The following is a 113199-nucleotide window of genomic DNA, read 5'->3' as shown; positions in this document are numbered from 1 at the left end:
CTGCTCAAGCGGAACAAGGCGCAGACGGGACCGACGGCAACGCCGGACCTCGTTCCGTACGGGATCGAGGCCAACAGAAAACCGCTCGAGCTGATCATCGACTACGCATTCCAGCAGGCGCTGATCCCGCGCCGCTATTCGGTCGATGAGCTCTTTGACGAGACGACACGAGGACTGAACTGATGGCAGGTGATCCCAGGCGCTGGCAGATCGGGTTGGTCGGCTATGGCGAGGTCGGCAGGATTTTGGCCGAGGATTTGCGCCAGCAGGACATCAAGGTCTCAGCCTACGACATCAAGCTCGGAGGCGAGCAGGGCGCGTTGCTGCAAGGGCATGCGGCGAAATTCGGTGTCGCTCTTGCAACGTCCCACGCCGAGCTGGCCGCGAAGTCCGACTTCATCATCTCCGCCGTCACGGCGAGCCAGGCCGTGCCGGTTGCAAAGGCCTGTGTGGCAGCGATCAATCAGGGCACCTGGTTTCTCGATTTCAACTCGGCCTCTCCTGGCGCCAAGCAGCGCGCGGCGGCGCTGATCGACGGTGCCGCCGGGCGCTATGTCGAGGGCGCGGTGATGACCTCGGTGCCGCCTTATCGCATCAAGGTGCCTTTGCTGCTCGGCGGACCCGGCGCGAGGGAGCTCAAGCCGCTTCTGAATACGATCGGTTTCGCGGCCAAGGTTGCCAGTGACAAGCTTGGCGTGTCCTCGGCCGTCAAAATGTGCCGCAGCATCATGATCAAGGGCCTTGAGGCCATGGTCATCGAGAGCTTCACGACGGCGCGTGCCTATGGCGTCGAGGATGCGGTGCTGGCGTCGCTTGCGGAAACGTTCCCCGGCATCGATTGGGAGGAGCTGGGCGCCTATTGCTTCCAGCGCGTGATCGAGCACGGCCGCCGCCGGGCCGAAGAGGTGCGGGAGGTCGCCGAGACCGTGCGCGAGGCGGGCCTGACGCCGTGGTCGGCGCAAGGCACGGCCGAGCGGCAGGCCTGGATGGCCGATCTCGCCGATGAGGGGCTGTTCGGGTTGAGAGGCAGCAGGGAGTTCGCCCGCAGTGCGGACTGGCGCAGCGAGGCGGACCGGATCCTGGCGAAAATCAATCGGACGAAATAGTCAGCTCAGGACCGGGTCGCGGGATTCGAAGCTCCCGACCTGGTCACGCGCGCGTTCGATGAGGTCGATCAGATTGCGGGATTTACGGACGAGCTGCTCGGTGGCCGGCTGGGTGCGGAACTCCGCCAGCACGGCGCGAACGCACTTGCTGGCGGCATCGAGCGTCCAGAGCGTACGGTTCACGTCGGCCTGCGTCTGGATGGCCGAGATGTCGAGGCCCGAGAGAACGTGGCCGATGCCGTCCAGCCGCTTCACCGCCGTATCGGTCGGCGTTCGGGCGTGGACGGAATCATCGATGCTGCTGAATGCGCTGAACAGACTCATACTTCCCCACTGAACGCAGATTGTCAGTGCACGTTCTAGTTACGGCGGCGCGGCCTGCCTCGCAATGCGTTGAGCTACGGTCCGGGATTCTACCGAACTCGGGTCGGCGCGGACCGGCGGTAAAATCGAACTGCCGTGGCCCCGCGGCCGATCAGGTCGTGCGCGCGATGCCCGAAATATCGGCCGCGAAACGCGCTCAGCTCTTGAACAGGGTCGGCCGCGGCCGTGCAAATGTCTGCTGGCCGCGCTTGAAGCCCATCAGGACGTCAGGCAGCTCGGCGATGGCGAATCGGCTGTCCTTGGAATCGAGCACGATCAGATCGGCGGGATTGCCGACCTCGATGCCGTAGTCGGCGAGGTTCATCAGCCGGGCCGGCAGCCCGGTCACGAGGTCCAGGCAGGTGTCGAAGTCGCTGACCGAGGCGTGCGCGACGTTCGCATAGAAGTTCGCCATCCGCAGCAGCGAGGCATCGCCGAACGGCGTGAAGGGATTGAGCACGTTGTTGGTCGCGACCGAGCAGCGCACGCCGTCGCCGGCAAGCTTGTGGGCGAGGGTCAGCCCGCGCGGCGCGTTGTGCGTGGCCTCGCGCCCCATCAGATAGAGATCGGTCGCGGGCAGGACGGTGACCGCAACGCCTGACCTTGCCAGTTGCGCAGTGGCCGCCTTCATCCGTTCGGGGGGCAAGGCCGACAGTTTCGTGGCATGGCCGATCGCGACGCGTCCGCCATAATTGCGCTGCTCGGTCTGGCGACAGACCGCGTCGAGATGCCACCAGGAGGGATCGAGGTCGAAGTCGAGATGGAGGTCGACGTCGATGTCGAATTCCCCGGCGAGGTCGAAGATGCGCGCAAGGTGCGCGTTCGGGTCGGTGTCCATGTAGGGGCAGCCGCCGATGGCTTCACCACCCTCGCGAAGCGCCTGGATCAGCAGCTCCTCCGCTCCGGGATCATTGGTGAGGCCTTCCTGCGGGAAGACGCAGAGCTCGAGATCGATCGCCCAGGCGTAATCGCGCTTCAGCGCCTTGACCGCCTCGAAGCCGCGAAGGCCGATGCGAGGGTCGATCTCGACATGCGTGCGCATGCGCGTCGTGCCGTTGACGATGGCGCGTTCGAGCACTCTGGCGCCGCGCGCGTAGACGTCCTCGATCGTGAAATCCTTCTTCATCGCGGCGACGGCGCGGATCGCCTCCGAGACGCTGCCGTGATCGTGGCCGCAGCGGCCGAGCAGGCAGGCCTTGTCGAGATGGATGTGGGTGTCGACGAAGCCGGGCAGGGCGAGGAGGCCGCCGAGATCGACGTCGGCGGCCTCGCAGGCCAGCTTTGGCGCGATCGCGGCGATGCGGCCGTCCTTCACCCCGATATCGACCGGTGCGGCGGAAGAGCGCAACAGCGCGTTGCGGAAGATCAGGTCGAAAGCGGCTTGGGTGGTCATGGCGTTCGATTCAGCTGCGGCAGCCTAGCCGAAGCCATCGGAGCGGGCAGCTCCAGATTGTGTGCAGTGCTGGGGCCGTATTGTCTAAAAAATGTGCATGCACTTTGAGGCCCGGATTGTAAAATAGCGGCTTCCCAAGAGGCCCCGCGATGTCTATTCCCGCAAAAGCCGAAAGCCCGATGACCGACGCCGAGATTGTCGAAGCCTATCTCACCGCTTCGATGATACCGGATCCCGACGCCGCTGCGGCCTATATGAAGCCTGGCACGGTGATCACGTTCACCGGTGGGCGCGCGTTCGACCATCCGCGCGGGCCGACCGGCTTCAATGCGAAGCGCTATCGCTGGGTCAAGAAGAAGATGGACCGCTTCGACGTCTGCCCGGGCGCGGACGAGACCGTCGTCTACAGCGTCGGCACGCTCTATGGCGAGTGGATGGACGGCACGCCGTTCGAGGGCAACCGCTATGTCGATCGCTTTGTCGTGAGGGACGGGCAGATCGTGAAGATGGACGTCTGGAACGATAGCGCCGAGCGCATTCTCGTTCAGCGCGGCATCGAGGCCTAACTCCGTCGAGCCAGCTTCGGCAGCTTGATCACCCGATTGCTCGTCACCTCGTCCGCATAGGGTGCGAGGATGTCGAGCAGATCGCGGCCGCGCTGCGGAGTGGGGGCGACCAGCGCACGATTGGCCACGGAATCCAGGTGATGATGCATCAATTCCATCACCTTGGCCGCATCGCCCTTGGCCAGCGCCGCGATGATGGCGCGGTGCTCGTTGATGGCGCATTCGGTGGAATGCGGCCGGCTGTAAAGCGACAGCGTCAGGCAGCAGCGATAGGCGACCTCGCTGACATAGCGCACCAGGATTGGGCTGTTCGTCATGTGCGCGAGCAGGATGTGGAATTCGGTCGCGAGGCGGATCGACACCGCATCCGTGCCGTCGCGGGCGCGATCTTCGGCATCGACATGGGCGTTCAGCTCGGCGATCTGCGCCTTGGTCAGCTTGCCCGCGAGCTGGCGCACGACGAGGCGTTCGAGCTCGATGCGGATATCGAAGGCATCGCGCGCCTCCTGCCAGCTCGGCGTCGCCACCACGGCGATCCGGTTGCGGCGGAGCTCGACCAGGCCTTCGGCGGCGAGTTGGCCTAGCGCATGGCGGGCAATGGTGCGGCTGACGCCGAAACGTTCGCCGAGCGCATCTTCCGGCAGCTTGGCGCCGGGCTCCAGCGCCTGCTCGATGATGGCGCGCCGGAGCGCGCGGCAGATCACGCTGACCTTGTCCGACGATTCAGAAGTCTTGCTACTGGCGCGCGCCGCCATCGGCGAATCCCATAGGAGTGACATCTCTCTTTAGCACAGGCTCGCGTCGATTCAGCGCTCCAATTGCATGCAGTTTGGCCTCCGGACTGCCTAAATCGAATCCGGCGATTTGGCGCGGATTTCGGCTAGGCCATTGATTTCGCGGGGCTCGATCGCTGGCATCCAGCTTGCATGCACTTTTCCTGTGATGCGCATGCAACCCAACCCCCAATTCGACGGCCAGCCCGTTCCCGAAGGCTCGGCCACGCCCGCCATCGAGCTGTCCGAGGCCTCGGTCACCTTCGGGCGCGGCGACCGCGCCGTGCCTGCTTTGTCGAAGACCACGCTCAAGATCGCCGACGGCGAGTTTGTCGCATTGGTCGGCCCATCCGGATGCGGCAAATCGACCATTTTGCGGCTGGTCAGCGGCCTGGTGCAGCCGACCAGCGGCGTCGTCATCGTCGGCGGCCGCGAAGTGGCGGCGCGGGCGATGCGGGTCGGCATGGCCTTTCAGAACCCGACCATGCTGCCGTGGATGACGATCGAGCGGAACATCATGCTGCCGCTGAAGATCGTCGAGCCGTTCCGCTCGAAGTTCCGCAAGCTGCGCAAGACCGAATTCCGCGACAAGGCTAATGCCCTGCTGGAGCAGGTCGGCCTCAAGGGCTTCGCCAATCGCTATCCCTGGCAGCTCTCCGGCGGCATGCTCCAGCGCGCCAATCTCTGCCGCGCGCTGATCCACGAGCCGCGCATGCTGCTACTCGACGAGCCCTTTGGCGCCCTCGACCAGTTCACCCGCGAGGAGCTATGGGCGATCCTCCAGAATCTCTGGATGACGCACAAGCCGACCGTGCTGCTGGTGACGCACGATCTGCGCGAGGCGGGCTTCCTTGCCAGCCGCATCTGCGTGATGAGCGCGCGCCCCGGCCGCATCCTCGACGACAGCCGCGTCGAATTCGCGCGGCCGCGCACGGTCGCGATGACGTTCGAGCCGGATTTCGTCGCGCTGAACCAGAAGCTGCGCGCCTTCATCGAGGATGCGCGCAGCGCCGCTGAGCAGGGGGCAGGCTGATGTTCGGGATCGATGTCAGGCAGAAGGCGTGGTCGGCGGGGCTGATCGTGCTGTTCTTCGTCGCCTGGGAGCTGTTCTGCCTGATGTCCGGCATGTCCGACCTGGTGCTGCCGCGACCCTCGCAGGTGTTCGTGACGCTGGTCCAGCGCTTCCCGGTACTGTGGCCGCATATCGTTCAGACGCTGGCCACCACCATGCTCGGCTTCGTGCTGGGCGTCGCGCTCGGCGTCGCCCTCGGCGCGATCATCGGCGTGTCGAAGACGGCCTACGACACCTGCTATCCGCTGCTGATCGGCTTCTCCTCGATCCCCAAGGTCGCGGTGGTGCCGATCTTCGTGCTGTGGTTCGGCTCCGGCACGGTGCCGGCGGTGCTGACTGCGCTGTCGATCTGCTTCTTCCCGATCGTGGTCAACATCGCGACCGGCCTTGCCACCACCGAGCCCGAGCTCGAGGACGTCTTGAAGGCGCTCGGCGCCAGCAAGCTCGACATCCTCTGGAATGTTGGTCTGCCGCGCACCATGCCGTTCTTCTTTGCTTCGCTGAAGGTTGCGATCTCCTACGCCTTCGTCGGCGCGGTGCTGTCGGAGACGGTCGCCTCCAACCGCGGCATCGGCAACGTCATGATGACCGCGTCCTCCAATTTTAACGTGCCGCTGGTGTTCGCCGGCTTGTTCGTGCTCGCCGGGCTCGGTGTCGCGCTCTACGTCGTGTTCTCGCTGATCGAAGGGCAGGTCACCGGCTGGGCCACGCGCAAGAACGACGTGATCGCCACCTGATTTTTCCAACCGTCACGCAACGAAGCTTGAGGAGGTCTCGATGTTGAGAAACGTAACTGCCGCGCTGTTGGCATTGGCCCTGTCCACGGGGGCCGCAATCGCCCAGGAGACCACGATCAAGTTCACACTGGGCTGGAAAACCCAGGGCAGCGACGCTGCCTTCTTCTATGCCAAGGACAACGGCTTCTTCAAAGAGGAAGGCCTCAACGTCGTCATCGATCAGGGCGAGGGCTCCGGCGCCACCGTCACGCGTGTGATGTCCGGCGCCTATGACGCCGGCTTCGGCGACGTCAACGCCATCATCCAGAATGCCTCGACCAAGCCGCAGGAGGCGCCCGTCATGGTCTACATGATGTGGAACCAGCCGCCGTTCGCCATCGTCGCCAAGAAGAGCAGCGGCATCAACACCATCAAGGATTTCGAGGGCCGCACGCTCGGCGGTGCGCAGGGCACGCCGACGACGCGCTTGTTGCCGGTGTTCACCCGCAAGAACGGGCTCGACGGCGAGAAGATCAAGATCTCCAACATGGCGCCGAACCTGCAGGAGCCGATGCTGATCAAGGGCGACATCGATGCGGCCCTCGTCTTCAACATCACCAGCTATTTCAATCTGGTGCTCAACCGCCAGGATCCGGACAAGGACTTCAAATGGTTTTCGTTCGGTGAATATGGCCTCGATCTCTACTCCAACGGCGTGATGGTCTCCCGCAAGCTGATCGCCTCGAATCCGAAGGCCGTCGCGGGCCTGGTGCGCGCCATCAACAAGGGTGCGATCGCGATCGCCAAGGACCAGAATGCCGGCATGAAGGCGGCACTGAACTACGACAACCTCATTAACGCCGAGGTGGAGAAGCGCCGGCTGCAATATTCCTTCGAGAAGCTGATCGTCTCGCCGGAGATGAAGGAGATCGGCATCGGCGACATCAAGGACGACCGGATGACGCGCGCGATCGGCATCGTGGTCGAGGGCTATCAGCTCGCCCGTGCGCCGACGCCGGCGGAGGTGTTCTCGCGCGAATTCCTGCCGCCGCGCGCGGAGCGGGAGCTGGTGTACACTGCCAACTGAACCTGGAGGGACAGCCATGGCCACGGAGATTTCGGCAACCTGCCTGTTCCGTGGCCCTGACCGTGGCGTCAGCGAGAACGTCGTGCTGCGGCACGACGAGGGCGTCATCACCGAAATCTCGGAAGGAGCGGGGCCGGCGCCTCGCTCCTTCGTCATCCCCGCCTTCGTCAACGCCCATGATCATGCCCGTGCCACGGCGTCGTCCTTCGGTGCGGTCGGCATGCCCCTGGAAAGCTGGATTTTGCGAACCGCACTGGGCTCGCCGATCGATCCCTATCTGACAGCCGTCTCGGCATTGGCCCGTTCCGCCAAGGCAGGCTGCGCGGCGATGATGGTCCATTACACGCGTCCGAGCGGGACGATGCCGCTGCTGGACGAGGCCAAGGCCATCGCGAAAGCCGCATCCGACGTCGGGATTCGCATGGCGTTTGCAATGGCGGTGCGCGACCAGAATCCCATCGTCTACGGTGATGCCGAGCCGTTGCTTTCTGGGCTTGCCGGGGACGATCGCAAGACCATCGAGGATCTCTTCGTTCGCGCGCCGATGTCGCCGAAGGCCTATGTCGAGCTGACCGACGCGATTGCCGCAGCCATCGCCGGGCCGATGGTGGACGTTCAGCTCGGGCCGGCCGGTGTGCAATGGTGCTCGAAGCCGCTGCTGGAGGCCGTCGCGGAGAACTCCGCGCGGTCCGGTCGCCGCATTCACATGCACCTGCTGGAAACAGTTTATCAGCGCGCCTGGGCCGACCAGCACTTTCCGGACATGGTGCGCTGGCTTCGCGATGTCGGCTTTCTCTCCGCGCGGCTGACTCTTGCGCATTGCATCCATGCCCGCCCGGATGAGCTGGAGATGATTGCGGATTCCGGCGCACGCATCGTCACCAATTTCAGCTCGAACATGCATTTGCGCTCGGGCCTCGCCCCGATCGCCGCCGCGCACAGATGCGGCTGCGCCATCACTGTGGGCGTCGACGGCCTGGCGCTGGACGAGGATGACGACATTTTGCGCGAGATGCGGCTGGTGCAGATGGTCCATGGCGGCCTCGGCTTCAAGGCGACATGGACGCCGCCCGAGATGTTTTCGCTCGCCATCCGCAACGGTCGCCATGCGACCGGGGCGCCCGGGACTGGTGAGCTCGCCGCCGGCAATCCGGCCGACTACGTCGTGATCGATCTTGATCGGCTCGATCGAGACCAGATCATGCCGGTCGATCCCATGGCGCTGCTGTTCGCGCGCGGCAATGCGTCGCTGGTGAAGGAGGTGGTCGTCGCCGGCAGGACGATCGCGCGGGACGGGGTCTGCACGGGCGTCGACCTGCCGGCCATCGAGCGCGAGTTGCGGGCGATGTATCGCGCCAATGTCGGCAAGCTCGACAGCTTCCGGCGGATGTGGCCGTCCCTGTCGGATCGGCTGAGCGGCTGGTTCGAGCAGCAGCTGACCTGCGAGTGACGCGCCGATGGGCGCCGCGACGGAATGTATATCAAACAGCGATGGCTGGTAGACGCAGCCTCGTCTGGCGCATGACCAACCTCTAGGCTATCAGCTCCTCGATAGTTCGACACCAATCCCCTTCGAGGAGCCTCTCATGCGCCTACCGACCATTCTCCTGGCCCTGACATGTCTTGCCGGCGCAGCTTCGGCCGAAGACCTCACGGGCACGCTCCAGAAGGTCAAGGAGACCAAGAAGATCACGCTGGGCTATCAGGAGGCCTCCGTCCCATTCAGCTATCTCGACGGCAACCAGAAGCCGGTCGGCTTTGCCATGGACATCTGCCTCCGTATCGTCGAAGCCGTGAAGAAGCAACTCGGCATATCAGACATTTCGGTCGAGACTGTCGCGGTGACGTCCTCGAACCGGATTCCCTTGATGGTCAACGGCACGCTCGACCTGCATTGCTCGGCGACCACCAACAATGCCGACCGCCAGAAGCAGGTCGCCTTCACCAACACGCACTTCCTCAGTGCGACGCGGTTCGCGGCCAGGAAGGCGGCGAGCATCAAGACCATCGACGATCTCAAGGGCAAGGCGGTCACGGCGGTCGCGGGATCTGTGAACCTGACGCAGCTCGCCAAGGTCAATACCGAGCGCAATCTCGGCATCAACATCATGCCGGCCAAGGACCAGGCCGAGGCGTTCCTGCTGCTGGAGACCGACCGCGCCCAGGCCTATGCGCTCGACGACGTCCAGCTCGCGGTGGCGATCGCGCGGTCGAAGGAGCCGCAGGCTTACATGATCAGCGAAGAAGCGTTCTCCAAGCCTGAGCCCTACGGCATCATGCTGCGGCGGGAGGATGCGCCGTTCAAGGCGCTCGCCGATCGCGCCACCGCGGAGCTTTATGCCAGCCCCGAGATCGAGGTGCTCTACAAGAAGTGGCTGCAATCGCCGACGCCGCCGAACGGCCTCAACTACAACGTCCCGATGTCATCCGCCTTGCGCAACGCCTTCAAGAAACCGAGCTCGAGCGCCGATCCTGACGTGTACGCGGTGAACTGAGGCGAGGCGGCCGGGCGCTGACGGGCGTTATGCGACCCTGTACTCCCTGAATCGTTCGCGCAGCGCCGATTTCAGCACCTTGCCGGTGCCGGTCATCGGGAATTCGTCGAGGAATTCGACGGCGTCCGGCAGCCACCAGCTCGCGATCTTCGGACGCATGTGCTCGAGCAGCGTCTTGCCGTCGACGGTCGCTCCCTTCTTGCGGACGACGAGGAGCAGGGGGCGCTCCTGCCATTTCTCGTGGCTGATCGCGACGACGGCCGCTTGCAGCACGTCGGGGTGGGACAGGGCGATGTCCTCGAGCTGGATCGAGGAGATCCACTCGCCCCCGGACTTGATCACGTCCTTGGAACGATCGGTCAACGTGACGTGGCCTTGTGGGTCGATCACGGCCATGTCGCCGGTGATCAGCCAGCCGTCGCGGTCGAGGCCTTCGTCCAGCTTCATGTAGCCGGAGGCGACCCAGGGCCCGCGGGCGCGCAAATGGCCGACCGTCTTGCCGTCGCGCGGCAGCTCAATGCCGGCGTCGTCGACGATGCGCAAATGCGTGCCGAAGCAGGCACGGCCGGAGACCTGACGGCGGTCGAATTTCTCCTTCTCGCTGAGATGCTCCGAGCCCGGCCGCAGGCCCGGCATCGAGCAGCCCAGCGCCTCGGTCATGCCCCAGGCCTGGATGTAATCGACATTGTACTCGCGTTTGAGCTTCTCGACCATCGCGCGCGGCGGGGCCGAGCCCGACGACAACGTCGCGCGCAGGGTCGAGAATCTGTTGCCGGTCCGCCCAAGCCAATCGAGCAGGATCAGCCAGAAGCTCGGCACGCCCGCCGACAGTGTCACCTTCTCGCCTTCCAGCAATTCATAAAGCTTGTCCGGCTCGTAGTTGCGGCCGGGCAGCACGAGCTTCGATCCCGTATAGGGCGCTGTGAACGGCATATTCCAGCCATTGCCGTGGAAGAGCGGCGCCATCGGCATCATCACCTCGCGCACGCCTTCGACGTGTCCCGGCAGGAAGTCGAAATTGCAGCAGGTCATGGTCTGCAGGATCGCGGCGCGGTGCGAGTAGATCACGCCCTTGGGATTGCCCGTCGTGCCCGAGGTGTAGCAGATCGTCGAGGCGGCCTTCTCGTCGAACTCCGGCCAGGCGAAGCCGGCGTCGTTCTCGCGTTCCAGAAGCTCTTCGTAACAATGCACATTCGCAAGCTTCGTCTCCGGCATCCGCTCGCGCGAGGACATCACGACATAGGCCTCGACCGTCTTCAGCTGCGGCGCGATCGCTTCCACGATGGGCAGCGTGGCGCGGTCGATGAAGAGCAGGCGGTCCTCGGCATGATTGATGATGTAGACGAGCTGCTCGGGAAACAGCCTGGGATTGACCGTGTGCAGCACGTAGCCCATGCCCGGCGCGGCGTAGAACATCTCGAAATGCCGGTGTGTATTCCAGGCCAGCGTTCCGACGCGATCGCCTTGCTTCATGCCGAGCCGCTTCAGCGCCAGCGCCATGCGCTTGATGCGCGGATGCGCGTCTGAGTAGGTGTAGCGATGGATGTCGCCCTCGATCTCGCGTGCGACGATCTCGGCTTCGCCATGATAATCGGCCGCATACTGGATCAGGCCGCTGATCAGCAGCGGCATGTCCATCATCAATCCCTGCATGGTCTCCCTCCGGATAGCCATGTCGTTGCATGGCGTAGGCTCGTGATTTGCGCTCGAGGTTAGCGGAACGTCACGCAGCGTTCACGCAAAAAACAATCAGCGTGATTGCATGCCGCGCTTTTTCGGCGCTAACGTGCGGTGAGCTGCCGCCGAAGCAGCATGCGCGGGAGGAATCGAATGTCAGCGGAAAGACACAAGACCGATGCAAGCGGCGCTTCTACGGTCGATATTTCCGCCCTCCGTGCCCGTTATCGCGACGAGCGCGACCGCCGTCTGCGCGCCGAGGGCAAGGCGCAGTATGTCGAGGTTGCGGGCGAGTTCGGCCGTTATCTCGACGACCCCTGGGCCGATCCCGGATTTGCGCGCGCGGCCATCAGCGAAACGACCGAAGTGCTCATCGTCGGCGGTGGCTTCGGCGGCCTGCTGTGTGGCGCGCGATTGCGCGAGGCCGGCATCGCGGATTTTCGTATCGTGGAAAAGGCCGCCGACTTCGGCGGCACCTGGTACTGGAATCGTTATCCCGGCGCCGCCTGCGATACCGAGAGCTATATCTACCTGCCGCTGCTGGAAGAGACCGGTTACATGCCGATCCGCAAATATGCCCGGGCGCCGGAGATCTACGAGCACTCGCGCCGCATCGGCCGTCATTTCGGGTTGTACGAGCGCGCGCTGTTTCAGACCGTTATCTCGCGGATGACGTGGCAGGAGCATGAGGCGCGTTGGGCTGGTCGAGACCAACAGGGGCGACCAGATCCGCGCGCGCTTCGTCATCCTCGCCGGCGGACCGCTGAGCCGTCCGAAGCTGCCGGGCATTCCCGGCATCGAGACGTTCAGAGGTCACAGCTTTCACACCAGCCGCTGGGATTACGGCTACACCGGCGGCAACGCGGATGGTGGCCTGACCGGTCTTGCCGGCAAGCGCGTCGGCATCATCGGCACCGGCGCCACTGCCGTGCAATGCGTGCCGCATCTCGGCCGCTCGGCCAAGGAGCTCTATGTGTTCCAGCGCACGCCGTCCGCAATCGGGGTTCGCGACGATCGTCCGACGGACCCGGCCTGGGCGCAGAGCCTCAAGCCGGGCTGGCAGCGCGAACGCATGGACAATTTTACCGCCGTGATTTCAGGCGAGCCGTTCGAGCAGGACCTGGTGCAGGACGGCTGGACCGGCCTGCTCGGCGAGATCCTGCTGGCACCGCGCCGGCAAAAGCAGCCGGTGACCTCGATTGAGGAAGCACTGAAGGTCATCGAGCAGGCCGACTACCGCAAGATGGAGGAGATCCGCGCGCGCGTCGACACCGTGGTCAAGGACGAGGCGACCGCGGCTGCGCTCAAGCCCTGGTACAAGGCGTTCTGCAAGCGGCCGTGCTTCCACGACGAATATCTGGACACCTTCAACCGTCCCAACGTGCATCTCGTCGATACCGGGGGAAAGGGCGTCGAACGCATCACCGAGAATGCCGTCGTTGCCGGCGGCAAAGCCTACGAGCTCGACTGCCTGATCTATGCCAGCGGCTTCGAGGTCGGCACCGATTACGCGCGCCGCATGGGCTTCGAGGTCTATGGCCGCGACGGCATGAGCCTGTCCGAGCGCTGGCAGGACGGCGTCAAGACGCTGCACGGCTTCTACAGCCGCGGCTTTCCGAACTGCTTCCTGATCGTCACCGTGCAGGCCGGCCAGAGCGCCAATTTTCCGCACATCATCGACGAGCAGTCGCAGCACATCGCCTATGTCATCAAGCAGGCGCGCGAGCGCAACGCACGCACCCTGGAGCCGACGCTTGCCGCCGAGAATGCCTGGGTCGAGGAGGTCGTCAAGGCCGCGCTCGGTCGGCAGACCTATCTCGCCGAATGCACGCCGGGCTACTACAACAACGAAGGCGTGTTCGATCCGATCGCGGCAAGAAACAGCCAATATTGGCGCGGGCCGGTGGCATTCCTGCGGCTGCTCGACAAATGGCGCAAAGAGGGCAACCTGGAAGGCCTCGAATTGTCCTATGATCAGGCCATGGAGTCGGCGCATTCCAGCGGGTAAGATTGCGCCGCCGAGCGGTACAAGACAGGAGAGGTCGGGCATGATCAGGGGCAGGGCTGTTGCGGGAGCGGTTCTTGGCGCAATGACGCTGCTCGGTTGCCTGGCATCCTCCGCCGAGGCCGCGCAATGCGGCAGCTCGCCGGCCGGCTTCGAGGCCTGGAAGCGCGAGTTCAGCGCGGAGGCGCAGGGCAAGGGCATCGGCCCCACCGCGCTGTCGGCGCTGATGCAGACGAACTATGCCAGCGCCACAATCGCGGCCGACCGCGGCCAGCGCAGCTTCTCGCTGACGCTGGACCAGTTCCTGGCCAAGCGCGGCGCCACCACCATCGTCGCCAAGGGCCGGCAGCTCAAGCAGTCGCAGGCCGCCTTGTTCGCCTCGATCGAGCAGCGCTATGGAGTCCCGCCTGGGCCGCTGATCGCGATCTGGGGCATGGAGACCGGCTTCGGCAGCCAGCGCGGCAACCAGAACATGCTGTCGTCGATTGCGACCCTCGCCTATGACTGCCGCCGTCCCGAATTCTTCACCGACCAGCTCTATGCCGCCCTGAAGTTGATCGACCGCGGTACGCTGTCGGGATCGACCCGCGGGTCCATGCATGGCGAGGTCGGCCAGACCCAGTTCATGCCCAAGAGCATTCTGGCCTACGGCACCGGCAATCTCGAAGTTGCGGCCAATGCGCTGAACTCGACCGCCGAATTTCCTCAAAGCCCATGGTTGGCGTGCGGGAGCCGGATACCAGCCGGGCGAGCCCAATTTCGCTGCCATCGAGGCTTGGAATGCCGCTGGTGTCTATCAAAAGGCGATCGCGCTGATGGGCCGGCAGATCGACGAGGGCGGGAGTGCCGCGGCCTCACGCTGAGCTCTTGCTCAGCGACGTGTGATGCGACGGCGCGAGAAAGTTGTTGCCTTCTGGAACCGACGGCACGAGGTTTGCTTTGATCAAGTTCAGGGCTGGGCATGAGGAGACTCAACATGGCTACCCAGATCGTGATGGACCAAACTGGCGATACGCGCCACGAGTTTGATCCTGGCAACGCCGAGGCGCTGGCGCGAGCCGAACGGCGCTTTCGTGAGCTGACCGGAGCGGGCTTCACCGCCGCGCTTCGAACCGGACCCGGCGAAGTGACCCGGATCCGATCGTTCGATCCGACCGCGCAGGAAACGCTGTTCTATCCCCGCCTGGTCGGCGGTTGATCTGAGCTGCTCATGATCGCGGCAGTTTGGCTCCGCGCGCCGGCGCGTGCGCGCCTGCATGCGCTGCGTGAACTCTATCGCCGTTTCTTCGGCGAGAACACGCCGGATGCGCGCGGCCGCCGGCTTCTGGCCGAATGGCTGTCACCGGCGCAGCGCGCGCAATTCGAGCAATTTCGATATTTCGACGTCGTCGGTTGCGACACCGGCCGGACCTATCGCATCCACTACGGCACAGCCGCCAACGTCCACGAGGTCGATAGTGAGGGGCGCGCCACGATGGGGTGGTGTTTCGTCCCGTCAGGCTTTCTGGTACCGGGCGATGTGATGTTGGCGCAGAAGATCGCGCTCGAAACGGACGAGAGGGGAGCGCTTGCGCTCGCCAACCGGTTTCCGCCGGCGACGCATTCCGAGCACTTCTACCGGCGACCTTTCTAAGAGCATGAAAAGTGCGGACGTTTTAGATCATGCTCAACGATTACCTAAAGCGCGATGACGATTCATACTAATCGCATCGCGCTTTAGCCTCGGGATGGAGGAACGCTCAGGAATGCGTGGTGCGATAGGCGTCGACCGCATGCGCCGCGAAGACGCCGACGCTGCACAGAGCGAGCAGGGCTGAGATCAGCTCGATCATAGCTCGTCCTCCCGCAGCGGCTGGGCAACGAGGTTCTGGCAGCACGAATATTCGTAGATCAGGTCGAGGATGAACTGCATATTGGCCGTCCCTGTATTTATTTTGACAACCACTTAATCGGCAATCTGTTTCAGGCGTGTTTCGTCGCATCGCGAAAGGGGTTTCGTCAGGAACCTTGCGCTGGTTTGTGCGCTGCGGGCCCGCTATATCCCTCATGGCTCAGGCGATTTTGAGCCGTCTCTTCGGGAGCGGCACGTCATTTTGCGAGGCAAGATCATGGCGCAGGTCGAGTGGTTCGACGATCTCACCATCGGAATGCAGTTCAAATCCCCCGAAGTCGTGGTCACCGAGGCCGACATCAAGCGCTTTGCCGCCGAGTTCGATCCGCAGCCAATGCATCTCGACCACGAGGCGGCAAAGCAGACCCTGTTCAAGGGGCTTGCTGCCTCGGGATGGCACACCGCCGCGATCGCCATGAACCTTGCGATCCAGACCCGTCCGTTCGGCCCGCATCCGCTGATCGGCGCCGGTGTGGACGGCCTGCGCTGGACCATGCCGGTGCGGCCCAACGACCGCCTGCATCTGGTCGGCGAGGTCATGAGCCTGACGCCGTCGAAATCGAAGCCGCAAGGCATCGCGCTGGTGAAATGGACCATGTTCAACCAGAACGGCGAGGAGGTTTACACCTTCACTCCGATCGCGATCGTGCCGCGGCGGGGATAGGACGGCCGCCGGCCGTTCGCCTCGCCCTCTTGCGAGCCGCCGGGAGAAGGTGGTCATCTCGGCGCGGGGAACGCGCTGGAGGCCGACATGAAACGATCTCTTCTTGCCGCCGAAATTCTCGCTTGCGTCTTGAGCGCAACCGCCTCGAGCTCGAGGCCCGCGCTTGCGCAACAATCCAAGGTCGGCGACTGGACCATCGAGAAGCGCGCGCAGGACACCCATTGCAATGCCAGCCGCGGCTACAAGGACAAGGATGACGAGAACCGCGACTACGTCATCGTGATCACCTATTCCGAGCAGGCGATCGTGATCGTGATGATCTACGACGGTTGGGAATGGGACAAGGCCGGCGAGATCCTCCGGGCCGATGTCGGCACCGACGACGCCGATATCATGAAGAAGGCCAAGTGGGAGGTCATGGACAAGACCACGGTGCGCGGCATCTTCGCATACGACCAGTCGATCATGGATCGCCTCGCGAAGGCCAAGCGCCTCACGCTCGATTTCGAGGACGATGACGATGACAGCATCGAGATGCAGATCCCGCGGGCCGGCGAGGCGCTGGCGGCGCTGAAATTCTGCGAGGAGAACCGGAAATGATGGTCCCGCCGGGGGCGTGCCGCGGCGGGACGCTGTTCACTCGGCAGGCCCCTGGACCGGCGCCGCGCTGATGTCGCTGCCGTGATGGATCAGCGGCTTCATGCCGGTGACGGTTCTGAGCAGCACATAGAACACCGGCGTCAGGAACAGGCCGAACACGGTGACGCCGATCATGCCCGAGAACACGGCAACGCCCATCGCGCGCCGCATCTCCGAGCCCGCGCCGGTCGAGAGCACCAGCGGCAGCACGCCCATGATGAACGCCATCGACGTCATCAGGATCGGGCGTAGCCGCAAGCGGCTGGCTTCGATCGCAGCCCGGATCGGCGTGCGCCCGGCGAATTCGAGCTCGCGCGCGAATTCGACGATAAGGATCGCGTTCTTGGCGGAGAGGCCGACCAGCACGATGAGGCCGATCTGGGTGAAGACGTTGTTGTCGCCCTTGGAGATCCAGACGCCGAACATCGCGGCGAGCAAGCCCATCGGCACGATCATGATGATCGACAGCGGCAGGGTCAGACTCTCATAGAGCGCGGCCAGCACCAGGAACACCAGCAGGATCGCCAGCGGGAACACCCAGATGCCGGAATTGCCGGCTATGAACTCCTGATAGGTCAGGTCGGTCCATTCGAAGGCAAAGCCCGGCGGCAGCACCTCCGCCGCGATCCGCGTGGCTGCTTCCTGCGCCTGGCCCGATGAAAAGCCCGGCGCAGCCGCCGCGTTGATATCGGACGACAGGAAGCCGTTGTAGCGGATCGCGCGCTCCGGCCCCGCGCTCTGGCGGATGTTGAGCAGCGCCGACAATGGCACCATGTCGCCGGACGACGAGCGCACCTTCAACTGCCTGATGTCGTCGGCGCGGGCGCGGAACGGTGCGTCGGCCTGGACGCGGACCGAATAGGTGCGGCCGAACTTGTTGAAGTCGTTGACGTAGTAGGAGCCGAGGTAGATTTGCAGCGTGTTGAACACCTCGGTCACGGGCACGCCCAGCTGCAGCGCCTTGGTGCGGTCGATGTCGGCGAACAGCTGCGGCACGTTGACCTGGAAGCTGGAGAACACGCCGGCGATCTCCGGCGCCTTCTGCATCGCCGCAATGAAGGCGTTGGTGGCCTCATTCAGGGCGTCATAGCCGAGACCGGCGCGGTCCTCGATCTGCAGCTTGAAGCCGCCGATGGTGCCGAGGCCGTTGACCGGCGGCGGCGGGAACATGGCGATGAAGGCTTCCTGAATGCCGGCATATTTCTTGTTCAGCTCGGCCGCGATCGCAGGGCCGCTGAGCGAGGGATCCTTGCGCTCGTCGAACGGCTTCAGCGTCGAGAACACGATGCCGGCATTGGATGAGTTGGTGAAGCCGGAGATCGACAGGCCCGGGAAGGCTACCGAGCTCTCGACACCGGGCTGGGTCAGCGCGATGTCGCTCATCCTGCGGATCACCTCTTCGCTGCGGTCGAGCGTGGCGCCATCGGGCAGGCGGGCGAAGCCGACCAGATATTGCTTGTCCTGGCCCGGCACGAAGCCGCTCGGCACCTGCTGGAATAGAAATGCGGTGAGCCCGACGAGGACCACATAAAGGCCCATCATCGCGGACTTACGCGAGATCACCTTGCCGACGCTGCCGCTGTAGTTCTCCGAGGACCGCGCGAACGCCTTGTTGAACCCGCGGAAGAACCAGCCGAGGCTCTTCTCCATGATCAGCGTCAGCCAGTCCTTCGGCTCGTTGTGGCCCTTGAGCAGCAGCGCCGACAACGCCGGAGACAGCGTCAGCGAATTGATGGCGGAGATCACCGTCGAAATCGCGATCGTCAGCGCGAACTGCTTGTAGAACTGCCCGGTGAGGCCGGAGATGAAGGCGAGCGGCACGAACACCGCGATCAGCACCAGCGCGATCGCGATGATCGGACCCGAGACCTCGCGCATCGCCTGATAGGTGGCATCGCGCGGCGACAGACCCGCCTCGATGTTGCGCTCGACGTTCTCGACCACGACGATGGCGTCGTCGACGACGATGCCGATGGCGAGCACCAGGCCGAACAGGGTGAGCGCGTTGATCGAGAAGCCGAACACGTGCATCACGGCGAAGGTGCCGACGATCGACACCGGCACTGCCAGCAGGGGGATGATCGAGGCCCGCCAGGTCTGGAGGAACAGGATCACCACCAGCACGACCAGCGCGATCGCCTCCAAGAGCGTGTGGATCACAGCCTCGATCGAGGAGCGGACGAACTGGGTGGGGTCGTAGACGATCTGATAGGACACGCCTTCCGGCATGTTCTTCTTGATCTCCGCCATGGTGGCGCGGACGTTGTCGGAGATCTGCAGCGCGTTGGAGCCCGGCGCCTGGGAGATCGGGATTGCCACCGCATGCTTGTTGTCGAGCAGCGAGCGCAGGCCGTATTCGGACGCCCCTAACTCGATGCGCGCGACATCGCGCAAGCGCACCACTTCGCCGCGCGTGCCGGTCTTGACCACGATGTCGCCGAACTGCTCTTCATTTGCGAGCCGGCCCTCCGCGTTGACGGAGAGCTGAAGATCGATGCCCTTGATGTTCGGGGAGGAGCCGACCACGCCGGCGGCGGCCTCGACGTTCTGCGCCTGGATCGCGCGCACGATGTCGCTGGCGGTCAGACCGTGCTCGGCCGCCTTCTGCGGATCGACCCAGACCCGCATCGAATAGTCGCCGGCGCCATAGAGCTGGACGTCGCCGACGCCGTCGATCCGCGCCAGCCGGTCCTTGACGTTGAGCACGGCGTAGTTGCGCAAATACGTCATGTCGTAGCGGCCGTTCGGCGACAACAGATGCACCACCATGGTGAGGTCGGGCGAGGACTTCTTGGTGATGATGCCGAGCTGGCGCACCACGGCCGGCAGGCGCGGCTCGGCCTGCTGCACGCGGTTCTGCACCAGCTGCGTCGCCTTGTCGGGATCGGTGCCGAGCCGGAACGTCACCGTCAGCGTCATCGCGCCGTCGGTGGTCGCCTGGCTCGACATGTAGAGCATGTTCTCGACGCCGTTGATCTGCTCCTCGATCGGCGTTGCCACCGTCTCCGCGATCACCTTGGGGTTGGCGCCGGGATAGGTCGCGCGCACCACGACGGAGGGCGGCACGACGTCCGGATATTCCGAGATCGGCATCGCGAACAGCGAGATCAGCCCGGCAAGGAAGATCAGGACCGACAGCACGCCGGCGAAAATCGGACGATCGATGAAGAACTTTGACAGATTCATGGCCTTGCCCCTGGGCAATATCCTGATGTTCTCCGAGACCTCCACTCGTCATTCCCCGGCGCGCGAAGCGCGAACCCGGAATCCAGAGGTGATGTGATCGGAGTTTCGTACGCTCGAGATCCCGGGTTCGCGCGATGCGCGCCCCGGGATGACGGGGTGCATTAACGCTGCACCACGTCCTGGTTGCTGTGGTTCGACGCCTGCTGCGGCCCCCGTGCGCCCATCGCCGCCACCTCCGTCTTGAGAAGGGCGCCCGGACGCACGCGTTGCAGACCGTTGACGACGATGCGGTCGCCGGACTTCAAGCCCGAGGTGACGATGCGAAGCCCATCGACGGCGCCGCCGAGCGTGACCGGCCGGTAGACGGCGCGGCTATCGTCGCCGACTGCCATCACGAACTTCTTGTCCTGGTCGGTGCCGATCGCGCGCTCATCGATCATCACAAGCGCCTGTTGCTTCGGCTGGCCCATGCGCACGCGCGCGAACTGGCCGGGGATGAGACGCCCATCGTCGTTGCGGAACACTGCGCGGACACGGATGGTGCCGCTCTGGCCGTTGACCTGGTTGTCGATCAGCTGGATGTTGCCCTTCGCGGACAAGCCGCCCGAGGTCGTCATCTCGACCGGGATCTGGTCGAGCTTGCCGCGTTGGCCGGAAGCATCGGCGATCGAGTTCAGCGCGCGCAGCACCACCTCTTCGTCCGCATCGAACGAGGCGTAGATCGGATTGACCGAGACCAGCGAGGTCAGCACCGGCGAGGCGGTGCCGGCGGCGACGAGATTGCCGACGGTGACCTCGATCTTGCCGACGCGGCCATCCACGGGGGCGCGCACTTCGGTGTAGTCGAGATTGAGCTTTGCGGTCTGCAGCGTTGCCTCGGCCGCCTTGACGTTGGCGATCGCTTCGCGATTGGCGTTGTCGCGCTGGTCGTAGTCGCGGCGGGTGACGACGGCGTTGCCGACGAGCTGCGCGCCGCGCTCGAGCTCGCTCTGGGTGAAGACGACGCGGGCTTTTGCGGCCTCGAGCTGGGCGGCAGCCTTGTCGACCTCGGCAGCATAGGGAGCGGGATCAATCTTGAACAGCACGTCGCCGGCTTTCACCAGCGCGCCCTCGGTGAAGTTCGCCGACATGATCGCACCCGCAACGCGGGGGCGGAGCTCGACACGGTTGATCGCCTCGAGCCTGCCGGAGAAATCGTCCCACAGCACGGTCTGCCGCGGCTCGATCATCGCGACGGTGACGGAAACGGCTTGTTCAGCTGCGGCCGCTGGTGCGGTCGCTTGTGCCGCATGAAAATAGCGGCCGGTCACGATCGAGCCGGCCGCGGCGAGGGCGCCCACGATGGCGACGCCGCCCAGAAGGCGGCGGAAACGGCCGGTGCGGGAGGTATTTTGGGAGGGATGCATTTGCGCGCTCCAGATATGTAGTGTTCACTACAGATGTGGAGCTGGATACCGCACTGCAAGATACTTATGTACCAATCACTAAGAAAATTGTACGCCGATACCGCAACGATTGGAAGACACAAGAAAAAGAAAGCTAGAACAAATAGATAGGATCCGGCGTTAGGCTGAGACCGGACGCCCGAATCCGAGGAGACAGGCACATGGGCATGGGACGCCCCCGCGAATTCGACGCCGAAACGGCGTTGGACCAGGCGATGGAAGTGTTTTGGCGCCATGGCTATGAGGGCGCGACCATTGCCCAGCTCACCGAGGCCATGGGCATCAATCCGCCCAGTCTCTACGCCTGCTTCGGCAACAAGGAAGGCCTGCTGAAGGCTGCGCTCGACCGCTACACCACGCTGCGCAACATCTGGATGGACGAGGTGGTCGCAGCGCCCACCGCTCGCGAGGTGGCGGAGCGGATGCTGATGGGCATCGCCGACAAGCAGACCGATCCCGCCAATCCGCCCGGCTGCCTGCTCGTGCAGGGTGGCATCGCCTGCGGCACCGGCTCCGAGAACGTCCCGTTCGAGCTCGCCGCGCGCCGCGCCCAGAACGAGGACCAGCTCCGCGACCGCTTCATCCGCGCCAGGGCCGAAGGCGATCTCAAGGAGAGCGCCGATCCGGCCGCGCTCGCGCGCTATGTCTCGGCGGTGGCGGTCGGCATGGGCGTGATGGCGTCGTCAGGCGCCGATCGCGAAGCGCTGCGGCAGGTCGCCGATGTCGCAGTGCAGGCGGTCGAGGCGCAGTCGGCGGAGGCGATAGAGACGAGTGGCAGGGCGCTGCGCTGAACGACGATCTGCCCGCTCGCGAGCGCGATAGATCGCAAGGCCGCTTAGCTCAGGTCGTGCAGGTCCTTTCCAAGCGGCGGTGTCAGACGAAAGTTCGAGAACACGACTTCCAGTCCCGCCCGCTCGGGTGTGCAGGCCATCGGCCCCACAAGATAGGAGCTTGCTGCCGGAAACGGCGCTAGCCGCATGAGAGGCCAGGTCTTGCCGTCGGACGAGACTTGTAGACGAAGGACGCCGTCGGCGACGGTTGCGCGGACCCAGAAGTCTCCGGCATCATGCTCATAGGGTGCCGTTGCCCAGTCCGATCGCTCGTCGGTTAACACGCTTGCAAGCATGGCGCGGCCGTCCGACAGTTCGATGCCGGCCTTGACCCAATGTCGCGCATCGATGCGCACCATGATGCCCGCCTGATCGTAGAGCGCCTGGAAGTCGCCCTGTACACGCAAGCTGGCGGTGAATGCCTCGCCGGTTGGAAAGCCCAGGAAATGCCCGCTGTCACGATTAAAGCCGTAGTGGGTTTCGCGCCAGAAATCGGTGCCTTTGTCAGTCACGACCTGGAGGCGATCGTCCTCTGCCGTCCATCGTTTCGGTTCGTTCAACCACACGCCGTCACTTCTGAGGAGAGTCATTTCCAACCTCGATTGCCGATGCCTGCCGGGTCTCGATCCATCTGCCGGACAAGCATGGCCTCGTGCAAACTGCGATCGCGCGCGTGCATAGAGTTCGGCCTCGGGCCATCGACAGTGGTGCCGATGTCGAGGCCGGCTCGCGTTTCATAGCAGCCATGGCTTCCGACCGGTTAACGGCGTCGGCGCGAGTTGCGGATTCACGATCGGCGATCATGCAACTTTGCGCCTGTTCTGCCCGACGTGTCAAACGGCCCTCGCCGGCAGGACCCGCACCATGCGGCACGAAATTCTTCAATGATTCGTACTGTGCATGGGGTTGTTTTCGCATTTTTGTTTGAGCGTGCCCGGAGCCTGATCATCCAGCGCCGCGAACCGTGTCGATACGGAACCCCTAAGAGTTTTTACATACAGTTCTGGCACGTTCCGCGCGTCAATATGCGCAGCCTGCAGCGTGTCTCATTGCGCGCACGAAAAGACGGGGCCTGCGGGCATCGAGGGGGCGTAAGCCATGACTGCACTTGCTTCGGACGCCGGTCGCGCCAGGAGTGGGATCGTGCCGATCCTGTTGTGCGTCGTGCCGTTCAGCCAGATTCCGCTCGATGCCTATACGCCGGGCCTGCCGCAGATGGTGGTGGATCTCACAGCTGACGCGGCCTCGATGCAGAACACCGTCACCGCCTACATGCTCGGCATGTCTCTGGCGCTGGTGCCGGTCGGTATCGCCTCGGACACCCTCGGCCGCCGAAACGTGCTGCTCGCAGGCCTGTCGGTGCTGATCGCGATGAGCATCGCCTGTGCGCTCGCCACCAGCGCGACGCTGCTGCTTGGCTTGCGCTTCCTGCAAGGCATCGGCGGCTGCACTTGTCTCGTCGTCGCCTATGCAGTCGCAGCTGATTGTTTCCGCGGCCGCGAGCTCACCGCGATCTCCGGCCTGTTAGGTGCCGCCTGGGGCCTTGCGCCGGTGCTGGCGCCGGCGGCCGGCGGCTTCATCGTCGAGCTGACCTCGTGGCGCGGCGTTTTCGTCGTCATTGCCATCGCTGCGGCGATCGTCACCACGATCGTCGCATTTCTTCTGCCCGAAACATTGCCGGCAGAGCGGCGTGCGCCATTCGATCCGCGCCGCACTGCCGGTATCTTGCGCGATGCGCTGGTCCGCCCGGGCTTCCTCGCCTTCGTGCTGGTGTTTGCCGCGGCGGCCAGCGCGCAGCTGGCGTTCGGCGTCGTCGCGCCGTTCTTCTACCAGACCGGCCTCGGCTATTCGGCGGCCATCTACGGCCTCGTCGCACTCGGGCTTGGCGGGGTCAATCTCGCCGGCGAGCTCGGCTGCGCGCATTTCGCGCGCGTCATGCCGGCGCGCTTGCTGGGCTTCGGCGCCTTCGCGCTGTTCCTCGCCGGCTCTGCGGTCCTGAGCGTAACGGGCATGACCCTAGGTCTGGATTTTACGTCGATCACCATCGGCGGCGCGCTGGTGCTCGGCGGCTGCGGCGTGCTGTGCCCGATGATGTACGGGATGGCGCTCGGCCTGTTCGAGCGCGACCACGGCCTGATCGGCGGCCTCATCAGCGCGCTCTGCTATCTCGCCGTGAGCGGTGCCATGGCGATCACGGCGGTGTTGCCCGAAGCGACGCAGGCGCCGATCGGATGGCTCTATCTCGGCCTCTGCGCCATTGCGGGGACGCTGCTCGCGATCTCGCTGCCGTCGGCGCGGCAAGCGACACACAGTTAAATAAGGAACCAAATCATGACCACGGTCGGAATTCGCGGCACGTTCTTCGATTTCGTCGACGATCCCTGGAAGCACGTCGGCAACGAGCCGGCCGCCGCGCGCTTTCACCAGGACGGCCTCATGGTCGTCACTGACGGCGTGATCAAGGCGTTCGGTCCTTATGACAAGATTGCCGCCGCCCATCCTGGCGTCGAGGTCACCCACATCAAGGACCGCATCATCGTTCCCGGCTTCATCGACGGCCACATCCATCTGCCGCAGACGCGCGTGTTAGGGGCCTATGGTGAGCAGCTCCTGCCGTGGCTCCAGAAATGGGTCTACCCGGAAGAGCTCAAATACCGGGATCGCGATTACGCGCGCGAGGGCGTGAAGCGCTTCCTCGATGCGCTGCTCGCCTCAGGTACCACCACCTGCCAGGCCTTCACGAGCTCCTCGCCTGTTTCGACCGAGGAGTTGTTCGAGGAAGCGAGCAGGCGCAACATGCGCGTCATCGCGGGCCTCACCGGGATCGATCGCAACGCGCCGGCCGATTTCATCGATACGCCGGAGAATTTCTATCGCGACAGCAAGCGGCTGATCGCGCAGTACCACAACAAGGGGCGCAATCTCTACGCCATCACGCCGCGCTTCGCCTTTGGTGCCTCGCCGGAATTGCTGAGAGCGTGTCAGCGCCTCAAGCAGGAGCATCCGGACTGCTGGGTCAACACCCACATCTCCGAGAATCCGGCCGAATGCAGCGGCGTGCTGGTCGAGCATCCGGACTGCCAGGATTATCTCGGTGTCTACGAGAAGTTCGACCTGGTCGGTCCGAAATTCTCCGGCGGCCACGGCGTCTACCTCTCCAACAACGAATTCCGCCGCATGTCGAAAAAGGGCGCGGCGGTGGTGTTCTGCCCGTGCTCGAATCTGTTCCTCGGCAGTGGCCTGTTCCGCCTCGGCCGCGCCACTGATCCCGAGCATCGCGTCAAGATGTCGTTCGGCACCGATGTCGGCGGCGGCAACCGCTTCTCGATGATTTCCGTGCTCGACGACGCCTACAAGGTCGGCATGTGCAACAACACGCTGCTCGACGGCAGCATCGATCCGGCACGCAAGGATCTCGCGGAAGCCGAGCGCAACAAGCTCTCGCCCTATCGCGGCTTCTGGTCGATCACGCTCGGCGGTGCCGAAGGCCTCTACATCGACGACAAGCTCGGCAATTTCGAGCCCGGCAAGGAGGCCGATTTTGTCGCGCTCGATCCGAACGGCGGGCAGGTCGCGCAAGCGTGGCATCAATCGCTGATCGCCGACGGCGCCGGCCCGCGCACGATGGACGAGGCCGCGAGCATGCTGTTTGCCGTCATGATGGTCGGCGACGATCGCTGCGTCGACGAGACCTGGGTGATGGGCAAGCGTCTCTACAAGAAGGGCTGAAGTCGCCGCGATGAGCGCATCTCCTGACACAGCCGGCCAGCCGGTCGCTCTCGTCATCCAGCGCCGCATCGCCGACGACGGCTTTGCTGCATTCGCCCGGTGGAACGGTGAGGTCGGCGAAGTGCTCAAGACCTGGCCCGGCTTTCTCAGCCTTGAGGTGGTGCCGCCGCAACCGCCGGCGCATGTGGACTGGGTGACGATCCTGCGTTTCGCGAGCCCGGCTGCGGCACGTGCCTGGCTGCAGAGCGAGGTGCGGGCGAAGCTGATCGCGGAGGTGCAGCGCTTCTTCGTCGGTTCGGAGGACGTCCATATCCTGCCCGACACCGGCGTCCCGCGCGACAGCGCGGTCTCGGCCGTCATCTCATTCAAAGTCCCTGATGGGCTCGAGGACGCGTTCCTGAAATGGCAGCAGCGCATCCAGGCGGCGGAGGCCGAGTTCAAGGGATTTCTGCGGCACAAGATCGAGCGGCCGCTTCCGGGTCTGCATGACGAATGGATCATCATCCTGTCGTTCGATTCTGATGCCAACCTCAATGCCTGGCTCGACTCGCCGTTGCGGCAGACGCTGCTGAAGGAGGGGGCGCGCTTCAACGCCGGCATGAACGTGAAGCGGGCGAGCTATGGCTTCAATTTCTGGTTCCCGGCCGGCAAGACGTCGGCCCCCGAGCAAGGGCCCGGTTTCATCTGGAAGAGCAACCTGATCGTTCTCCTGGTGCTTTATCCCGTGGTCTACCTCTGGGGCTATTTCATCAGCGCGCCCCTGATCGACAGAAACGGCGTGCCGGTCTGGCTGTCGCTGTTCCTCGGCAATCTCGTCAGCACCCAGCTGCTCGGCTGGTGGCTGGTGCCCGCCGCCTTCAAGGCGCTCGACTGGTGGGTGACGCCGAAGGCTGCGATCAGTCGCCAGATCGCGGGGTACGTACTGCTCGCCGTGCTCTATGCCGCGTCGATGGGCCTGTACGCGCTGCTGCTCGCGTGGCATTGGGGACGGTGAGACCGTCAACCCATTGACGCGGAGGAGGACGGTCGCGGGATATCGACGACCATGTTCGCCCTGACGTTTCTCGGGACATCGGCGAGCGTTCCCTCGGCGGAGCGCAACCATCCGGCGCTCCTCGTGGAAGCCGCAGGCAAGCGCGTCCTGGTCGATTGCGGCGAGGGCACGCAGCGCCAGCTGCTGCGCAGCGGCGCCGGCTTCCGGCGGCTCGACCGCATCCTGCTCACCCACGCCCATCTCGACCACGTGCTCGGCATCCCCGGATTGTTCTCGACGCTCGGCTTGCGGCAGACGTCCGAGATAATGACCGTTCACGGCGGCGCGGGCACGCTCGACCTCGTCACCCGCATGCTCGCCGGCCTGTGGGGCGCGGGCAGGGCGCCGATTGCCGTCCAGTTCGAAGCGCTGACCGAGGGCCGAGCTATCGATACCGGTGAATTCGCCGTTGACTGTTTTCCGGTCCGCCACCGCGACACCGACAGCTTCGGCTTCATCTTCCAAAGCCCCGCGCGTCGTCATCTTCGGCCTGATCGCCTCATCGCGCTCGGTGTCCCCGACGGTCCGTTGCGCGGCGAGTTGGCCGCGGGCCGACCGATCGTGCTTGCCGACCGAACCATCGATCCGGAAGACGTCCTGGGTCCTGCGAGCGGCGGCAGCAAGCTCGTCGTGATCGGCGACACCGAGACCACCGAGGGGCTGTCGCAATACGTCGCCGGCGCCGACATGCTGGTGATCGAGGCGACGTTCCTCGATCGCGACGCGCCGACCGCGCGGAATTACGGCCATCTCACCGCGGCAGAAGCGGCCTCCTTTGCCGCCGCGAACGAGGTCGGACAGCTCGTGCTGACGCATATGTCGGGGCGCTACGAGGACGCAGAGATTCTCGCCGAGGCGGCAACAATCTTCCCGAACACCCGGATCGCCGCAGACTTCGACCACATCGTGGTCTGATCAAACGCGCCCTGACCCGAGCCGTCCACCGCAGCGCTTGCCAGCCCAGATGCGAGCGGGTAGAAGGCTGCCACGCCTGAGCCGCGATTGGCGCGATGCGCTTCCCGGCCACAGTCGAACAAATCAAGCAGCCCTTTGAATTTGTTCGACTATTCCGTTGGGGAATGGTGTAACGGTAGCACAACAGACTCTGACTCTGTTTGTCTTGGTTCGAATCCAGGTTCCCCAGCCAATTCCGGGCGGTTTTCCCCACGGTGCGGTTCCAAACCGTTCGGGCGTAGACGCCAGGTTCACCGGCACCTCACCACACGCGGCGGTTTGCCTCACCTGACATTCGCATTTCCAAGTCGGATCGCCGCGCGCTGTATCGTCCTTGGGCTGGACAACCCAAGGAGATCCACAAATGCCCTATGTCGATGGTTTCATTCTCGCCGTGCCGAAGGCCAACATCGAGGCTTACAAGGCGCTGGCGACGCAAGCCTGCGCCATCTGGATGGAGCACGGCGCGCTCGATTATGTCGAATGCATCGGCGATGACGTTCCCTATGGAGAGCTCACCTCGTTTCCGCGCGCGGTAATCGCGAAGGAGGACGAGATCGTGGTGTTCGCCTGGATCGTCTATCGGGACCGCGAGAGCCGCGATGCCATCAACAAGAAGGTGATGGCGGATCCGCGGCTGAAAATGGAAGGCATGCCGTTCGACGGCAAGCGCATGATCTATGGAGGCTTCACGACGCTGCTTCGGGCGAGCGACATCGTGACGTGAGGGGGCCCGCTACTTGATCTTGTCGTAGGCGGAAGCGAAATCGCCGAGCGGCATCGGGATCGCGATCGTCTCCTTGGCCATGTTCTGGAACGAGACCTTCAGCTGCTTGCCCGACCGCAAGGCGGTGAGCAGGTCCGGCGCAACCGGGGTCGAGGCGTAGCAGCCGCGGTTCTCGCAGGTCTGGATCTGGAGATCGAACGCCTTGCCTTCGTCGACCTGGAGCTTGGCCCCGACGGGAAGGTTGAGGCCGAGCGGCAATTGCAGAAGCGCGATCGGCGTGCGGGTGTCGGGCGCGATGCGGATGTTGATCAGGACGACGGTCTGGCCGGTCTTGGTCAGCACCGCGTTCTGCTCCATGGCGCATTCGAGCGCCGCGTCGCGGCTTGCGCTGGTGCAGCGGACGATCCAGCCGGGCTGTCCGGAAGCCCCGTCACCCTGCGCCTGCGTCGGGGCAGGCGCGGGCTGCGCGGCCGGGGCGGGCGCGGCGTTCTTCTTGGCGCCCTGCTGGGCGTGTGCTGCGCCCGCTGACAACAGGACAGCAGCGACAAGGGCGACAAGTCTGGATTGCACAGGCATGGGAAACCGCATTTGCGAACCGGGGTCTCGCTGTAGCGTCGCGGCAGGCGCGGCGCAAGCTTACTCGGCGGCTTCCTTGACGCTGCGGTGCTCGGGCGTCTCCTCGCCTTCGTCGTCCGAACGGCCCCAGGTCGAGAACCAGTTGTTGAGCTGGTCGAGATAGAGATAGACGACCGGCGTGGTGAACAGCGTCAGCGCCTGGCTGACGATCAGGCCGCCGACCATGGCGTAGCCGAGCGGCTGGCGGATTTCGGCGCCGGTGCCGTGGCCGAGCATGAGGGGCACGCCGCCGAGCAGGGCCGCCATCGTCGTCATCATGATCGGACGGAAGCGCAGCAGTGCGGCCTGGCGGATCGATTCCTCCGGCGTCTTGTGCTCGTCGCGCTCGGCGGCAATCGCGAAGTCCACCATCATGATGCCGTTCTTCTTCACGATGCCGATCAGGAGGATGATGCCGATCAGCGCGATCAGGCTGAAGTCGAATCCGGCCGCCATCAGGATCGCGAGCGCGCCGACGCCGGCCGAGGGTAGCGTCGACAGAATCGTGATCGGATGGATGTAGCTCTCGTAGAGAATGCCGAGGATCAGATAGACCACGACCAGCGCGGCGAGGATCAGGAGCGGCACGGTGCCGAGCGATTGCTGGAATGCCTGCGCGGTGCCCTGGAAGCTCGAATTCAGCGTGGGCGGCGTCCCGAGCTCCGCCATCGCCTTCTGCACGGCCTCGGTGGCCTGGCCGAGCGCGACGCCTTGCGCGAGATTGAAGCTGATCGTGATCGACGGGAACTGGCCCTGATGGCTGATCGAGAGCGGGCGGACCGGATCGGTGGTCCAACTCGCGAAGGTCGACAGCGGCACCTGGTCGCCGGTCAGCGGCGATTTCACGTAGAGCTTGTTCAGCGTCTCGAGATCGCCCTGCATCTCCGGCAGGACTTCCAGGATCACCTTGTAGGTGTTGAGCTGCGTGAAATATTGCGTGACCTGCCGCTGTCCGAAGGAATCATACAGCGTGTCGTCGATCAGCTGGGGCTGGATGCCGTAGCGGGCGGCGGTGTCGCGGTTGATCTTGAGCTGGACCGTCGTGCCCTGCGTCTGCTGGTCGGTCGCGACGTCGCGCAGCTCCGGCAGTGTCTGCATCTTGGCGAGGATCTTCGGCGCCCATTCGTTCAGCTCGTCCAGATTGGCGTCTTGCAGCGTGAATTCGAACTGCGTGCGCGTCGGTCGACCGCCGAGCCGGACGTCCTGAGCCGCCTGCATGTAGAGGCGGGCGCCCTGAACCTTGTCGAACTGCGGACGCAGACGCGCGATGATCTGCTGGGCCGAAGCGTCACGCTCATTGCGCGGCTTCAGCGTGATGAACAGGTTGCCGTTGTTGCCGGCACGGCCGCTGCCGCCGATCGACATGGCAACGCTGGCAACGTCGGGATCGGCCAGGATGATCTTGCCGAGTTGCTCCTGGCGTCTCACCATCTCCTTGAACGAGATGTCCTGCGAGGCTTCAGACGTGGCCGTGATCAGGCCGACGTCCTGCTGCGGGAAGAAGCCCTTGGGGATCAGCACGAACAGGTAGATCGACAGGCCGAGCGTGACGAAGAAGATCGCGAGCGTGGTGCGCCGCCAGGCGAGGGCGTGATCGAGCACATATTCGTAGCCGCGCAGCATCGCGTCGAAGGCGCGCTCGCTCCATTGATAGAAGCGGCCGTGCTGCACCTCACCATGGGCGCGCAGGAAGCGTGAGGCCATCATCGGCGTCAGCGTCAGCGATACGAACATCGAAACGAAGATCGTCATCGCCAGCACCACGGCGAATTCGCGGAACAGGCGCCCGATAATGCCGCCCATCAGGAGCAGCGGGATCAGCACCGCGACCAGCGAGATGCTGATGGAGACGATCGTGAAGCCGATTTCCTTGGAGCCCTTGAAGGCGGCCTCCATCGGCGAGTCGCCTTCCTCGATGTAGCGCGTGATGTTCTCGAGCATCACGATGGCGTCGTCGACCACGAAACCGACCGCGATGGTGAGCGCCATCAGCGACAGATTGTCGAGCGAATAACCGACCGGCCACATCAGGGCGCACGCGCCCAGCAGCGCCAGCGGAACCGTGACGGTAGGAATGACCGTCGCCCAGAAGCTGCGCAGGAAGATGAAGATGACCATGACCACGAGCACAATGGTCAAGAGCAGCGTGAACTGGACGTCCTCGACCGCGGCACGGATGGTCGCGGTGCGATCGCTGATGAGCTCGATCTTGATCGCGGGCGGGATCGCCGCCACGAGACGAGGGAGGGTCGCCTTGATCCTGTCGACGGTTTCGATGACGTTGGCGCCGGGCTGCTTGAAGATCACCAGGAACACGCCGCGCTTGCCGTTGGCCCACGCCGCCTGCTTGGCGTCTTCGGCAGCGGTGACCGCTTGGCCGATATCGCGGATTCGCAACGGAGCGCCGTTGCGATAGGCGATGATGACGTCGTTCCAGTCCTTCGCGTGGGTGAGCTGGTCGTTGGCGTAGATCGTATAGGCCCGCTTCTCGCCGTCGATATTGCCCTTGGGGCTGTCGACCGTGGTGATCGCGATCTGGCTGCGGATGTCCTCCATCGACAAGCCCTTGGCGACCAGCTTTGCGGGATCGACCTGAATGCGGATCGAGGGTTTCTGCTGGCCGCCGATGAAGACCTGGGCGACGCCCGAGAGCTGGCTGATCTGCTGGGCGAGCTGGGTGTCGACGGCATCGCTGACGCTGGTCAGCGGCAGCGTCTCCGATGTCGCCGACAGTAGCAGGATCGGCGCGTCGGCGGGGTTGACCTTGCGGTAGGTCGGGGGCGACGGCAGGTTCCTCGGCAACTGGCCGCTGGCCGCGTTGATGGCACCCTGTACGTCGTTGGCGGCGCCGTCGATGTTGCGGTTGAGGTCGAATTGGATGGTGATCGACGCCGTGCCCAGATAGCTCGTCGAGGTCATCTGCGCGATGCCAGGAATCTGGGCGAATTGCCGCTCGAGCGGCTGCGCCACCGACGAAGCCATGGTCTCGGGGCTGCCGCCGGGCAAATTGGCGGTGACCTGAATGGTCGGAAAGTCCACCTGCGGCAGGGGCGCGACCGGGAGCAGGGGATAGGCGACCAGGCCGACGAAGAGAATGCCGGCCATCAGCAGCGAGGTGCCGATGGGATATCGGATGAAAGGCGCCGAAATCCCGCCCCCGATCATTGCTGTCGAACCTTGTTCTGGGTCGGATCCGAGCTTGCTACCGCCGTCGACACCAGGCTTCCGGGCTGCACCTTGAACTGTCCGCCGACGATCACCTGCTGACCGGGGCTCAATCCTTCCTCGATGACCGAATGACCGTCGATGCCATAGCTGACCTTGATCTTGTGCAGTTCGGCCTTGTTGTCCTGGTTGACCGTATAGGCATAGAGCCCGTTGGTGGAGCGCTGGACCGCGTCATCCGGAACGACCGTCGCATCCTTCAGCGTTCGCACCAGGAGCCGCGTCGAGACCGATTGGCCCGGCCACAGCGTTCTTTCCTTGTTGTCGAACACCGCCTTAAGCCGGATCGTGCCGCTGCTCGCGTCGACCTGGTTGTTGATCACCGCGAGCTTGCCCTCGGCCAGCGTCCTCTTGCCGTCGGTGGTGAAGGCGATCACCTTGAGCGCGCCGGCCTTCTGGCCCTCGCTGATATAGGGGAGCTGGTCTTCCGGCGCGGTGAAGATCACGGCGATCGGCTCGACCTGCGAGATCGTGACGATGGCGGTCTGCGACGAAGCGTTGACGATGTTGCCGATGTCGACCTGACGCAGGCCTGCCACGCCGGTGATCGGCGCCTTGATCTGGGTGTAATCGAGCTGGGTCTGGGCGTTGGAGATCGCGGCATCGTCGGCGGCGATCTGGGCGGTGAGCTGAGCGACGGTGGAGCGCTGTGTGTCGACGCGCTGGGCGGTGGCGAATTCGCCGAGCTTCGTGGCGCGCTGGAGTTCGAGATTGGCATTGGCGAGACTGGCCTCGTCCTGCGCCTTCTTGGCCTTGGCTTGGTCAAGCGCGGCCTGATAGGGACGGGGATCGATCGAAACCAGGAGATCGCCCTGCTTGACGATCTGGCCTTCCCTGAATTCGAGCTTGTCGATCTGGCCATCCACACGGCTTCGGACCTGGACCGTGTTAAAGCCCTGAACCGTGCCGAGACCAGTGAGATAGACCGGAAAGTCGGTCTTCTGAACCGGCGCAACGCTGACCGGGACGGCGGAGGGGCGAGGCGGGCCTTTTTGTGCGGTCTGGGTTTTTCCAGCCTCGGACGTGCCGAATTTCTGCCAACCATAATAGCCCGCAGAAGCCACGGCCGCGATGATCAGAAGCCAAAGGATCGGCCGGGACTTGTTCATGTCGTCTCGTGTCGGCTCGTATGCCCTCGGCTACGACTATCGGGGCAATCGTACGGTTCCAGCATGATGTATAATACACGCCAACTTCCAGAGTAAACAGCACTATCGGGTGAGAATCCTAAACAATTGGAAAGCTTTGCACCGTGTAGGCAGCTCGCTGGCGCGGCGACGTGCAATGCCGCGTTTTCCCGCCGCGACCGGCCGGCGTGCAAGTCTTCCGCAGTGCGCGGAGCAGTGTGCTCGGGACGACCGGCCCCGCGCCGCGCCGCCTTTCGGATCTGCCGCAAGAACGGTGCTAAGTCGCGTCGTGGGCCGTTTCGGTTACCATGGATTTCGGCATCGCCCATTTCGGCGCCGCATCGACGGAGCAAAGCCTGGACGAGCTGAACGGCAAGCTGATCGCGTGACAGATTCTGAAAGGGATTGATCGCGCGTGTCGCCAACGAGCAGCGCGATCCCTTGTGCTTTCTCACCGACTTTCGCGACGAGATCAAAGCCGTCGTCAACGGCGCCAACATCGCCGGCATGGACAGCACCGATCGCGTGCGCTCCGTTGCGCAGAAGACCGTCGACGAGTTGCTGTGGCTGATGAAACCCAGAGCGGCGATCGAGTGGCCAGCAATCGATTTGCGTCTAGGACGCACCCTTCGCTCAGAGAGCGGGGCAGTTTAGAATCGTTTTGATCTTGATCTATTCAAGGGTTCTCGCGAACGGCACGCATTGACCTGCAATTGTGTGGCCGATACCAACAGCCGACATTCGTTCGACGCGTGTGAACGACAGGAATTGGAGGGCCTTGTGCTCTATCCTCCAGCACCTCTCATCGCTCCCGTGACCAGGGCGACGCGGGTTGCGTCTTTCTTCTGGCTTCAGAGCATGATACGGGACAATCAAGCCCGGAGCATGATCTTTGACCTCGACACCGCGATTCAGGCGCTGGTGGAACGGCTCGGGCTTGACGATCCCGAAACGGTCAAATTGACGGGTATCTAGCACAAATCTCATTCGCTACTGGGCCGAAGTATGAAGACCATGTCCTTCCAAGCAAGCCTTGCCGCAGCCTTGATGCTGGCGTCTGCCTGGCTCGCATCCCCCGTTTCCGCCCAGACGCAGAGCCCGCCGGCACCGGCCCCATCGACGGCTCAGCCGTCCGCTGCCGGAACCGTCCCCCCGGCAGCTGCGCCTGCGGCCTCGACGGCTCCCGCCGTCGTGGGCGCCGCCCCGGTGGCCGCCAATCCCGCGAGTGCGAAGCCCGAGGCGGCGGCCATGAAGGAATTGTCGCCCTGGGTGATGTTCATGTCGGCGGACGTCATCGTGAAGGCGGTGATGATCGGGCTCGCCTTCGCTTCGCTGATGACCTGGACCGTCTTCATCGCCAAGTCGATCGAGCTGTCGGTCGCCTCCGGCAAGCTGCGTTCGGCGTTGAAGAAGATTGCGGAGGCGCGCTCGCTTGCCGAAGCGCAGATGGCGCTCGGCACCAAGGAGGGCATCCTGCCGTCGTTCCTTGCCGCGGCGTTGCGCGAAGCGCGGATGTCGGCCGGCCTGTCCAGCGATGCCGGCATCAAGGAGCGCGCGGCCTCGAGCTTCTCAGAGATCGTGCGTGCGGAGCAGCGGCGCATCCGGATCGGCATGGGCGTGCTCGCGACCATCGGCTCGACCTCGCCCTTCGTCGGCCTGTTCGGCACGGTCTGGGGCATCATGAACAGCTTCATCGGCATCTCGAAGTCGCAGACCACGAATCTCGCCGTGGTCGCACCCGGCATCGCCGAGGCGCTGCTCGCCACCGCGATCGGCCTCGTCGCTGCCATTCCCGCCGTCATCATCTACAACCACTTCTCGCGCGTGACGAAAGGCTATCTCGAGCTCGTCAGCCGCGCCTCGGGCGCGGCGGGGCGGCTGCTGTCCCGCGATCTCGACCGCAGCCACGGCAGCGTGCATTCGCGCGCGGCGGAGTAGACCATGGCCGTTTCCCTCGCAGACAATGATGACGACGACGATTTCTCGGAAACGCATGACATCAACGTCACGCCGTTCATCGACGTCATCCTGGTGCTGCTGATCATCTTCATGGTCGCCGCGCCGCTGTCCACGGTCGACCTGCCGATCGATCTGCCGACGTCGAGTGCGACGCCGCAGAAGAAGCCGGACAAGCCGACCTATCTCAGCATCAAGCCCGATCTGACGCTCGCGATCGGGGAGAACGCCGTTCACCGGGCCGAGTTGATCGGAACCCTCGACGGCCTTTCCGAGATGAGCAAGGACAAGTACGTTTTCCTGCGCGCCGATCGCTCGGTGCCCTATGGCGAGTTAATGGGCGTGATGGAGCTCTTGCGCTCGGGCGGCTATACGCGGGTGAAGCTGGTCGCGCTGGAAGGCGCACCGGGGGCGCCTGTGGCAGGCGCCGCCCAGCCTTAAGAAGACGGAACGATGGCGGACGAACCGAGACCATCCCGGAAGCTCTGGATCCTGGCGGCGGCCGCCGCGCTCGCCCTGCATCTCGGCGGTGCTGCGCTCGCGCTGGCGCATTTGCACGGCGACGACGACGGCGATGGTCTCGGCGCGGCCGGAGCCGAGTTCGCGGTCGAGATGGCTTCGCCGGAGGCTCAGGAATCCGATTTGCCGACCGGACCAAACGACTCCGCGGCACAAGAGGAGCGCCCGGAGCTTCCGGAGCAGAAGGCTGAACTGAAGGAGACAGAACTTCCTCAAGATCGACCGCAAGAGGCCGAGGATCCTGATCGCATTGTCAGCGAAAAGGTTGCGAAGAAGGAGCAGGACGACGATCCAAAGGCGGCTGCCGTTGAAACGCCCGCCATGGAGGCTGCCCCAAAGCAGGTTGATATGGCCCGGCAAACGTTCGAGGACGCAACGCGCGAGGCCGAAAAGGCCCTGGCGCCGGTGGTTGGGCTCGGCAAGGACATCCTGAAGATCACGGTGGACTGGAACAAGAAAATCAGTGCGCGTATCAAGCAGCACCAGATCAATCCGGAAGGCAGAGAGAACGCCAATCAGAAGGTCACGGTGAGTTTCGCGCTCAACCGAAAGGGAAATGTGGTCTCGGTCGACGTGATCGCCTCGTCCGGCGACGCCGCCTACGATGCAGCTGCGATCTCGATGGTTCGCAAGGCGGATCCTTTCGAGCCGCCTCCCGGTTCAACTGACCGAGGAGCGTTTCGAGCGCACCCTCGAGATCAACTTCGCGCCTGAGAAATCGAAGAAGACCGCCAACAAGAAGTCGGCTCAGCGCCAGTAGAGCCGGATCCCGACATAGACCACCACCAAGCAGGCGAAGATCAGCGCGACCGGGAGGGGGCGTTTCTGGGCTCCGCTGGCCGCGCCTGTCGCGAAGAAGCCAGCGTTCTTCGGCTTCGGCGCCGGACGCCGGAAAGCGGTAACATTATCCGCTGCCGGCTCGGCCTGGCGGGGACGGACATCGGGCGGTGTTCCAGCGCCACCCATCTCGACGTAATAGGCCTTGTAGATCGCACCGATGGTGGCCTCGGTGGCTTCGCCCTCGCTCATCTGCGCCAACAGGTTCCTGTAGCTGCTCAGGAACTCTTGGGCCTCCGGAGGCAGCGCGGACGCCCCGTTGAGCTTAGCCATCATCTTCCAGGTGGCGAAATCGGCGCGGGCGCGGGTGTCGGCGCGTCGCGCGATCAGCATATCGGCAGCTTTGACCAAGTCGGCCTCTGGCCTTTCGGCTCGTGTTCGGGTGTTCCGGTTCAACTACGCATTGCCGGTTAGGAAGAGAACAGCCTGAATCACATAACCGGTCAACGTCCGCAGTATTGCTGAAATAACATCAAGATTTAGACCTAACTGCGAGCCCGCCAGCGGCAGCAGGATCAAGAGCCCGATCAGGATCAACATACCGAACGGCTCGAGCCGGGCCAGCGGAAAGGCGAGGGCCCGCGGCAGCAGCCCAACCGCGACGCGGCCGCCGTCCAGCGGCGGGATCGGCATCATGTTGAAGACGGCCAGGATGGCGTTGATGATGAGGGCATTCTTGAGGTTGTCGGCAACCCATTTCGCCGCGCTCGCGGGCACCAGCGGCAGGGCATGGAAGGCGAGGGCGGTGGCGAGCGCCAGCAGGATGTTGGTGGCGGGTCCGGCCAGCGCTACCCAGACCATGTCGAGCCTGGGATTGTTCAGCTTGCGGAAGTTTACCGGCACCGGCTTGGCGTAGCCGAACAGGAACGGTGAATGCGCGAACAGCAGCATCGCCGGCAGGATGACGGTGCCGAACGGGTCGATATGCCTGATAGGATTGAAGCTGACGCGGCCGAGCTGCGCGGCCGTGTTGTCCCCGAGCCGGTCCGCGACGAAGGCATGCGCGGCCTCATGGAAGGTGATGGCGAGCACGAGGGGAAGCACCCACACCGAAAGGTCATAGAAGGAAATGTTCACCAGCTCATCCGTTTCGTTTCGGCCCGCGCGATTTGCAAAGCTGGCCGTATAGGGCCACACACCTCTGCGATCCATCGTTATATGGCGTTCGATTCCGAAATTGCCCGTTGCAGATGATTTGCCAGCAATGCGGCCGGCCGCGACAGATTGCTCGCGCGGTGGAGGCGGATGTCCGCGGCCGGCAGCGGCGGCAGGCCGTCGCGTTCCGAGAGGACTCGGAGGCGAGGCGGCAGGGTGCCGGCCTTCACGACCGTGATGGCCAGGCCCTGTGCCGCAATCGCTTCGACCGCCGCAAGGGTCCGGCTGACGAAGGCGAGCCGCCAGGGGCGGGCGGCAGCATCAAGCGCCTCAGTGGCCCATTGCCGGAACAGGCAGCCCGGCGGATAGAGCGCAACGGACAGCGTGTCATGCGGCGCCCCAGCCGAGTATGACGCGGCTGCGGCCCAAACCGCCTGCTCGCGCCGCAGCAGCTCGCCCTCGCCGTGTCCTTCCGGATGCATGGCGATGACGAGATCATAGGCCTCGCCGAGCCGGGCCGGCATCGTGGCGGTCAGCCCGGTCTCGATCTCGACCCGGATCTCCGGATGGATCTTGGCGAATTGCGCCAGCAACGATGGAACGACGATGGTGCCGTAATCGTCCATCACCCCGAGGCGGATTATGGCCTCGCGCTTGCGGAGCGCATCGACCGCTTCTGCATTGAGCTCGAGAAGCCGCTTGGCATAGGCAAGCAGCTCCCGGCCGGCCGCGCTCAGTGCCACGCCCGACCTCGTGCGGTGAAACAGCCTGAGATCCAGCCGTTCTTCGAGACGCCTGATCTGGACGCTCACCGCCGATTGGGTGCGGTTCAACATCGCGGCCGCGCGCGTGAACGACCGATGCTCGGCAACGGCGAGGAAGGCCTTCAGAAGGTCGAGGTCGAGATCAGGCGAGGTCATGACGAAAGCTTATCCTGCTATGACGCAAATTCCATTCCCCGTTTTGGCGCGCCTCCTATGCTGCCCGCAAAGTCGATGGGAGGATTCGTGGGCGAGATCATTGGCGTTCTTGCTGCCGTTTTGTCGAGCGGGCTCGGCGGGACCTCGGTCGGCGCGACGCGCTATCTCGTCGACAGCCTCGATCCGCTCGCGATCGGCTCGTTCCGGTTCGGCATCGGTTTTGTCCTGCTGCTGCCTCTGGCGCTGCTGCGCGGCGATCGCTGGCCGGAGCGGGGGGATTGGGCCGCCGCCGTCGGACTTGGCATTCTCTTCTTCGCGCTGTTCCCGATCCTGTTCAACGCCTCGCTGATCTTCACGACGGCGGCGCGCGGCGCGCTCGCGCTATCGACGCTGCCGCTGCTGTCGCTCGTGATCGGGGCCGCGCTCGGCGCCGAAGCCTTGACCTGGCGCAAATCCATCGGCGTCGTGACTGCGACGTCTGGCGTTGCGGTCGCGCTGCTCTCCGACCTCGCCTCGGCGCCGTCAGGCGCCTGGCGTGGCGATCTGCTGATGATGGCGGCTGCGCTGTGCATGGCGCTCTACGGCATCTGGTCGAAGCCGCTGATCCGTCGCTCCAGCCCGATCGCCTTTACGACCATGAGCATGGCGGCGGGTGCATCCTGCCTCATCCTGCTTTCGTATGTCCGCGACAGCTTTGCTCCCGTCGCCGGCTTCGGCATGCCGCAATGGCTGGGAGCCTTCTATCTGGGTGCCTTCGGCGCGGCGCTGACCTTCTATCTCTGGGCCTTCGCGCTGGAGCGGACGACGCCGACGCGCGTCGCAATCTCGGTGACGGTCAACCCGATCACGGCATCGCTGGTCGGCACCTGGCTGCTGAACGAGCCGCTGCGCTGGAATCTGGCGGCCGGCATCGTTGCGGTGTTTGCCGGGATCTGGATCGCAACAACGGAACGGCGCATCGAAGCGGCTGGCGCCTCAGGCTGATCGCGACCTCACGTTGGGATGGTCGTCTGATATTGCACCAGACCGTCGTTGAGCTTCACCCAGGCGAGCTTCTCGCTCACCCAGATGTGCTCGGTCGGGGCGAAGGCATTGCGATCGTCGAACGTGGCGAGCGCCACGCCTGCCAGCGTGCCGTTGCGCCGCCAGGCGAACAGGCGCGTGCCGCACTGCTTGCAGAACACGCGGTCGATGTTCTCGGACGATGCGTAGCGGGCGGTCTCGCCCTCGACGCTGAGCGCGCGCTGGTCGAACTGCGCGCGTGCGAAGTAGGGCGATCCCATCGCCTTCTGGCAGATGCGGCAATGGCAGATGCGGACGTTGAGCGGCTCGCCCTCCGCCTTGAACCGCACCGCGCCGCACAGGCAACCACCTTCGCGGGTCATGATGTCCTCAATAGGTCGCGCGTCCGCCCGAGATGTCGAACACCGCACCGGTCGAGAAGGCGCAATCCTCGGATGCAAGCCAGGCCACCATCGCGGCGAGCTCTTCCACCAGCACGAAGCGTGCCTTCGGGATTTTCGAGAGCATGAAGTCGATATGCTGCTGCGTCATCTGGTCGAAGATCGCGGTCTTGGCGGCGGCCGGCGTCACCGCGTTGACGAGGATGTCATGGGCGGCGAGCTCCTTGCCGAGCGACTTCGTCAGCGCGATCAGGCCGGCCTTGGAGGCCGAATAGTGCGCGGCGTTCGGGTTGCCTTCCTTGCCGGCGATCGAGGCGATGTTCACGATGCGCCCGTATTTCTGCTTGAGCATTTCGGGCACGATCGCCTTTGAGACGATGAAGGGGCCGTCGAGGTTGATGCGCAGCACCTTGCGCCATTCCTCGAGCTCGGTCTCCCAGACCCGCTTGTTGACGCCGGCGACGCCGGCATTGTTGACGAGGATATCGATCTTGCCGAAGGCGGCCAGCGTCGCATCGCGGGCCTGCTCCACCTCCGCAGTGTCGGTGACGTCGACCTTGAAGACTTTCGTTTCGCCGCCGATCTCCCTTGCCGTCTTCTCGGCCAAGCCTGAGTCAAAGTCCCAGATCGCGACCTTGGCGCCGGAGGCGACGAAGCGCTCGGTGATGGCGCGGCCAAAGCCCTGCGCGCCGCCGGTGACGATCGCGACGCGGCCATTGAGATCGATCTTGTTCATGCTGGAGGCCTTCTTGCGTCAGAGCATGTAGCCGCCGTCGACGACGAGATCGACGCCGGTGGTGAAGGCGCTCTCGTCGCTGCCCAGATAGACCGCCATCGCCGCGATCTCCTCGGCGGTGCCGAGCCGGCCCATCTTCTGGCGGGAGATGAACATCTCCTTGCCCTGCGGGCCTTGCGCGGCGGCGCGGTCAAGCATCGAGGGCGTCTCGACCGTGCCGGGGCAGATCGAGTTGCAGCGGATGCCCTTGGTGATGAAGTCGAGTGCGACGGCTCGCGACAGCAGCGACACCGCCGCCTTCGACGAGCTGTAGACGTAGCGGTTCGCCGGCGGCCTCAAGGCCGCGCAGGACGAGATGTTGACGATGCTGCCGCCGCCGCCGGCGATCATGTCGGGCAGGAACGCCTTGATGGTCCGGTGCATCGACTTGACGTTGAGGTCGAACGAGAAATCGAAATCCTCTTCCGAGCACTCCAGGATGGTGCCGTGGTGCACGAAGCCGGCGGCGTTGAGCAGGATGTCGATCCTGCCGACGCGCTTGGCGAAGGCGTTGACCTCGGCCGTGTTGCGGACGTCGAGCTTTGCGACCTCGGCGATGCCTTCCTTCGTCAGGCTCGCGATGCCGGCTTCGTTGATGTCGGTGGCGATGACGGTTGCGCCTTCACGCGCGAATGCGATCGCGCAAGCGCGCCCAATGCCTGCCGCCGCAGCCGTGACGACGGCGCACTTTCCCTTGAGGCGGTCTGCCATGTTGTTTCTCCTTGCGAATTTTTCTTCGTCATTCCGGGGCGCGCCTCTTGGCGCGAACTACGGTGCGCAATTGCGCACCTGAGAATCCATCGGGCCACAGCGTCGGTGGATGAATGGATTCCGGGCTCGCGACTGCGTCGCGCCCCGGAATGACCGTGTCAGTGATTGTCCCGCGCCACACCGAACGTGCCGGCGACGTTCTGGTACCTTGTGGCGAGCTCCATGCAGGCGCCGGTCGATTGCTGGCCGACGGTGTTGCGATAGATCTCCTGCCACGGCGTCTGGTTCGGCGGATGCTTGAAGCCGCCGCTGGCCTTGAGCTCGGCGTGGCGCTTCTTCAGCTCCTCGTCCGAGATCAGGATGTTGGCGCTGCCCTTGTTGAGGTCGATGCGGACCTTGTCGCCGGTCTTGAGGACGGCAAGCCCGCCATTGGCAGCCGCTTCAGGCGAAGCGTTGAGGATGGAGGGCGAGCCAGAAGTGCCGGACTGGCGGCCGTCGCCGATGCAGGGCAGGGACAGGATGCCGCGTTTGATCAGCGCCGCCGGCGGCTGCATGTTCACGACCTCGGCGCCACCTGGGTAGCCGATCGGGCCGGTGCCGCGGATGAACAGCACGCAGCGCTCGTCGATGTCGAGCGAGGGGTCGTCGATCCGTTCGTGATAATCCTCCGGCCCTTCGAACACGATGGCGCGGCCCTCGAAGGCATTGAGGTCCTTCGGATTGCTGAGATAGCGGTCGCGGAATTCCTTCGAGATCACGCTTGTCTTCATGATCGCGGAATCGAACAGATTGCCCTTCAGCACCAGGAAGCCGGCGTCCTTCACCAGCGGCTTGTCGTAAGCCCAGATCACGTCGTTGTCAGGTGCGGGCGCGTTCTTGCAGTTCTCGCCGATGCCGCGGCCGTTGACCGTGACGGCGTCCTCATGGATGCGCTTGTGCTTCATCAATTCGCGCACCACGGCGGGTACGCCGCCGGCGCGGTGAAATTCCTCGCCGAGATAGAAGCCGGCCGGCTGCATGTTGACCAGGAGCGGCACGTCGTGGCCGAACTTCTGCCAGTCCTCGATCGACAGCTCGACGCCGATATGGCGGGCGAGCGCGTTGATGTGGATCGGCGCGTTGGTCGAGCCGCCGATCGCCGAATTGATCACGATGCAGTTCTCGAACGCCTTGCGGGTCAGGATGTCGGAAGGCTTCAGATCCTCCCAGACCATCTCGACGATACGTTTTCCGGTCTCGTAGGCGATCTGGCCGCGCTCACGATAGGGCGCCGGGATCGCCGCGCAGCCCGGCAGCGAGAAGCCGAGCGCTTCGGCGAGGCCGTTCATGGTCGAGGCGGTGCCCATGGTGTTGCAATGGCCGACCGAGGGCGCCGAGGAGGCCACGATCTCCATGAACTCTTCATAGTCGATCTCGCCGGCCGCGAGCCGCTCGCGCGATTTCCAGACGATGGTGCCGGAGCCGGTGCGCTCGCCATTGTGCCAGCCGTTCAGCATCGGGCCGCCCGACAGCACGATCGCGGGCAGGTTCACCGTCGCCGCCGCCATCATGCAGGCCGGCGTGGTCTTGTCGCAGCCGGTGGTCAGCACTACGCCGTCGAGCGGATAGCCGTAGAGAATCTCGACGAGGCCGAGATAAGCGAGGTTACGATCGAGCGCCGCGGTCGGGCGCTTGCCGGTCTCCTGGATGGGATGGGTCGGGAATTCCATCGCGATGCCGCCGGCCTCGCGAATGCCTTCGCGGACGCGATGCGCGAGCTCGAGATGATGGCGGTTGCAGGGGGACAGATCGTTGCCGGTCTGGGCGATGCCGATGATCGGCTTGCCGGATTGCAGCTCGGCGCGGGTGAGGCCGTAATTCAGGTAACGCTCCATATAGAGCGCGGTCATGCCCGGATTGTGCGGGTTGTTGAACCATTCCTGCGAGCGAAGATGGCGGCGGGTACCGTTGCTGCCGGCGGCATGCCCATTGGTTGGTTTCTTTGTCATTAGTTTCTCCTGCAATGCAAACGCACTGACGCATGGTGTCGGCATATGCGGTGCCCAACGGCGCGCGCAATGATCTGCCTTCCCGCTGGCGGGTCGTTTCCTCACGATTCCGATACTAGTCGTGGCTGCTTGGTAACGCTATCATTTTGTTCGCCGCGCCCGCGCCTGATACGGCTGGCCTGCTGTCCGAACGTCGCGCCGACGAGCTTTGCCGCTCGATCACCTTGAAGCCGAGATCGAGCACCGGCTGCTCCGGGCGGCGGCCCTCGATCGCGTCGATCAGCATGGTGGCGGCCGTCTTGCCCATCTCGTAGCGGTTGGTGCGGACGCTGGTGAGGGTGGGGACGGCGGAGGCCATGAATTCGAGATCGTTGAAGCCGACGATCGCGATCTGCCCGGGCACTGCGATCTCCCGGCGCCGGCATTCGAACAACACGCCGAGCGCGAGATCGTCATTGGCGCAGAACACCGCGTCGATGTCGGGCTCGCTCGCCAGCAGATCGGTGAACAGGGCGCCGCCGAGCGTCACCGAGGTCGGCGTCGCCGTCGTGACCACCAGGCGCTGGTCGAACGATCCGGCGTCTTTCATGGCCGAGACATATCCGTCCAGCCGCCGCTGCACCCTGGGATCCATCCGCGCACCGACGAAGCCGACCTTGCGGTGACCTTGCTCGAACAGGTGCGCGATCGCCGCGCGGGCTGCATCATAGTGCGAAAAGCCGATCATCATGTCGACCGGGTCCGGGCCGATCTCCATGATCTGCACGATCGGACAGTCCGCGGCCTGAAGCATCGCGCGGGACTCCGCGGTCTGGTCGATCCCGGTGACGATCAGCCCGGCCGGCTTCTGCGCCAGAAACAGACGCAGCAACTTCTCTTCCTGGAGAATGCTGTAGCGCGTGTTTGACAACTGGATCGAGTAGCGGCTGCCTTCGGAGGCGTCATAGATGCCGCGCAGCACGTCCGAGAACACGTTGTTGGTGAGCGATGGGATCAGGACACCGATGACCTCGGTGCGTTGCGAGGCGAGGGCGCGCGCGGCAAGGTTGGGCACATAGCCGAGCTCCTTGGCGGCGCTCTCGACCCGCGCCCGCTTGGCAACCGACAGGGCCTCCGGATTGCGGAAAAAGCGCGACGCGGTAATCGGGCTGACGCCGGCGAGCTCGGCCACTTCGGCCAGCCGGATTTTGCCTGACTTGGTGCGTTTTCGACCCATTTGCTGGTCTTAACACAGTCAGTCCCGCAAACAAAGGAACGTTGACAGCGCTACCAGCAACGACTAACCAAAGACAAATTGCCAAAACCGCACAAACTACCGACAATGTTGCCCGCTAATATCGGGCCTGGTTCGGTAAAGTCCGAAAAACAAGACGGTCGCGGCGCGAGAGGCGTCGTGGACTATCGAGGAGGGAGCTAGATGTCGTCTGTGCAAATCCGCGACGTGCGGAAATCGTTCGGCAATTTTGAAGTCCTGCACGGCGTGACGATTCCGATCGAAGACGGCCAGTTCGTCGTCCTGGTCGGCCCCTCCGGCTGCGGCAAGTCGACGCTTCTGCGCATGCTCGCCGGCCTCGAGAACATCACTTCCGGGACGATCTCGATCGGCGACCGCGTCGTCAACAATGTCCAGCCCAAGGAGCGGGACATTGCGATGGTCTTCCAGAACTACGCGCTCTATCCGCACATGACGGTTGCCGACAACATGGGCTTCTCGCTCAAGCTGCGGAATGCGAGCTCGGACGAGATCAACAAGCGCGTCAAGCGCGCCGCCGAGATCCTCGCGCTGTCGCCGCTGCTCGACCGCTATCCGCGACAGCTCTCCGGCGGCCAGCGCCAGCGCGTCGCCATGGGCCGCGCCATCGTGCGCGATCCGCAGGTGTTCCTGTTCGACGAGCCGTTGTCCAACCTGGACGCCAAGCTGCGTGTCGCCATGCGCACTGAGATCAAGGAGCTGCACCAGCGGCTGAAGACGACGACCGTCTACGTCACCCACGACCAGATCGAGGCCATGACCATGGCCGACAAGATCGTCGTCATGCACGACGGCATCGTCGAGCAGATGGGCACGCCGCTCGAGCTCTACGACAAGCCCGACAACCAGTTCGTCGCCGGCTTCATCGGCTCGCCCGCGATGAACTTCCTCAAAGGCCATGTGCGCGTCAATGGCGTCGCCACCTTCGAGGGGCCGAACGGTGTCAAGCTGCCGCTCAAGACCGCGCCGGCCAATTCCGACGGCCGTCCTGCGGTCTATGGCGTGCGGCCGGAGCACTTCACCATCGCCGATGACGGCGCCGAGGCCGAAATCATCGTCGTCGAGCCGACCGGCTCGGAGACGCAGGTGTTTGCCAAGCTCGGCGGCGAGCAGGTCGTCGCGGTCTTCCGCGAGCGTCACCAGTTCAATCCGGGCGACAAGGTGCGGCTGAAGCCCGAGCCATCGCTGGTCCATCTGTTCGACGATGCGACGGGCAAACGCATGAACGCCTAACGCATTAGACGACAAGGCATAGACAACAAAAAGCATCACAGGGAGGACAACATGCAAGACTTTACCCGCCGGTCTCTGCTTCAAGGCGGCACCGCTTTGGCTGCGACCGGCATGCTGACGGGGCCGGCACTGTTCGACTTCGCCAAGGCGTGGGCGCAGAGCGCGCCCTGGAAGGCCGAGCCCGGCGCCAAGCTGACCGTGATGCGCTGGAAGCGCTTCGTGCCGGCGGAGGACGAAGCGTTCAACGCGATGGTGGCGGCGTTCAAGGCCGCGACCGGCACCGAGATGAACACGTTCAGCGAGTCCTTCGAGGACGTGCAGCCGAAGGCCTCGGTTGCGGCCAATACCGGCTCCGGCCTCGATCTCGCCTGGGGCCTGCACACGCTGCCGCAGCTGTTCCCGACCAAAGTGCTGAAGATGAACGATGTCGCCGATTATCTCGGGCAACAAATACGGCGGCTGGACCGATGCGGCTGCCAAGACCTGCAAGCTCGGCAACGACTGGCTCGGCATTCCCGTCGCGACCAACGGCGGTTACATGACCTACCGCAAGTCGGCGCTCGACAAGGCTGGCTTCAAGGAATTCCCGAAGGACTTCCCCGGCTTCCTCGAGATGTGCAAGGCGCTCAAGGCCAACAACACGCCGGCCGGCTTCGCGCTCGGTCACGCCTCGGGCGACGGCAATTCCTGGCTGCACTGGGTGCTGTGGGGCCACGGTGCCTACACGGTCGACCAGAACGACAAGATCGTCATCAATTCGCCGGAGACGGCGAAGGCGCTGGAATATTGCAAGGCGTTGTACGACAACTTCATTCCGGGCACGGCGTCCTGGAATGATTCCTCCAACAACAAGGCGTATCTCGCCGGCGAGCTCTATTGCACGGCGAACGGCATCTCGATCTACGTCGCCGCCAAGACCGATCCCAGCAAGAAGGAGCTCACCGAGGACACCTATCACGCGCTCTGGCCGGTCGGTCCGGTCGGCAAGCCGACCGAGCTGCAGCTGGCGCTGCCGATCCTCGCCTTCAACTTCACCAAATATCCGAATGCGGCGAAGGCCTTCGTCGCCTTCATGCTGGAGAAGGAGAACTACGAGAAGTGGCTGGCCGGCGCGCAGGGTTATCTGACGCAGACCCTGAACGCCTATGAATCGGCGCCGATCTGGACGGCCGATCCCAAGAACGCCGTGTTCTCGCAGGCTTCCAAGCGCACGCTGCCGGCGTCGGGCATCGGCACCGTCGGCGAGAAGGCGGCAACCGCGATCGCCGACTTCATCGTCGTCGACATGTTCGCCAATTACTGCACCGGCGCCAAGGATGTGAAGGGCGCGATGGCGGAAGCCGAGCGCCAGCTGAAGCGCATCTATCGCTGAACAGTCACGGGGCGGGCGGCTCTTCGGCCGCCCGCCCGTCAACATTTCGATCAGGGATATCGGGCATGGCTGATGTCGCAATTCCCCGGGCCAAGCCTCAGATGACCGAGGCTGGCGCCTGGACCCAGCTCAAATACAATCGCAACTGGCTCGGCTTCTGGTTCATGGTGCCGGCCATGGTGTTCCTGATCTTCTTCCTGGCCTATCCGCTTGGGCTGGGCATCTGGCTGTCCTTCACGGACACGCGCATCGGCAGGGTCGGACAGTTCATCGCCTTCGAGAACTACGAATGGTTGTGGGACGATTCCATCTTCTGGCTGTCGGTGTTCAACACGCTGCTCTACACCTTCGTCGCCAGCGCCTTCAAATTCGGCATCGGCCTTTACCTCGCGCTGCTGCTCAACGAGCACATGCCGTTCAAGGCCATGCTGCGCGCGATGGTGCTCATCCCCTTCATCGTTCCGACGGTGCTCTCCGCGCTCGCCTTCTGGTGGATATTCGACTCGCAATTCTCGATCATCTCCTGGTCGCTGAAGCAGCTCGGCCTGATCAACCAGAACATCAACTTCCTCGGCGACACGACCTGGGCACGCATTTGCGTGATCTTCGCCAATATCTGGCGCGGCGTGCCCTTCGTGGCGATCACGCTGCTCGCAGGCCTGCAGACCGTCTCGCCCTCGCTCTATGAAGCGGCGACGCTCGACGGCGCTACGCGCTGGCAGAATTTCCGCTACATCACCTATCCGCTGCTGACGCCGATCATCGCCGTCGTGATGACCTTCTCGGTGCTCTTCACCTTCACCGACTTCCAGTTGATCTGGGCGATGACGCGTGGCGGCCCGGTCAACGCCACTCATCTGATGGCGACCCTGTCCTATCAGCGTGCGATCATCGCCGGCCAGCTCGGCGAGGGCGCCGCGATCTCCAGTGCGATGATCCCGTTCCTGCTCGCCGCCATCATGGTGTCCTGGTTCGGCCTGCAGCGTCGCAAGTGGCAGCAGGGAGAAAACAATGACTGATCTCCCCACCTCGCGGATCGATCTCAAGGCCGTCCTGCATAGCTCGGCTCCGACAGTCGCGAAGGATGATCACAGCGAGGGCATGAGCTATCTGCAGTCGGTGCCGCGCAGGCTGGTGACGCTTTACCTGCCGCTCGCCATCATCGTCGTCGTCCTGCTGTTCCCGTTCTACTGGATGGCGCTGACCTCGGTGAAGCCCGACGAGCAGCTGCTCGACCTCGACAAGTACAATCCGTTCTGGACTTGGAATCCGACCTTCAAGCACTTCCACAAGCTGTTGTTCGAGAGCTACTATCCGTACTGGCTCTGGAACACGATGTATGTGGCGATCTGCGCGACGGTGCTCTCGATCATCGCCTCGGTGTTCGCCGCCTACGCCATCGTGCGCTTGCGTTACAAGGGCGCCAATCTCGTCGGCGGCCTGATCTTCCTCGCCTATCTGGTGCCGCCGTCGATCCTGTTCATTCCGCTCGCCACCGTCGTGTATCAGTACGGCCTGTTCGATTCGCCGCTGGCGCTGATCCTGACCTATCCGACCATCCTGATCCCGTTCTCGACCTGGCTGTTGATGGGCTATTTCAAGACCATCCCCTTCGAGCTCGAGGAATGCGCGCTGATCGACGGCGCGAGCCGCTGGCAGATCCTGGTCAAGATCGTCGTGCCGCTGGCCATTCCCGGCCTGATCTCGGCCTTCATCTTCTGCTTCACGCTGTGCTGGAACGAGTTCATCTACGCCCTGACGTTCCTGCAATCGACCAGCAACAAGACGGTGCCAGTCGCGATCGTCAACGAGTTCGTGGACGGCGATATCTACCGCTGGGGCTCGCTGATGGCGGGCGCGCTGGCCGGCTCGCTGCCGCTCGTGATCCTTTACGCCTTCTTCGTGGAGCATTATGTGTCGGCGATGACCGGCGCCGTGAAGGAATGATCGCGGGGCTTGCCGAGGGCGCGCCAATGCGTTTCAAGAGCGGCGCGCTTCGGCCAATAAGAAGGAGTTGAGCTCTTGCACATTCTGGTTCTCGGCGCCGCCGGCATGGTCGGCCGCAAACTCTGTGAACGGCTGCTGCGCGACGGCCGGCTCGGCAAGAGCGACATCACGAAATTGACCATGCACGACGTGGTCGAGCCCAAGAAGCCGGAGAAGGCCGGCTTCCCGGTCGACACCGTGTCGGGCGATTTCGCCGTCCCGGGCGCGGCCGAGAAGCTGATCGCAGGCCGCCCTGACGTGATCTTCCATCTCGCCGCGATCGTGTCCGGCGAAGCCGAGCTCGATTTCGACAAGGGCTATCGCATCAATCTTGATGGCACGCGGATGCTGCTCGATGCGATCCGCCTTGCGGGCGGCGGCTACAAGCCGCGCGTGGTGTTCACGTCCTCGATCGCAGTGTTCGGCGCGCCGTTTCCCGATGCGATCGGCGACGAGTTCTTCCATACCCCGCTGCTCAGCTACGGCACGCAGAAGGCGATCGGCGAACTCCTGCTCGCCGACTATTCCCGTCGCGGCTTCCTCGACGGCATCGGAATCCGCCTGCCGACCATCTGCATCCGGCCCGGCCTGCCCAACAAGGCGGCCTCGGGCTTCTTCTCCAACATCCTGCGCGAGCCGCTCGCCGGCAAGGAAGCGATCCTCCCGGTCTCCGAGGACGTCCGCCACTGGCACGCAACGCCGCGCTCCGCCGTCGGTTTCCTGCTTCACGCCGGCACCATGGATCTCGCCACCGTCGGTCCGCGCCGCAACCTGACCATGCCTGGCCTGTCGGCCACGGTCGGCGAGCAGATCGCCGCCTTGAAGCGGGTTGCGGGCGAGAAGGTCGCCGCGCGCATCAAGCGCGAGCCCGATCCCTTCATCGTCGGCATCGTCGGCGGTTGGCCGCGCAATTTCGACGCCAGACGGTCGCGCGAGCTCGGCTTCACCACCGCCGAGAAGACGTTCGACGATATCATCCGCATTCACATCGAAGACGAGCTCGGCGGCAATTTCGTCGCCTGACCTCGGACTGAGCGGGCCCTGATGATGGCAAGCGTTGCTTGCATCGGCGAATGCATGGTCGAGCTGCGGCAGGCCCAGGGCGGCGCGTCCGCCGGGCAGGGGCAGGGCGGTGGCCTGTACTCACGCGGCTTCGGCGGCGACACCCTCAACACGGCCGTGTATCTGGCGCGGCTGGACGTCAAGGTCGATTATCTCACCGCGCTCGGCGACGATGCCCTGAGCGATGAGATGGTCGCGGCCTGGAATGCCGAAGGCGTCGGCACGCGCCGTGTCGTGCGGCTCGCAGGCAAGCTGCCCGGCCTCTACATGATCCAGACGGACGGCGAGGGCGAGCGCCAGTTCTTCCACTGGCGCGACAGCGCGGCGGCGCGCCAGCTGATGAGCCTGCCCGAGACCGACGAGCTGCTCAACTCGCTGATGAGCTACGACGTCGTCTATCTCTCTGCGATCACGCTCTCGATCTACGACGCGGCCGGGCGCGAGCGCCTGTTCGGCGCGATCAAGCGCGCGCGCCTGCTCGGCACCCGCTTCGTGTTCGACACCAATTTTCGCGCGCGCGGCTGGCCGGACCGCGACGTCGCACGCGAGGTATTTGCTGCGGCGTTCGCGGCCGCCGACATCGTGCTGACCTCGACCGAGGATCTGCTCGCGCTCTGGCCCGGCGAAAGTCACGACCAGCTGATGGCGCGCATCCCGACCCCGGAACTGGTGTTCCGTCTGCCCGAGCCGGTGAGCCTGTTGCGCTACCCCGGCGGCGCCAGCGAGGTCCGCGCCGAGCCCATGACCAAGCCCGTGGTCGATACCACCGCCGCCGGCGATAGCTTCGCCGCCGCCTATATCGCGGCCCGGCTTGCCGGCGCCGAGCCGGTCGAGGCGGCCCTATCAGGACATCGGCTCGCCAGCCTCGTGATCTGCTATCCCGGCGCCATCATTCCGGGCTATGCCATGCCGCCGAGGAAGCGGCACCGGCCGGCGGCGTCCCGCCAGGCCAACAAGTGAACAGCGACCAAATGAATCGAGACCTATGACCACGGCTGCCCAACAGAACCACCTCGTCGCGCTGTTCAAGGCTGCGACCGTCATTCCCGTCCTCACCATCGAGCGCATCCAGGATGCGGTGCCGCTGGCGCGCGCGCTGGTTGCCGGCGGTGTCCGCACGCTGGAGGTGACCTTGCGCACCCCCGTTGCGATCGAGGCGGCGCGCGCGGTGATGACCGAGGTCCCCGAGGCGGTCGTCGGCATCGGCACCATTCTCAATCCGGCCGACTTCAACCGGGTCGAGAAGCTCGGCGTCGCGTTCGGCATCAGCCCGGGCCTGACCCCCGATCTGCTCAAGGCCGCGACCGACAGCTCCCTGCCGTTCGCGCCGGGCATTGCTACGGCCTCGGAGCTGATGATGGCGCTGTCTTACGGTTTCGACGTCGCAAAGTTCTTCCCGGCGGAGCAGGCCGGCGGCATCAAGGGCCTCCGGGCCCTCGGCGGGCCGTTCCCGAACGTGCGGTTCTGCCCGACCGGCGGGGTGGGCGAGGACAATGCCGCGACCTGGCTGGCCGAACCCAACGTCGTTGCGGTTGGCGGGTCCTGGCTGTGCCCAACGGCGGAGATCCGGGCCGGGAACTGGGCCGGCATAACTGCCATCTGCGAGCGGACCCTCAAGGCGCTGAAAGCCGCGTGAAGTCTTGCCATCCCTGGGCTAAGACTTAGCTCAGGACAAGACCTCAGGGAGAGACGACCATGACCGCCAGCATCGTCGGATGGGCGCATACGCCGTTCGGCAAGTTCGACACCGAAACCGTCGAAAGCCTCGTCACCCGCGTCGCCAATGAGGCGCTGGCGGACGCCGGCATTTCGGCCGGTGATGTCGACGAGATCGTGCTCGGCCATTTCAACGCCGGCTTCTCGCCGCAGGATTTCACGGCGTCGCTGGTACTGCAGGCCGATCCCAAGCTGCGCTTCAAGCCGGCGACCCGTGTCGAGAACGCCTGCGCCACGGGATCTGCTGCCGTGCATCAGGGCCTGCGCGCGATTGCCGCAGGGGCGGCCAAGATTGTCCTGGTCGTCGGCGTCGAGCAGATGACGCGCACCCCCGGTCCGGAGATCGGCAAGAACCTGCTCAAGGCCTCCTACCTCCCCGAGGACGGCGATACGGTCGGCGGTTTCGCCGGCGTGTTCGGCAAGATCGCCAGCTCCTATTTTCAGAAATACGGCGACCAGTCCGATGCGCTGGCGCTGATCGCGGCCAAGAACCACAAGAACGGCGTCGCCAATCCCTTCGCCCAGATGCGCAAGGACTTCGGCTTCGACTTCTGCCGCGCCGAGAGCGAGAAGAACCCGTATGTCGCCGGTCCCCTGAAGCGCACCGACTGCTCGCTGGTCTCGGACGGTGCCGCCGCCCTGGTGCTGGCCGATGCCGAGACGGCCAAGGGCATGACCAAGTCGATCGGCTTCCGCGCCACTGCGCACGCCCAGGACTTCCTGCCGATGAGTAAGCGCGACATCCTGCAGTTCGAGGGCTGCACGGTCGCCTGGCAGCGGGCGCTGGAGAAGGCCGGTGTCACGCTATCCGATCTCTCCTTCGTCGAGACCCATGACTGCTTCACCGTCGCCGAGCTCATCGAGTACGAAGCGATGGGTCTGACGCCGAAGGGGCAGGGCGCCCGCGCCATCAAAGAAGGCTGGACGCTGAAGGACGGCAAGCTGCCGGTCAATCCGTCAGGCGGCCTGAAGGCCAAGGGCCATCCGATCGGTGCCACCGGCGTCTCCATGCATGTGATGACCGCGATGCAGCTCGCGGGCCAGGCGCCCGAGGGGATGCAGCTCAAGAACGCCAAGCTCGGCGGCATCTTCAACATGGGTGGCGCGGCCGTCGCCAACTACGTTTCGGTGCTCGAGCCGCTCAAGTAAGCTCTCGTAGGGTGGGCAAAGGCGCGAAAGCGCCGTGCCCACCATCTTTCCTTGCGCCAGATCATGGTGGGCACGCTTCGCTTTGCCCACCCTACGGCTCCTGATTGATTTACGGAAAAGCATCATGAGCACTAACTACGAAGATTCACTCTCGATGGACGCACTCAACGATCGCATCGCGATCCTCGAGGACAATATCCGCCAGCTCATCGAGCAGGCCGCTGCCGCCTCCGGCGAGCAGAACGAGTCGCGCATCGCCGACCGGATCAACCAGCAGAATGACGAACTCGACCGGCTCCTGAAGATCCGGGAATCCCGTCAGAAGAAATAGCGGCCGACGTCGCCCGCGCGCATGCCGCCATACGCCGCCCGCCCTTGCGCGAGCGGCGGCACTGCCGTTAGTTGGACCGAAATCGCGAGGCAGTTGGGCCGGCGCAATCGGGAGCGAACGATGGGGCCGCTGAAGGGCATCAAGGTCGTCGACATGACCACCGTGCTGATGGGCCCCTACGCGACCCAGATGCTCGGCGATTACGGTGCCGACGTTATCAAGGTAGAATCGCTGGACGGCGACGTCACCCGCCTGATCGGCCCGATGCGTCACGCCGGCATGGGGCCGGTTTTCCTCAACACCAACCGCAGCAAGCGATCGATCTGCCTCGACCTGAAGAAACCGGCGGGCCGCGAAGCCGTGCTGCGGCTTTTGAAGGACGCCGACGTCCTGGTCTACAACGTCCGCCCGCAGGCCATGGCGCGGCTTCAGCTCGGCTACGACGTCGTCTCCGCCATCAACCCGCGCCTGGTCTATGCCGGCGTGTTCGGCTTCGGCCAGGACGGGCCCTATGCCGCCAAACCTGCCTACGACGACCTGATCCAGGGCGCCACCGCGTTGCCGGCGCTGATGGCGCAGACCGGCGATGGCGTGCCGCGTTACGTGCCGAACGCGCTCGTGGACCGCATCGTCGGCCTCACCGCGGTCGGCGCGATCTGTGCCAGCCTGGTGCACCGCGACCGCACCGGCCGCGGCCAGCGTCTGGACATCCCGATGTTCGAGACCATGGCCGGCTTCGTCATGGGTGATCACATGGGCGGGCTCACCTACGAGCCGCCGCTGGACAAGGGCGGCTATGCCCGCCATCTCTCGCGCGACCGCCGTCCGTACAAGACCTCGGACGGCTATCTCAGCGTCATCGTCTACAACGACAAGCAGTGGGAGAACTTCTTCAAGGCGACGGGGCGCGATGACCTCCGCGCCGATCCCAAATTTGCAACCTTCGCCGGCCGCGCCGCCAATATCAATGTGGTGTATGCCGAGCTCGCCCGCATCCTCGAGACGCGGACCACGGCGGAATGGATCGACCTGCTGACGGAAGCCGACGTGCCTGTCATGCCAATGCACGACCTCGCCTCGATTCTGCACGATCCGCATCTGGAGGCGACCGGTTTTTTCCCGGTGGTGACACATCCGACCGAAGGTCCGATCCGCAGCATGAAAGTGACGGCGACCTGGTCCGAGACAGAAGCCGAGCCAGTACGCCTGGCGCCGCGGCTCAATGAGCACGGCGCCGAGATTTTGCGCGAGATCGGCTATTCCGCCGACGAAATCGCGGCCATGGTGCGCGACGGCGTCACGCGCGTGGCGGCGGAGTAGGGAGAGTGGAGATGACCGCGCTTCTCTCATCCGTCATTCCGGGGCGCGACGAAGTCGCGAGCCCGGAATCCATAACCACCATCGGGAGTATGGATTCCGGGCTCGCGCCTAACGGCGCGCCCCGGAATGACGGTGGAGAAATGGCACCATGAGCTTCATCACCGGCGTCGGCCTCACGTCGTTCGGCAAGCACGAGGGCTCCTCCTCGCTCGACCTGATGAGCGAGGCCGCGCAAGCCGCGCTCGACGATGCCGGCCTCGAGCGCACCGACATCGACGGCATACTCTGCGGCTATTCCACCGTCTCCCCGCACATCATGCTCGCCACCGTCTTCGCCGAGCACTTTGGCATTCGCCCGTCTTACGCGCATGCCGTGCAGGTCGGCGGCGCCACGGGTCTTGCGATGACGATGCTCGCGCATCACCTCGTCGAAGCAGGCGTCTGCCGCAAAGTGCTCGTCGTCGCCGGTGAGAACCGGCTCACCGGGCAGAGCCGCGATGCCTCGATCCAGGCGCTGGCGCAGGTCGGCCATCCCGACTACGAGGTGCCGTTAGGACCGACCATTCCCGCTTATTACGGCCTCGTTGCGAACCGATACATGCACGAATACGGCGTGACCGAAGAGGACCTCGCCGAGTTCGCGGTGCTGATGCGTGCCCACGCCTGCATCCATCCCGGCGCGCAATTCCACGATCCCATCAATGTCGCCGACGTCATGGCCTCCAAGCCAGTGGCGATGCCGCTCAAGCTGCTCGATTGCTGCCCGGTCTCCGACGGCGGCGCGGCGTTCGTCGTCAGCCGCGAGCGAACCGGGGAAGCGGGCGTGCGTATCCGCGGCTGCGCCCAGGCCCACACGCATCAGCATGTCACGGCAGCGCCCGCCCTCAGCGAGCTTGGTGCCGAGATCTCCATCGCACGTGCAAAGGCGGCCACGGGTCTCGCGATTTCCGACGTGCGCTATGCCGCGATCTACGACAGCTTTACGATCACGCTTGCGATGCTGCTGGAAGACCTCGGTCTCGCCGGCCGCGGCGAGGCGGCCGCGCGGGTGCGCGCCGGCCATTTCAGCCGTGACGGCGCGATGCCGCTGAATACCCATGGCGGCCTGCTCAGCTACGGCCATTGCGGCGTCGGCGGCGCCATGGCGCATCTCGTCGAGGCGCATTTGCAGATGACGGGGCGGGCGGCCACCCGCCAGGTCCGCGACGCCTCGATTGTACTGCTGCACGGCGACGGCGGCGTGCTGTCGTCTCACGTCAGCATGTTCCTGGAGCGGGTCAGATGAGCGAACGTCTGGCGGACTGGACCAAGGGTGAAGAGGCCATCGCCTACCAGACCTGCACCGTATGCGGGCATGTACAGTATTTTCATCGGGCCTTCTGCGCAGCTTGTGGCGAATCGAACCCGCGCGAGCAGCGCGCCAGTGGCAAGGGCAGGGTGTATGCGACCTCGTTGGTCTGCCGCGCGGCAACGCCCGAGACGCGCGCGCACGTGCCCTACAACATCCTGCTGGTCGATTGCGCCGAAGGTTTTCGCATGATGGCCCACGGCGAGAATGACCTCGCCATCGGCGATTCGGTCATCGCGAGCTTCAAGCCGTTCGCCGGAAAGCTCGTGCCGTTCTTTGCCAAAACCAAATAGGTAAACGCGAATGTAGCCCGGATGGAGCGCAGCGAAATCCGGGATTCGCACCTCGCGGACAGACTTCCCGGATTGCGCTGCGCTTCATCCGGGCTACACGCCAACCGAGGGATCCGTCATTCGGGGGCGGTCATGTGACCGAGCCTGGAACGGGAATTCTGGGCTTGGCTTGTGCGAGAGCCACCCCGGAATGACGAAAACGCTTAAGCTCGAACTCAACGCCCGTAGAACAAGATGCTGGCGATGACGAGCATCGCCGTCACCGCCAGCATATGCGCGAGCGCTCCCGAGGCTGCCCCCTTGGTGGCTTCCTTCATGCCGTTTTCTCCCTAGACTTGGGCATGACTCATCGTTGCGCGGTGAGCGCATACGACGGCCAATTGTTTTTACTCGGAACACCCCTTGCGAGTATCCGCCGCGATTTGTCCCCCCGCGGCGAATATCGACTGTGTCAGGGTCGATCAGCAATGCGGCGGCAATTTGACTCGATGATGTTGCTCCTGCGTCCCCGCGCGAATAGAGTCTTCGGGAACCTTCGCCGATGGCGACAAAAAGCATCAAAAGATCAGGGAAAACTTCAGGAAAATCATGGCCCGCATTCAGTACAGCGACCCGTCCAAGGCAACCGACCGCACCCGCGAAATCCTCGACAAGAACCGTCATGCCAACATCTTCCGGATGATGGCGCATTCGCCGAGTTACTTTGAGCAATATTGCCGCCTCGGGGGCGCAATCAGGCACAAGGGCGAGCTCGACCCCATCGTGCGCGAGCTTGCGATCACCCGTACCGGCATCCTGTGCGAGGCACCCTATGAGATCGTCGCGCACAAGCGCATCGGCAAGAATGTCGGCGTCACCGACGAGCAGAACGAGGCGCTCGAGAATTGGCAGGCCGCATCCTGCTTCAACGAGTTGCAGCGCGCCGCGCTCGCCTTCACCGATGAGATCGTGAAGCTGACGAAGCCGACGGATGCGACCTTCAAGGCGATCGCATCGAAGCTGACACCGGCCGCGCTGGTCGAGCTCCAGCTCTCGGTTGGCTTCTACATCATGACGTCGAAGTTCCTGGAGACATTCGAGATCGATCTTCAGCCCGTCACCGAAGTGGTCGGCTGATCCAAAGCTCGGCTTGCGAGGGATGCTCATGACAATCGATGAATATGCGGCCTGGGCCGCAACTATTGCCAAAGTCGACGAGCATCCGTCCAACGAGCGGTTGTCTTATCTCGGGCTGGGCCTTGCCGCTGAGGCGGGCGAGGTCGCCGAGCACATCAAGAAGCTCCTGCGCGACGACTGGCTCGACAAGGCCGGTCTCGTCGAAGAGCTTGGCGATGTCGTCTACTACTGGGCCTGCCTGTGCGCCGCCACCGGCCAGCAGCCGTCCGCATTGCTCAACGCCAGTGCCGCCAAGATCAGGCGACGTATCAGCGAAGCGGCGAGCCGGTAGGTCAGGTGCGGACAGGGAAGCCGTTACACCTCTCCCCATCGGGGAGAGGTGAAAACCTCTGCGCTCACGTCGAGGTCAGAATATCCACCTTGGCGTTGGCGACGATCAGGCGGTCGGCCAGGAGCTGGGCCAGGTTACGCATGATGCATTCGCTGGCGCGGGGGTGCTGCTTGCGGAAGCGCTCGAAATCCTTCAGCGGCACCTCGCATGCCGTCGCTGCCATGTCGGCAAACACGTCGGCGGAGCGGGTTTGCTCCAGCAGCGCCATCTCGCCGAACGCCATGCCGGCGGTGAGCGTCGCCAGCCTGACGCCGTCGGGCAAGGTAACGTGCACGGCGCCGCTGCGCAGGAAGTACAGGGCATCGGCGGGGTCGCCGGTCGTGAGGATCTTCGCGCCGGATTGATAGGTCCTGATGGTGCAGAGCGAGGCGAGATCCGTCAGCTCTTCCTCGCTCAGCCCGGTCAGCAGCGGCTGTTCGGCTAGCTCGGTGGTCTCGTGAAAATCGATCGAGCCGCCGTAGCGATAGACGATCTGGTCTTCGGCCCATTCGATCGCAGTGTCGAGCAGATAGAAGTCGCGCACGTTCTTCAGCTCGGCGGTCCATTCGCGTAAGGTATTCCATTCCTTGGAGGCGCGCCGGACGCCGGACAAGACCACCGTGACATTCAGCGCAGCCAATTCCTCGAACGCTTCGGCCACCAGCCGCGCGCCGGCCCGCGTAGTCGAGGTCACGCGGTGCAGATCGAAGATCACGAATTGCGGCCGCGGTCGTCCCGCGAGCCGGCGCGAGACGTAATCGACCGCCGACAGCGACAGCGTGCCGACCAGCTCGATGATGCGCACCTCCTGCTCGTGCGCGGCGAGAATCTCGCGCTCCTGCGGACGGCGCACGCGGCGCGACGGGCTCTTGCCGATGTCGTAGTCGGCGATGACGGCGTTGCGCGCATCGTCGCTGCGGTTGAGCATGTGCAGGTCGTAGTGCGAGGACAGCGCCTCGCAGACCTTGATGCCGCGCACGCTGTTGCCGTGCTTGTCGAGCTTTGGCGAATAGCTGCCGAGCCCGAGGCGGGCCGGGAGCGCGGCCAGGATGCCGCCGCCGACGCCGCTCTTGGCGGGGATGCCGATGCGGTAGATCCACTCGCCGGCATAGTCGTACATGCCCGACGAGGTCATCACCGAAAGAGTGCGCGAGATCGCGTAGGCGCTCAGCACCTGCTCGCCGGTGACCGGATTGATGCCGCGATTGGCGAGCGTTGCCGCCATGACCGCGATGTCGCGCGCGGTCACCAGCACGGCGCATTGCCGGAAATAGACGTCGAGCACGCCGGCGACGTTGTCCGAGATCACCGCGTTGGTCTTGAGCAGATAGCCGATGGCGCGGTTGCGGTCGCCGGTCTGGCTCTCGGAAGCATAGACCGCCTCGTCGACGGAAAGGTCGCGGCCTGCAAAATGGCTGAGCGCAAGGCGGATCTGCTCGAAAGCCTCTGCGCCCTTGCTGTCGTAGATCAACCCGGTACAGGCGATCGCGCCGGCATTGACCATCGGGTTGAACGGATGGTTCTCGGAATTGAGCCGGATCGAGTTGAAGGGATCGCCGGAGGGCTCGACGCCGATCGCGCCTTCGACCTTGCCGGCGCCGAGCAGGTCCAGTGCCAGCGCGAACACGAAGGGTTTCGACATCGACTGGATGGTGAAGGGCACCCTGGAGTCGCCGACTTCATAGACATGGCCGTCCAGCGTCGCGAGGCTGATGCCGAAATAGGCAGGGTCGGCCTTGCCGAGCTCGGGAATGTAATTGGCGACATGGCCCGACGTCTCGGCGGAGAACTCGCTGAGGCAATTGTCCAGGAACCGCAGCAGGGGCGGCTTCGAACGGGTCCAAGCGCTGGCGAGAGGCGAGAGCGGTTTCATCGCCACCCTTGTGCAACGCAATCAGGGTACGCGCAACCCGTCCGGCATCACAGGCTGGCGCCGGACCAGGAGAAACGCGATCAGGATCGTCGGCAGCAGGATGCCAAGGCCGAGCAGCGTCACCTGCATCTGCGACAGCGGCATGATGCCGCCGCCGGGGGTCGCTACCACGAAGCCGCCGATCACCAGCAGCACACGGATGGGCCATTCCAGACTGCCTGTACCGCGCAAGTCGCCGACGAACGGCTGGTAGCCCTGGATGCCGCCGCAGATGAACAGCGTGCCGAGGGCAGCGAGGCCCATCAGGCCGAGGCCGGCGAGATAGGGGCTCGAGCCCTGCAGCACCAGCGCCGGATTGAGCACGAAGAAGAACGGCAGGAAATAGATGATGCTGCCGACCCACATCGATTCCCAGCCCGTCTTCATGGCCGGCGAGCCGGCGATGCCGGCGGCCGCGAAGGAGGCGATCGCGACCGGCGGAGTGATCGATGACAGCATACCCCAGTAGAAGATGAACATGTGCACGGCCATGCGGTTGAGGCCGAGCTTCTCCAGCGCCGGCGCGACCAGGATGGCGAGGAAGATGTAGCAGGCCGTCGTCGTCAGGCCGAGGCCGAGAATGAGGCTGGTGAGCGCGCACATGCCGAGCAGCAGGAAGGCATTGTCGCCGGCGATGTGCAGGAGGTCGTTGGCGAGGCTCGACACCACGCCCGTCATCGAGAACGCGCCGATCAAGAGGCCGCAGCCGGCGAGGATGCCGACCAGCTCGACGAAGGTGCGGCCGTTGACCTCCAGGAACTTGCCGATCGTCGCAAATGTCCAGCGCGTCTCCTTGGAGAAGAACTGGTTGAGGACCAGCAGCAGCGCGGTGGCGTAGAACGGCGCGTGGCTCTCGCGCTTGAAATAGAGCAGCATCACGATCAGAAGCGCGATGACGAAGACGTAGTACCAGCCGTCCTTGATCGTGTCCATGATCCGCGGCAGCTCGGCGCGCGGAATGCCCTTCAGCTTGTGGCGCGCGGCATAGGCATCGACCTGCATGAACAGGCCGACATAGTAGAGCACTGCGGGAATGATCGCGGCGACCGCGACGTCGGCGTAGCTGACGTTGAGGAATTGCGCGATGACGAAAGCGGTCGCGCCCATCACCGGTGGAGCCAGCACCGCGCCGGTCGAGGCGCAGGCCTCGATCGCCGCGGCATAGGACGCGCGGAAGCCGCTCTTTTTCATCACGGGGATGGTCATGGTTCCCGCCGTGAGCACGTTGGAGATGATCGAGCCCGACATCATGCCGAGCAGGCCGCTGGCAAAGATGCAGACTTTTGCCGCGCCGCCGCGAAAGGTGCCGCACATGGCGAAGGAAAGATTGATGAAGAATTTTCCGGCCCCCGTCATCATCAGCGCGGTGCCGAACACGAGAAAGCCGATCACGGTGTCGGCGAAGGCCTGGATGGGAATGCCGAGCAGGCTCTCGCCCGAGAGCACGTGATAGGCGGTCGCCTGCTCGAGCGTCGATTGCGTGCCACGGAACGGCCCGAGCCAGCCAGCCTCCGCGAACAGCGGATAGACGGTGAAGGGCAGCACGCTGAGGAGCAGGCTCCAGCCGCCGGTGCGGCGCAACGCCTCCATCAGCATCACCCACATCACGAGGCCTGCGGCGATCACCGTGTTGGGCGCGCCGCCGAATTCCCAGCCGGCCTCCGCCGCCTTGCGCACGTTCGACATCAGCATGAGTGCCGCCGCGAAGGTCGCGACGAACAAGACGAGGTCATACCAGGGAACGCGGTCGAGCGGCGCGCGTCCGGTGCCCGGAAAGATCAGGAACGTGAATGGCAGCATCAACGCGATCAGGAGATAGAAATATTCCGTGTTGAGCTGGGTGTATCCGACGAAGAAGCGCAGCGAGAATTGCTGGTTGATGCAGAGCAGGATCGTCGCGGCGGTCGCAACAATCAGCGTCCAGCGCCACGCGCCGCGCAACGTGCGGACGCGCGTGACTTCCGCTTCCTGCATGTTGCCGGCGGCGCCATGGGGATCATCGAATACGACGCGCTTGGGCGCGTCTTGCAGGACGGTGGAAGTGGAAGAGGACATCATCGATCCCGCGCGTGGGCTGGTGAACGCAATTAGGCAAACGGCAGTTGTTTGAACCGCTCTGGTCCCGCGCTCAACCTCTCCCGCGTGCGGGAGAGGTCGGCGCGAAGCGCCGGGTGAGGGCTTTCTCCTCTGGGGGAATCCCACCGCGGAGGCACCCTCTCCCCAACCCTCTCCCGCAAGCGGGAGAGGGGGCGCACTTCTCGCGAGGCAACGATCACGCCTAACAACACCTCACTCTATTCCTCGAACCCGTTCGGCATGCCGGCTTTCGCTAGCGCCGCGGCACGCGCCTTCGTCCAGCCGTCGAGGAACGCCTTGTCGTCCGACGGCGGATTGGACTTGCCGTAATCGGCCCAGGCGGCCGCCAGCACCTCCTGCCGCTTGATCAGCTGGTTGTTGTGTGCCTCCTGAGCGTCGCTCCATTGGCCGGCCTCTTTCAACGCCTTCACCGCGCCGGGATGCACCGGCACCACCCAGTTCTTGGTCTGGCGGTTGGCCGCGAGTCCGCCGGCGCCAGGCGCGGAGTCCTTATAAGCGTCGTAGTTGACGATCATCGCCTTGGTGATCGCATAGACCTGGTCGGCCGGTTGCGAGGCGTAGGCGACGAAGATTGGGTAGGGATAATTGCCGAGCTCGATCGGCTTCTCCGGCGAGATGCCGGCACCGCAAGTCGCAAGCTGCGGGAAGAAGAACGAGCCGACCTTCTGCATCCGCGCCCAACCCTCCTTGTCCTTGGCGGGCAGCGGCGGCCAGATCAACCCGCGCGGCGAAGCCTCGGCCTCCTTGGCGGGACCGGTGATGGTGGTGCCGAAGGCGGCATCGACGTCGTTGTTGATCAGCCCTTTCCACATCGCGCCGTAGCTGGCGAACTCGACGGCCTTGACTTCCTTTTGCGTCAGCCCGGCGAAGGCGAGCACCGCGAGCGAGTTCTGGTTTAGCGCGGGCGAGCCGACCACGAAGCCGACGCGCTTGCCCTTGAGGTCCTTCAGCTCCTTCACGCCGGTGTCGGCGGCCACCGCAAGCGAGGCGCAATTGCAGTCGACGGTCGAGAGTAGGGTCTGCAGCGGCTGCGGCCCCCATTCCTTCGAGCCGAACTCGAACACGCCTTCCTGCGCGAAGTAGGTGCCCGATCCCATCGCCGCGGACACCGCGCGCTTGGCGCGCAGCGGCGCGAGGCGCGCGACGTCGTTGCCTGCGGGGAGCACGCGCACGTCGGTGCCGTACTTGTCCTTCATCATCTTGCCGACGCCGACGGCGATGTTGAAGCCGGCGGTGCCGGTGTCATAGGCGGTGAAGGTCAATGTCGCCGGCAGCTTGATGTCTTCGGCGAACGAATAGCGTGTAGACGCAAAAGAAACGCCCGCCACCAGAGCAGGCGCGAGCACGAGCAGCCCACGAAGCATGTTTCCCTCCAATGATCCTCGCTTTGCCGCGAAGATTTTCATTCTTTGTTTGAAACAACGTTTTGTTTGAAACCGATCATGTCACCGCCATCAAGCGATGGCAACGTCGTACAGCGCGCGCGGGAATGCGACTGACACATTGTCGCGGAAAAGACCGGATAAGACGCTCAACTCGCGACGATCGCGATCGCCTGTCCCTCCGCAACGACGTCATCGACCTTTACCAGAAGCGATGTGATGGTGCCGTTTGCGGGCGAGGGCACTGGGATCTCCATCTTCATCGCTTCGACCACCACAACGTCATCGCCATCCGCGACGGTTCCTCCAACTTGCACGAGAGTCGCGCAGATGCGTCCCGCGACCTCCGTGACGATCTTAATTTCTGGCATGCCATCGCCTTTTTGTTGTCGTCGCAAAATGCCTGAGGTAGCGTCGTCTGCAAGTGGAATTTAATTCCGCACAGCGGAACACAACGGTAGGGATCATGGGACGACGTTCGGAGCGGTTGAGTAGGCAAGGTGCGCTCGCTGGCGAAGCCGGTGAGGGTGATGTGATCCAGGTGGTGTCGCGCGCGTTCGACGTATTGCGATGCTTCGAGGGCCACGAGGCGCGACTCGGCAATCTCGAGATTTCAAATCGCTGCGGTCTGCCGCGTTCGACGGTGTCGCGGCTCACGCATACGCTGACCCGCATGGGCCAGCTCGTGTATCTCCCACGCGACCAGAAGTATCGCATCGGCCCCAGCGCGGTGGCGATGAGTGCTTCGATGATGAAGGGCGCGCAGCTGCGCAGCATGATTCGCCAGCGGCTGCAGGAAGTCGCCGAGCAGCTGCCGGGCACGGTCGGGTTCGTCGTCCCCGACCGCTTCCATCTCGTCTATCTCCAGTTCGCGCGCTCGCCGAATGCGCTCGGTTTGCACGAGGGCACCGGCAGCCGCATCTCGATGGCCTCGACCGCCGCAGGCGCAGCCTATACCGCGGCCTTGGCGCCGGAAGTTGGAGATGCCTTCGTCGCAGACATGGAGCGCGAAGCCCCCGAAGCTGCGAAGATTCTCAAGCCCCGCATCGAGGCCAACCGGCAGATGCTGCGCGAGCGCGGCTATGTTGTCGCCTGCGGCCTCTGGAGTCCGCACATCAACGGCCTCGCGGTGCCGATCTGGTCGCCGCAGTACCAGACCTTCGTGGTCATCACGATCGGTCTTCTGTCGGCGATGTATGACGAGCAGCGTCTGCACGACGAAGTCGCACCGCTGATGCTCCAGCTTGGCCGCTCGCTCGGCAGCCTGATGGAAGGCGCGGAAGGCGACGCCTTCAACAACCGTATCTCGCGTAAGCCGGTCGCCATGGCCGTGCACAATAATAACAAGCCGATCCATTCGGAGGGAGTGAATGAACTGGAAGCCGGAACTCGACGAGCTCGCCCGGCGCGAAGCCTTCGCGCGGGAGATGGGCGGCGTTGACAAGGTCAAGCGACAGCATGACCAGGGCCGGCTGACTGTTCGGGAGCGTATCGACAAGCTGATCGACAAAGGCAGCTTTCACGAGATCGGTGCCGTCTCCGGCATCGGTGAGTACGATTCCAGCGGCGATCTGAAGAAGCTCACGCCGGCCAATTGCGTGTTCGGCCGCGCGCGCGTCGACGGCCGCACCGTTGTCGTGGTCGGTGATGATTTCACCGTGCGCGGCGGCTCGGCGGATGCGTCGATCTCGGCCAAGCCGCTGATGGCGGAAGAGATGGCGCACGATTTCCGCCTGCCCATCGTCCGCATCATCGAAGGCTCCGGCGGCGGCGGCTCGGTCAAGACCATCGAGACCAAGGGCGCGGCCAATCTGCCCGGCGGCATCGGTGGCACGCGCTGGTATCGCTTCACGACGGAGAATCTGTCGCGCGTGCCGGTGGTCGCACTCGGCCTCGGCTCGGTGGCGGGCCTGGGCGCCGCGCGTCTTGCCGCCAGCCACTATTCCATCATGACACGGAAGTCCGCGATGTTCGTCGCGGGTCCGCCGGTGGTGAAGGCGCTGGGGCAGGATCTTACCAAGGAGGAGCTCGGCGGCGCCGACATCCAGACCCGCGCCGGCGCGGTCGATCACGCCGTCGACACTGAGGAGGAGGCGTTCGCCTGCGCGCGGCGCTTCCTCTCCTACCTGCCGTCATCGGTCTACGAGCTGCCGCCGACCTTGCCCTGCACCGACAGCCCCGAGCGCAGCGACGAAGCGCTGATGAACGCAGTGCCGCGCAACCGCAAGCAGGTCTACAAGATGCGGCCGATCATCGAGTCCGTCGTCGACAAGGGCTCGTTCTTCGAGGTCGCCAAGAATTTCGGCAAGCCGATCATTGTCGGTCTCGCGCGGCTCGAGGGCAGGGCGGTGCTGCTGCTCGCCAGCGATAGCTTCCACTATGGCGGATCCTGGACCGCGGATGCTTGCCAGAAAGTGGTGCGCTGGGTCGACTTCGCCGAGACCTTCCACCTGCCGGTCGTCTATCTCATGGATTGCCCCGGCTTCATGATCGGCCTCGATGCGGAGAAGGCGGCCACCATCCGCCACGGCGTGCGTGCCATGGCGGCGGTGAACCAGACCACCGTGCCCTGGTGCACCGTGATCCTGCGCAACGCGTTCGGCGTCGCCGGTGTCGTGCACCAGCCGGCCGACCGCTTCTCGATCCGCTATGCCTGGCCCTCGGCCTATTGGGGCTCGCTGCCGCTCGAAGGCGGCATCGAAGCCGCCTACCGCGCCGACATCGACGCGGCGGAAGACAAGGCGGCGAAGCTGAAGGAGATCGAGGAGCGGCTCAACAAGCTCCGCTCGCCGTTCCGCTCGGCCGAAAAATTCTGGGTCGAGGAGATCATCGATCCCAGGAAGACGCGATCGCTCCTGTGCGAGTTCGCGAGGCTGGCGGAGCCGCTGCGAAAGCCAGGGCCGCCGGAGAACTTTTCGATCAGGCCGTAGCATTGTGCCAAGCCACGACGCTCGTGCCCCGGACGCAGCGCAGCGCTGCCGGCGATGCGAAGCATCGTCCGGCGGTGGTGCGCTGCAGAGCCGGGGCCCATGCAACAGCATGCTCGCGGCCTCCTGGGTCCCGGCTCAGCGCAGCAACGCCACGGCGTTGCTAGGCGTCCGGGACACGAGCGAGGGTGGCGCCCTCCATCCAAAGCCCTTCCAGTAGAAAACAATAACGAGCTAAGCTCCGCCAACAAGAACAAGAGGAAGCGCCAATCGTGTACGACTTCATCATCGTGGGCGGCGGCTCGGCGGGGTCCGTGCTGGCCCACCGGCTCTCCGCCAGGAGCGCCAACCGGGTTCTGCTCTGCGAAGCCGGTCAGGACACGCCACCCGGCAACGAGCCGGCCGAGATCAGGGACAGCTATCCCGGCACCGCCTATTTCGATCCGCGCTTTCACTGGACCGAGCTCAAGGTCACGACGCAAGTCGTCAGCCACAACAATCCCGAGGAGTCGCGGCCTCCCTTGCGCAAATACGAGCAGGCGCGCGTGCTGGGCGGGGGCTCGTCGATCAACGGGCAGATGGCCAACCGCGGCGCGCCGACCGACTACGATGAATGGGAGGCGCGCGGCGCCGAGGGCTGGTCGTGGGCCGACGTGCTGCCGTTCTTCAAGAAGGTGGAGCGCGACCTCGATTTCGACGGACCGTATCACGGCAAGGACGGCAGGATCCCGGTCCGCCGCATCCCGCGCGAGCGCTGGACGCGGCATTCGGAGGCGTTCGCGCAAGCCTTCCAGCAGGCCGGCCATCAATTCGTGGCCGACCAGAACGGCGAATTCGTCGACGGCTTCTTCCCGGTGACGCATTCCAACCAAGCCGAGCAGCGCGTCTCGGCCGCGATGGGGTATCTCGATCGCGACACCCGCGCGCGTGCGAACCTTGCGATCTCCACCAACACGCAGGTGCGAGAGCTGCTGTTCGAAGGCACGCGCTGTGTCGGCGTGAAGGCGATGGTCGACGGCCGCGAGCAGGAATTCCGCGGACGCGAGATCATCCTCTCCAGCGGCGCCATTCATTCGCCGGCGCATCTGCTCCGCGCCGGCATCGGCCCCGTCGGTCACCTCAAGGACCTCGGCATTCCCGTGCTGGCGGCCTTGCCGGGCGTCGGCCAACGCCTGATGGATCATCCCTCGATCTCGCTGTCGTCCTTTGTCCGCCGCGGCGCGCGCATGAACGAGCACACCAGGCGTCACATGCAGCTCGGCCTGCGCTACTCCTCCGGGCTGCCTGATGTGCCCAAGGGCGACATGTTCGTCGTCGTCATCAGCAAATCGGCCTGGCACGCCGTCGGCGCGCAGATCGGCTCGCTCCTGACCTTCGTCAACAAGACCTATTCCGAGACCGGACAGGTCAAGCTCGCCTCGCGCGATCCCTCCGCAGAGCCGATCGTCGAGTTCAACCTGCTGTCCGACCGCCGCGATCTCGATCGCCTGATGAGCGGTTTCCGCAAGCTGGCGGCAATCCAGATGAGCGAGGTGGTCAGGAAGGTGACGGACAAGCCGTTTCCGGCCGCCTATACCGATCGCGTCCGCAAGATCGGCGTGGTCAACACCAGGAACAAGATTCTCACCACGATCGCCGCGGCCCTGATGGACGGGCCGGCGGCGCTGCGTCACTACATGATCGACAATTTCGTCGTCGAAGGCTTCACCTTCGATCAGGTGATGAACGATGACGAGGCCCTGGAAGCCTTCGTGCGCAAGGCGACGATCGGCGTCTGGCACGCCTCGTGCTCGTGCCGCATGGGCCGCACTGAGGATCCAATGGCGGTGGTCGACAATCAGGGCCGCGTCAAGGGCGTGCAGGGCCTGCGCGTCGTTGATGCCTCGATATTCCCGGTGGTGCCGTGCGCCAACACCAACTTTCCGGTGTTGATGTCGGCGGAGAAGATCGCGGCCGCAATGATGCAATGAGCGGCAGCGAGTTCTGGCGATCCGGGCAGTGCAGGGAGGAGGAGCGCTGATGGATACTTGCCTTGCGCGGACCGACTTGGTTGCATGCCGCGAGCTTGACGCGCTGATCGAGCATTCGAGCGCTGCGAGTTAATCATCTCAGGCGCTACGTGTAGGCTATGAGATCGTGCAGTCGTGGCGCACGATCGCAGCCATTTTCAGCCGCGCTTTAGGCCCATTTCAGCCAAACTGTTATTGGTTTCTCGTTGCCCGGGGCAGGGTCTCTCATTGGAGTCCTGCAATGTTCAAGCGAGTATTTTCTGCGTGCGTCCTCGTTATCCTGGGTTCTATCGCTTCGGAAGCGCGCCCTTATCGCATTCATCAAGCTCCTGAATGCAACGTCACCATGCCCTGCGACTTCTCCTATTCGCAGGCGCGACGCGAGCGGGCTTCCAGGCCCTCACTGGCTTCCAGATCTTCGCTGATTTCCAGGCCCACACTGCAAGCGTACCGCTCGACACAACTGACGGTGACTGATGCTGGGAGCACGACCACGCCGGCGACTGTCCACGGCGCTCGCGTCGTCGGTGGCCGTCCGGCCGGTTGTCCCTCCTCGTTCTGCGGCTGCGGCGCGGCTCTGCGCGTGTTCGGCCGTATCGTGCCGGAACTAAATCTTGCGTCCAATTGGCTCCGCTTTCCGCGGACATCACCCGCACCGGGAATGGTTGCTGCGCGACGAGGACACGTGTTCGTCCTTGAGCAGCACCTCGGAGGCGACGTCTGGATGGCCTATGACGCCAACTCGGGTGGGCGCGCGACGCGAATCCACGCGCGCTCGCTGCGAGGGTATACGGTTGTCAACCCGCGCGGCGGCTCGGTGGCTTGAGGACAGAGGATAGCACTCCAAAAACGGCGGACGGGTCGCAACAACTTTGCGACCCGCCAACGCCGGGCGCCGAGCCGATCACAGCCGGAGCACCTTGCCGGGATTCATGATGTTGTGCGGATCGAGCGCGCGTTTGATGGTGCGCATGATGTCGAGCTCGGTCTTCGAGCGGTAGTGGCTGAGCTCGTCGAGCTTGTCGATGCCGATGCCGTGCTCCGCCGAGATCGAGCCGCCCAGGGAAGTGACGAGATCGTTCACGGCGCGCGTGATGGCAGCCGTGTATTGGTTCAGCGTCTGCTGGTCCATGCCCTTCGGACCCATGAACGAAAAGTGCAGATTGCCGTCGCCGATATGCCCGAGCGGATAGGGCCGAATGGTCGGGAGAATGTCGAGCACGGCCTTGAGGCCCTTGTCGATGAACTCCGGGATTCTGGAGATCGCCACCGACACGTCGAAACTGATCCCCGGTCCCTCGGCGCGGGAGGCCTCCGCCATGGCTTCGCGGATGCGCCACATGTTGCGCGATTGACCGAATGTGTGCGCGATCGTCGCATCCAGCACGCGGCCGGCTTCGAGCTGATCGGCGAGAAACTGCTCCATCTTGCCGGACATGCCCTCGGTTCCGTCCTGCCGCGGGCGCGCCGACGACCATTCCAGCAGCAGGTACCAGGGCGTGTCCGCCTTCAGCGGATCCTGCGTGCCGGGAATGTGGCGCAGGGAAAGGTCAATGGCCGCCCGGCTGAGCAGCTCGCAGGAGCCGACATTGTCCTCGGATGCCGCGTGCGCCTCCGACAGGATTTCCAGCGCCGCGCGGGGATCGCGGACCGCCAGCCACGCCGTGCAGACGTCCTTCGGCGCCGGCCACAGCTTGAGCACGGCCTTGGTGATGACGCCCAGCGTCCCCTCGGCGCCCATGAACAGGTGCTTGAGGTCGTAGCCGGTGTTGTCCTTCTTGAGCGCGCGCAATCCGTCCCAGATCTCGCCGTTCGGCAAGACGACCTCGAGCCCCAGCACGAGATTGCGGGCATTGCCGTAGCGCAGCACCTGCACGCCGCCGGCGTTGGTGGAGAGATTGCCGCCGATCATGCAGGAGCCCTGGGCACCGAGACTGAGCGGCAGGAAGCGGTCGTGCTCGCTTGCTGTCTCCTGAAGCGTCTGCAACACGCAGCCGGCCTCGACCGTCATCGAATAGCCGACGGGATCGACATCCAGCACGCGGTTCATGCGGCCGAGCGACAGCACGATGCCGGTGTGCACAGGCCAGGGCGTCGCCCCACCCATCAGGCCGGTGTTGCCGCCCTGCGGCACGATCGCGACGCCATGCGCATGGCAGAGCCGGACCACTTTCGAGACCTCCTCGGTGCTGCCAGGGCGAACAACGGCCCCGGCGCCGCCAACCAGCAATCCCCGCCAATCCGTCACAAACGGCTGCTTGCCATGCTCGTCCTCGATCAGGCCTTTCTCGCCGACGATCGCGCGCAACGCATCGCGCATCTCGGCGGTCAAGGGGGCGGTTGGGATGACGGGTGGGGACGATGGGAAGGCAGCCGGCATTGTTTCCTCTGGCGCATCTTGGTGTGCACTGCGCACGGTGACGTGCGAAGGGCATTGTCCACGTTTGGCGCGAGGAGTCTAATGGGAATGTGGCCGAGCGCGTCTTGTGGATGGTGACGCCGCCGGGTCAGGCGTCACCATCACGATCGGGTCGTAGGCCGGCTTCAGGCCGTCGCGGGTTGCAGTTTCGGCTGCCGCGACAGCGCCAGCACGATCAGGGCCGCGAACACGCAGAGCGCGCCGGCGATGAAGAAGGCGGGCAGATAGCTCTGATAGACGGTCCGCGAGAAGCCTGCGCCAAACGCCGCGGCACCGGCGCCGAGCTGATGGCCGGCGAAGATCCAGCCGAATACCAGATTGGCGCGCTCGGGCCCGAACTTCTGCGCGGTGAGCCGCACCGTCGGCGGTACCGTCGCGATCCAGTCGAGACCATAGAACATCGCGAACACCGAGAGGCCGTAGAAGGAGAAGTCGCTGAAGGGGAGGAAGATCAGCGAGAGCCCGCGCAAACCGTAGTACCAGAACAGGAGCCAGCGGTTGTCGTAACGGTCGGACAGCCAGCCCGACATGATCGTGCCGAAGAAGTCGAAGATGCCCATTGCCGCCAGCAGGCTCGCTGCCTGCACCTGCGGGATGCCGAAATCGAGGCACATCGGGATCAGGTGCACCTGCACGAGGCCGTTGGTGGAGGCGCCGCAGACGAAGAAGGTCGCGAACAGAATCCAGAACGCCATCGATGTCGAGGCGTCGCGCAGCGTGCCGAGCGCAACGCCCGTGATCGAGCCGTGGCTGACCGGCGGCGCCGGCAAAGGTTCGGTGCCTTCGTCGCCGAACGGCCGCAGGCCGACGTCGCTCGGCCGGTCACGCATCGCGAGCAGCACCGCCAGCGACGAAATAACGAGCATGATGCAGACGAGGCCGAGCGCGAGACGCCAGCCATAGCGTTCGGTGAGGCTCGCCAGCAGCGGCAGGAACACGAGCTGCCCGGTGGCGACGCTTGCGGTCATGATGCCGATGACGAGGCCGCGTCTTGCCGCGAACCAGCGCGTGGCGATGGTCGCGCCGAGCACCAAGGCAGTCATGCCGGTTCCGATCCCGATCACCACGCCCCAGAGGGCGATGAGCTGCCAGACCTCCGTCATGCCGAGCGAGAGCACGAGCGCCGAGACCACGATCAGCTGTGCGGCCAGCGTGACGTTGCGCAGGCCATAGCGGTTGAGCAGGGCGGCCGCGAACGGCGCCATCAGCCCGAACAGGATGAAGCGGATCGACAGCGCGGACGAGATCTCCGCCGTGCTCCAGCCGAACTCCTTCTGCAGGGGAACGATGAACACGCCGGGCGCGCCGACCGTGCCGGCGCTGATCAGCGCGGTGAGGAAGGTCACGCCGACCATCACCCAGCCGTAGTGGACGTTGCGGCGGGACAGTGCTGCCGCGAGCCAGTTCGAGATCATCGGGCCTCAACGTGGATGGGCAGGCCGCAACAGACCTGCGTCAGTGTAGAGAATGACACGGGATGTGTCTGTCGCAAATGACAGAGTTCCCTCGTTTTCGGACGTCTGCGTCAGCGGGCGCGGCGCTCCACCGCAATCGCAGTGGCTTCGCCGCCGCCGATGCAGAGTGCGGCGATGCCGCGCTTGAGGTTATTGGCCTCCAGCGCATGCAGCAGCGTCACGATCAGCCGCGCGCCGGTGGCGCCGATCGGGTGGCCCAGCGCGCAGGCACCGCCGTTGATATTGAGCTTCTCGCGGGGAATGCCGAGGTCGCGCTGTGCCGCCATTGCCACCACGGCAAAGGCCTCGTTGATCTCGAACAGGTCGACGTCGCCCGCACTCCAGCCGACCTTGTCCAGCAGCTTGCGGATCGCCGGGATCGGCGCCGTGGTGAACCATTGCGGCTCCTGGCTGTGGGTGGCGTGGCCCTTGATCTCGGCGAGAACAGGCAGGCCGCCCCGGTCGGCAAGCGCGCGCTTCGTCAGCACCAGCGCGGCGGCGCCGTCGGCATTGGCGGAGGAGGCGGCCGGCGTGATGGTGCCGTTGGCGCGGAATGCCGGCTTCAATCCGGGGATCTTGGCGGGGTCGACCTTGAGCGGATGCTCGTCATTGGCGATCACGCGCGGGCCGGCCTTTTCGGTCAGCGTGATCGGCGCGATCTCGGCCTTGAACACGCCGCCCTCGACGGCCTTGCGGGCGCGGCTCAGCGTCTCCATCGCATAAGCGTCCTGGTCCTTGCGAGTGAATTGATAGGCTTCTGCCGTGGCCTCGCCGAAATCACCCATCGAACGGCCGGTCTCGTAGGCATCCTCCAGGCCGTCCATCATCATGTGGTCGATGATGCGGTCATGGCCGACGCGATAGCCGCCGCGCGCCTTGGCGAGCAGGTAGGGCGCGTTGCTCATGCTCTCCATGCCGCCGGAGACGACGATGTCGGCCGAGCCGGCGCGGATGATGTCGTGCGCCAGCATGGTCGCTTTCATGCCGGAACCGCAGACCTTGTTGACCGTGGTCGCGCCAGTGGCGTCGGGCAGACCGGCGCTTCGCGCCGCCTGCCGCGCCGGCGCCTGGCCTTGGCCTGCCGGCAGCACGCAGCCCATGAAGACCTCGTCGACCTTCTCCGGAGCGAGCTTGGCACGCTCCAGCGCCGCCCCGATCACGTGTGATCCGAGCTTGTGCGCGGGGAGCGGCGACAATTCGCCCATGAAGCGGCCGAGCGGGGTGCGTGCAGCAGAGACGATGACGACGGGTTCGGCCATGACGAGACTCCCTGGCGATGACGTGTAAGATTATGATCATCATATGATGCGACGCAAAAAATGCAACCGCGGCAGGGATGAGAAAATGTCGTGGGCCGGATGAGATTTGGTCGTGCGATTGGGGGGAGGTTGTGCGGGATGGGGATCAAGCGCTGGGCGTTCCACACACACCGTTGTCATCGCCCGGCTTGACCGGGCGATCCAGTATTCCAGAGGCGGCTATGATTGAGCCGAGAGGCTGCGGCGTACTGGATGCCCCGGTCAAGCCGGGGCATGACACCTTTGAAATGGAAAGAGTCTAACCCATCACAGCGCGCCTATCGCTTCCGGTTCACAAACGCGCCCATCAGCCGCGTCGGCTCGTCCGTCAGGAACGACTCGCCGAACACTTTCACGCTGAGGTTCACCGACTCCGTCAGCGGAAGTTCCTCCCATTGCCGCAGCAGTGCCTTCTGCGATCGCAGCGCCTCAGGGCCGCAATCGAGCAGCGCCTTCACTAGATGCTCGACCTCGGCATCCAGTTCGCCGGGCGCGGCGATCTTGTCGACCAGGCCCCATGCCAGCGCCGTCGGCGCATCGATATTCTCCGCCGTCATCACCAGCCAGCGCGCGCGGGCCCAACCGATCAGGCGCGGCAACAGCGCGGCATGGATCACCGAGGGGATGCCGACACGCACCTCCGGCATGCCGAAATGAGCGTCGTGCGCGGCGATGCGGAAGTCGCAGGCCGCGGCCACTTCGAGCCCGCCGCCGAGGCACCAGCCGGGCATGCGTGCGATCACCGGAGCAGGAAACTGGCGAACTGCCTCGCAAAGATCGCGCAGGCGGCTGATGAAGGCCTCGGCGGATGTCTGGTCGAGCCCGGCCATCTCCTTGATGTCGGCTCCGCCGATCAGGCTCTTCTCGCTCTGTCCGCGCAGCACCACGACGCGGATGCTGTGGTCGGATGCGAGCTGCTGCAGGCCTTCGCGCACGGCGTCGGTGACCGGCGAGCCGAGAATGTTGAGCGGGCCGGCGTTGCAGATCGCGACATGAACGACGCCGCGCGCATCGCGCGTCACGCCGCAATGATTGTTGAGCATTTCCATCGTCAAGTCTCGAAGCTTTCGTGGACATGCGCGGGGCGCGCCGGTCGGGATCACTTCCGGGCCGAAACACGCTTCTTGTCAAGCGGCAGGGAAGGCGGGTTGCCAGCGTGAAGTCCGTGGCATAGTATGATATCTATCATGTAAAGAGGCTGCCATGACCGGTGACGATCAACCCGACCTGTTTTCGCCTGCGCAGCGGCGCGAGCGCGTGGTGGACTGGCAGGTGCCTGCGCCGGTTGCGCGGGCGGCCATGGGCCTGTCGGGCATGGACACCATGCTGGGCATCCGCGACGGCCGGCTGCCGCCGCCGCCCTTTGCCAAGCTGATCGGGTTCACCATGGCCGTGGTCGAGCCGGGCCGGATTGTCATGGAACTGGAGCCGCGCGAGGATCTCGAAAATACCATCGGTCTGCTCCACGGAGCGACCGCGGCCGCGTTGCTCGATACCGCCATGGGCTGTGCCATTTCGACCCGGCTCGAAGCCGGCCTGGGCTCGGTGACCCTCGAGCTGAAGCTGGCGTTCCTGCGTCCGCTCTCAGTGCGTTCCGGGCTGATCTCGGCCGAAGGCAAGGTGATCAAGCTTGGACGCCAGACCAGCTATACCGAGGGCTTCGTCCGTGACGGCAAGGGCGCACTTGCGGTGCACGCAACCGCGACGTTTTCCATGATCGGCGGCAACTTGACATGAATTAATGCACCCATTTCGTCATTTGCGTGTTATGAGATGATCTCCGACATCCAATGAGCTCCGCATGCGCTATTCCCGGGAACACAAGCAGGAAACCCACGACCGCATCGTGAAGAAGGCCTCGGTGCGGCTGCGGGAGAAGGGTGCCCACGGTATCGGCGTCGCCGACCTCATGAAGGAGGCGGGCCTGACCCACGGCGGCTTTTACGCGCATTTCGATTCCCGCGAGGCGCTGGTGATCGAGGCTTTTGCCTACGCGATGGACCGTTCGATGGAACACTGGCGCAAGCTCACCGGCGAGGTCGCTCCGGAAAAGCGGCTGGCGCTGATCGCGGAAAGCTATTTGTCCACGCTGCATCGCGACAATCCCGGTCACGGCTGCTCGATTCCCGCGCTGGGAGCCGAGATCGCCCGCGAGAGCCCGAAGACACGCAAGGCCTTTGCCGGCAAGCTGGACGAGATGATCGAGGCCCTGACCGACACCATCCCGAACATGCCGCGCAAGGCGGCACGCAAGCAGGCGATCGCGACGCTGGCGACGATGGCGGGCACCATGCTGCTCGCGCGCATCGCCGGCTCGAGCGAATTGTCCGACGAGATGCTGAAGGCGGGCCGAGACCACGCGCTCGAGGGAGCGAAGCGTGAGCCTGCGAAAGCGACGATGCTGAAGAAGACGAAGAACTAGGCGAGGTGCCGTAGGGTGGGCAAAGGCGCGTTAGCGCCGTGCCCACGATCTTCCCTCCACGATTGAACCAGTTGTGGTGGGCACGCTACGAGCCGCGCATCCGCGCGTCTCACTGCTTTGCCCACCCTACGGGAGTGGCAGTCTACCGCCCCGCAAACAACGCCCGCTCGCGCTCCACGATCTCGCTGATGTAATCCGCCACGGCCCTGATCCGCGCCAGGTCCTTGCTATCGGCGTGCATCAACATCCAGAACGTCCGCGTGATCGAGATCTCGTCGGGCAGCACGGCGACGAGCTGCGGATAGTCGCTCGCCGTGAAGTGCGGCAGCACGGCGATGCCGAAGCCTGAAAGCGTGGCGTTGAGCTGCGCGATCAGGTTGGCGCTGCGGAAGCGCGCCGAGATTCGCGGCGACACCTGCGGCAGATAGTCGAGCTCCGGCGTGAACAAGAGTTCCTCGATGTAGCCGACGAAGCGGTGCTGCGTCAGATCCTGCCGCGAGTCGATTTTGGGGAAGCGGTCGAGATACGTGGGGGCCGCGTAGAGCCCGAGGCGGTAGTCGAGCAGCTTGCGGCCGACGATGCGGCCTTCCTTGGGCATGGTCAGGCTGATGGCGATATCGGCCTCGCGCTTGGAGAGGCTGAACAGCCGCGCGGTTGCCACAAGTTGCAAATCGAGATCGGGATAGCGGTCCGCGAACGGCGTCAGCCGCGGCGCCAGGAAGGCGGTGCCGAACCCATCAGGCGCGCCGATCCGCACCGTCCCGGTCAGCCGCGCCACGGAGCCGCCGACCTGCTCCTGGTTGGCGACGATGGTCGATTCCATGGCTTCGGCGCTGTCGGCGACGCGCTGGCCGGCCTCGGTGAGGAGGTAGCCGGTCTTGCGCCGGTCGAACAGCTTGGCCGAGAGGTGCTTCTCCAGCCGGTCGACGCGGCGGATCACGGTGGCATGGTCGACCCCCAGCTGTTTTGCCGCAGCCGACACCGAGCCGCCCCGCACGATGGCCAGCACGAAGCGAAAGTCGTCCCAATCGATAGCGCCTTGATCCAGCATTTTCGCACATCTATGGTGCATTATCTCAGACTTGAATCCTATAAAATGCAGGTCAATAGGATTTGTCAAAGCGACCACGCTGGGCCTGAAGGAGACCATTCCATGCGTTCAATCGGACATTTCATCGGTGGCAAGGAGGTCAAGGGCACCTCTGGCCGCACCGCCGACGTTTTCGAGCCGATGACCGGTGACGTTCAGGCCAAGGTGGCGCTGGCGTCCAAGGCCGAAGTCCGCGCCGCCGTCGAGAACGCGCGTGCCGCGCAGCCCGAATGGGCCGCGACCAATCCGCAGCGCCGCGCCCGCGTCATGATGAAATTTGTTGAGCTGGTACAGCGCGATTACGACAAGCTCGCCGAGCTGCTCGCGCGCGAGCACGGCAAGACCGTCCCCGACGCCAAGGGCGACATACAGCGCGGCCTAGAAGTCGCGGAATTCGCTTGCGGCATTCCGCATCTGATGAAGGGCGAGTACACCGAAGGCGCCGGCCCCGGCATCGACATCTATTCGATGCGCCAGCCGCTCGGCGTCGTCGCAGGCATCACGCCGTTCAATTTCCCGGCGATGATCCCGATGTGGAAGTTTGCGCCGGCGATCGCCTGCGGCAACGCCTTCATCCTCAAGCCCTCGGAGCGCGACCCCGGCGTGCCGATGCTGCTCGCTGAACTCATGATGGAAGCGGGCCTGCCGGCCGGCATCCTCAACGTCGTCAACGGCGACAAGGAGGCGGTCGACGCCATCCTCGACGATCCCGACATCAAGGCCATCGGCTTCGTCGGCTCGACGCCGATCGCGCAGTACATCTACGAGCGCGCCGCGCAGACCGGCAAGCGCTGCCAGTGCTTCGGCGGCGCCAAGAACCACGCCATCGTCATGCCCGACGCCGACATGGACCAGGCCGTGGACGCGCTGATCGGCGCCGGCTACGGCTCGGCCGGCGAGCGCTGCATGGCCGTTTCCGTCGCGGTCCCCGTCGGCAAGTCCACCGCCGACCGCCTGATGGAAAAGCTGATCCCGCGCGTCGAGTCGCTCAAGATCGGCACCTCGATCGATCCGTCGGCCGACTACGGTCCGCTCGTGACCCGCGAGGCGGTCGAGAAGGTCAAGAGCTACATCGACATCGGCGTCAAGGAAGGCGCGACGCTCGCCGTCGACGGGCGCGGCTTCAAGATGCAGGGCTACGAGAACGGCTTCTATCTCGGCGGCTCGCTGTTCGACAACGTCACCAAGGACATGCGGATCTACAAGGAAGAGATCTTTGGCCCGGTGCTCTCGGTGGTGCGCGCGCACGACTATAAGGAAGCGCTGGCGCTGCCGTCGGACCACGACTACGGCAATGGCGTTGCCATCTTCACCCGCGACGGCGACGCCGCGCGCGACTTCGCGGCCAGGGTCAACGTCGGCATGGTCGGCATCAACGTGCCGATCCCGGTGCCGATCGCCTATTACACTTTCGGCGGCTGGAAGAAGTCCGGCTTCGGCGATCTCAACCAGCACGGCCCGGACTCGATCCGCTTCTACACCAAGACCAAGACGGTGACCTCGCGCTGGCCGTCGGGCGTCAAGGAAGGCGCGGAGTTCTCGATTCCGCTGATGAAGTAATCCTCTTAAGGAGCGAGGCCGGATGCAGTTCGCTCTGAATGAGGATCAGATCGCGGTTCGCGACATGGCATTGGCGTTTGCGGCCGAGAAGATCGCGCCGCACGCGCTGCGCTGGGACGAGGAGAAGCATTTCCCCGTCGAGGTCATGCGCGAGGCTGCCACGCTCGGCATGGGCGGCATCTACATCCGCGACGATGTCGGCGGCTCCGCCATGGCGCGGTTCGACGCGGCGCTGATCTTCGAGGCGCTGGCGACGGGTTGCCCGACCACCTCGGCCTTCATCTCCATCCACAATATGGCGAGCTGGATGATCGATGCCTTCGGCAGCGATACCCAGCGCCACCAATGGCTGCCGAAGCTCTGTACCATGGAGCTGATCGCCAGCTACTGCCTGACCGAGCCGGGTGCCGGCTCCGATGCGGCAGCGCTCCGCACCCGCGCGGTGCGCGACGGCGACCATTATGTGCTCAACGGCCAGAAGCAGTTCATCTCTGGCGCCGGCGGCACCGACCTGCTGGTCGCGATGGTCAGGACCGGCGGTGATGGCCCCGGCGGCATCTCGACCGTTGTCATCGACGGCAAGACACCCGGCGTCTCCTTTGGCGCCAACGAGCGCAAGATGGGCTGGAACGCGCAGCCGACCCGCGCGGTGATATTCGAGAACGCCCGCGTGCCTGTGGCCAATCGCCTGAGCGAGGAGGGCACAGGCTTCAAGATCGCGATGGCCGGCCTCGACGGCGGCCGTCTCAACATTACGGCGTGCTCGCTCGGCGGCGCGCAAGCAGCACTCGACAAGGCGCGCGCCTACATGAAGGAGCGCAAGGCGTTCGGCAAACGGCTCGACGAATTCCAGGCGCTGCAATTCCGTCTCGCCGACATGGCGATCGAGTTGGAGGCCGCGCGCACCTTCCTGTGGCGCGCCGCCGCGGCGCTCGATCGCAAAGACCCCGACGCCACCATGCTCTGCGCCATGGCGAAACGCTTCGGCACCGATGTCGGGTTCGAGGTCGCCAACCATGCGCTGCAACTCCACGGCGGCTACGGCTACCTCAGCGAATACGGCATCGAGAAGATCGTGCGCGACTTACGCGTGCACCAGATCCTCGAAGGCACCAATGAAATCATGCGGCTCATCGTGGCGCGCAAACTGATCGAGGGCGCGCGATGAGCGGGGTGGAAGAGGGCGATCTGGTCGCGCGCGTCGAAGGCGCAGCCGGCATCATTAGGCTCAATCGTCCCAAGGCGATCAATGCGGTGACGCTCGAGATGTTTCGCGACATCGAGAAGGCGCTCGATCGGTTCGAAGCTGATCCTGCAATTGCCGTGATCCTGCTGGAAGGCGCCGGCGAGCGCGGCCTCTGCGCCGGCGGCGACATCCGCGCGCTCTGGGAAAGCTCGAAGGCTGGTGGCGACCTCGGCAAGATCCTGTGGCGCGAAGAGTACATCCTCAATGCCCGGATCAAGAAATTTCCAAAACCCTATGTGGCCTTCATGGACGGCATCGTGATGGGCGGCGGTGTCGGCCTGTCCGCCCATGCCAGCCACCGTATCGTCACCGATCGGACGAAGCTCGCGATGCCCGAAGTCGGCCTCGGCTTTTTCCCCGATGTCGGCGGTACCTATCTGCTGTCGCATTCGCCGGGCGAGATCGGCACCTATTTCGGGCTGACCGGCCAGACCATGAACGGGCCTGACGCGATCCACGCGAAGTTTGCCGATTGGGTGGTGCCGGCCGTGAGATTGCCGGAGCTGCGCGAGGCGCTGACCAAGCTGCGGTCCGGTGCGACCGCAGGCGATGTCAGCAAGCTCATCGACGGCTTCGCCACCGGCGAGACTGCGGGGCCGGTCGCCGCCAGGGAGCCGGTCATCGATGCGTTGTTCGGCTTCGATCGCATGGAGGACATTTTCGCTGCGTTGACGCGCGATGGCTCCGAGTTCGCGCTGGCCACGCTGAAGACGCTGAACGAAAAATCGCCGCGCGGCATGGTGGTGACGCTGAAACTGCTACGGCTCGCGCGCCAATCATCGAGCCTGGAAGAGTGCCTGGTGCGCGAATACCGCGCCGCTTTGGAAGTGTTTCGGAGCGATGATTTTCGCGAGGGCGTGCGCGCCGCCGTGATCGACAAGGACCGCAACCCGACCTGGTCGCCACCGCGGATCGAGGATGTGACGCCGGAGATGCTTGCGCCCTATCTCGCCGAGATCGGCGCGGACGAGCTGAAGTTCAATTAACAACGCGACAGCGGAGGAAACGACAATGGCCACGATCGCATTCATCGGTCTCGGCAACATGGGCGGCCCGATGGCGGCCAACCTCGTCAAGGCCAGCCACAAAGTGGTGGCGTTCGATCTCGTCGAGGCCTCGCGCAATCAGGCCAAGGCCGATGGCGCCAGCATCGCCGACAGCGCCCCCGCCGCGGTGAAGGGCGCCGATGTCGTCGTCACCATGCTGCCCGCAGGCAAGCACGTGCTCGGCGTCTGGAACGACGTCGTGCCCGCCATGACCAAGGGTGCGCTGATCATCGACAGCTCCACCATCGACGTTGAAAGCGCGCGGTCCGCGCATGCGCTCGCCGCCAAGCACGGCGTGCTCTCGGTCGATGCGCCCGTGTCCGGCGGCACCGGCGGTGCCAAGGGAGCAACGCTTACCTTCATGTGCGGCGGTGAGGACAAGGCATTTGCCGCGGCAAAGCCCGTGCTCGAGAACATGGGCAAGAAGATCGTGCATTGCGGCGGCGCCGGAGCGGGCCAGGCCGCAAAGATCTGCAACAACATGATCCTCGGCATTTCCATGATCGCGGTGAGCGAAGCCTTTGCGCTCGGTGAGAAGCTTGGGCTCTCGCATCAAGCGCTGTTCGACGTCGCTTCGACCTCGTCCGGCCAATGCTGGTCGCTGACCACCTATTGCCCGGTACCGGGCCCGGTGCCGACCTCGCCGGCCAACAACGATTACAAGCCGGGCTTTGCCTCGACTCTGATGGTGAAAGACCTCACCCTGGCGCAGGAGGCGGCCAAGGCTGCGGGCGCAGCGACGCCGCTCGGCAAGCATGCCCAGGAGATCTATCAGTCTTTCGACGCAGCCGGCCAGGGCGGGGTGGATTTTTCCGGAATTATCAAGCACGTTAGGAGTTTAGCCGGGAAAGCTTGATGACCACATTCCAGGAAGCACGCGCGTTCCTTCTGCAACACCGCACGGATTACGAGGCAGCGGTCAAAGGCTTCCGCTGGCCCGATCCGGTTCCTTTCAACTGGGCGCTCGACTGGTTCGACGTCGAGCTCGCGGCCAATGAGGACAGCAAGGATCGGCCCGCGCTCTGGATCGTCGATGCCGCTCAGGACAAGCAGACGAAGCTGTCCTTTGCGGCGCTTTCGAAGCGCTCGAACCAAGTCGCGAATTTCCTCCGCGCACAGGGGTTGAAGCGCGGCGATCATCTGCTGCTCCTGCTCGGCAATGTGGTTCCGCTGTGGGAGACCATGCTGGCGGCGATGAAGCTTGGCGTCGTCGTCATTCCGGCGACCACGCTGCTGACTGCCGACGAGCTGCGCGACCGGCTTGATCGCGGCAAGGCCAGGGCGGTGGTCGCCGCGCAGGATCAGGTGACGAAATTCGCCAGCTTGGGCGCCGAGAACGTCGTGCGCATCGTCGTCGGCGCGGCCTCCGACGGCTGGATTGCATATGACGAGGCGACAAAGGCCTCCGAGAGTTTTGCGCCTGATGGTCCGACCAACGCCGACGATCCGATGCTGCTGTATTTCACCTCGGGCACGACGGCGAAACCGAAACTAGTGCGCCACAGCCAGCGCAGCTATCCCGTCGGCCATCTCTCCACGATGTACTGGATCGGCCTGAAGCCCGGTGACGTCCATCTCAACATATCTTCGCCCGGCTGGGCCAAGCACGCCTGGAGCTGCTTCTTCGCGCCGTGGAATGCGGGCGCGACCGTGTTCGTGGTCAACCAGCCACGCTTCGACGCGAAGGCGCTGCTTGCCACCATCGGCCGCTGCGGCGTCACCACGCTGTGCGCGCCGCCGACGGTGTGGCGGCTGTTCATCCAGGAGAACCTTGCCTCGTTCAAGGTGGCGCTTCGCGAGGTCTGCGGCGCCGGCGAGCCGCTCAATCCCGAAGTGATCGACCAGGTGCAGGCCGCCTGGGGCCTCACCATCCGCGACGGCTACGGCCAGACCGAGACCACGGCGCTCGCCGGCAATTCGCCGGGCCAGCCGATCAAGATCGGCTCGATGGGCCGGCCGCTGCCGGGCTATCGCGTGCAGATCAGTGATGCCGACGGCAATCCAGCGAAAGAAGGCGAGGTGACGCTGGTGCTGGGCGATGACCGTCCCGCCGGCCTGATGCAGGGCTACCAGGGCGACGACGGCAAATTGTCCGGCGCCGAAGGCGCGCTCTATCGCAGTGGCGACGTCGTGTTCGCAGATGAGGACGGCTACTTGACCTTCGTCGGCCGCTCCGACGACGTGTTCAAGTCGTCCGACTATCGCATCAGCCCGTTTGAGCTGGAGAGCGTGCTGCTCGAGCACGAGCTCGTCGCCGAAGCTGCGGTGGTGCCGAGCCCGGATCCGATCCGGCTTGCGATTCCCAAGGCCTTCGTGCTGCTGACTGCGGGCGCAGAACGCTCGCCGGAAACCGCGCTATCGATCTTCAGGCACCTGCACGCGCGTCTGGCGCCGTTCAAGCGCATCCGCCGCCTCGAAATCGTCACCGAGCTGCCGAAGACCATCTCTGGAAAGATCCGCCGCGTCCAGCTACGACGGCTCGAACGCGACGACGATCGGGGCGATCCCTTGCGCGGCCGGGAATTCCGCGAGGAGGATTTTCCGGAGCTGGCGAAGACACGGGGCGAAACGTAGTGGAGCTTGTCATTCCGGGGCGATGCGCAGCATCGAACCCGGAATCCATTTTGCGGCAGAGCTTGCTGTCAAATGGATTCCGGGCTCGCGCTTCGCGCGCCCCGGAATGACGGCAATCGGAGTTACCATGAACGAAGTCTGGAAGAAGCCGCCTGTTACGCTCGAGGCCTATCAGGCCATGGTCGGCAAGGAGATCGGCGTGTCGTCATGGCACCTGATCGACCAGCCCCGCATCGACGCCTATGCCGATGTGATCGAGGATCACCAGTTCATCCACGTCGATCCGGACCGCGCGAAGAAGGAGACCGCCTTCGGCACCACCATCGCGCACGGTTTTCTCACGATGTCGCTGCTGTCGATCATGTCCTACGAGGTGATGCCCGTGATCGCGGGCACCACGATGGGCGTGAATTACGGCTTCGACAGGTTGCGCTTCATCTCGCCGGTGCGCTCGGGCAAGCGCGTGCGCGGCCGCTTTGTGCTGGCGGAAGCCAAGCTCCGCAAGCCGAACGAATTGCAGTCCCGCACCAACGTCACGGTGGAGATCGAGGGCGAGGACAAGCCGGCGCTCGTCGCCGACTGGCTTGGGTTGATCTATTTCGCGTAAGTCCCTGGCCCGTCGTTGCCGGGCTTGACCCGGCAACCCATCGCTGCTCAAAAGCCTGTCGATTTTGATGGATGGCCGGGTCAAGCCCGGCCATGACGGCTAACATCTGGGAAACGCACTCATGGCAATCAGGTTCGACGGACGCGTCGCCATCGTCACCGGCGCGGGCAATGGTCTCGGACGCGCGCATGCGCTGGGGCTGGCGAGCCGCGGCGCGAAGGTCGTGGTGAACGATTTCGGCGGCGCGCGTGACGGCACCGGCGGCTCGCTGTCGCCGGCCGAAGCGGTGGTCGAGGAGATCCGCAAAGCCGGCGGCACCGCGATGGCCGACGGCGCCGACGTCTCCAATTTCGAGCAGGTCACCGCGATGGTCGAGCGCGCCACCAAGGAATGGGGCAGCGTCGATCTCTTGTGCGCCAATGCCGGCATCCTGCGCGACAAGTCGTTCGGCAAGATGGAGGTGGCCGATTTCCAGAAGGTGCTCGACGTGCATCTCGTCGGCACCTTCTATTGCTGCAAGGCGGCCTGGGCCGGCATGCGCGACCGCAATTACGGCCGCATCGTGCTGACGACGTCGTCCTCCGGCCTCTACGGCAATTTCGGCCAGGCCAATTACGGCGCCGCGAAAACCGGCATGGTCGGCCTGATGAACGTGCTCGCCGAGGAGGGCCGCAAGAACGACATCCGCGTCAACATCATCTCGCCGACGGCGGCGACGCGCATGACCGAGGAGCTGCTGCCGCCGCAGGCGCTGCAACTGATGAAGCCGAACGCGATCACGCCCGCGGTCGAGTACATGCTGAGCGAGGATGCGCCGACCCGCACCATCATGGGCGCCGGTGCCGGCTCGTTTGCGGTGATCAAGATTTTGGAGAGCGAAGGTATCAACCTGCCGGAGAGCGAGTGGACGCCGGATGCGATCGCCGCGCATTTCGCCGAAATCAGCGACATGTCGAAGGCCAGGGCCCTGCAGGGCGCGTTCGAGCAGACGCAGAAATACGTCACGCAGGCAGCAGTGCGGGCGGGGATCAAGCTTTAAGCGCGGCATAATCTCAGTCTCAGTCGTCATGGCCGGGCTTGACCCGGCCATCCACGTCTTCGTACCCGCGAACATCGCTCTTGTGGATGCCCGGGACAGGCCCGGGCATGACGACCTTTGGTTTGGCACGCGGCTCGGCCTAAACTCACGCCATGACCATCACCGCCACCCATATCGCCGTGATCGGTGCCGGTCCCGCCGGGCTGATGGCGGCGGAGGTGCTGGCGCAAGGCGGCGCCCGGGTCACCGTCTACGATGCGATGCCGTCCGCCGCGCGCAAATTCCTGATGGCCGGCCGCGGCGGGCTCAATCTCACGCATAGCGAGCCGCTGCCGCAATTCATGGCACGCTATCGCGAGGCCGCACCGAAGCTGCAGGCGGCGGTCGAGGCATTCTCGCCGGATGCACTGCGCGCCTGGAGCGAGGCGCTGGGCGAGCCGACCTTCGTCGGTAGCAGCGGACGCGTGTTTCCCAAGGCGTTCAAGGCCTCGCCCTTGCTGCGCGCCTGGCTGCGGCGGCTCGATGCCGCCGGTGTCCGCTTTGCGTTTCGCCATCGCTGGATCGGCTGGGACGGCGAGGGCCGGCTGATCTTTCAGACGCCGGAAGGCGGCTCCGCCATCGACGCTAACGCCACGCTGCTCGCCCTGGGCGGCGCAAGCTGGCCGCGGCTTGGCTCGGACGGACGCTGGGTCGACATCCTCGCCGCCAAGGGCATTGCCGTCTCAACACTGCGGCCGGCCAATTCCGGCTTCACGGTCGCTTGGTCCAACGTGTTCCGCGACCGTTTCGAAGGTCAGCCGCTCAAGGGCGTGGCGCTGACGCTTCGTGCGCACACTGTGCGCGGAGAAGCCATGATCACCCGCAGCGGCATCGAAGGCGGTGCGATCTACGCGCTGTCGGCGGAACTGCGCGAGGCCGTGTTGAATCTCGGCCAGGTGGCGCTGATGATTGCATTGCGGCCCGATCTCGACACCGCTGCGCTGACCGCGCGGCTGTCAGGCGTGCGCGGTAAGCAATCGCTGGCGAACTTTTTGCGCAAGGCGGCTCAGCTGTCGCCGGTCGGTATCGGCCTCATGCAGGAGGCCGCCATCGCATCAGGCCGGCCGCTGGCCGCGTTCTCGCCGGCGGAGCTCGCAGATCTGGTCAACGCTGTTCCGGTTCAGCTCACCGGAGTAGCGGCGATCGACCGCGCGATCTCGACGGCAGGCGGAATTCTGTTCGACGAGCTCGACGAGCACTTCATGCTGCGCAAGCTGCCGGGCACGTTTGCGGCCGGCGAGATGCTGGATTGGGAGGCGCCGACGGGCGGGTATCTCCTGCAGGCCTCGTTCGCGACGGGAGCCGCTGCGGGCAGGGGCGTGCTGGCGTGGCTGAAACGCTAACCACCGTCATTGCGAGCGCAGCGAAGCAATCCAGTGTCTCTCCATGGAAAGATTCTGGATTGCTTCGTCGCAAGAGCTCCTCGCAATGACGGCCGTGGGGACGCGCGCCTACCGCAGCTTCCCGCGCGCCGCGACCGGCAGCGTGCCGATGATGTCCTCGCCGCGCACCATCACCACCTCGTCCATCATGTTGACGACGACGCAGACGTGGTTCGGCACGATGCGGACGACGTCGCCGACATTAGGCCGCGTGTTGCTGCGGGAGAGATCGAGAAAGCCGTGCTCCTCGGCGAATTTGGCGATCTTCGCCTCGGGATGCTCCAGGATCAGCCCGTGGCCGTCGAGTCCGCCGGTGTCCGTGGTCAGCGTCTTCGAGCCGGCGTCGAGAATGCCGCGCTCGGGCGCGGCGCGGCTCACCACCGTCGAATAGATGTGCAGTGCGCAATCATCCCAGGTCGCCGAACCTGCGGCGACCTGCATGCGATCGTTGTAGATGTAGGTGCCGAAGCGGTGCTCGGTGCCGCCCTTGAGCTTGCCGATGTTGACGAGGTTCGGCGTGCCACCCGTGGAGACGATCTTGGCGTCAAGCCCGTGAGCGCGGACGCCGGCCAGCGCCTCGTCGTAGAATTTCTGCGCATCGCCCCAGCCTGTTTCGGTCGGGTAGAGCATGAAGCCGGCAAACTCCAGTCCCTTGGATGCCGCGATCTCGCGTGCCAGGGCAATCGCCTCTGCCGGCGTTTCGACGCCGGCACGCTTTCGCCCGGTGTCGCATTCGACCACGACCGAGAGCGGGCGGCCTGACGCCGCAGCCGCCTTGGGCAGGCCGGCGACGACCGTCGAATTGTCGGCAGCCACCGTCATGTTGGCCTTCGCCTGCAATGCGCCGAGGCGGGCCATCTTCTCCTCGCCCAGCAGATTGTAGCTGATCAGGATGTCGTCGATGCCGGCATTGGCCATGATCTCGGCTTCACCCAGCTTCTGGCAGGTGATGCCCTTGGCGCCGGCGGCGACCTGCATCTTGGCGATGGTCGGGTTCTTGTGGGTCTTGATGTGCGGACGGTTGGCGATGCCGGCGTCATCGCAGGCCTTCTGGATCCGCGCGATGTTGCGCTCGACCCTGTCCATGTCGATGACGGCACAGGGCGTGCCGTATTCGCGGGCGATCTTGGCGGCAAGAGTTGTTGTCATGAGTTATGCCTGTTCAATCTCTTCACGGAGCATTTCGAGTTCGAGCCAGCGCTCTTCGGCGGCCGACAGCTCTTCGTGGGCCTTCGCGATGGCAGCCGAGGTGTCGTCGAATTTTTTGCGATCTTTCGCATAGAGACTTGGATCGTCGAGCACGCGCTGCAATCTTGCAATATCGGCGTGCAGCGCTTCCATCTTCTTCGGCAGCGTCTCCAGCGCGTGCTTCTCGTTGAAGCTGAGCTTCCGCTTGGGCGCCGACGAGGGAGCGGCAGTGCGCTCCTCTTTCTTCTCCACGGGAGCTTGCGCCTTCGGCGCCTCGCGCTTCAAGTCGGCGCCACGTTGGCTCAGCATGTCGCTGTAGCCACCGGCATATTCGATCCACTTGCCGTTACCCTCCGGCGCAATCACCGAGGTGACGACGCGGTCGAGGAAGTCGCGGTCGTGGCTGATGAGGATCACGGTGCCTTCGTAGTCGCCAAGCATCTCCTCGAGCACGTCGAGCGTTTCGAGATCGAGATCGTTGGTCGGCTCGTCCAGCACCAGGAGATTCGACGGCTTTGCCAGCGCGCGCGCCAGCATCAGCCGGCCGCGCTCCCCGCCCGAGAGTACCTCCAGCGGTGTGCCGCGCTGCTCCTGCGCGAACAGGAAGTCCTTCATGTAGCCGACGACGTGCTTCGGCTTGCCGCCGACCATGATTTGATCGCCGCGGCCGCCGGTGAGCGCTTCGGCGAGCGTCGATTTGGGATCGAGGCTTTCGCGGTGCTGGTCGAGCGTGGCCATCTCCAGGTTGGCGCCAAGTCGCACCATGCCTGAATCAGCCTGCATGCCGCCGGTGAGCAGATTGACCAGTGTGGTCTTGCCGGCGCCGTTCGGCCCGATGATACCGAGCCGGTCGCCGCGCTGGATGCGGGTCGAGAAATTCTCGACGATCTTGCGCGCGCCATAGGATTTCGTGATGCCCTTGGCCTCGATCACCAGCTTGCCGGACTGTTCGGCCTCGCTGGCGGCGAGGTTGGCGCTGCCGGCGGTGCCGCGATAATTGCGGCGCTGGGCGCGCAGCGCGTGCAGATTGGCGAGGCGCTTGACGTTGCGCTTGCGCCGGCCGGAGACGCCGTGGCGCAGCCAGTGCTCCTCGTCGACGATCTTGCGATCGAGCTTGTGCTGGTCGCGCTCCTCTTCCGCCAGCACCTCGTCGCGCCAGCTCTCGAACGAAGCAAAGCCGCGGTCGATCTGCTTGATCCTGCCGCGGTCGAGCCAGGCGGTGGACCGCGAGAGATTGGTCAGGAAGCGGCGGTCGTGGCTGATGATGACGAGCGCGCTGCGCCTGGAGTCGAGCTCCTGCTCCAGCCATTCGATGGTGGCGAGATCGAGATGGTTGGTCGGCTCGTCCAGCAGCAGAATGTCGGGCGAGGGCGCCAGCACGAAGGCCAGCGCGGCGCGGCGCGCCTCGCCGCCGGAGAGGTTGTGCGGGTCCTCCTCGCCGGTGAGACCTAGCTGCTCCAGGAGATAACGCGCCTGGTGCTGGTCGTCCCCCGGCGCGAGCCCGGACTCGACATAGGCGAGCGTGGTCTTGTGCGCGCCGAAATCCGGCTCCTGCGGCAGGTAGCGCACCGTTGCGCCGGGCTGCACGAAGCGCGTGCCGGCGTCAGGCTCGACCAGGCCGGCTGCGATCTTCAGCAGGGTCGACTTGCCGGAGCCGTTGCGGCCGATCAGGCAGACCCGTTCGGATGGCGCGACATTGAGCTCGACGCCTGACAGCAGCGGCGTGCCGCCGAAGGTCAGCCTGATGTCTTTGAGTTGGATCAGCGGCGGCGCCATGGCTAACCTTGGCTCGTTGCGGCCTGATCTGCGCGGCGGCGCTGGATCCGGCGCAGCGTCTGGTCGAGCGCCGAGAGGAACGCGGAGCGGTCTCGCGGCGAGAACGAGCGCGGGCCGCCGGTGACTTCGCCGGCCGATCGCAGATCCGTCATTAGGTTGCGCACCGCCAGCGTCATGCCGATCGACTCTTCGGTGAACGGCTTGCCGTTCGGGGCGATCACGTCGGCGCCCGCCTTGACGCAGCGGCTGGCCAGCGGAATGTCCGAGGTCACCACGACGTCGCCAGGCCTCGCGCGCTCGGCGATCCAGTTGTCGGCGGCGTCCATGGCGCTGCCCGCGGCAATGCGCTCGATGAGCGGGTCCTGCGGCACGCGGATGAAATTGCCAGCGACCACGCTCACGGGCACGCCGTGCCGGATCGCGACGCGATAGATTTCGTCCTTCACCGGACAGGCGTCGGCGTCGACATAGATGCGGGTCGGGGTCTCGGTCATTCCGCCGCGTGGTACCGCATTCGGGCCGCAAAGGCGAGGGGATTGACCCCAGTTCCTCAGGCCCTACGATCGCTCCTGAAACAACAATAACAGGGAAAGGCCAGTCATGCCGAACCGGCTCGAAACCTATCGCGTCGAGGCCTACAACACCGCCAAACAGTCCGAAAACAAGATGCACGACGACAATGTGGCGCGCCGCTTCGGCTTTTCCGGCGGGCTGGTCCCCGGCGTCGACGTCTTCGCCTACATGATGCACGTGCCGATCGCCCGATGGGGCCTCGATTTTCTGTCTCGCGGGCTGGTCGAGGCCCGCTTCATCAAGCCGGTCTATGACGGCGAGACCGCCGATGTCGATGCCACCGAGCACAACGGCCTGCTGACCATCGAGGTGTTCAGCCGCACCGAGCTGTGTGCCACGGGAACGGCGTCGCTGCCGGCGGCGGTGCCGGCGGTATCGTTGAGCGACTATGTCGAAGTCCCAGCCGTCGCCGAGCGCAAGCCTGTCAGTCCTGCGACATTCGAGATGGGCAAATGGCTGGGCACGACACCGCGCCGCTGGGCCGGGCAGGATGCGGTCGACTATCTCGCCGATGTCAGAGAGAAAGATCCGATCTTCGCGCGCGAGGGGCTAAGCCATCCCGGACTGATCCAGCGCGTTATGAACCGCGTGCTGGTGGACAACACCATCCTGGGTCCCTGGATCCACGTCGGCAGCCGCATGCAGTTGCTGTCCGCCGCGCGCGCCGGCGACGAGATCACCGCGCGGGCAAAAGTCACCGCGAACTACGAGAAGAAGGGCCACCGCTGCGTCGAGTTCGACGCGCTGGTCGTCGCTAACGGCACGACGCCGCTCGCGCATTGCCAGCACACCGCAATCTACCAGCCGCGCGAGCAGGCGGCGGCGTAGGCTGGAAGGCAAAGCCGCCGCTCCAAAGACGGTGTCATTCCCCGCGGAGGCGGGGAATCCAGTACGCCGCGGCGGATGTGGTGAAAGCGAGGTCTCCAACGCGCGCCTCTGGAATACTGGATCGCCCGCCTTCGCGGGCGATGACAGCATTGTTGTAGAGTTGGAAGGGCAGCCTTAAGCCGCTTTCGCCTTCGCCTCCTGGATCGCGCGCCACACCCGCTCGGGGGTCAGCGGCATGTCGATGTGCTTGATGCCGTAGTCCGACAGCGCGTCGAGCACCGCGTTCACCACCGTCGACAGGCTGCCGGCGCAGCCGGCTTCGCCGCAGCCCTTGCTGCCGAGCGGATTGGTGGTGGCCGGCACCGGGTGATCGCCGACCGTCATGTTGGGGACGTCCTCCGCGCGGGGCAGGGCGTAGTCCATCAGCGAGCCCGTGATCGGCTGGCCGCTCTCGTCGTAGCGGATGTGCTCCATCAGCGCCTGGCCGATGCCCTGGACCACGCCGCCATGGAGCTGGCCCGCGACCAGCATCGGGTTGATCACCGTGCCGAAATCGTTGACCGCGCTGTAGCGCACGATCTGCACTATGCCGGTGTCCGGGTCGATCTCGACCTCGGCGACGTGGCAGCCGTTCGGGAACGCCGAGGCGACTGGATCGCTGGTGTGGTCGACATCGAGGCTGTCAGGCACGCCCTCCGGCACTTTGCCGTCATGCAGACGCTTGGCAAGCTCCATGATGTCGATGCTGCGATCGGTGCCGGCGATCGTAAAGCTGCCGTCGGCAAACTCGATATCGGCTTCGGACGCCTCCAGCATATGTGCGGCGGCGCGCTTGCCTTTCTCGATGACGAGCTTTGCGGCACCCACGATGGCCTGGCCGGTCGCAGTGATCGAGCGCGATCCGCCGGTGCCGTTGCCGGTGTGGACGATGTCGCTGTCGCCCTGCACGAGCTTCACGTTCTCGAAGGGGACGCCGAGCTGCTCGCACAGCACCTGCGCGAACGGGGTGGCGTGGCCCTGGCCGTAATCGAGCGTGCCGGTGATGAGCTGCACGGTGCCGTCAGGATCGAACACGATCTTGCCGAGCTCGGGGCTCGGCGGCGCGGTGACTTCGAGATAGGAGCCGACCGCAATGCCGCGCAGCTTGCCGGCCTTCTTGCTCTCCTTCTTGCGCTTGGCGAAGTTCTCGTGGTCGGAGATTTCGAGTGCCTTGTTGAACACGGCCTGGAAGTCGCCGCTGTCATAGGTGACGCCGGAGGAGGCCGCGAACGGGATCTGGTTCGGCTTGATGAAGTTGCGCTTGCGCAAGGTCAGGCGATTGATGCCCATCTCGTCGGCGGCGCGGTCGATCAGCCGCTCCATGTAATAGTTCGCCTCGGGCCGGCCGGCGCCGCGATAGGCCCCCATTAGCGTGGTGTTGGTCAGTACCACCTTGATGTCGACCGCCATCAGCGGCGTGCGATAGACGCTGGAGAAGTTCTTGCCGGTGTTGAGCGAAAGCGGGCCCGGCGCGACGCCGGTGATGTAGGCGCCGAGATTGCCGTAGCCGGATAGCTTGGCCGCGAGGAAGTGCCCCTCGGCATCGAGCGCGAGCTCGGCATGGATCTTCTGCGCGCGGCCGTGGCTGTCGGAGAGGAAGCTGGTCGAGCGCTCGTCCAGCCACTTCACCGGGCGTCCCAGTGCCTTCGCCGCATACAGAATGCACATGTACTCGGGATAGTTGATGTTCTTCATGCCGAAGGAGCCGCCGACATTGGCGGTGAGGATGCGCACCTTCTCGTTCGGCACCTTCAGGTTCTTGGCGAGGTTGGCGCGGTTGCCGGCAACGCCCTGCGTCGGCACCTGAAGCGTGTAGCGCTCAGTCTTTTTGTCGTAGGAGGCAAGCCCCACGCGCGGCTCCATCGAGACCACGGCAACGCGGGTGTTCTCGATGTCGAGCTTGGTCACATGAGCGGCGCTGGCGAAGGCTGCGTTCACCTTGTCCATGTCGCCATAGTGGTAGTCGAGCGCGACGTTACCAGGGATGTGGTCATAGAGCTGCGGCGCGCCGGGCTTGGCGGCTGCCTCGGGGTCGGTCACCGCCGGCAGCGGCTCGATGTCGAGCTCGACCGCCTCGGCCGCGTCGCGCGCCTGGGCCAGCGTCTCGGCCACCACGAAGGCGACGGGATCGCCGACGAAGCGGACCTTGTCGGTCGCCAGCGGCTGGCGATTGGTCTGGAGCAGGGGCGAGCCGTCGCGGCTCTTCAGCGGCAGGCCGCACGTGAAGGGGCCGTAGCCGGCGGCATCGAGGTCTTTGCCGGTCCACGCCCCCAGCACGCCCGGCATCGCCTTGGCGGCATCGAGGCCGATGCTGCGGATGATGCCATGGGCATGGGTCGAACGGACGACCACGGTATAGGCCTGGTTCGGGAGGTTGAAATCGTCGGTGTAGCGGCCCTTGCCGCGCACCAGCGTGTCGTCCTCCTTGCGGCGGACCGGTTGCCCGACGCCATACTTTTGCAGTGCAATAGCGGTTCTCGAGCGTCGACGATTTGGTGTGTTCTTGCATGGGAATTGACCTGAAAAGCCGGTATTTGCGCATTTTCGCGGCAGCGGAGCACCGGACTCCCTCAGATAACCCACCAGCCCCGTTCACGACAACGCACGATTGGACATGGTCCCATGTGATGCGTTGTTGCGCAGGCCTGCCGCGCTGCTAATGTTTCAGGCGAATAATCAATTCCAGACCGGCCCGACCGGCCGCGGAAAGACAGTTTGTATGAATGACCACACGCGGCTCCGCGACGGCCATGCGCCGCATAGCGAGCTGGAGGGGTCGATGGCGGCGGTGGCGTTGGCCACCAATCCGGCCGTCGGCGCGCAGGCGCCGGGAACCGGCGTCTATGCGGCGCTGGACCTCGGCACCAACAATTGCAGGCTGCTGATCGCCTGTCCGACTCAGGACGGCTTTCGCGTGGTCGATTCCTTCTCGCGCATCATCCGGCTCGGGGAGGGCGTCTCGGCGACGGGGTGCATCAGCGACGCCGCGATCGAGCGCGCCATCGCCGCGCTCAGCATCTGCCGCGACAAGATCAATCTGCGGAAGGCGCGTCGGCTGCGGCTGATCGCGACCGAAGCCTGCCGCGCGGCTTCGAACGCGGAAGGTTTCCGCAGCCGCGTTGCGGCCGAGACCGGCATCGAGCTCGAGGTGATCGACCGCGAGACCGAGGCCGCGCTCGCCGTGCTGGGCTGCTCGCCGCTGGTCGATCCCAGGGGGCGGGGCGCGATCCTGTTCGACATCGGCGGCGGCTCCACCGAGCTGGTGCGGATCGAGCGCGACCCCGAAAAACCGGAACCGCGCATCAAAGCCTGGATGTCGATTCCCTATGGCGTGGTCACGCTCGCCGAGCAGTTCGGCGGACGCGACGTCACGCCGGAGATCTATGCGGCGATGGAGCAGGAGGTCGCAAGCCACGTCGCGCCATTCGCCGAGGAGCACGGCCGCGATCTCGCCGACATGCACCTGCTCGGCACGTCGGGCACGGTGACGACGCTCGCCGGCATCCATCTTAACCTCGCGCGCTACGACCGCCGCCGCATCGACAGCATCTGGATGAACGATGCCGACATCACCGCGACCATCAACAAGCTGCTCGGCATGAGCTACGAGGAGCGTGCCGCCAACAGCTGCATCAGCGTCGAGCGTGCCGATCTCGTCCTGGCGGGCTGCGCCATCCTCGACGCTATCCGCCGCGCCTTTCCGCTGCCGCGCCTGCGCGTCGCCGACCGCGGCTTGCGCGAGGGCATGCTGGTCGAGATGATGCGCGAGGACGGTGCGCTCAGGAGCTGGTGAGTATGGCCAAGGACACCACCGGCCGCTTGCACGTCCAGGTCAAGACAGGCGGCAAGCGCAAATTGTCGTCGAAGCTGTGGCTGGAGCGGCAGCTCAACGATCCCTACGTCGCCAAAGCCAAGGCGGCGGGCTATCGCTCGCGCGCCGCGTTCAAGCTCTTAGAGATGGACGATAAGTTCCGGCTCTTGAAGCCCGGCATGGCCGTGGTCGATCTCGGCGCGGCGCCCGGCGGCTGGAGCCAGATCGCAGCAAAGCGCGTCGGCTCCACGGAAGGCAAGGGCAAGGTCGTCGCCATCGATCTGTTGGAGATGCCGGAGATTCCCGGCGTCGATTTCGCGCAGCTCGACTTCATGGACAACGATGCCCCCGAAAAGCTCACCGCGATGCTGGGCGGCAAGGCCGACGTCGTGATGTCCGATATGGCCGCCAACACCACCGGCCACCGCAAGACCGACCAGCTCCGCATCGTCGGCCTGGTCGAGACGGCGGCGGCCTTTGCCTGCGACGTGCTCAAGCCCGGCGGCACGTTCCTGGCGAAAACGTTCCAGAGCGGCGCCGATGCCGAGCTGCTCGCCCAGCTCAAGCGCGACTTCGCCACCGTGCGTCACGTCAAGCCGGCCGCCAGCCGGCAGGATTCCTCGGAACGCTACGTGCTGGCGACGGGATTTCGCGGCGGGGGAGCGGCGTAGCCTCGCACTCCGTCATTCCGGGGCGCCTCGAAGAGGCGAGCCCGGAATCCATGTCTCGACGCGTTCCGCGGTGCGATGGATTCCGGGTTCGACGCTGCGCATCGCCCCGGAATGACCGAGGAGGTATTCACCCCAGTCGCTGATCCCGCACGTCCTGCGTATCCTCGGATGCCGCCTTGACCGCGGCCTTCTCCGCACCCTTGCCGGCGCCCTTGCGGCTCGCGATCTCCACCGCCTTGCGTCCCGAAATTTCGTGGCCGGCGTCCGCGGGCATCTGCCAGAAGAACCAGCTCGAGGCCGCCGAGGTCAGCGCGACCACGACGAAGGCCGGCGCGAACACCGTGGCGTTGAGCTCGGTGACATGGCTGAACCACATCGTGGTCTCGACACAGGCCGCGCCGACGGCGACGCCGGCCGAGATCGCGAGCTGCTGGTTGACGCTGACGAGGGTGGTGGCGCGGCTCATTTGCGCGGTCTCGACGTCGGCATAGGCGACCGTGTTGATCGCGGTGAACTCAAGCGAGCGAAAGAAGCCGCCGACCACCAGGATCACCATGATGATGAGCAGCGGCGTCGTCACCGTGAACAGCGCGCAGACGCCGAGGAAGAACGCGCTGATGATCGCGTTCACCGTCATCAAATTGCGGAAGCCGAACGTGCGGATGATCCGCGCAGCCAGCGTCTTCATGCCCATGGCCCCGAGCGAGGAGGCGAAGGTGACGAGGCCGGAATGGAACGGCGACAGGCCGAAGCCGATCTGCATCAAGAGCGGCAGCAGGAACGGTAGTGCGCCGATGCCGAGCCGGAACAGGAAGCCGCCGAACACGGCGGCGCGCAGCGTCGGCAGCTTCAGGAGCGAGAAGTCCAGCACCGGCGATCCGGTCCGCCGCGCATGGATGACGTAGAGCGTCATCGAGATCGCACCGCCCACGATCAACGCGGCGACGGTGCTCCATGGCAGAAGGTTGAGGCCGGCAACGGAAAGGCCGAAGGCGATGCCTGCGAGCCCCAGCCCAGAGAGCACCATGCCGTAGAGATCGAACGGCTCCTGCGTCTCGCTCTTGATGGGATCGATGAAGCGCAGCGCCATGAAGATGCCGAGCAGCCCGATCGGGATGTTGATCAGGAAGATCCAGTGCCAGGATGCGTAAGTCGTGATGAACCCGCCGAGCGGCGGGCCGATCACCGGGCCGATCAAGGCGGGGACCGTCACCCAGGCCATGGCGTTGACCAGCGCGCTCTTGTCGACCGAGCGCAGCAGCACGAGGCGTCCGACCGGCGTCATCATGGCGCCGCCCATGCCTTGCAGGATGCGTGCGAACACGAAATCCGTGACCGAGGTCGAGAGCGCGCAGCCGACCGAGCCGACCATGAACACGCCGACCGCGATCGCGAACACCATCCGCGCGCCGAACCGGTCGGCGGTCCAGCCGCTCGCCGGAATGAACACCGCGAGCGACAGCAGATAGGAGGTGATCGCGAGCTTCAGCGTCAGCGGGCTGGTGCCGATGTCGGCCGCGATCGCCGGCAGCGAGGTGGCGATCACGGTCGAATCCATGTTCTCCATGAACAGAGCGGTGGCCACGATCAGCGGAATGACGCGTTGCTTGTCGACCATGAGGGTAATGAAATTGGAAGGAGGGGTGGAGTTGCGGCTTATCACCGCCGTCCGCCGCCGGCCATTGCGGATCCACGCATGGCACCTAAATCCCGCGTAACAACGGTGTGACCCACAGCCTCCGTCATGCCGGGGCGTCGCTTCTCGCTCCGCCGTCATTCCGGGGCGCGCCCCTTGGCGCGAGCCCGGAATCTATTAGGCCGCAGCGTTGCTGCCAGATGGATTCCGGGCTCGCGACTTCGTCGCGCCCCGGAATGACGGTCAGGGTTGGGCTGGCGCATGGGCTGTGCCCGCCGATTTCGGCCCAAAAAACCCCTGTGCATGGCTGGCCAGCGGCCCGAATTGCTTTGATTCGTCACGCGGCCGTGCTATCGACCCGCGTCAACCCCACCGATGGGCTCCGATTCTCAAGGCGTTGCCGCAAGGGACGCCGAGGGCGGCGCTCATCCATTAGCATTTGCGGCAGGGCCGCAGGAAGGAGTTGGCAGATGGCCACGGTGCAACTTCAGGGCATCCGCGAAGCCTTTACGTTCGACGACGTGCTGTTGAAGCCTGGCCTGTCCGACGTCATGCCGGGCGAGGTCGACATCCGCTCCCGCGTCACCCGCGCCATCCCGCTCAACATCCCGATCATGGCCTCGGCCATGGACACCGTCACCGAGGCCCGCATGGCGATCGCCATGGCGCAGGCCGGCGGCCTCGGCGTCATCCACCGCAATTTCGATCCCGAAGGGCAGGCCGCCCAGGTGCGGCAGGTCAAGCGCTACGAGTCAGGCATGGTGGTGAACCCGCTCACCATCAGCCCCGACGCCACGCTCGACGACGCGCTCAAGCTGATGAGCGACCACGGCATCTCCGGCATTCCGGTCGTCACCGGCGCCGGCAAGAACACGCCCGGCAAGCTGGTCGGCATCCTCACCAACCGCGACGTGCGCTTTGCCACCGACCGCCGGCAAAAAGTCTCCGAGCTGATGACGCATGAGGGGCTCGTCACGGTCCGTGAGAATGTCAATCAGGACGAGGCGCGGCGGATGCTGCACCAGCACCGCATCGAGAAGCTGCTGGTCGTCGACGATCAATATCGCTGCGTCGGGCTCATCACCGTGAAGGACATGGAGAAGGCGGTCGCCCATCCGCTCGCCTGCAAGGACGGGCAGGGGCGTCTTCGCGTCGCTGCCGCCACCACGGTCGGCGATACCGGCTTCGAGCGCACCGAGCGGCTGATCGATGCCGGCGTCGACCTCGTCGTCGTCGACACCGCGCACGGCCATTCCCGTCACGTGCTGCAGGCGGTGAACCGCATCAAGCGCCTGTCCAATTCGGTGCAGGTCGTCGCCGGCAACGTCGCCACCACGGAAGGCGCGCAGGCGCTGATCGACGCAGGCGCGGATTGTATCAAGGTCGGCATCGGCCCGGGCTCGATCTGCACCACGCGCATCGTCGCCGGCGTCGGTGTGCCCCAGCTCACCGCGATCATGGATGCGGTCGAAGCGGCGAAGAAGGCCGATGTCCCCGTCATCGCTGACGGTGGCATCAAATATTCCGGCGACCTTGCGAAAGCGCTCGCGGCCGGCGCCGACATTGCCATGGTCGGTTCGCTGCTCGCCGGCACCGACGAGACGCCCGGCGAAGTGTTTTTGTGGCAGGGCCGTTCCTACAAGGCCTATCGCGGCATGGGCTCGGTCGGCGCGATGGCGCGTGGATCGGCCGACCGCTACTTCCAGCAGGACATCAAGGACACGCTCAAGCTCGTGCCCGAAGGCATCGAGGGCCAGGTGCCATACAAGGGCCCGGTCGGCAACGTCATGCACCAGCTCGCCGGCGGCTTGCGCGCCGCGATGGGCTATGTCGGTGCACGTGACATGAAGGAGCTGCACGACAAGGCCCAGTTCGTCCGCATCACCGGCGCAGGCCTGCGCGAAAGCCACGTCCACGACGTCACCATCACGCGCGAGAGCCCGAACTATCCGGGCGGGGGTTAGGCGCTTCTCGGTGTCATCGCCCGCGAAGGCGGGCGATCCAGTACGCCGCGGCTTCTCGGTTCAACAACGATTGTCTAGGAGTACTGGATGCCCCGCCTTCGCGGGGCATGACAGCGCCTATGTGGCGTGCGCGCATCGGGCCTGCGCGAAGCAATCCAGTCCTTTTGTGTTGACGCGAGTTGATTGCTTCGCTTCGCTCGCAATGACAGAAAAGTGGAGGAAGCCATGGCCCAAGGTCAACATAGCGCCAAACGCATCGTTCTCGCCGCGCGTCCCGTCGGCGAACCCAAGCCGTCTGATTTCCGTTTGGAGGAATTCCCCGTTCCGACGCCAGGGCAGGGCGAAGTCCTGCTGCGCACGATCTGGCTGTCGCTCGATCCCTATATGCGCGGGCGCATGAGCGAGGGGCCGTCCTACGCAGCTCCGGTGCCGGTCGGCGGCGTGATGGAGGGCGAGGCGGTCAGCGAGGTCGCGGCGTCCAACAATCCCGATTTCGCGGTCGGCGACATCGTGCGCATCCGCTCGGGCTGGCAGACCCATGCGACCTCGAACGGCAAGGGCCTGATCAAGGTCGATCCCAAGCTCGGGCCGATCTCGACCTCGATAGGTGTGCTCGGCATGCCCGGCATGACCGCCTATACGGGCCTGCTCGACATCGGCAAGCCGCAACCGGGCGAGACCGTCGTCGTTGCCGGTGCGTCCGGCGCGGTCGGCTCGGCGGTGGGGCAGATCGCCAAGATCAAGGGCGCCCGTGCGGTCGGCATCGCCGGCGGCAAGGACAAGTGCGACTACGTGGTGAAGGAGCTCGGCTTCGATGCCTGCATCGATCACCGCGATCCCGATCTCGCCGCCAAGCTGAAGGACGCCTGCCCTGGGGGTATCGACGTCTATTTCGAAAATGTGGGCGGTGCCGTGTTCGAAGCGGTGTTTCCGCTGCTCAACCCGTTTGCGCGCGTGCCGGTGTGCGGCCTGATCGCCCATTACAACGACACCGAGGCCAAGCCCCCGAAATGGGCGGCCAGCCTGATGCGCGCGACGCTGACCAAGCGGCTGACCTTCCGCGGCTTCATCGTCTCCGACTTCGCCGCCCGTCATGGCGACTTCCTGCGCGACATGTCCGGCTGGGTTCGCGACGGCAAGGTCAAGTACAAGGAGTTCGTCACCGAGGGCCTGGAAAGCGCCCCCGGCGCCTTCATTGGCCTGCTGAAGGGGGCCAATTTCGGCAAGCAGCTGGTCCGGGTCGGGCCGGACAAGGCCTAGGCATGATCCGGAAAAGTGCGAAGCGGTTTTCCGGAAGGATCATGCCCAAACAACAACCTAAAGCGCGTGCGCATTCATCGCGCTTTAGGCGACAGGGAATGAGACTCACGTGGCGCCGCGGCGACACGCCGCGTGGGGATAGTTAAGAAAGAGTCACCAAATGGTCACACCTGCCCGCAAAAGCCGCAGGTGTGACCGCCTGTTCATTGACGGCCGGACGAAGGCATTGAATCATCGCGCATATTTTAGGTGCTGCGATGTTAGAGATTGGTATTTTCTGCGTCATCCTCCTGGCCGCCGGCTATTGGGCGACCATGTTCATCATGGGCCGTCGCGACGACGTCATCCATGGCAAGTTCGTTCACGCCGAGGACGAGGGCGAATTCGCCCCGGCCGCAATGCCTGCGCCTCCGCCATTCCCGAAGCGTCCCGTGAAAGCTGCGCAGCGCCCCGCTGCTCAGCCAGCCGGCACCGAGGCCAAGCCGGTGAACAGCGCCGCGCTGCAATCGCTGCTCGCCGCGATCCAGCAGGATCTCAAAAGCGTGGCTTGAGTCTTCCGCGAGGCCACAACACAAAAGCGGCTGAGGTTCAGCCGCACATGTGCGCCATGGCTGTGACAGCGCGCTACAGCATGATTCGGAAAAGTGGGTGGCGGTTTTCCGAAAAGATCATGCTCAAACAGTAACCTAAAGCGCGATGACGATTCATCTTATTCGCATCGCGCTTTAGGCGGCGTGCCGCATGCGTTCGATACTCTGAGTAATATGGTTTCCTGCATCGTCAGCGACCTTCAAAGACATGTCCGCCATCCGGCGGCTGGTATCGAGGGCGCTTCTGATCGAATCGCGCATCAGATCGGTCTGCACAGCCGCCAAATCCTGCGGAGTTCGGCAGCGCCAGAGTTCATTCATACGGTCCATGGTCCTCTCGATCTGCTGTCGAACGAAATCGAAGTACTCGCGTGAGACGCCGTTCATTCCTTTGACGACCGCGGTTGTAGAGTACATGATTGCTTCAGCGTTGCGGACCGATCGTTCTGTTGCCTGCTCCGTTTCATTGCCCGTCACACCGAACGTGCGACCAAGCTGATCAGCAGACCGGCCCAACATCACAGTGGCCATGTCGACGCCGAAGCGCCAACTGTTTTGCAACATCTCGGCATTCTGTTGCAGCAGGTGACTGCTGGCTTGGGCTACCTCCTCGCTGGCCTCAGCGGTAGCTAAGCCGATCCGTCTGGTTTGCTCAGCGGTCCTTTCGGCGGCGCGGCGCATTGTGTCCTCAGGGCTTTGCGTAGACTTTTCCTCCTGGCGTGGATTAGCCATCTGTTGCTCCTTGGTTATTGTTGGTGACGTCGGATCCTCTCCGTCACAGGTGCGATCCTAAGCGGCCAACGTGGGCATTTCTCGACCGTTCCGGGGCACGTGATTTTTAATCAATCCTCCGCGATCGCGCGCAGGAACGAGCGCCTCAACTTCCAATTACTCCATGGATTGGTTCACTTGCTTGGCACCGCGGGTCTATGTTCATACCCTCGATCATCAAGGGTCAGTAATGACCACCGCTGAAACCGTGTTGCTCATCGCTGCCTTGTTATTGGCGCTTCTCGTCGTCGGTAACATCGGCTTCTCCAAACTGGCCGAGTGGAGGAATCCACCAATCGGCAAGTTCCTCGAATGCGACGGCGTTGTGCTCCACTATGTCGATCGAGGGGATCCGGCCGCTCCTTGCGTCGTGCTGCTCCATGGCAACGGATCCATGATCCAGGACTTCACGATCAGCGGTCTGGTCGATCTTCTTGCCCGCACCAATCGCGTGGTGTGCTTCGATCGCCCAGGCTTTGGCTATAGTCAGCGGCCGCGGCTCCGAATATGGACCGCGGCAGCTCAAGCTGCTCTGTTGGCGAAGGCGCTCAATCAACTTGGAATCCGCAATCCCGTTGTGCTCGGCCATTCTTGGGGCGCCTTGGTCGCTATCGCTCTCGCCGTGCGAAAGGATTATCCGACCCAAGGTCTTGTGCTTGCGTCAGGGTACTATTTCCCGACCGGCCGATTGGACGTGTGGCTGATGTCAGGTCCAGCCATACCGGTCCTGGGCGACTTGGTCAGTTACACTGTCGCGCCGATCGTTTCGTGGGCCGTCCTGCCAGGAGCTCTCCGCAAGATCTTTGCGCCCCGTTCTGTCCCGCAGACGTTCAGGAATGAATTTCCAGCGTCTTTGGTGCTCAGGCCCACACAGTTGAGGGCGGCTGCGGAGGAAAGTGCACTCCTCATTCCAACTGCGACACAATTCCAAGCTTATTATCCAGCCATCGGCGAGCGAGTGCAGATATTCCACGGAACAGAGGACCAAGTGATCGAATTCAGACAAGCGCAGAATTTACATCAAGCACTGCCTCGGTCCGATCTTCACCTTGTTCCAAATGCCGGGCATATGGTCACGTACGCAGACCCCGCCGCCATCGTGGAGGTCGTCAACTCAATGACGAATTCCTGAGATCGGCAGCGACGGCCGTCACTGGGCCTTGCCGCGTGCAGGCGCAGCAACCGGCCGCAATTCCATTCTTGATATGCCTGCTGCGACGTTCACACCTGTCTGCGCCTGGACGGACACCGGCTGCAAGGCGATCGTACGATCCGAGCCGCCCACCAGGAGGTTGGCACCAACTCCGGCGCCGACAGTGCCGCCGGCGGTCGCGCCCGCATAAGTTCCGGCCAAGGCTGCTTGGCGAAGTGTCGTTGGCGCAAACACGGTCCAAACGAGCTGACCGCCGGACGTGGCTCCTATGTCGAGACCAAGCGTGCTGACGGTGCCTTCGTAAGCCTCGCGGGCCCTGCCTCGTGCCGATGCATAGATGCAGCTCAGCTGCCGTTGTCCCGCAACAATCATGCCGACTCCGGGCGATATGTTGCACGTGAGTGTGCCGACTCTCGAGCGCCCAGCCTCCTGCGCCGTTGCCGGAACCATCGTGAGGACGAGTGCCAAGGCCGCGCAAGCCGTTGCCAAATTGGTCAGTCTCGCTTCATTCAGCGTTGTCCTGGTCATGGGGCCTCCATCGACGTAGTCTGATCGTCCTTCAATGCGCGCGGAGCCAGCGATGTTCCTGTTGGTCGCAAGCCGAAGCTCCAGAACCACGAGACAGGCCTCGCTTACGGGTTCGGGATGTGGAGCACGCGTGTCCGGCTCTGCGCTAGGTGTTGAGTGGCAGGCGGACATCAAGCGCGCCTACTGCACGCAGCCGATTTTATCAGTGCCCGTCGCCCATCTGGATCAGCAGCTCCTCGATGTCGACATCGACTTGGCCGGCGGCCCTGACGTGGCGGACCTCGAGACTGTCGGGTTGGAAGCGGTATTCGACCAGGCCGACCTCCTTGATCGCGATCCGGTCCTGGCGCTGATCGTTGATGACGAAGCCCGCCGACGGCGCCCAGACGTGGCGGATGTTGCGGAAGGTGAAGTCGCGGCGCTGGTGCACGTGGCCGCTGGCAATGAGACGCAGGTCGACCTTGCCGAACATCTCGATCAGCCGCGCCCGCGCTGGCTGCGGCACGTAGCGGATCGACGTCTCCGGCGTCTCGGGATCGTCGGGCAGGTTGAGGAAGAGGGGCTTGTGCAGGAACAGCGCGACCGGCCTGCCGTTCACGCGCGAGATTTCCTGAGACAGCCAGTCGAACTGCTCGGCCTCGAAGGCGAGCCCTGAGTTCATCACCAGCGAATTGAGGCCGATGAAGCGCCAGCCCGCGGCGTCAAACGCCCAATGATCTTCGCCGATGATGTCGCAGAACTGCTGGCGGTGCGTCTCGCTGACCGGCGGCTTCGGCGCCGGCCCGATCGCGGTCGGATTGTCCCCGATATCGTGATTGCCGGGGAGATAGCGGCAGGTGACGGGCAGCGCGTCGTGCAGACCTTTGGCAAACTCGACGTCGTCGCGGTTGGTCGGCCCGTCGAACGAGACGTCGCCGGTGTTGACGACGAGATCGGGCCTACCGGCGTCGATGTGCTCGCTGATCGCCGCGAAGTTGGCGATCAGGCCGGGAAAGCGCCGGCCGAGATGGGTATCGGAAATCTGCGTGAGACGAAATTCGGACATGCGATCATCCTACCCGTCGCCGCGCGTCGGAACGATGACGGCGCGGGCATGGATCGCAGCGAACAAAGTTTAAAGCACGCGGTAGCGGATGGTGTAGCCGTCCTGCGGGGCGATGGTACCGGCGAGCGGGGCGGCAATGCGGTCGGCGAGGTGCCAGGGGCCGAACTGGCCGGAGCGATGCGGCTCGGCCGGCAGGCGGAGGCGGAACTCGAAGACGCCCTTGCCTGAGAGGTTCACGACGAGAACGCGATCGGCCGTGCGGTGGTTGAGCACCACTGCGCCGCGCAGCACGGCCCGGCCGTCCGAGAGGTCGCGCACGCCGTCCACCAGCGCCAATGTCTGGTTGCGGTCGGTGTGCAGCTCGATCTGGCTGTCACTCACCGCCGTCAGCATCTCCCGGGGCATGCGGATCTCGAACTCGACGGCGGGCTTGGAGGGGTTGAGACCGAGATAGGCGAGCGCCGCGTGACGCATGTCGTAGGCGGCAAAGGCGAACAGCGCGAGCGCGGCCAAGGTCGCCAGGCCATGCCGGGCGACGTCCCGCCAGGTCCGATAGCTCAGGCGGAAGTAGACCGTCATGGCCAACGCGACCGCGAGCGCTGCCGCAATCCCCGACAGCGCCGACATCAGGAGGCCGAGCTGGCCCGCGGCGGCTTCGCTGAACAAGCTGGACAAGGAATTCATGGCTGGCTCGCCTCGGGGCCCAAAGGGCCGAATCGCTTTAACAATCTGGGGTTGGTCGCGGAAGCGGGAACGCCGGTTCAAGTCATTCATTGTCAGCGCCAAAAGTCGCGGCTAATGACGGCGGCGGCATTTCGCCTCCCGGGAAAGTTCCAATGTCCGTTCAAATGGTCCTGCTGCCGGTCTTCGTGCAGGTCGCTCTCACCTTCGCGCTGCTGATCGGCATGGTCCTGGCGCGCCGCAAGACCCTGGTCTCCGGCGAGACCAAGATCCGCGACATTGCGCTCGGCGAGCCGAACTGGCCGAAGGGCGCCACACAAATCGCCAATTGCTACCGCAACCAGTTCGAGCTGCCGGTGCTATTTTACGTACTGATCGCACTGGCATTACCCCTGCGCCGCGCCGATTTCTTCATCGTGCTGATGTCCTGGGTGTTCGTGGTGACGCGCTTTGCTCATGCCGGCGTGTTCGTTTCCTCCAACGATCTCGGCCGCCGCTCCACGGTCTGGCTCGCTGGCGTGCTGGTGCTGCTCGCGATGTGGATCTACTTCGCGCTGAAGCTTTTGCTGCTGATCTAGGTGCTGCGCACCACTTGAAAGAACCCGAATGACCCCCGCTGCCCGGCTGTCCGCAGCCATCGAACTGATCGACACCATCGAGGGGGACCGCGTGCCCGCGGCGAAGGCGCTGAAGGAGTGGGGCACCGCGCACCGCTTCGCCGGTTCCGGCGACCGCGCGGCCATCGCTGGCCTCGTCTGGGATGTGCTGCGCCGCTACGCCTCGAGCGCCTGGCTGATGGATTCCGGTACCGCGCGGGCCCGGCTGATCGGCATGCTCCGCCTCGAGCGCAAGATGGACACGGCGACCATGGGCGCCTTGTTCGACGGCAGCCGCTTTGCGCCGGCGCCGCTGACCGAGGCCGAGCAGGCTGCGCTCGCCTCGCGCTCCCTCCAGGACGCCCCGGCCGCCGTCGCCGGCGACTACCCGGAGTGGCTCGACCCGCACCTTGCAAAAGTGTTCGGCGAGGACCGTGCGGCGGAGGCCGCCGCGATGGCGAGCCGGGCGCCGCTGGACCTGCGTGTCAATACGCTAAAATCCAACCGCGACAAGGCGCTGAAGGCGCTTTCTCATCTTCATGCAAAACCGACGCCCTGGTCCGCAACCGGCCTGCGCATCGAGCTTTCGGCCGATGCGCGCAACCCCGGCATCCAGGCGGAAGAGGATTTCATCAAGGGCGCAATTGAAGTGCAGGATGAGGGATCGCAGCTTGCAGCCCAATTCACCGCGGCAAAACCCGGCGAGCAGGTGATCGATCTCTGCGCTGGCGCCGGCGGCAAGACGCTGGCGCTGGCCGCCCTGATGCAGGGCAAGGGCCGGCTGATCGCGACCGACCGCGACAAGCGCCAGCTCGCGCCGATCCACGAGCGGCTATCGCGCGCCGGCGTCCACAACGCCGAAATCCGCACGCCCAAGGGCGAGGCCGAATCGCTTGCCGACATCCGCAGCACGGCCGACCTCGTCGTGATCGACGCGCCCTGCACCGGAACCGGCACCTGGCGCCGCAACCCCGATGCCAAATGGCGGATGCGCCCCGGTGCGCTGGAGATCCGCCTGCGCGACCAGGCCGAGGTGCTGGAGCGCGCGGTTCCGCTGGTCAAGCCGGGCGGCCGCATCGCCTACATCACCTGCTCGGTGCTGGCGGAGGAGAACGGCGAGCAGGTGAGGGCGTTCGTCGGCCGACATGGCGAGTTCTCGGTCGTCCCGCCCGAGCAGACCGCAAGCGTGCTCTGGGACAAGGCGGAAGCCTTTGGCGAGGCCGCGCTGCAGTCCGCCGAGGGCTGGCTGATGACACCGCGCCGGACCGGGACGGATGGGTTTTTCGTGTCGGTGCTGAAGAAGAAGGGCTGATCGACGTTGTCATTTCGGGGCGCGCGTAGCGCGAGCCCGGAATCCATCGTGCGGCGGTCTCCGCGGGTCAATGGATTCCGGGTTCGCCCTGCGGGCGCCCCGGAAGGACATCAAAAACAAAAGCCCCGCAGACCGATCCCGGTCGCGGGGCTTTCGAGTTCCAACGTTCTGCCGGTACGTCCGCGGTCAGAACGGTGCGAGGGCGTTAGCCGACGCGGAGATTGTCAGCCGACGACTTGCCGCTGCGGCGGTCGGCGACGATGTCGAACGAGACCTTCTGACCCTCGTTGAGGGAGGAGAGGCCAGCGCGCTCGACGGCGCTGATGTGAACGAACACGTCCTTCTGGCCGTCATCCGGCTGGATGAAACCATAACCCTTTTGGGTGTTGAACCACTTCACGGTGCCCATAGCCATGGGAATTTCCTTTAGTTAGTTAGGTTGAGTACGCACGCAGACCGGTACGCAGCGTTGCGCCCATAGTCCCTGATGAGTCGATGTTTGGAGAATTCATCTGAAGCGTGCGCGCCCGTCAGCAACGAAGCGAAGCGGCCCAGTCGTTCGGCCAAGTATCGATGATCACAATATAGCGAGAATTTGGGGCCACTTCAAGGCACCACCCGCGGCCCGAAACGTAGCGCCACTTTGCTATTTTGCGGTGCAAATCAACCGCCGGGTGCGCCTCAGTCGACGATGAAGAGTGTGGCGCCCGTCGTCGTCGAAGACCGGTGCGCGGCGTCGCCGAAGTCCGATACCTGGTAGCTCATCCCCGCCTTGAGCTTGAATTTGCGGCCGTCGCGCAGCTCGGAATCGAGCTCGCCCTTCAGCACGTAGAGCACATGGCCGCGATCGCACCAATGATCGGCGAGATAGCCCGGCGAGTACTCCACCATCCGCACGCGGAGTTCGCCGATGTTGAGCGTGCGCCATGTGGCCTCGCCGCTCTCGCCGGGATGCGCGGTCGGCTCAACCTTGCTCCAGTCGGTGACGGTAAAGGGGGAGGTGGGGAGCTTCATGGGGGAATCCTGATTTGAATGCACCGTCGGGTGGTCGTGCACGTTACGTGGGCGGCGAGGGCGTCAGCGTGCAGCCGGCCGCCTCTTGCATCCTGCTCGCATTGATGACCCAGACCAGCAGGGCCGCGGCGCTGATGCCGGAACCCAGCATGCAAACGCCGCTCCAACCTGCCACAGCGTAGACCATGGTCGCCGCGATTCCGCCGGCTGCGCTGCCGATAGAATAGAACACCATATAGGTCCCGACCAGCCTGCTTGCTGCGTCGGGACGCGCGGCGACGATCAGGCTCTGGCTGGTCACATGTACGGCCTGCAGCCCGAGATCCAGCATGATCACGCCCAGGACGACGAACCAGAGCGAGACTTGCAGGCAGGCGATCGCGGCCCAGGCGCCGAGCATCAGCACCAACGATAGTCCGGTCGTGCGTTGGGCCCATCCAAGGTCGGCGAGACGACCGGCGTTGCGCGCGCCGAGTGCTCCGGCGAAGCCGGCGACCCCGAGCAGCCCAATCGTTGTGTGCGACAGCGCGAAAGGCGGCGCCGACAGCGGAAGCACGATCGACGTCCAGAACACGTTGAGATCGGCGAAGATCAGGAACGCGAACAAGGCGCGCTCGCGCAGGATCGGCTCCTCCGCGAACAGCGCCGCCGTCGAGCGCAACAGCGATAGATACGAGGAGCCTGCCATTGCCGTGGGCGCGCCGCGCGGCAGGACTTGCAACAGCAAGACGGCCATCGCGAGCATGAGGCCGGCCGAAACCAGGTAGACCATGCGCCAGCCGCCGACATCGGCCAGAGCGCCCGAGGCGAAGCGCGCGAGCAGGATTCCGCCGACGACGCCGCTGGTGACGGTCCCGATGGCGCGGCCCCGCCCGTCCGGCGTTGCGAGCGTTGCGGCAAAGGCGACCAGGATCTGCACGACCACGGCAAGCACGCCGACCAGCGTCAGTCCCGCGAGCAGCACAGCGGCGTGGGATGCGGTGCCGACGACCAGGAGTCCGGTCGCCGACAGTGCAATCTGGCCGGCGATCAGACGACGGCGATCCCAGAGGTCGCCGAGCGGCACGATCAAGATCAAGCCGCACGCATAACCGATCTGCGTGAAGGTCACGACCATGCCGATCGCTGCGGGAGCGATTCCGAGGTCCGCGGCCATCGAGTCGAGCAGGGGCTGGGCGAAGTAGATGTTGGCGACGCTGAGGCCGCAAGCCAGCGCAAGCAGCAGCGCCAGCGCGGAGGAAAGCCCGTACCCGGCCGTCCCGGCACTATCCTTGGGGTTGCCTGGGGCGAGATCATTGCTCGTCATCCGTCATCTCCGGCACGCTTTCTGGTCTCATTATAAGACCAGTTGCGGGCGGCGCCGTCTAGTCTTATTTTAGAACCAGATCGGAGTGGGAGCATGAAGCGGACAGGTTTTTCCGGGGCCGACTGCCCGGTGGCGCGTGCGCTCGATGCAATCGGTGACTGGTGGTCGCTCCTCATCGTGCGCGATGCCTTCGACGGGCTGCGCCGGTTCGGCGATTTCCAGAAGAATCTCGGCATTGCCAAGGGCATGCTCAGCGCGCGCCTGCGCAAGCTGGTAGAGCTCGACGTGCTCGAGATGGTTCCGGCGTCCGATGGCAGCGCGTATCAGGAATACGCACTGACGAGGCGTGGACGCGACTTGTTTCCCGTCATTGTCGGTCTGCGCCAATGGGGCGAGGCACATCTCTACGGGCGCGGCGAGGCACATTCCGAGCTGGTGGACCAGGCCGGCCAACGGGTGGGGCAGCTGGTGCTGCCGTCGCGAGCCGGCCGGCCGCTGACATGGTCCGATACGAAGGTGAGGAAGGTGAGCACGCGCAAGCGCTGATGTCTCTGCGCGGATCAATGCGCTAGATGGTTCGCCGAGCCCTGCACGATCAGCCCGGCCTCGTTCACCCGCAGATATTCGCAGATCTTCTTGCCCCGTTCGTTCTGGTAGAACACCACGAGGCTGTCCGGGCTGACGAACAGGTCGATCAGCGAGAAATGCAGGTTCGGCACCAGGGGAAGCGCCTTGCCCCAATAGGCGCGAAGCGCATCCTTGCCGCGCACGGTGCCGCTGGGGTCGAATCCCAGCATCGGAATGCGGTCAGACGTCATCACGGCCGACTCGTCGTAGAGCGTGAGCACGCGCTCGAGGTCGCGCGCATTCCAGGCCTCGACCCAAGCCCGGCCGAGCGCGGCAAGCGTTGACGGCTGATGGTGCTGTGACATGGCATTTCTCCCTGATCGGCCCCTTTGTATGATAGGTCAATAATGCTTACCTATATATGTCGTCTTGTCCATGCCCAAAGAAGCATGTGGGCCCGCCGCGACCGCGGTTGCGGCCCGGGCCGCACCAGCGTATTGGCTGGCCATGACAGCAGCACAGAACGACCGCTCCGCGTCGACGCCCTCGGTGGCCTCGGCGCACGACAAGATTCTCATCGTCGACTTCGGCAGCCAGGTGACGCAGCTGATCGCGCGTCGCGTGCGCGAGGACGGCGTCTATTGCGAGATCGTCCCGTTCAACAAGGCGGAAGCCGCCTTCGAGGAGATGAAGCCGAAAGCGGTGATCCTGTCCGGCGGCCCGGAATCGGTCCACGAGGCCGGCTCGCCCCGCGCTCCGCAATTGATCTTCGACTCCGGCGTGCCGGTGATGGGCATCTGCTACGGCCAGATGACCATGGCGGCCCAGCTCGGGGGCGAGGTCGAGGGCGGCCATCACCGCGAATTCGGCCGCGCCGATGTCGAGGTGAAGGCCGAGAGCCAGCTGTTTGCGGACGTCTGGTCGTCAGGCAGCAAGAACCAGGTCTGGATGAGCCATGGCGACCGCATCACAAAAATGCCGCCGGGCTTCTCGGTCGCCGGCACCTCGCCGAACGCGCCGTTCGCGATCATCCAGGACGAGAAGCGCAAATATTACGGCCTGATGTTCCATCCCGAAGTGGTGCACACGCCCGACGGCGCAAAGCTGATCCGCAACTTCGTGCGCAAGATCGCCGGCCTCACCGGCGACTGGACCATGCGCGCCTTCCGCGAGGAGGAGATCGCAAAGATCCGCGCGCAGGTCGGCAAGGGCAGGGTGATCTGCGGCCTCTCCGGCGGCGTCGATTCGGCCGTGGCGGCCGTGCTGATCCACGAGGCCATCGGCGACCAGCTCACCTGCGTCTTCGTCGACCACGGCTTGATGCGCCTCAACGAGGCCGAGCAGGTCGTCGACCTCTTCCGCCACCACTACAACATCCCGCTCGTGCACGTGGATGCCTCCAGGCAATTCCTCGGCGAACTCGGGGGCGTCACCGACCCTGAAGCCAAGCGCAAGACCATCGGCCGCCTCTTCATCGAGGTGTTCGAGGCTGAGGCCAAGAAGATCGGCGGCGCCGATTTCCTGGCGCAAGGCACGCTCTATCCTGATGTGATCGAGAGCGTCTCCTTCACCGGCGGCCCCTCGGTCACCATCAAGTCGCACCACAATGTCGGCGGCCTCCCCGAGCGCATGAACATGAAGCTCGTCGAGCCCCTGCGCGAATTGTTCAAGGACGAGGTCCGCAAGTTAGGGCGCGAGCTCGGCCTCCCCGAAATCTTCGTCGGCCGCCACCCGTTCCCGGGCCCGGGCCTCGCCATCCGCTGCCCCGGCGAGATCACCAGGGACAAGCTCGACATCCTGCGCAAGGCGGACGCGGTCTACATCGACCAGATCAGGAAGCACGGTCTCTACGACGAGATCTGGCAGGCGTTCGCCGTGCTGCTCCCGGTCAAGACCGTCGGCGTCATGGGCGATGGCCGCACCTACGACTACGTCGTCGGCCTGCGCGCCGTCACCTCCACCGACGGCATGACCGCGGACTTCTACCAGTTCGACATGAAGTTTCTGGGCGAGACGGCGACGCGCATCATCAACGAGGTGAAGGGCGTGAATAGGGTGGTGTACGACGTGACGAGCAAGCCGCCCGGGACGATTGAATGGGAGTAGGGGGCTCCTCCCGGGTTCAATAGAACCGAGTCAAGTCGTTAGTTCTCGTAGAGGCGATGCGGCGCAGTCATGGGATTTGGGGTATTCATCCATCGATCGGACTCGATCTATGATGACAGCCCCGCTGAGCAATATCAGTTTCCCAGTCAATATCTGCGTCGTGTCCAGGGCTGCGTCGGCGATTGGATCATCTATTATGAGCCAAGCAAGGTCGCCGAGACGCGGGGCTACTTTGCGATTGCTCGCGTTCAGCAGGTCCTTCCCGATCCCGGTACTTCAGGAATGTACCTCGCTCTGATAGAGCCTGGAAGCTACCTCGATTTTGCGAATCCGGTCCCTTTCAACACACCGACCGGTCCTGTGGAGCGGGGTGTATTGAATGATCACGGACGAATTTCGGGGCGTGCTCAGGCGGCAGTCCGCCCAATCTCGACGGACGATTTCAATAGAATAGTTGAACTCGGTTTTGCGGAAGGCGCACCGCTACTGCCCCGACTCGATGCCGATGTTCGATTGTCTCAACTCGACGAAAGAGAGCAGGCGCCCTTTATACTTGAGCAGCAGCGTGATCGCGTCAGTTTAACGGTATCGAGAGTTTTGCGTGACCGAGTTTTTCGTCGGATCGTATTGCGTGCCTACGACGAACGCTGCGCCATCACCGGCCTGAAGCTTATCAATGGAATGGGACGCGCAGAGGTCGCGGCGGCGCACATTCGGCCCGTGGAGGTAAACGGGCCGGACATCGTGAGCAATGGGATCGCTCTGTCGGGTACAGCTCATTGGATGTTCGATCGTGGTTTGATCAGCCTGTCCGATGATTTGGAAATACTGATCTCGCGCCAGACAAACGACCCAGAGGGAGTTCGATCGGTCATCAACAAGTCCGGTCGCGCGATCGAGCCAAGACGGGCATCTGATCGGCCTCATCCGCATTTTCTACAATGGCACCGGGAGCATTGCTTCAAACAGTAGACGAGATCCTAGAGTTACGCGCTTCAGCCTAGCGCTAGCGCTTGATGTGGACCGTACTCCGACATGATAGGAATCTATTTCGTCCTCTGGAGCTAGCCCTGATGTCCGCCGCGCCTGCAGCCGCCCACCCAACCGCCACCACCACCGACCCCGAGACCCTCGCCTATATGCGCGGCTTCCCTCCGTCTCCCGACCGCCTCATCACCTTCCAGGACGGCTCCTTCCGCAGCTTCCCCGAG

The 113199-nt window shown here is 64.6% G+C and carries 100 protein-coding genes, 1 tRNA gene and 6 pseudogenes (2 of these 107 running past the window's edge); 67 read left to right on the top strand and 40 right to left on the bottom strand.

The genetic code is table 11. From position 1 onward, the window contains the following. Both ABIA45_RS12135 and ABIA45_RS12130 read left to right on the top strand, forming a co-directional pair. A protein-coding gene (locus tag ABIA45_RS12135; protein ID WP_404652152.1) for a hypothetical protein crosses the window boundary here: on the top strand, positions 1–183 show its final stretch. Its footprint begins 696 nt before the window's first position; the window shows 183 of its 879 coding nt (coding positions 697–879); the start codon falls outside the window, past its left edge; it ends in the stop codon at positions 181–183. Beyond that, a complete protein-coding gene (locus tag ABIA45_RS12130; RefSeq protein ID WP_404652150.1) occupies positions 183–1106 on the top strand; it encodes a DUF1932 domain-containing protein in 924 nt (307 codons plus the stop codon). Before ABIA45_RS12135 ends, ABIA45_RS12130 begins: the two co-directional genes overlap by 1 nt. On the opposite strand, the gene ABIA45_RS12125 is transcribed toward ABIA45_RS12130, so the two are convergent. Then, complete coding sequence (locus tag ABIA45_RS12125) at positions 1107–1430, bottom strand: hypothetical protein (RefSeq protein WP_085968782.1); 324 nt, start codon at positions 1428–1430, stop codon at positions 1107–1109. Positions 1431–1626: 196 nt separating this feature from the next. Further along, positions 1627–2862, bottom strand: a complete 1236-nt coding sequence (locus ABIA45_RS12120) for an amidohydrolase family protein (RefSeq protein ID WP_404652149.1) — start codon at positions 2860–2862, stop codon at positions 1627–1629. 149 nt (positions 2863–3011) lie between these two features. Here ABIA45_RS12120 and ABIA45_RS12115 point away from each other — a divergent pair, with 149 nt between their 5' ends. After that, complete coding sequence (locus ABIA45_RS12115; protein WP_157282281.1) at positions 3012–3428, top strand: nuclear transport factor 2 family protein; 417 nt, start codon at positions 3012–3014, stop codon at positions 3426–3428. On the opposite strand, the gene ABIA45_RS12110 is transcribed toward ABIA45_RS12115, so the two are convergent. Continuing rightward, on the bottom strand, positions 3425–4183 hold the full coding sequence (locus ABIA45_RS12110) for a GntR family transcriptional regulator (protein ID WP_157282280.1): 759 nt from the start codon (positions 4181–4183) through the stop codon (positions 3425–3427). The genes ABIA45_RS12115 and ABIA45_RS12110 overlap by 4 nt on opposite strands. Positions 4184–4376: 193 nt before the next feature. Here ABIA45_RS12110 and ABIA45_RS12105 point away from each other — a divergent pair, with 193 nt between their 5' ends. The 5 genes from ABIA45_RS12105 to ABIA45_RS12085 all read left to right on the top strand — a co-directional run bounded on the left by ABIA45_RS12105 (position 4377) and on the right by ABIA45_RS12085 (position 9571). Continuing rightward, entirely contained in the window at positions 4377–5234 is an 858-nt protein-coding gene (locus tag ABIA45_RS12105) for an ABC transporter ATP-binding protein (RefSeq protein WP_404652147.1), read from the top strand. Beyond that, positions 5234–6010 (top strand): ABC transporter permease, encoded by a 777-nt coding sequence (locus ABIA45_RS12100; protein ID WP_157282278.1) that lies wholly within the window; start codon positions 5234–5236, stop codon positions 6008–6010. The genes ABIA45_RS12105 and ABIA45_RS12100 overlap by 1 nt, the downstream gene beginning before the upstream one ends. Positions 6011–6050: 40 nt before the next feature. Continuing rightward, positions 6051–7076, top strand: coding sequence for an ABC transporter substrate-binding protein (locus ABIA45_RS12095; protein WP_404652145.1), 1026 nt, complete (start codon positions 6051–6053; stop codon positions 7074–7076). A gap of 16 nt (positions 7077–7092) precedes the next feature. Next, on the top strand, positions 7093–8526 hold the full coding sequence (locus tag ABIA45_RS12090; RefSeq protein ID WP_404652144.1) for an amidohydrolase family protein: 1434 nt from the start codon (positions 7093–7095) through the stop codon (positions 8524–8526). A gap of 136 nt (positions 8527–8662) precedes the next feature. Next, positions 8663–9571: an amino acid ABC transporter substrate-binding protein gene (locus ABIA45_RS12085; protein WP_404541756.1), complete on the top strand. Its 909-nt coding sequence runs from the start codon at positions 8663–8665 to the stop codon at positions 9569–9571. Between the two features lie 27 nt (positions 9572–9598). Here ABIA45_RS12085 and ABIA45_RS12080 read toward each other — a convergent pair whose 3' ends face one another. Further along, a complete protein-coding gene (locus tag ABIA45_RS12080; protein WP_271547182.1) occupies positions 9599–11224 on the bottom strand; it encodes a long-chain fatty acid--CoA ligase in 1626 nt (541 codons plus the stop codon). A gap of 177 nt (positions 11225–11401) precedes the next feature. Between ABIA45_RS12080 and ABIA45_RS12075 the strand changes: the two are divergent. The 6 genes and pseudogenes from ABIA45_RS12075 (at position 11402) to ABIA45_RS12050 (ending at position 16408) form a co-directional block, all read left to right on the top strand. After that, positions 11402–13256: pseudogene (locus ABIA45_RS12075) on the top strand (flavin-containing monooxygenase). A gap of 40 nt (positions 13257–13296) precedes the next feature. After that, a pseudogene (locus ABIA45_RS12070) lies at positions 13297–14116 on the top strand (lytic transglycosylase domain-containing protein). A 113-nt stretch (positions 14117–14229) separates the two neighbouring features. Beyond that, the gene (locus ABIA45_RS12065) at positions 14230–14451 is read left to right on the top strand and encodes a hypothetical protein (protein WP_007592399.1); all 222 of its coding nucleotides are present in this window, start codon (positions 14230–14232) and stop codon (positions 14449–14451) included. A gap of 12 nt (positions 14452–14463) precedes the next feature. Further along, positions 14464–14886, top strand: coding sequence for a hypothetical protein (locus tag ABIA45_RS12060; RefSeq protein ID WP_036001255.1), 423 nt, complete (start codon positions 14464–14466; stop codon positions 14884–14886). A 475-nt stretch (positions 14887–15361) separates the two neighbouring features. After that, positions 15362–15808 (top strand): MaoC family dehydratase, encoded by a 447-nt coding sequence (locus ABIA45_RS12055; protein WP_036001252.1) that lies wholly within the window; start codon positions 15362–15364, stop codon positions 15806–15808. A gap of 87 nt (positions 15809–15895) precedes the next feature. Continuing rightward, positions 15896–16408, top strand: a complete 513-nt coding sequence (locus tag ABIA45_RS12050; protein ID WP_157282271.1) for a hypothetical protein — start codon at positions 15896–15898, stop codon at positions 16406–16408. Positions 16409–16444: 36 nt separating this feature from the next. On the opposite strand, the gene ABIA45_RS12045 is transcribed toward ABIA45_RS12050, so the two are convergent. Both ABIA45_RS12045 and ABIA45_RS12040 read right to left on the bottom strand, forming a co-directional pair. Then, positions 16445–19633 carry an efflux RND transporter permease subunit gene (locus tag ABIA45_RS12045; RefSeq protein ID WP_404652141.1) on the bottom strand — a complete coding sequence of 1063 codons (3189 nt, stop codon included), beginning with the start codon at positions 19631–19633 and terminating at the stop codon, positions 16445–16447. Between the two features lie 161 nt (positions 19634–19794). After that, entirely contained in the window at positions 19795–21039 is a 1245-nt protein-coding gene (locus ABIA45_RS12040; protein ID WP_271547176.1) for an efflux RND transporter periplasmic adaptor subunit, read from the bottom strand. A gap of 200 nt (positions 21040–21239) precedes the next feature. Between ABIA45_RS12040 and ABIA45_RS12035 the strand changes: the two genes are divergently transcribed. Next, on the top strand, positions 21240–21869 hold the full coding sequence (locus ABIA45_RS12035; protein WP_157282268.1) for a TetR/AcrR family transcriptional regulator: 630 nt from the start codon (positions 21240–21242) through the stop codon (positions 21867–21869). 44 nt (positions 21870–21913) lie between these two features. Here the strand turns inward: ABIA45_RS12035 and ABIA45_RS12030 are convergent, their stop codons facing one another. Then, positions 21914–22498 carry a DUF1349 domain-containing protein gene (locus ABIA45_RS12030; RefSeq protein WP_157282267.1) on the bottom strand — a complete coding sequence of 195 codons (585 nt, stop codon included), beginning with the start codon at positions 22496–22498 and terminating at the stop codon, positions 21914–21916. Positions 22499–23006: 508 nt separating this feature from the next. On the opposite strand from ABIA45_RS12030, the gene ABIA45_RS12025 reads away from it, so the two are divergent. From ABIA45_RS12025 to ABIA45_RS12000, 6 genes are all read left to right on the top strand, one after another. Beyond that, complete coding sequence (locus tag ABIA45_RS12025) at positions 23007–24224, top strand: multidrug effflux MFS transporter (protein WP_271547173.1); 1218 nt, start codon at positions 23007–23009, stop codon at positions 24222–24224. A 15-nt stretch (positions 24225–24239) separates the two neighbouring features. Beyond that, positions 24240–25637, top strand: coding sequence for a guanine deaminase (gene guaD, locus ABIA45_RS12020; protein ID WP_404652138.1), 1398 nt, complete (start codon positions 24240–24242; stop codon positions 25635–25637). Positions 25638–25647: 10 nt separating this feature from the next. After that, on the top strand, positions 25648–26631 hold the full coding sequence (locus tag ABIA45_RS12015) for an antibiotic biosynthesis monooxygenase (protein WP_404541746.1): 984 nt from the start codon (positions 25648–25650) through the stop codon (positions 26629–26631). Positions 26632–26682: 51 nt separating this feature from the next. After that, positions 26683–27585 (top strand): ribonuclease Z, encoded by a 903-nt coding sequence (gene rnz / locus ABIA45_RS12010; RefSeq protein WP_404652137.1) that lies wholly within the window; start codon positions 26683–26685, stop codon positions 27583–27585. Between the two features lie 158 nt (positions 27586–27743). Next, a tRNA-Gln gene (locus ABIA45_RS12005) sits at positions 27744–27817 on the top strand. Positions 27818–27988: 171 nt separating this feature from the next. Then, positions 27989–28351 (top strand): DUF1428 domain-containing protein, encoded by a 363-nt coding sequence (locus ABIA45_RS12000; RefSeq protein WP_157282262.1) that lies wholly within the window; start codon positions 27989–27991, stop codon positions 28349–28351. A 9-nt stretch (positions 28352–28360) separates the two neighbouring features. Here the strand turns inward: ABIA45_RS12000 and ABIA45_RS11995 are convergent, their stop codons facing one another. From ABIA45_RS11995 to ABIA45_RS11985, 3 genes are read right to left on the bottom strand one after another with little or no spacing between them, the layout of a single operon-like run. After that, a complete protein-coding gene (locus ABIA45_RS11995; RefSeq protein ID WP_404652135.1) occupies positions 28361–28927 on the bottom strand; it encodes an invasion associated locus B family protein in 567 nt (188 codons plus the stop codon). A gap of 60 nt (positions 28928–28987) precedes the next feature. Beyond that, positions 28988–32131: a multidrug efflux RND transporter permease subunit gene (locus tag ABIA45_RS11990; RefSeq protein WP_157282260.1), complete on the bottom strand. Its 3144-nt coding sequence runs from the start codon at positions 32129–32131 to the stop codon at positions 28988–28990. Further along, the gene (locus ABIA45_RS11985; protein ID WP_275509499.1) at positions 32128–33300 is read right to left on the bottom strand and encodes an efflux RND transporter periplasmic adaptor subunit; all 1173 of its coding nucleotides are present in this window, start codon (positions 33298–33300) and stop codon (positions 32128–32130) included. Before ABIA45_RS11985 ends, ABIA45_RS11990 begins: the two co-directional genes overlap by 4 nt. 410 nt (positions 33301–33710) lie before the next feature. On the opposite strand from ABIA45_RS11985, the pseudogene ABIA45_RS11980 reads away from it, so the two are divergent. The 5 genes and pseudogenes from ABIA45_RS11980 to ABIA45_RS11960 all read left to right on the top strand — a co-directional run bounded on the left by ABIA45_RS11980 (position 33711) and on the right by ABIA45_RS11960 (position 36507). Next, positions 33711–33972: pseudogene (locus ABIA45_RS11980) on the top strand (hypothetical protein). A 126-nt stretch (positions 33973–34098) separates the two neighbouring features. Then, positions 34099–34327 (top strand): annotated as a pseudogene (locus tag ABIA45_RS11975) (PKHD-type hydroxylase); the annotation flags it as partial. Beyond that, positions 34324–35256 carry a tonB-system energizer ExbB gene (exbB, locus tag ABIA45_RS11970; RefSeq protein WP_157282259.1) on the top strand — a complete coding sequence of 311 codons (933 nt, stop codon included), beginning with the start codon at positions 34324–34326 and terminating at the stop codon, positions 35254–35256. The pseudogene ABIA45_RS11975 and the gene exbB, both read left to right, overlap by 4 nt. Before the next feature lie 3 nt (positions 35257–35259). After that, positions 35260–35715 (top strand): TonB system transport protein ExbD, encoded by a 456-nt coding sequence (exbD, locus tag ABIA45_RS11965; protein WP_036001202.1) that lies wholly within the window; start codon positions 35260–35262, stop codon positions 35713–35715. 111 nt (positions 35716–35826) lie between these two features. Next, positions 35827–36507: a TonB family protein gene (locus ABIA45_RS11960; protein ID WP_404652133.1), complete on the top strand. Its 681-nt coding sequence runs from the start codon at positions 35827–35829 to the stop codon at positions 36505–36507. 33 nt (positions 36508–36540) lie between these two features. On the opposite strand, the gene ABIA45_RS11955 is transcribed toward ABIA45_RS11960, so the two are convergent. The 3 genes from ABIA45_RS11955 to ABIA45_RS11945 form a co-directional block, all read right to left on the bottom strand. Continuing rightward, on the bottom strand, positions 36541–36963 hold the full coding sequence (locus ABIA45_RS11955; protein WP_157282410.1) for a hypothetical protein: 423 nt from the start codon (positions 36961–36963) through the stop codon (positions 36541–36543). Between the two features lie 63 nt (positions 36964–37026). Then, positions 37027–37707, bottom strand: a complete 681-nt coding sequence (locus ABIA45_RS11950) for a site-2 protease family protein (protein WP_275500102.1) — start codon at positions 37705–37707, stop codon at positions 37027–37029. A 77-nt stretch (positions 37708–37784) separates the two neighbouring features. Then, complete coding sequence (locus ABIA45_RS11945) at positions 37785–38645, bottom strand: LysR family transcriptional regulator (protein ID WP_275500100.1); 861 nt, start codon at positions 38643–38645, stop codon at positions 37785–37787. Between the two features lie 87 nt (positions 38646–38732). On the opposite strand from ABIA45_RS11945, the gene ABIA45_RS11940 reads away from it, so the two are divergent. After that, positions 38733–39629, top strand: a complete 897-nt coding sequence (locus ABIA45_RS11940) for a DMT family transporter (RefSeq protein ID WP_404652130.1) — start codon at positions 38733–38735, stop codon at positions 39627–39629. Between the two features lie 8 nt (positions 39630–39637). Here ABIA45_RS11940 and ABIA45_RS11935 read toward each other — a convergent pair whose 3' ends face one another. The 5 genes from ABIA45_RS11935 to ABIA45_RS11915 form a co-directional block, all read right to left on the bottom strand. Next, positions 39638–40030: a GFA family protein gene (locus tag ABIA45_RS11935; protein ID WP_404652128.1), complete on the bottom strand. Its 393-nt coding sequence runs from the start codon at positions 40028–40030 to the stop codon at positions 39638–39640. A gap of 7 nt (positions 40031–40037) precedes the next feature. Then, positions 40038–40784 (bottom strand): SDR family NAD(P)-dependent oxidoreductase, encoded by a 747-nt coding sequence (locus tag ABIA45_RS11930; protein WP_404652126.1) that lies wholly within the window; start codon positions 40782–40784, stop codon positions 40038–40040. Between the two features lie 18 nt (positions 40785–40802). Beyond that, a complete protein-coding gene (locus ABIA45_RS11925) occupies positions 40803–41534 on the bottom strand; it encodes an SDR family oxidoreductase (RefSeq protein WP_404652124.1) in 732 nt (243 codons plus the stop codon). Between the two features lie 158 nt (positions 41535–41692). Then, the gene (locus tag ABIA45_RS11920; RefSeq protein ID WP_036001184.1) at positions 41693–43522 is read right to left on the bottom strand and encodes an IlvD/Edd family dehydratase; all 1830 of its coding nucleotides are present in this window, start codon (positions 43520–43522) and stop codon (positions 41693–41695) included. Positions 43523–43637: 115 nt separating this feature from the next. After that, the gene (locus ABIA45_RS11915) at positions 43638–44738 is read right to left on the bottom strand and encodes a LacI family DNA-binding transcriptional regulator (protein ID WP_404652123.1); all 1101 of its coding nucleotides are present in this window, start codon (positions 44736–44738) and stop codon (positions 43638–43640) included. Positions 44739–44939: 201 nt separating this feature from the next. On the opposite strand from ABIA45_RS11915, the gene ABIA45_RS11910 reads away from it, so the two are divergent. From ABIA45_RS11910 to ABIA45_RS11845, 14 genes and pseudogenes are all read left to right on the top strand, one after another. Then, a complete protein-coding gene (locus tag ABIA45_RS11910; protein WP_157282251.1) occupies positions 44940–46007 on the top strand; it encodes an ABC transporter ATP-binding protein in 1068 nt (355 codons plus the stop codon). Between the two features lie 51 nt (positions 46008–46058). Next, positions 46059–47379: pseudogene (locus ABIA45_RS11905) on the top strand (ABC transporter substrate-binding protein). 101 nt (positions 47380–47480) lie between these two features. Beyond that, positions 47481–48398 (top strand): carbohydrate ABC transporter permease, encoded by a 918-nt coding sequence (locus ABIA45_RS11900; protein ID WP_192893440.1) that lies wholly within the window; start codon positions 47481–47483, stop codon positions 48396–48398. Further along, complete coding sequence (locus ABIA45_RS11895) at positions 48391–49326, top strand: carbohydrate ABC transporter permease (RefSeq protein WP_036034295.1); 936 nt, start codon at positions 48391–48393, stop codon at positions 49324–49326. The genes ABIA45_RS11900 and ABIA45_RS11895 overlap by 8 nt, the downstream gene beginning before the upstream one ends. Before the next feature lie 75 nt (positions 49327–49401). Continuing rightward, entirely contained in the window at positions 49402–50388 is a 987-nt protein-coding gene (denD, locus tag ABIA45_RS11890) for a D-erythronate dehydrogenase (RefSeq protein ID WP_157282249.1), read from the top strand. 24 nt (positions 50389–50412) lie between these two features. Then, complete coding sequence (locus ABIA45_RS11885; protein ID WP_404655656.1) at positions 50413–51387, top strand: sugar kinase; 975 nt, start codon at positions 50413–50415, stop codon at positions 51385–51387. A 25-nt stretch (positions 51388–51412) separates the two neighbouring features. After that, positions 51413–52063, top strand: a complete 651-nt coding sequence (gene eda / locus ABIA45_RS11880) for a bifunctional 4-hydroxy-2-oxoglutarate aldolase/2-dehydro-3-deoxy-phosphogluconate aldolase (protein WP_404652121.1) — start codon at positions 51413–51415, stop codon at positions 52061–52063. 59 nt (positions 52064–52122) lie between these two features. Further along, positions 52123–53292, top strand: coding sequence for an acetyl-CoA acetyltransferase (locus tag ABIA45_RS11875; RefSeq protein WP_157282247.1), 1170 nt, complete (start codon positions 52123–52125; stop codon positions 53290–53292). 124 nt (positions 53293–53416) lie between these two features. Then, positions 53417–53623, top strand: a complete 207-nt coding sequence (locus ABIA45_RS11870; protein ID WP_036001140.1) for a hypothetical protein — start codon at positions 53417–53419, stop codon at positions 53621–53623. Positions 53624–53743: 120 nt separating this feature from the next. Continuing rightward, positions 53744–54943 (top strand): CaiB/BaiF CoA transferase family protein, encoded by a 1200-nt coding sequence (locus ABIA45_RS11865; RefSeq protein WP_404652119.1) that lies wholly within the window; start codon positions 53744–53746, stop codon positions 54941–54943. Between the two features lie 148 nt (positions 54944–55091). Beyond that, positions 55092–56228 carry a thiolase family protein gene (locus ABIA45_RS11860; protein WP_275509510.1) on the top strand — a complete coding sequence of 379 codons (1137 nt, stop codon included), beginning with the start codon at positions 55092–55094 and terminating at the stop codon, positions 56226–56228. Further along, entirely contained in the window at positions 56225–56584 is a 360-nt protein-coding gene (locus ABIA45_RS11855; protein ID WP_404652116.1) for a Zn-ribbon domain-containing OB-fold protein, read from the top strand. The genes ABIA45_RS11860 and ABIA45_RS11855 overlap by 4 nt, the downstream gene beginning before the upstream one ends. Positions 56585–57172: 588 nt before the next feature. Then, positions 57173–57700: a carboxymuconolactone decarboxylase family protein gene (locus tag ABIA45_RS11850; protein WP_157282243.1), complete on the top strand. Its 528-nt coding sequence runs from the start codon at positions 57173–57175 to the stop codon at positions 57698–57700. 28 nt (positions 57701–57728) lie between these two features. Continuing rightward, on the top strand, positions 57729–58031 hold the full coding sequence (locus ABIA45_RS11845) for a nucleoside triphosphate pyrophosphohydrolase family protein (RefSeq protein ID WP_036022497.1): 303 nt from the start codon (positions 57729–57731) through the stop codon (positions 58029–58031). Positions 58032–58095: 64 nt separating this feature from the next. On the opposite strand, the gene glsA is transcribed toward ABIA45_RS11845, so the two are convergent. From glsA to ABIA45_RS11825, 4 genes are all read right to left on the bottom strand, one after another. Continuing rightward, positions 58096–59943, bottom strand: a complete 1848-nt coding sequence (glsA, locus tag ABIA45_RS11840; protein ID WP_404652114.1) for a glutaminase A — start codon at positions 59941–59943, stop codon at positions 58096–58098. Between the two features lie 21 nt (positions 59944–59964). Next, on the bottom strand, positions 59965–62040 hold the full coding sequence (locus ABIA45_RS11835) for a TRAP transporter permease (RefSeq protein WP_404652113.1): 2076 nt from the start codon (positions 62038–62040) through the stop codon (positions 59965–59967). A 236-nt stretch (positions 62041–62276) separates the two neighbouring features. Continuing rightward, on the bottom strand, positions 62277–63443 hold the full coding sequence (locus tag ABIA45_RS11830) for a TAXI family TRAP transporter solute-binding subunit (RefSeq protein ID WP_404652111.1): 1167 nt from the start codon (positions 63441–63443) through the stop codon (positions 62277–62279). Positions 63444–63610: 167 nt separating this feature from the next. Then, positions 63611–63832, bottom strand: a complete 222-nt coding sequence (locus ABIA45_RS11825; RefSeq protein ID WP_225155874.1) for an acetyl-CoA carboxylase biotin carboxyl carrier protein subunit — start codon at positions 63830–63832, stop codon at positions 63611–63613. A gap of 95 nt (positions 63833–63927) precedes the next feature. Here ABIA45_RS11825 and ABIA45_RS11820 point away from each other — a divergent pair, with 95 nt between their 5' ends. From ABIA45_RS11820 to ABIA45_RS11810, 3 genes are all read left to right on the top strand, one after another. Further along, a complete protein-coding gene (locus tag ABIA45_RS11820; protein ID WP_157282238.1) occupies positions 63928–64902 on the top strand; it encodes an IclR family transcriptional regulator in 975 nt (324 codons plus the stop codon). Beyond that, positions 64832–66391: an acyl-CoA carboxylase subunit beta gene (locus ABIA45_RS11815; RefSeq protein ID WP_404652109.1), complete on the top strand. Its 1560-nt coding sequence runs from the start codon at positions 64832–64834 to the stop codon at positions 66389–66391. The genes ABIA45_RS11820 and ABIA45_RS11815 overlap by 71 nt, the downstream gene beginning before the upstream one ends. A 269-nt stretch (positions 66392–66660) precedes the next feature. Further along, positions 66661–68358 (top strand): GMC family oxidoreductase, encoded by a 1698-nt coding sequence (locus ABIA45_RS11810; protein ID WP_404652107.1) that lies wholly within the window; start codon positions 66661–66663, stop codon positions 68356–68358. A 943-nt stretch (positions 68359–69301) separates the two neighbouring features. Here ABIA45_RS11810 and ABIA45_RS11805 read toward each other — a convergent pair. The 4 genes from ABIA45_RS11805 to ABIA45_RS11790 all read right to left on the bottom strand — a co-directional run bounded on the left by ABIA45_RS11805 (position 69302) and on the right by ABIA45_RS11790 (position 74617). After that, positions 69302–70777 (bottom strand): FAD-binding oxidoreductase, encoded by a 1476-nt coding sequence (locus ABIA45_RS11805; RefSeq protein ID WP_271547146.1) that lies wholly within the window; start codon positions 70775–70777, stop codon positions 69302–69304. Between the two features lie 164 nt (positions 70778–70941). Further along, positions 70942–72231, bottom strand: coding sequence for an MFS transporter (locus ABIA45_RS11800; protein WP_271547145.1), 1290 nt, complete (start codon positions 72229–72231; stop codon positions 70942–70944). Between the two features lie 110 nt (positions 72232–72341). Then, positions 72342–73529, bottom strand: coding sequence for an acetyl-CoA C-acyltransferase (locus ABIA45_RS11795; protein WP_271547144.1), 1188 nt, complete (start codon positions 73527–73529; stop codon positions 72342–72344). 317 nt (positions 73530–73846) lie between these two features. Beyond that, positions 73847–74617 (bottom strand): enoyl-CoA hydratase, encoded by a 771-nt coding sequence (locus tag ABIA45_RS11790; RefSeq protein ID WP_271547143.1) that lies wholly within the window; start codon positions 74615–74617, stop codon positions 73847–73849. Positions 74618–74771: 154 nt separating this feature from the next. On the opposite strand from ABIA45_RS11790, the gene ABIA45_RS11785 reads away from it, so the two are divergent. Together ABIA45_RS11785 and ABIA45_RS11780 are read left to right on the top strand one after the other, a co-directional pair. After that, the gene (locus ABIA45_RS11785; RefSeq protein WP_157282220.1) at positions 74772–75305 is read left to right on the top strand and encodes a PaaI family thioesterase; all 534 of its coding nucleotides are present in this window, start codon (positions 74772–74774) and stop codon (positions 75303–75305) included. A gap of 64 nt (positions 75306–75369) precedes the next feature. Beyond that, the gene (locus ABIA45_RS11780) at positions 75370–75990 is read left to right on the top strand and encodes a TetR/AcrR family transcriptional regulator (protein WP_157282218.1); all 621 of its coding nucleotides are present in this window, start codon (positions 75370–75372) and stop codon (positions 75988–75990) included. A 142-nt stretch (positions 75991–76132) separates the two neighbouring features. Here ABIA45_RS11780 and ABIA45_RS11775 read toward each other — a convergent pair whose 3' ends face one another. Further along, positions 76133–77041: a LysR family transcriptional regulator gene (locus tag ABIA45_RS11775; RefSeq protein WP_404652105.1), complete on the bottom strand. Its 909-nt coding sequence runs from the start codon at positions 77039–77041 to the stop codon at positions 76133–76135. A 102-nt stretch (positions 77042–77143) separates the two neighbouring features. Between ABIA45_RS11775 and ABIA45_RS11770 the strand changes: the two genes are divergently transcribed. The 8 genes from ABIA45_RS11770 (at position 77144) to ABIA45_RS11735 (ending at position 86534) form a co-directional block, all read left to right on the top strand. Next, complete coding sequence (locus ABIA45_RS11770) at positions 77144–78640, top strand: CoA-acylating methylmalonate-semialdehyde dehydrogenase (RefSeq protein ID WP_036001072.1); 1497 nt, start codon at positions 77144–77146, stop codon at positions 78638–78640. 22 nt (positions 78641–78662) lie between these two features. After that, a complete protein-coding gene (locus tag ABIA45_RS11765; protein WP_404541702.1) occupies positions 78663–79808 on the top strand; it encodes an isobutyryl-CoA dehydrogenase in 1146 nt (381 codons plus the stop codon). Further along, complete coding sequence (locus tag ABIA45_RS11760; protein WP_404652104.1) at positions 79805–80872, top strand: enoyl-CoA hydratase/isomerase family protein; 1068 nt, start codon at positions 79805–79807, stop codon at positions 80870–80872. The genes ABIA45_RS11765 and ABIA45_RS11760 overlap by 4 nt, the downstream gene beginning before the upstream one ends. Then, complete coding sequence (mmsB, locus tag ABIA45_RS11755) at positions 80868–81788, top strand: 3-hydroxyisobutyrate dehydrogenase (RefSeq protein ID WP_271547276.1); 921 nt, start codon at positions 80868–80870, stop codon at positions 81786–81788. Before ABIA45_RS11760 ends, mmsB begins: the two co-directional genes overlap by 5 nt. Further along, on the top strand, positions 81788–83506 hold the full coding sequence (locus ABIA45_RS11750; protein WP_404652103.1) for an AMP-binding protein: 1719 nt from the start codon (positions 81788–81790) through the stop codon (positions 83504–83506). The genes mmsB and ABIA45_RS11750 overlap by 1 nt, the downstream gene beginning before the upstream one ends. Positions 83507–83633: 127 nt before the next feature. Continuing rightward, on the top strand, positions 83634–84113 hold the full coding sequence (locus tag ABIA45_RS11745; RefSeq protein WP_271547138.1) for a MaoC family dehydratase: 480 nt from the start codon (positions 83634–83636) through the stop codon (positions 84111–84113). Positions 84114–84234: 121 nt separating this feature from the next. Beyond that, the gene (locus tag ABIA45_RS11740; RefSeq protein ID WP_404652101.1) at positions 84235–85152 is read left to right on the top strand and encodes an SDR family NAD(P)-dependent oxidoreductase; all 918 of its coding nucleotides are present in this window, start codon (positions 84235–84237) and stop codon (positions 85150–85152) included. Between the two features lie 152 nt (positions 85153–85304). After that, positions 85305–86534: an NAD(P)/FAD-dependent oxidoreductase gene (locus tag ABIA45_RS11735; RefSeq protein WP_404652100.1), complete on the top strand. Its 1230-nt coding sequence runs from the start codon at positions 85305–85307 to the stop codon at positions 86532–86534. Between the two features lie 108 nt (positions 86535–86642). Here the strand turns inward: ABIA45_RS11735 and ABIA45_RS11730 are convergent, their stop codons facing one another. Genes ABIA45_RS11730 through ABIA45_RS11720 form a run of 3 tightly spaced genes read right to left on the bottom strand, consistent with a single transcriptional unit; the run spans position 86643 to position 90031 of the window. After that, complete coding sequence (locus tag ABIA45_RS11730) at positions 86643–87722, bottom strand: D-TA family PLP-dependent enzyme (protein WP_271547135.1); 1080 nt, start codon at positions 87720–87722, stop codon at positions 86643–86645. Between the two features lie 3 nt (positions 87723–87725). Continuing rightward, entirely contained in the window at positions 87726–89537 is a 1812-nt protein-coding gene (locus ABIA45_RS11725; RefSeq protein ID WP_271547134.1) for an ABC-F family ATP-binding cassette domain-containing protein, read from the bottom strand. 2 nt (positions 89538–89539) lie between these two features. Continuing rightward, positions 89540–90031 carry a YaiI/YqxD family protein gene (locus tag ABIA45_RS11720; RefSeq protein WP_404652097.1) on the bottom strand — a complete coding sequence of 164 codons (492 nt, stop codon included), beginning with the start codon at positions 90029–90031 and terminating at the stop codon, positions 89540–89542. Positions 90032–90137: 106 nt separating this feature from the next. Between ABIA45_RS11720 and ABIA45_RS11715 the strand changes: the two genes are divergently transcribed. Next, positions 90138–90938 carry a hypothetical protein gene (locus ABIA45_RS11715; protein ID WP_404652095.1) on the top strand — a complete coding sequence of 267 codons (801 nt, stop codon included), beginning with the start codon at positions 90138–90140 and terminating at the stop codon, positions 90936–90938. A gap of 174 nt (positions 90939–91112) precedes the next feature. On the opposite strand, the pseudogene ABIA45_RS11710 reads toward ABIA45_RS11715, so the two are convergent. Continuing rightward, positions 91113–93486 (bottom strand): annotated as a pseudogene (locus ABIA45_RS11710) (xanthine dehydrogenase family protein molybdopterin-binding subunit). A 210-nt stretch (positions 93487–93696) separates the two neighbouring features. Between ABIA45_RS11710 and ABIA45_RS11705 the strand changes: the two are divergent. After that, positions 93697–94770: a Ppx/GppA phosphatase family protein gene (locus ABIA45_RS11705; protein WP_109144056.1), complete on the top strand. Its 1074-nt coding sequence runs from the start codon at positions 93697–93699 to the stop codon at positions 94768–94770. Between the two features lie 2 nt (positions 94771–94772). Beyond that, positions 94773–95459 (top strand): RlmE family RNA methyltransferase, encoded by a 687-nt coding sequence (locus ABIA45_RS11700; protein WP_404652092.1) that lies wholly within the window; start codon positions 94773–94775, stop codon positions 95457–95459. A 127-nt stretch (positions 95460–95586) separates the two neighbouring features. Here ABIA45_RS11700 and ABIA45_RS11695 read toward each other — a convergent pair whose 3' ends face one another. Then, positions 95587–97077, bottom strand: coding sequence for an MFS transporter (locus ABIA45_RS11695; protein ID WP_275509535.1), 1491 nt, complete (start codon positions 97075–97077; stop codon positions 95587–95589). A 488-nt stretch (positions 97078–97565) separates the two neighbouring features. Here ABIA45_RS11695 and guaB point away from each other — a divergent pair, with 488 nt between their 5' ends. From guaB to ABIA45_RS11680, 3 genes are all read left to right on the top strand, one after another. Continuing rightward, a complete protein-coding gene (guaB, locus tag ABIA45_RS11690) occupies positions 97566–99059 on the top strand; it encodes an IMP dehydrogenase (protein ID WP_157287764.1) in 1494 nt (497 codons plus the stop codon). A 225-nt stretch (positions 99060–99284) separates the two neighbouring features. Further along, on the top strand, positions 99285–100319 hold the full coding sequence (locus tag ABIA45_RS11685) for an NADP-dependent oxidoreductase (RefSeq protein WP_404652091.1): 1035 nt from the start codon (positions 99285–99287) through the stop codon (positions 100317–100319). Between the two features lie 257 nt (positions 100320–100576). Continuing rightward, positions 100577–100870, top strand: a complete 294-nt coding sequence (locus ABIA45_RS11680) for a hypothetical protein (protein ID WP_128262189.1) — start codon at positions 100577–100579, stop codon at positions 100868–100870. Between the two features lie 174 nt (positions 100871–101044). Here ABIA45_RS11680 and ABIA45_RS11675 read toward each other — a convergent pair whose 3' ends face one another. Continuing rightward, positions 101045–101641 carry a phasin family protein gene (locus ABIA45_RS11675; protein ID WP_036001015.1) on the bottom strand — a complete coding sequence of 199 codons (597 nt, stop codon included), beginning with the start codon at positions 101639–101641 and terminating at the stop codon, positions 101045–101047. A gap of 229 nt (positions 101642–101870) precedes the next feature. Here ABIA45_RS11675 and ABIA45_RS11670 point away from each other — a divergent pair, with 229 nt between their 5' ends. Further along, on the top strand, positions 101871–102812 hold the full coding sequence (locus ABIA45_RS11670) for an alpha/beta fold hydrolase (RefSeq protein WP_404652090.1): 942 nt from the start codon (positions 101871–101873) through the stop codon (positions 102810–102812). Between the two features lie 18 nt (positions 102813–102830). Here the strand turns inward: ABIA45_RS11670 and ABIA45_RS11665 are convergent, their stop codons facing one another. From ABIA45_RS11665 to ABIA45_RS11655, 3 genes are all read right to left on the bottom strand, one after another. Then, positions 102831–103361 carry a DUF992 domain-containing protein gene (locus ABIA45_RS11665; RefSeq protein ID WP_275509538.1) on the bottom strand — a complete coding sequence of 177 codons (531 nt, stop codon included), beginning with the start codon at positions 103359–103361 and terminating at the stop codon, positions 102831–102833. A 202-nt stretch (positions 103362–103563) separates the two neighbouring features. Then, positions 103564–104406 (bottom strand): metallophosphoesterase, encoded by an 843-nt coding sequence (locus tag ABIA45_RS11660; protein ID WP_157287768.1) that lies wholly within the window; start codon positions 104404–104406, stop codon positions 103564–103566. A gap of 69 nt (positions 104407–104475) precedes the next feature. Next, positions 104476–105090, bottom strand: coding sequence for an acriflavin resistance protein (locus ABIA45_RS11655; protein ID WP_404541673.1), 615 nt, complete (start codon positions 105088–105090; stop codon positions 104476–104478). Between the two features lie 152 nt (positions 105091–105242). Between ABIA45_RS11655 and ABIA45_RS11650 the strand changes: the two genes are divergently transcribed. Beyond that, positions 105243–105665: an MAPEG family protein gene (locus ABIA45_RS11650; RefSeq protein WP_404541672.1), complete on the top strand. Its 423-nt coding sequence runs from the start codon at positions 105243–105245 to the stop codon at positions 105663–105665. Positions 105666–105693: 28 nt separating this feature from the next. Then, positions 105694–106995 carry an RsmB/NOP family class I SAM-dependent RNA methyltransferase gene (locus tag ABIA45_RS11645; protein ID WP_271547122.1) on the top strand — a complete coding sequence of 434 codons (1302 nt, stop codon included), beginning with the start codon at positions 105694–105696 and terminating at the stop codon, positions 106993–106995. A gap of 205 nt (positions 106996–107200) precedes the next feature. Here the strand turns inward: ABIA45_RS11645 and ABIA45_RS11640 are convergent, their stop codons facing one another. The 3 genes from ABIA45_RS11640 to ABIA45_RS11630 form a co-directional block, all read right to left on the bottom strand. Beyond that, positions 107201–107410 carry a cold-shock protein gene (locus ABIA45_RS11640; protein WP_008141931.1) on the bottom strand — a complete coding sequence of 70 codons (210 nt, stop codon included), beginning with the start codon at positions 107408–107410 and terminating at the stop codon, positions 107201–107203. A gap of 266 nt (positions 107411–107676) precedes the next feature. Next, the gene (locus ABIA45_RS11635) at positions 107677–108009 is read right to left on the bottom strand and encodes a DHCW motif cupin fold protein (RefSeq protein WP_157287776.1); all 333 of its coding nucleotides are present in this window, start codon (positions 108007–108009) and stop codon (positions 107677–107679) included. A gap of 43 nt (positions 108010–108052) precedes the next feature. Beyond that, positions 108053–109315 carry an MFS transporter gene (locus ABIA45_RS11630; RefSeq protein WP_271547121.1) on the bottom strand — a complete coding sequence of 421 codons (1263 nt, stop codon included), beginning with the start codon at positions 109313–109315 and terminating at the stop codon, positions 108053–108055. A gap of 93 nt (positions 109316–109408) precedes the next feature. On the opposite strand from ABIA45_RS11630, the gene ABIA45_RS11625 reads away from it, so the two are divergent. Beyond that, entirely contained in the window at positions 109409–109861 is a 453-nt protein-coding gene (locus ABIA45_RS11625) for a winged helix-turn-helix transcriptional regulator (RefSeq protein WP_404652087.1), read from the top strand. 14 nt (positions 109862–109875) lie between these two features. Here ABIA45_RS11625 and ABIA45_RS11620 read toward each other — a convergent pair whose 3' ends face one another. Continuing rightward, positions 109876–110247: a nuclear transport factor 2 family protein gene (locus tag ABIA45_RS11620; RefSeq protein ID WP_271547275.1), complete on the bottom strand. Its 372-nt coding sequence runs from the start codon at positions 110245–110247 to the stop codon at positions 109876–109878. Positions 110248–110389: 142 nt separating this feature from the next. On the opposite strand from ABIA45_RS11620, the gene guaA reads away from it, so the two are divergent. The 3 genes from guaA to ABIA45_RS11605 all read left to right on the top strand — a co-directional run. Then, complete coding sequence (gene guaA / locus ABIA45_RS11615; RefSeq protein WP_404652086.1) at positions 110390–111988, top strand: glutamine-hydrolyzing GMP synthase; 1599 nt, start codon at positions 110390–110392, stop codon at positions 111986–111988. 69 nt (positions 111989–112057) lie between these two features. Beyond that, positions 112058–112960, top strand: a complete 903-nt coding sequence (locus ABIA45_RS11610) for an HNH endonuclease (RefSeq protein ID WP_404541661.1) — start codon at positions 112058–112060, stop codon at positions 112958–112960. Between the two features lie 101 nt (positions 112961–113061). After that, a protein-coding gene (locus ABIA45_RS11605) for a serine hydrolase domain-containing protein (protein WP_404652085.1) crosses the window boundary here: on the top strand, positions 113062–113199 show its 5' end (the start). It continues 1116 nt past the right edge of the window; 138 of the gene's 1254 nt are visible here — the first part of the coding sequence; the start codon lies at positions 113062–113064; the stop codon falls past the right edge of the window.

Source organism: Bradyrhizobium sp. USDA 336 (assembly GCF_044908355.1).
Lineage (GTDB): Bacteria > Pseudomonadota > Alphaproteobacteria > Rhizobiales > Xanthobacteraceae > Bradyrhizobium > Bradyrhizobium yuanmingense.
This window is presented reverse-complemented; position numbering and strand designations above follow the sequence as displayed.

Excerpts from the sequence above, each read along its gene's own strand:
- ABIA45_RS12130 (WP_404652150.1), top strand. The coding sequence starts at position 183 with ATGGCAGGTGATCCCAGGCGCTGGCAGATCGGGTTGGTCGGCTATGGC.
- ABIA45_RS12125 (WP_085968782.1), bottom strand. The coding sequence starts at position 1,430 with ATGAGTCTGTTCAGCGCATTCAGCAGCATCGATGATTCCGTCCACGCC.
- ABIA45_RS12120 (WP_404652149.1), bottom strand. The coding sequence starts at position 2,862 with ATGACCACCCAAGCCGCTTTCGACCTGATCTTCCGCAACGCGCTGTTG.
- ABIA45_RS12115 (WP_157282281.1), top strand. The coding sequence starts at position 3,012 with ATGTCTATTCCCGCAAAAGCCGAAAGCCCGATGACCGACGCCGAGATT.
- ABIA45_RS12110 (WP_157282280.1), bottom strand. The coding sequence starts at position 4,183 with ATGGCGGCGCGCGCCAGTAGCAAGACTTCTGAATCGTCGGACAAGGTC.
- ABIA45_RS12105 (WP_404652147.1), top strand. The coding sequence starts at position 4,377 with ATGCAACCCAACCCCCAATTCGACGGCCAGCCCGTTCCCGAAGGCTCG.
- ABIA45_RS12100 (WP_157282278.1), top strand. The coding sequence starts at position 5,234 with ATGTTCGGGATCGATGTCAGGCAGAAGGCGTGGTCGGCGGGGCTGATC.
- ABIA45_RS12095 (WP_404652145.1), top strand. The coding sequence starts at position 6,051 with ATGTTGAGAAACGTAACTGCCGCGCTGTTGGCATTGGCCCTGTCCACG.
- ABIA45_RS12090 (WP_404652144.1), top strand. The coding sequence starts at position 7,093 with ATGGCCACGGAGATTTCGGCAACCTGCCTGTTCCGTGGCCCTGACCGT.
- ABIA45_RS12085 (WP_404541756.1), top strand. The coding sequence starts at position 8,663 with ATGCGCCTACCGACCATTCTCCTGGCCCTGACATGTCTTGCCGGCGCA.
- ABIA45_RS12080 (WP_271547182.1), bottom strand. The coding sequence starts at position 11,224 with ATGCAGGGATTGATGATGGACATGCCGCTGCTGATCAGCGGCCTGATC.
- ABIA45_RS12065 (WP_007592399.1), top strand. The coding sequence starts at position 14,230 with ATGGCTACCCAGATCGTGATGGACCAAACTGGCGATACGCGCCACGAG.
- ABIA45_RS12060 (WP_036001255.1), top strand. The coding sequence starts at position 14,464 with ATGATCGCGGCAGTTTGGCTCCGCGCGCCGGCGCGTGCGCGCCTGCAT.
- ABIA45_RS12055 (WP_036001252.1), top strand. The coding sequence starts at position 15,362 with ATGGCGCAGGTCGAGTGGTTCGACGATCTCACCATCGGAATGCAGTTC.
- ABIA45_RS12050 (WP_157282271.1), top strand. The coding sequence starts at position 15,896 with ATGAAACGATCTCTTCTTGCCGCCGAAATTCTCGCTTGCGTCTTGAGC.
- ABIA45_RS12045 (WP_404652141.1), bottom strand. The coding sequence starts at position 19,633 with ATGAATCTGTCAAAGTTCTTCATCGATCGTCCGATTTTCGCCGGCGTG.
- ABIA45_RS12040 (WP_271547176.1), bottom strand. The coding sequence starts at position 21,039 with ATGCATCCCTCCCAAAATACCTCCCGCACCGGCCGTTTCCGCCGCCTT.
- ABIA45_RS12035 (WP_157282268.1), top strand. The coding sequence starts at position 21,240 with ATGGGCATGGGACGCCCCCGCGAATTCGACGCCGAAACGGCGTTGGAC.
- ABIA45_RS12030 (WP_157282267.1), bottom strand. The coding sequence starts at position 22,498 with ATGACTCTCCTCAGAAGTGACGGCGTGTGGTTGAACGAACCGAAACGA.
- ABIA45_RS12025 (WP_271547173.1), top strand. The coding sequence starts at position 23,007 with ATGACTGCACTTGCTTCGGACGCCGGTCGCGCCAGGAGTGGGATCGTG.
- guaD (WP_404652138.1), top strand. The coding sequence starts at position 24,240 with ATGACCACGGTCGGAATTCGCGGCACGTTCTTCGATTTCGTCGACGAT.
- ABIA45_RS12015 (WP_404541746.1), top strand. The coding sequence starts at position 25,648 with ATGAGCGCATCTCCTGACACAGCCGGCCAGCCGGTCGCTCTCGTCATC.
- rnz (WP_404652137.1), top strand. The coding sequence starts at position 26,683 with ATGTTCGCCCTGACGTTTCTCGGGACATCGGCGAGCGTTCCCTCGGCG.
- ABIA45_RS12000 (WP_157282262.1), top strand. The coding sequence starts at position 27,989 with ATGCCCTATGTCGATGGTTTCATTCTCGCCGTGCCGAAGGCCAACATC.
- ABIA45_RS11995 (WP_404652135.1), bottom strand. The coding sequence starts at position 28,927 with ATGCCTGTGCAATCCAGACTTGTCGCCCTTGTCGCTGCTGTCCTGTTG.
- ABIA45_RS11990 (WP_157282260.1), bottom strand. The coding sequence starts at position 32,131 with ATGATCGGGGGCGGGATTTCGGCGCCTTTCATCCGATATCCCATCGGC.
- ABIA45_RS11985 (WP_275509499.1), bottom strand. The coding sequence starts at position 33,300 with ATGAACAAGTCCCGGCCGATCCTTTGGCTTCTGATCATCGCGGCCGTG.
- exbB (WP_157282259.1), top strand. The coding sequence starts at position 34,324 with ATGAAGACCATGTCCTTCCAAGCAAGCCTTGCCGCAGCCTTGATGCTG.
- exbD (WP_036001202.1), top strand. The coding sequence starts at position 35,260 with ATGGCCGTTTCCCTCGCAGACAATGATGACGACGACGATTTCTCGGAA.
- ABIA45_RS11955 (WP_157282410.1), bottom strand. The coding sequence starts at position 36,963 with ATGCTGATCGCGCGACGCGCCGACACCCGCGCCCGCGCCGATTTCGCC.
- ABIA45_RS11945 (WP_275500100.1), bottom strand. The coding sequence starts at position 38,645 with ATGACCTCGCCTGATCTCGACCTCGACCTTCTGAAGGCCTTCCTCGCC.
- ABIA45_RS11935 (WP_404652128.1), bottom strand. The coding sequence starts at position 40,030 with ATGACCCGCGAAGGTGGTTGCCTGTGCGGCGCGGTGCGGTTCAAGGCG.
- ABIA45_RS11930 (WP_404652126.1), bottom strand. The coding sequence starts at position 40,784 with ATGAACAAGATCGATCTCAATGGCCGCGTCGCGATCGTCACCGGCGGC.
- ABIA45_RS11925 (WP_404652124.1), bottom strand. The coding sequence starts at position 41,534 with ATGGCAGACCGCCTCAAGGGAAAGTGCGCCGTCGTCACGGCTGCGGCG.
- ABIA45_RS11920 (WP_036001184.1), bottom strand. The coding sequence starts at position 43,522 with ATGACAAAGAAACCAACCAATGGGCATGCCGCCGGCAGCAACGGTACC.
- ABIA45_RS11915 (WP_404652123.1), bottom strand. The coding sequence starts at position 44,738 with ATGGGTCGAAAACGCACCAAGTCAGGCAAAATCCGGCTGGCCGAAGTG.
- ABIA45_RS11910 (WP_157282251.1), top strand. The coding sequence starts at position 44,940 with ATGTCGTCTGTGCAAATCCGCGACGTGCGGAAATCGTTCGGCAATTTT.
- ABIA45_RS11900 (WP_192893440.1), top strand. The coding sequence starts at position 47,481 with ATGACCGAGGCTGGCGCCTGGACCCAGCTCAAATACAATCGCAACTGG.
- ABIA45_RS11895 (WP_036034295.1), top strand. The coding sequence starts at position 48,391 with ATGACTGATCTCCCCACCTCGCGGATCGATCTCAAGGCCGTCCTGCAT.
- ABIA45_RS11885 (WP_404655656.1), top strand. The coding sequence starts at position 50,413 with ATGGCAAGCGTTGCTTGCATCGGCGAATGCATGGTCGAGCTGCGGCAG.
- eda (WP_404652121.1), top strand. The coding sequence starts at position 51,413 with ATGACCACGGCTGCCCAACAGAACCACCTCGTCGCGCTGTTCAAGGCT.
- ABIA45_RS11875 (WP_157282247.1), top strand. The coding sequence starts at position 52,123 with ATGACCGCCAGCATCGTCGGATGGGCGCATACGCCGTTCGGCAAGTTC.
- ABIA45_RS11870 (WP_036001140.1), top strand. The coding sequence starts at position 53,417 with ATGAGCACTAACTACGAAGATTCACTCTCGATGGACGCACTCAACGAT.
- ABIA45_RS11865 (WP_404652119.1), top strand. The coding sequence starts at position 53,744 with ATGGGGCCGCTGAAGGGCATCAAGGTCGTCGACATGACCACCGTGCTG.
- ABIA45_RS11860 (WP_275509510.1), top strand. The coding sequence starts at position 55,092 with ATGAGCTTCATCACCGGCGTCGGCCTCACGTCGTTCGGCAAGCACGAG.
- ABIA45_RS11855 (WP_404652116.1), top strand. The coding sequence starts at position 56,225 with ATGAGCGAACGTCTGGCGGACTGGACCAAGGGTGAAGAGGCCATCGCC.
- ABIA45_RS11850 (WP_157282243.1), top strand. The coding sequence starts at position 57,173 with ATGGCCCGCATTCAGTACAGCGACCCGTCCAAGGCAACCGACCGCACC.
- ABIA45_RS11845 (WP_036022497.1), top strand. The coding sequence starts at position 57,729 with ATGACAATCGATGAATATGCGGCCTGGGCCGCAACTATTGCCAAAGTC.
- glsA (WP_404652114.1), bottom strand. The coding sequence starts at position 59,943 with ATGAAACCGCTCTCGCCTCTCGCCAGCGCTTGGACCCGTTCGAAGCCG.
- ABIA45_RS11835 (WP_404652113.1), bottom strand. The coding sequence starts at position 62,040 with ATGATGTCCTCTTCCACTTCCACCGTCCTGCAAGACGCGCCCAAGCGC.
- ABIA45_RS11830 (WP_404652111.1), bottom strand. The coding sequence starts at position 63,443 with ATGCTTCGTGGGCTGCTCGTGCTCGCGCCTGCTCTGGTGGCGGGCGTT.
- ABIA45_RS11825 (WP_225155874.1), bottom strand. The coding sequence starts at position 63,832 with ATGCCAGAAATTAAGATCGTCACGGAGGTCGCGGGACGCATCTGCGCG.
- ABIA45_RS11820 (WP_157282238.1), top strand. The coding sequence starts at position 63,928 with ATGGGACGACGTTCGGAGCGGTTGAGTAGGCAAGGTGCGCTCGCTGGC.
- ABIA45_RS11815 (WP_404652109.1), top strand. The coding sequence starts at position 64,832 with ATGAACTGGAAGCCGGAACTCGACGAGCTCGCCCGGCGCGAAGCCTTC.
- ABIA45_RS11805 (WP_271547146.1), bottom strand. The coding sequence starts at position 70,777 with ATGCCGGCTGCCTTCCCATCGTCCCCACCCGTCATCCCAACCGCCCCC.
- ABIA45_RS11800 (WP_271547145.1), bottom strand. The coding sequence starts at position 72,231 with ATGATCTCGAACTGGCTCGCGGCAGCACTGTCCCGCCGCAACGTCCAC.
- ABIA45_RS11795 (WP_271547144.1), bottom strand. The coding sequence starts at position 73,529 with ATGGCCGAACCCGTCGTCATCGTCTCTGCTGCACGCACCCCGCTCGGC.
- ABIA45_RS11790 (WP_271547143.1), bottom strand. The coding sequence starts at position 74,617 with ATGGAAATGCTCAACAATCATTGCGGCGTGACGCGCGATGCGCGCGGC.
- ABIA45_RS11785 (WP_157282220.1), top strand. The coding sequence starts at position 74,772 with ATGACCGGTGACGATCAACCCGACCTGTTTTCGCCTGCGCAGCGGCGC.
- ABIA45_RS11780 (WP_157282218.1), top strand. The coding sequence starts at position 75,370 with ATGCGCTATTCCCGGGAACACAAGCAGGAAACCCACGACCGCATCGTG.
- ABIA45_RS11775 (WP_404652105.1), bottom strand. The coding sequence starts at position 77,041 with ATGCTGGATCAAGGCGCTATCGATTGGGACGACTTTCGCTTCGTGCTG.
- ABIA45_RS11770 (WP_036001072.1), top strand. The coding sequence starts at position 77,144 with ATGCGTTCAATCGGACATTTCATCGGTGGCAAGGAGGTCAAGGGCACC.
- ABIA45_RS11765 (WP_404541702.1), top strand. The coding sequence starts at position 78,663 with ATGCAGTTCGCTCTGAATGAGGATCAGATCGCGGTTCGCGACATGGCA.
- ABIA45_RS11760 (WP_404652104.1), top strand. The coding sequence starts at position 79,805 with ATGAGCGGGGTGGAAGAGGGCGATCTGGTCGCGCGCGTCGAAGGCGCA.
- ABIA45_RS11750 (WP_404652103.1), top strand. The coding sequence starts at position 81,788 with ATGACCACATTCCAGGAAGCACGCGCGTTCCTTCTGCAACACCGCACG.
- ABIA45_RS11745 (WP_271547138.1), top strand. The coding sequence starts at position 83,634 with ATGAACGAAGTCTGGAAGAAGCCGCCTGTTACGCTCGAGGCCTATCAG.
- ABIA45_RS11740 (WP_404652101.1), top strand. The coding sequence starts at position 84,235 with ATGGCAATCAGGTTCGACGGACGCGTCGCCATCGTCACCGGCGCGGGC.
- ABIA45_RS11735 (WP_404652100.1), top strand. The coding sequence starts at position 85,305 with ATGACCATCACCGCCACCCATATCGCCGTGATCGGTGCCGGTCCCGCC.
- ABIA45_RS11730 (WP_271547135.1), bottom strand. The coding sequence starts at position 87,722 with ATGACAACAACTCTTGCCGCCAAGATCGCCCGCGAATACGGCACGCCC.
- ABIA45_RS11725 (WP_271547134.1), bottom strand. The coding sequence starts at position 89,537 with ATGGCGCCGCCGCTGATCCAACTCAAAGACATCAGGCTGACCTTCGGC.
- ABIA45_RS11720 (WP_404652097.1), bottom strand. The coding sequence starts at position 90,031 with ATGACCGAGACCCCGACCCGCATCTATGTCGACGCCGACGCCTGTCCG.
- ABIA45_RS11715 (WP_404652095.1), top strand. The coding sequence starts at position 90,138 with ATGCCGAACCGGCTCGAAACCTATCGCGTCGAGGCCTACAACACCGCC.
- ABIA45_RS11705 (WP_109144056.1), top strand. The coding sequence starts at position 93,697 with ATGAATGACCACACGCGGCTCCGCGACGGCCATGCGCCGCATAGCGAG.
- ABIA45_RS11700 (WP_404652092.1), top strand. The coding sequence starts at position 94,773 with ATGGCCAAGGACACCACCGGCCGCTTGCACGTCCAGGTCAAGACAGGC.
- ABIA45_RS11695 (WP_275509535.1), bottom strand. The coding sequence starts at position 97,077 with ATGGTCGACAAGCAACGCGTCATTCCGCTGATCGTGGCCACCGCTCTG.
- guaB (WP_157287764.1), top strand. The coding sequence starts at position 97,566 with ATGGCCACGGTGCAACTTCAGGGCATCCGCGAAGCCTTTACGTTCGAC.
- ABIA45_RS11685 (WP_404652091.1), top strand. The coding sequence starts at position 99,285 with ATGGCCCAAGGTCAACATAGCGCCAAACGCATCGTTCTCGCCGCGCGT.
- ABIA45_RS11680 (WP_128262189.1), top strand. The coding sequence starts at position 100,577 with ATGTTAGAGATTGGTATTTTCTGCGTCATCCTCCTGGCCGCCGGCTAT.
- ABIA45_RS11675 (WP_036001015.1), bottom strand. The coding sequence starts at position 101,641 with ATGGCTAATCCACGCCAGGAGGAAAAGTCTACGCAAAGCCCTGAGGAC.
- ABIA45_RS11670 (WP_404652090.1), top strand. The coding sequence starts at position 101,871 with ATGACCACCGCTGAAACCGTGTTGCTCATCGCTGCCTTGTTATTGGCG.
- ABIA45_RS11665 (WP_275509538.1), bottom strand. The coding sequence starts at position 103,361 with ATGACCAGGACAACGCTGAATGAAGCGAGACTGACCAATTTGGCAACG.
- ABIA45_RS11660 (WP_157287768.1), bottom strand. The coding sequence starts at position 104,406 with ATGTCCGAATTTCGTCTCACGCAGATTTCCGATACCCATCTCGGCCGG.
- ABIA45_RS11655 (WP_404541673.1), bottom strand. The coding sequence starts at position 105,090 with ATGAATTCCTTGTCCAGCTTGTTCAGCGAAGCCGCCGCGGGCCAGCTC.
- ABIA45_RS11650 (WP_404541672.1), top strand. The coding sequence starts at position 105,243 with ATGTCCGTTCAAATGGTCCTGCTGCCGGTCTTCGTGCAGGTCGCTCTC.
- ABIA45_RS11645 (WP_271547122.1), top strand. The coding sequence starts at position 105,694 with ATGACCCCCGCTGCCCGGCTGTCCGCAGCCATCGAACTGATCGACACC.
- ABIA45_RS11640 (WP_008141931.1), bottom strand. The coding sequence starts at position 107,410 with ATGGCTATGGGCACCGTGAAGTGGTTCAACACCCAAAAGGGTTATGGT.
- ABIA45_RS11635 (WP_157287776.1), bottom strand. The coding sequence starts at position 108,009 with ATGAAGCTCCCCACCTCCCCCTTTACCGTCACCGACTGGAGCAAGGTT.
- ABIA45_RS11630 (WP_271547121.1), bottom strand. The coding sequence starts at position 109,315 with ATGACGAGCAATGATCTCGCCCCAGGCAACCCCAAGGATAGTGCCGGG.
- ABIA45_RS11625 (WP_404652087.1), top strand. The coding sequence starts at position 109,409 with ATGAAGCGGACAGGTTTTTCCGGGGCCGACTGCCCGGTGGCGCGTGCG.
- ABIA45_RS11620 (WP_271547275.1), bottom strand. The coding sequence starts at position 110,247 with ATGTCACAGCACCATCAGCCGTCAACGCTTGCCGCGCTCGGCCGGGCT.
- guaA (WP_404652086.1), top strand. The coding sequence starts at position 110,390 with ATGACAGCAGCACAGAACGACCGCTCCGCGTCGACGCCCTCGGTGGCC.
- ABIA45_RS11610 (WP_404541661.1), top strand. The coding sequence starts at position 112,058 with ATGGGATTTGGGGTATTCATCCATCGATCGGACTCGATCTATGATGAC.